The sequence below is a fragment of the Polynucleobacter sp. MWH-HuK1 genome, assembly GCF_018881815.1.
Taxonomy (GTDB): domain Bacteria; phylum Pseudomonadota; class Gammaproteobacteria; order Burkholderiales; family Burkholderiaceae; genus Polynucleobacter.
The window spans coordinates 408,979-521,161 of the sequence record NZ_JACVPP010000001.1 but is presented as its reverse complement, the minus strand read 5'-3'; the positions used below and the strand labels follow the sequence as shown (position 1 = coordinate 521,161).

General features: G+C 45.0%; 129 protein-coding genes and 2 riboswitches (1 of these 131 cut by a window edge). Of the genes, 46 read left to right on the top strand and 83 right to left on the bottom strand.

Features of this window, described 5'->3' with window-relative positions; all coding sequences use genetic code 11:
• From ctaD to ICE93_RS02785, 3 genes are all read right to left on the bottom strand, one after another.
• Positions 1-208 carry the start of a cytochrome c oxidase subunit I gene (gene ctaD, locus ICE93_RS02795; protein WP_216185408.1) on the bottom strand. 1,412 nt of this gene lie to the left of the window's left edge, so the window shows 208 of its 1,620 coding nt (coding positions 1-208); the start codon lies at positions 206-208; the stop codon falls past the left edge of the window.
• Between the two features lie 43 nt (positions 209-251).
• Positions 252-1,406, bottom strand: a complete 1,155-nt coding sequence (coxB, locus tag ICE93_RS02790; protein WP_216185405.1) for a cytochrome c oxidase subunit II — start codon at positions 1,404-1,406, stop codon at positions 252-254.
• A 179-nt stretch (positions 1,407-1,585) separates the two neighbouring features.
• Positions 1,586-2,383, bottom strand: a complete 798-nt coding sequence (locus ICE93_RS02785) for a methyltransferase domain-containing protein (protein WP_255554462.1) — start codon at positions 2,381-2,383, stop codon at positions 1,586-1,588.
• A gap of 23 nt (positions 2,384-2,406) precedes the next feature.
• Between ICE93_RS02785 and ICE93_RS02780 the strand changes: the two genes are divergently transcribed.
• A complete protein-coding gene (locus tag ICE93_RS02780; protein WP_216185399.1) occupies positions 2,407-3,168 on the top strand; it encodes a ComF family protein in 762 nt (253 codons plus the stop codon).
• Complete coding sequence (gene trmL / locus ICE93_RS02775) at positions 3,161-3,631, top strand: tRNA (uridine(34)/cytosine(34)/5-carboxymethylaminomethyluridine(34)-2'-O)-methyltransferase TrmL (protein ID WP_216185396.1); 471 nt, start codon at positions 3,161-3,163, stop codon at positions 3,629-3,631. Before ICE93_RS02780 ends, trmL begins: the two co-directional genes overlap by 8 nt.
• Before the next feature lie 21 nt (positions 3,632-3,652).
• Here the strand turns inward: trmL and ICE93_RS02770 are convergent, their stop codons facing one another.
• The 4 genes from ICE93_RS02770 to ICE93_RS02755 are packed head-to-tail and all read right to left on the bottom strand — an operon-like array spanning position 3,653 to position 5,918.
• Positions 3,653-4,675: an NAD(P)H-dependent glycerol-3-phosphate dehydrogenase gene (locus ICE93_RS02770; protein ID WP_216185393.1), complete on the bottom strand. Its 1,023-nt coding sequence runs from the start codon at positions 4,673-4,675 to the stop codon at positions 3,653-3,655.
• A gap of 23 nt (positions 4,676-4,698) precedes the next feature.
• Positions 4,699-5,211, bottom strand: a complete 513-nt coding sequence (secB, locus tag ICE93_RS02765; RefSeq protein WP_216185390.1) for a protein-export chaperone SecB — start codon at positions 5,209-5,211, stop codon at positions 4,699-4,701.
• Positions 5,212-5,240: 29 nt separating this feature from the next.
• Positions 5,241-5,495: a glutaredoxin 3 gene (gene grxC / locus ICE93_RS02760; RefSeq protein ID WP_216185387.1), complete on the bottom strand. Its 255-nt coding sequence runs from the start codon at positions 5,493-5,495 to the stop codon at positions 5,241-5,243.
• A gap of 9 nt (positions 5,496-5,504) precedes the next feature.
• Positions 5,505-5,918 carry a rhodanese-like domain-containing protein gene (locus ICE93_RS02755; RefSeq protein ID WP_216185384.1) on the bottom strand — a complete coding sequence of 138 codons (414 nt, stop codon included), beginning with the start codon at positions 5,916-5,918 and terminating at the stop codon, positions 5,505-5,507.
• 22 nt (positions 5,919-5,940) lie between these two features.
• Here ICE93_RS02755 and gpmA point away from each other — a divergent pair, with 22 nt between their 5' ends.
• The 3 genes from gpmA to ICE93_RS02740 are packed head-to-tail and all read left to right on the top strand — an operon-like array spanning position 5,941 to position 8,859.
• The gene (gpmA, locus tag ICE93_RS02750) at positions 5,941-6,630 is read left to right on the top strand and encodes a 2,3-diphosphoglycerate-dependent phosphoglycerate mutase (protein ID WP_216185381.1); all 690 of its coding nucleotides are present in this window, start codon (positions 5,941-5,943) and stop codon (positions 6,628-6,630) included.
• A 12-nt stretch (positions 6,631-6,642) separates the two neighbouring features.
• Positions 6,643-8,076, top strand: coding sequence for a S41 family peptidase (locus ICE93_RS02745; RefSeq protein WP_216185378.1), 1,434 nt, complete (start codon positions 6,643-6,645; stop codon positions 8,074-8,076).
• A 21-nt stretch (positions 8,077-8,097) separates the two neighbouring features.
• A complete protein-coding gene (locus tag ICE93_RS02740; RefSeq protein ID WP_216185375.1) occupies positions 8,098-8,859 on the top strand; it encodes a HesA/MoeB/ThiF family protein in 762 nt (253 codons plus the stop codon).
• Here the strand turns inward: ICE93_RS02740 and ptsP are convergent.
• The 8 genes from ptsP to ICE93_RS02700 all read right to left on the bottom strand — a co-directional run bounded on the left by ptsP (position 8,856) and on the right by ICE93_RS02700 (position 16,448).
• Positions 8,856-10,607, bottom strand: coding sequence for a phosphoenolpyruvate--protein phosphotransferase (ptsP, locus tag ICE93_RS02735; RefSeq protein WP_216185372.1), 1,752 nt, complete (start codon positions 10,605-10,607; stop codon positions 8,856-8,858). The genes ICE93_RS02740 and ptsP overlap by 4 nt on opposite strands.
• A 5-nt stretch (positions 10,608-10,612) precedes the next feature.
• Positions 10,613-10,882 carry an HPr family phosphocarrier protein gene (locus ICE93_RS02730; protein WP_216185369.1) on the bottom strand — a complete coding sequence of 90 codons (270 nt, stop codon included), beginning with the start codon at positions 10,880-10,882 and terminating at the stop codon, positions 10,613-10,615.
• 16 nt (positions 10,883-10,898) lie between these two features.
• On the bottom strand, positions 10,899-11,321 hold the full coding sequence (locus tag ICE93_RS02725) for a PTS sugar transporter subunit IIA (RefSeq protein ID WP_216185366.1): 423 nt from the start codon (positions 11,319-11,321) through the stop codon (positions 10,899-10,901).
• A 2-nt stretch (positions 11,322-11,323) separates the two neighbouring features.
• Complete coding sequence (gene gshB / locus ICE93_RS02720) at positions 11,324-12,265, bottom strand: glutathione synthase (RefSeq protein ID WP_216185363.1); 942 nt, start codon at positions 12,263-12,265, stop codon at positions 11,324-11,326.
• A 27-nt stretch (positions 12,266-12,292) separates the two neighbouring features.
• Positions 12,293-13,591, bottom strand: coding sequence for a glutamate--cysteine ligase (gene gshA / locus ICE93_RS02715; protein ID WP_216185360.1), 1,299 nt, complete (start codon positions 13,589-13,591; stop codon positions 12,293-12,295).
• A gap of 105 nt (positions 13,592-13,696) precedes the next feature.
• The gene (locus ICE93_RS02710; RefSeq protein WP_216185358.1) at positions 13,697-15,181 is read right to left on the bottom strand and encodes an ammonium transporter; all 1,485 of its coding nucleotides are present in this window, start codon (positions 15,179-15,181) and stop codon (positions 13,697-13,699) included.
• Positions 15,182-15,194: 13 nt separating this feature from the next.
• Positions 15,195-15,533, bottom strand: a complete 339-nt coding sequence (locus ICE93_RS02705; protein WP_011903792.1) for a P-II family nitrogen regulator — start codon at positions 15,531-15,533, stop codon at positions 15,195-15,197.
• A gap of 24 nt (positions 15,534-15,557) precedes the next feature.
• The gene (locus ICE93_RS02700) at positions 15,558-16,448 is read right to left on the bottom strand and encodes a TorF family putative porin (protein WP_216185355.1); all 891 of its coding nucleotides are present in this window, start codon (positions 16,446-16,448) and stop codon (positions 15,558-15,560) included.
• A 259-nt stretch (positions 16,449-16,707) separates the two neighbouring features.
• Here ICE93_RS02700 and ICE93_RS02695 point away from each other — a divergent pair, with 259 nt between their 5' ends.
• Complete coding sequence (locus tag ICE93_RS02695; protein WP_216185352.1) at positions 16,708-16,962, top strand: accessory factor UbiK family protein; 255 nt, start codon at positions 16,708-16,710, stop codon at positions 16,960-16,962.
• Positions 16,963-17,003: 41 nt separating this feature from the next.
• Here ICE93_RS02695 and ICE93_RS02690 read toward each other — a convergent pair whose 3' ends face one another.
• Genes ICE93_RS02690 through ICE93_RS02660 form a run of 7 tightly spaced genes read right to left on the bottom strand, consistent with a single transcriptional unit; the run spans position 17,004 to position 21,698 of the window.
• The gene (locus ICE93_RS02690; protein WP_255554460.1) at positions 17,004-17,588 is read right to left on the bottom strand and encodes a hypothetical protein; all 585 of its coding nucleotides are present in this window, start codon (positions 17,586-17,588) and stop codon (positions 17,004-17,006) included.
• A complete protein-coding gene (gene lipA / locus ICE93_RS02685; protein WP_216185347.1) occupies positions 17,581-18,591 on the bottom strand; it encodes a lipoyl synthase in 1,011 nt (336 codons plus the stop codon). Before lipA ends, ICE93_RS02690 begins: the two co-directional genes overlap by 8 nt.
• Complete coding sequence (gene lipB / locus ICE93_RS02680; RefSeq protein WP_255554459.1) at positions 18,588-19,235, bottom strand: lipoyl(octanoyl) transferase LipB; 648 nt, start codon at positions 19,233-19,235, stop codon at positions 18,588-18,590. The genes lipA and lipB overlap by 4 nt, the downstream gene beginning before the upstream one ends.
• Before the next feature lie 4 nt (positions 19,236-19,239).
• A complete protein-coding gene (locus ICE93_RS02675) occupies positions 19,240-19,506 on the bottom strand; it encodes a YbeD family protein (protein ID WP_216185341.1) in 267 nt (88 codons plus the stop codon).
• Positions 19,507-19,539: 33 nt separating this feature from the next.
• Positions 19,540-20,253 carry an alpha/beta hydrolase gene (locus ICE93_RS02670; RefSeq protein ID WP_216185337.1) on the bottom strand — a complete coding sequence of 238 codons (714 nt, stop codon included), beginning with the start codon at positions 20,251-20,253 and terminating at the stop codon, positions 19,540-19,542.
• A gap of 25 nt (positions 20,254-20,278) precedes the next feature.
• Entirely contained in the window at positions 20,279-20,587 is a 309-nt protein-coding gene (locus tag ICE93_RS02665) for a ferredoxin (protein ID WP_216185334.1), read from the bottom strand.
• A 16-nt stretch (positions 20,588-20,603) separates the two neighbouring features.
• A complete protein-coding gene (locus ICE93_RS02660; protein WP_216185331.1) occupies positions 20,604-21,698 on the bottom strand; it encodes a VanZ family protein in 1,095 nt (364 codons plus the stop codon).
• Between the two features lie 37 nt (positions 21,699-21,735).
• Here ICE93_RS02660 and ICE93_RS02655 point away from each other — a divergent pair, with 37 nt between their 5' ends.
• Positions 21,736-22,521 carry a biotin--[acetyl-CoA-carboxylase] ligase gene (locus ICE93_RS02655; RefSeq protein WP_216185328.1) on the top strand — a complete coding sequence of 262 codons (786 nt, stop codon included), beginning with the start codon at positions 21,736-21,738 and terminating at the stop codon, positions 22,519-22,521.
• A complete protein-coding gene (locus ICE93_RS02650) occupies positions 22,518-23,327 on the top strand; it encodes a type III pantothenate kinase (RefSeq protein ID WP_216185325.1) in 810 nt (269 codons plus the stop codon). The genes ICE93_RS02655 and ICE93_RS02650 overlap by 4 nt, the downstream gene beginning before the upstream one ends.
• Here ICE93_RS02650 and rfaE2 read toward each other — a convergent pair.
• Positions 23,324-23,812, bottom strand: coding sequence for a D-glycero-beta-D-manno-heptose 1-phosphate adenylyltransferase (rfaE2, locus tag ICE93_RS02645; protein WP_216185322.1), 489 nt, complete (start codon positions 23,810-23,812; stop codon positions 23,324-23,326). The genes ICE93_RS02650 and rfaE2 overlap by 4 nt on opposite strands.
• Positions 23,813-23,919: 107 nt before the next feature.
• Between rfaE2 and ICE93_RS02640 the strand changes: the two genes are divergently transcribed.
• The 5 genes from ICE93_RS02640 to ICE93_RS02620 all read left to right on the top strand — a co-directional run bounded on the left by ICE93_RS02640 (position 23,920) and on the right by ICE93_RS02620 (position 28,697).
• The gene (locus ICE93_RS02640; RefSeq protein WP_370624619.1) at positions 23,920-24,474 is read left to right on the top strand and encodes a glutathione peroxidase; all 555 of its coding nucleotides are present in this window, start codon (positions 23,920-23,922) and stop codon (positions 24,472-24,474) included.
• A complete protein-coding gene (locus tag ICE93_RS02635) occupies positions 24,471-25,847 on the top strand; it encodes an FAD-dependent oxidoreductase (protein ID WP_216185316.1) in 1,377 nt (458 codons plus the stop codon). Before ICE93_RS02640 ends, ICE93_RS02635 begins: the two co-directional genes overlap by 4 nt.
• On the top strand, positions 25,847-26,632 hold the full coding sequence (locus tag ICE93_RS02630; protein WP_216185313.1) for a DUF1365 domain-containing protein: 786 nt from the start codon (positions 25,847-25,849) through the stop codon (positions 26,630-26,632). Before ICE93_RS02635 ends, ICE93_RS02630 begins: the two co-directional genes overlap by 1 nt.
• 107 nt (positions 26,633-26,739) lie before the next feature.
• Positions 26,740-27,924, top strand: a complete 1,185-nt coding sequence (locus ICE93_RS02625; protein ID WP_255554458.1) for a cyclopropane-fatty-acyl-phospholipid synthase family protein — start codon at positions 26,740-26,742, stop codon at positions 27,922-27,924.
• The gene (locus ICE93_RS02620; RefSeq protein ID WP_216185307.1) at positions 27,921-28,697 is read left to right on the top strand and encodes an SDR family oxidoreductase; all 777 of its coding nucleotides are present in this window, start codon (positions 27,921-27,923) and stop codon (positions 28,695-28,697) included. The genes ICE93_RS02625 and ICE93_RS02620 overlap by 4 nt, the downstream gene beginning before the upstream one ends.
• A gap of 28 nt (positions 28,698-28,725) precedes the next feature.
• On the opposite strand, the gene ICE93_RS02615 is transcribed toward ICE93_RS02620, so the two are convergent.
• The 3 genes from ICE93_RS02615 to argS are packed head-to-tail and all read right to left on the bottom strand — an operon-like array spanning position 28,726 to position 31,760.
• Positions 28,726-29,373, bottom strand: a complete 648-nt coding sequence (locus ICE93_RS02615; RefSeq protein ID WP_216185304.1) for a thiol:disulfide interchange protein DsbA/DsbL — start codon at positions 29,371-29,373, stop codon at positions 28,726-28,728.
• A complete protein-coding gene (locus ICE93_RS02610) occupies positions 29,370-29,996 on the bottom strand; it encodes an SPOR domain-containing protein (RefSeq protein ID WP_216185301.1) in 627 nt (208 codons plus the stop codon). The genes ICE93_RS02615 and ICE93_RS02610 overlap by 4 nt, the downstream gene beginning before the upstream one ends.
• A gap of 36 nt (positions 29,997-30,032) precedes the next feature.
• Entirely contained in the window at positions 30,033-31,760 is a 1,728-nt protein-coding gene (gene argS, locus ICE93_RS02605; RefSeq protein WP_216185298.1) for an arginine--tRNA ligase, read from the bottom strand.
• Positions 31,761-31,795: 35 nt separating this feature from the next.
• Between argS and ICE93_RS02600 the strand changes: the two genes are divergently transcribed.
• The gene (locus tag ICE93_RS02600) at positions 31,796-32,113 is read left to right on the top strand and encodes a DUF1840 domain-containing protein (RefSeq protein ID WP_216185295.1); all 318 of its coding nucleotides are present in this window, start codon (positions 31,796-31,798) and stop codon (positions 32,111-32,113) included.
• On the opposite strand, the gene metH is transcribed toward ICE93_RS02600, so the two are convergent.
• Positions 32,110-34,860 carry a methionine synthase gene (gene metH, locus ICE93_RS02595; RefSeq protein WP_216185291.1) on the bottom strand — a complete coding sequence of 917 codons (2,751 nt, stop codon included), beginning with the start codon at positions 34,858-34,860 and terminating at the stop codon, positions 32,110-32,112. The genes ICE93_RS02600 and metH overlap by 4 nt on opposite strands.
• Positions 34,857-35,921, bottom strand: a complete 1,065-nt coding sequence (locus ICE93_RS02590) for a homocysteine S-methyltransferase family protein (RefSeq protein WP_216185288.1) — start codon at positions 35,919-35,921, stop codon at positions 34,857-34,859. Before ICE93_RS02590 ends, metH begins: the two co-directional genes overlap by 4 nt.
• Positions 35,922-35,996: 75 nt before the next feature.
• On the opposite strand from ICE93_RS02590, the gene ICE93_RS02585 reads away from it, so the two are divergent.
• Positions 35,997-36,446: a PhaM family polyhydroxyalkanoate granule multifunctional regulatory protein gene (locus ICE93_RS02585; protein ID WP_216185285.1), complete on the top strand. Its 450-nt coding sequence runs from the start codon at positions 35,997-35,999 to the stop codon at positions 36,444-36,446.
• Here ICE93_RS02585 and ICE93_RS02580 read toward each other — a convergent pair.
• Positions 36,358-37,443, bottom strand: a complete 1,086-nt coding sequence (locus ICE93_RS02580; RefSeq protein ID WP_216185282.1) for an MBL fold metallo-hydrolase — start codon at positions 37,441-37,443, stop codon at positions 36,358-36,360. The two genes, ICE93_RS02585 and ICE93_RS02580, sit on opposite strands and share 89 nt — an antisense overlap.
• 42 nt (positions 37,444-37,485) lie before the next feature.
• Between ICE93_RS02580 and ICE93_RS02575 the strand changes: the two genes are divergently transcribed.
• Entirely contained in the window at positions 37,486-37,662 is a 177-nt protein-coding gene (locus ICE93_RS02575; RefSeq protein WP_216185279.1) for a DUF1289 domain-containing protein, read from the top strand.
• Positions 37,663-37,685: 23 nt separating this feature from the next.
• Here ICE93_RS02575 and ICE93_RS02570 read toward each other — a convergent pair whose 3' ends face one another.
• Positions 37,686-38,669 carry an MDR family oxidoreductase gene (locus ICE93_RS02570; protein WP_216185276.1) on the bottom strand — a complete coding sequence of 328 codons (984 nt, stop codon included), beginning with the start codon at positions 38,667-38,669 and terminating at the stop codon, positions 37,686-37,688.
• A gap of 87 nt (positions 38,670-38,756) precedes the next feature.
• Between ICE93_RS02570 and ICE93_RS02565 the strand changes: the two genes are divergently transcribed.
• Genes ICE93_RS02565 through ICE93_RS02555 form a run of 3 tightly spaced genes read left to right on the top strand, consistent with a single transcriptional unit; the run spans position 38,757 to position 40,251 of the window.
• Positions 38,757-39,053, top strand: coding sequence for a hypothetical protein (locus ICE93_RS02565; protein WP_216185274.1), 297 nt, complete (start codon positions 38,757-38,759; stop codon positions 39,051-39,053).
• A 9-nt stretch (positions 39,054-39,062) separates the two neighbouring features.
• Positions 39,063-39,563, top strand: a complete 501-nt coding sequence (locus tag ICE93_RS02560; RefSeq protein WP_216185270.1) for a flavin reductase family protein — start codon at positions 39,063-39,065, stop codon at positions 39,561-39,563.
• Positions 39,564-39,588: 25 nt separating this feature from the next.
• Positions 39,589-40,251, top strand: coding sequence for a glutathione S-transferase family protein (locus ICE93_RS02555; protein WP_216185266.1), 663 nt, complete (start codon positions 39,589-39,591; stop codon positions 40,249-40,251).
• An 18-nt stretch (positions 40,252-40,269) separates the two neighbouring features.
• On the opposite strand, the gene ICE93_RS02550 is transcribed toward ICE93_RS02555, so the two are convergent.
• The 8 genes from ICE93_RS02550 to ICE93_RS02515 form a co-directional block, all read right to left on the bottom strand.
• Positions 40,270-43,305, bottom strand: coding sequence for an efflux RND transporter permease subunit (locus tag ICE93_RS02550; RefSeq protein ID WP_216185263.1), 3,036 nt, complete (start codon positions 43,303-43,305; stop codon positions 40,270-40,272).
• Positions 43,306-43,312: 7 nt separating this feature from the next.
• Complete coding sequence (locus ICE93_RS02545) at positions 43,313-44,452, bottom strand: efflux RND transporter periplasmic adaptor subunit (protein WP_216188234.1); 1,140 nt, start codon at positions 44,450-44,452, stop codon at positions 43,313-43,315.
• A 169-nt stretch (positions 44,453-44,621) separates the two neighbouring features.
• A complete protein-coding gene (locus ICE93_RS02540; RefSeq protein ID WP_255554457.1) occupies positions 44,622-46,172 on the bottom strand; it encodes an efflux transporter outer membrane subunit in 1,551 nt (516 codons plus the stop codon).
• A gap of 119 nt (positions 46,173-46,291) precedes the next feature.
• Complete coding sequence (gene glmS / locus ICE93_RS02535) at positions 46,292-48,124, bottom strand: glutamine--fructose-6-phosphate transaminase (isomerizing) (protein ID WP_216185260.1); 1,833 nt, start codon at positions 48,122-48,124, stop codon at positions 46,292-46,294.
• Positions 48,124-49,638 carry a bifunctional UDP-N-acetylglucosamine diphosphorylase/glucosamine-1-phosphate N-acetyltransferase GlmU gene (gene glmU, locus ICE93_RS02530; protein ID WP_216185257.1) on the bottom strand — a complete coding sequence of 505 codons (1,515 nt, stop codon included), beginning with the start codon at positions 49,636-49,638 and terminating at the stop codon, positions 48,124-48,126. The genes glmS and glmU overlap by 1 nt, the downstream gene beginning before the upstream one ends.
• Positions 49,635-50,543, bottom strand: coding sequence for a tRNA 2-thiocytidine(32) synthetase TtcA (ttcA, locus tag ICE93_RS02525; protein WP_216185254.1), 909 nt, complete (start codon positions 50,541-50,543; stop codon positions 49,635-49,637). The genes glmU and ttcA overlap by 4 nt, the downstream gene beginning before the upstream one ends.
• 30 nt (positions 50,544-50,573) lie before the next feature.
• Complete coding sequence (locus tag ICE93_RS02520) at positions 50,574-50,969, bottom strand: dihydroneopterin aldolase (RefSeq protein ID WP_216185251.1); 396 nt, start codon at positions 50,967-50,969, stop codon at positions 50,574-50,576.
• A 23-nt stretch (positions 50,970-50,992) separates the two neighbouring features.
• The gene (locus ICE93_RS02515) at positions 50,993-51,814 is read right to left on the bottom strand and encodes an SDR family oxidoreductase (RefSeq protein ID WP_216185248.1); all 822 of its coding nucleotides are present in this window, start codon (positions 51,812-51,814) and stop codon (positions 50,993-50,995) included.
• A gap of 25 nt (positions 51,815-51,839) precedes the next feature.
• Between ICE93_RS02515 and ICE93_RS02510 the strand changes: the two genes are divergently transcribed.
• Positions 51,840-53,027, top strand: coding sequence for a class I SAM-dependent methyltransferase (locus tag ICE93_RS02510; RefSeq protein ID WP_216185245.1), 1,188 nt, complete (start codon positions 51,840-51,842; stop codon positions 53,025-53,027).
• A gap of 9 nt (positions 53,028-53,036) precedes the next feature.
• On the opposite strand, the gene ICE93_RS02505 is transcribed toward ICE93_RS02510, so the two are convergent.
• From ICE93_RS02505 to ICE93_RS02495, 3 genes are read right to left on the bottom strand one after another with little or no spacing between them, the layout of a single operon-like run.
• Positions 53,037-54,167 (bottom strand): polynucleotide adenylyltransferase, encoded by a 1,131-nt coding sequence (locus ICE93_RS02505; RefSeq protein WP_216185242.1) that lies wholly within the window; start codon positions 54,165-54,167, stop codon positions 53,037-53,039.
• Entirely contained in the window at positions 54,167-55,075 is a 909-nt protein-coding gene (locus ICE93_RS02500; RefSeq protein ID WP_216185239.1) for a complex I NDUFA9 subunit family protein, read from the bottom strand. Before ICE93_RS02500 ends, ICE93_RS02505 begins: the two co-directional genes overlap by 1 nt.
• Before the next feature lie 36 nt (positions 55,076-55,111).
• Positions 55,112-57,070 (bottom strand): lytic transglycosylase domain-containing protein, encoded by a 1,959-nt coding sequence (locus ICE93_RS02495; RefSeq protein WP_216185236.1) that lies wholly within the window; start codon positions 57,068-57,070, stop codon positions 55,112-55,114.
• A 93-nt stretch (positions 57,071-57,163) separates the two neighbouring features.
• Here ICE93_RS02495 and ICE93_RS02490 point away from each other — a divergent pair, with 93 nt between their 5' ends.
• Positions 57,164-57,781, top strand: a complete 618-nt coding sequence (locus tag ICE93_RS02490) for a 5-formyltetrahydrofolate cyclo-ligase (RefSeq protein WP_255554456.1) — start codon at positions 57,164-57,166, stop codon at positions 57,779-57,781.
• A 13-nt stretch (positions 57,782-57,794) separates the two neighbouring features.
• Here ICE93_RS02490 and metF read toward each other — a convergent pair whose 3' ends face one another.
• From metF to metK, 3 genes are all read right to left on the bottom strand, one after another.
• Complete coding sequence (gene metF, locus ICE93_RS02485; RefSeq protein WP_216185230.1) at positions 57,795-58,625, bottom strand: methylenetetrahydrofolate reductase [NAD(P)H]; 831 nt, start codon at positions 58,623-58,625, stop codon at positions 57,795-57,797.
• Positions 58,626-58,661: 36 nt separating this feature from the next.
• Positions 58,662-60,107: an adenosylhomocysteinase gene (ahcY, locus tag ICE93_RS02480; protein ID WP_216188231.1), complete on the bottom strand. Its 1,446-nt coding sequence runs from the start codon at positions 60,105-60,107 to the stop codon at positions 58,662-58,664.
• Positions 60,108-60,167: 60 nt separating this feature from the next.
• A riboswitch (S-adenosyl-L-homocysteine riboswitch) is annotated at positions 60,168-60,273 on the bottom strand.
• 67 nt (positions 60,274-60,340) lie between these two features.
• Positions 60,341-61,507 (bottom strand): methionine adenosyltransferase, encoded by a 1,167-nt coding sequence (metK, locus tag ICE93_RS02475; RefSeq protein ID WP_216185227.1) that lies wholly within the window; start codon positions 61,505-61,507, stop codon positions 60,341-60,343.
• 145 nt (positions 61,508-61,652) lie between these two features.
• Between metK and ICE93_RS02470 the strand changes: the two genes are divergently transcribed.
• Genes ICE93_RS02470 through dapF form a run of 3 tightly spaced genes read left to right on the top strand, consistent with a single transcriptional unit; the run spans position 61,653 to position 64,407 of the window.
• Positions 61,653-62,570, top strand: coding sequence for a lysophospholipid acyltransferase family protein (locus ICE93_RS02470; protein ID WP_255554455.1), 918 nt, complete (start codon positions 61,653-61,655; stop codon positions 62,568-62,570).
• 23 nt (positions 62,571-62,593) lie between these two features.
• Entirely contained in the window at positions 62,594-63,493 is a 900-nt protein-coding gene (locus ICE93_RS02465) for a lipid A biosynthesis acyltransferase (protein ID WP_216185225.1), read from the top strand.
• A gap of 59 nt (positions 63,494-63,552) precedes the next feature.
• Complete coding sequence (dapF, locus tag ICE93_RS02460; protein WP_216188229.1) at positions 63,553-64,407, top strand: diaminopimelate epimerase; 855 nt, start codon at positions 63,553-63,555, stop codon at positions 64,405-64,407.
• Between the two features lie 12 nt (positions 64,408-64,419).
• Here the strand turns inward: dapF and pyrE are convergent, their stop codons facing one another.
• Positions 64,420-65,088, bottom strand: a complete 669-nt coding sequence (gene pyrE, locus ICE93_RS02455) for an orotate phosphoribosyltransferase (RefSeq protein ID WP_216185222.1) — start codon at positions 65,086-65,088, stop codon at positions 64,420-64,422.
• Between the two features lie 8 nt (positions 65,089-65,096).
• Here pyrE and ICE93_RS02450 point away from each other — a divergent pair, with 8 nt between their 5' ends.
• Complete coding sequence (locus tag ICE93_RS02450; protein WP_216185219.1) at positions 65,097-65,879, top strand: exodeoxyribonuclease III; 783 nt, start codon at positions 65,097-65,099, stop codon at positions 65,877-65,879.
• Between the two features lie 36 nt (positions 65,880-65,915).
• Here the strand turns inward: ICE93_RS02450 and ICE93_RS02445 are convergent, their stop codons facing one another.
• The 12 genes from ICE93_RS02445 to gatC all read right to left on the bottom strand — a co-directional run bounded on the left by ICE93_RS02445 (position 65,916) and on the right by gatC (position 77,261).
• Entirely contained in the window at positions 65,916-67,235 is a 1,320-nt protein-coding gene (locus tag ICE93_RS02445) for an MFS transporter (protein WP_370624582.1), read from the bottom strand.
• Positions 67,236-67,250: 15 nt separating this feature from the next.
• Complete coding sequence (gene metW, locus ICE93_RS02440) at positions 67,251-67,844, bottom strand: methionine biosynthesis protein MetW (protein ID WP_216185216.1); 594 nt, start codon at positions 67,842-67,844, stop codon at positions 67,251-67,253.
• On the bottom strand, positions 67,841-68,980 hold the full coding sequence (locus ICE93_RS02435; protein WP_216185213.1) for a homoserine O-acetyltransferase: 1,140 nt from the start codon (positions 68,978-68,980) through the stop codon (positions 67,841-67,843). The genes metW and ICE93_RS02435 overlap by 4 nt, the downstream gene beginning before the upstream one ends.
• Positions 68,977-69,627, bottom strand: coding sequence for a nucleoid occlusion factor SlmA (slmA, locus tag ICE93_RS02430; protein WP_216185211.1), 651 nt, complete (start codon positions 69,625-69,627; stop codon positions 68,977-68,979). The genes ICE93_RS02435 and slmA overlap by 4 nt, the downstream gene beginning before the upstream one ends.
• 10 nt (positions 69,628-69,637) lie before the next feature.
• Positions 69,638-70,540 carry an acetylglutamate kinase gene (argB, locus tag ICE93_RS02425; protein WP_216185208.1) on the bottom strand — a complete coding sequence of 301 codons (903 nt, stop codon included), beginning with the start codon at positions 70,538-70,540 and terminating at the stop codon, positions 69,638-69,640.
• A 12-nt stretch (positions 70,541-70,552) separates the two neighbouring features.
• Positions 70,553-70,930, bottom strand: a complete 378-nt coding sequence (gene dksA, locus ICE93_RS02420) for an RNA polymerase-binding protein DksA (protein ID WP_172457147.1) — start codon at positions 70,928-70,930, stop codon at positions 70,553-70,555.
• A 231-nt stretch (positions 70,931-71,161) separates the two neighbouring features.
• Positions 71,162-72,223: a GTP-binding protein gene (locus tag ICE93_RS02415; RefSeq protein WP_216185205.1), complete on the bottom strand. Its 1,062-nt coding sequence runs from the start codon at positions 72,221-72,223 to the stop codon at positions 71,162-71,164.
• A gap of 69 nt (positions 72,224-72,292) precedes the next feature.
• The gene (locus ICE93_RS02410; RefSeq protein WP_216185202.1) at positions 72,293-73,294 is read right to left on the bottom strand and encodes a tyrosine recombinase XerC; all 1,002 of its coding nucleotides are present in this window, start codon (positions 73,292-73,294) and stop codon (positions 72,293-72,295) included.
• Positions 73,275-73,949, bottom strand: a complete 675-nt coding sequence (locus tag ICE93_RS02405) for a DUF484 family protein (RefSeq protein ID WP_216185199.1) — start codon at positions 73,947-73,949, stop codon at positions 73,275-73,277. Before ICE93_RS02405 ends, ICE93_RS02410 begins: the two co-directional genes overlap by 20 nt.
• A gap of 35 nt (positions 73,950-73,984) precedes the next feature.
• Entirely contained in the window at positions 73,985-75,457 is a 1,473-nt protein-coding gene (gene gatB, locus ICE93_RS02400) for an Asp-tRNA(Asn)/Glu-tRNA(Gln) amidotransferase subunit GatB (RefSeq protein ID WP_216185196.1), read from the bottom strand.
• A complete protein-coding gene (gene gatA, locus ICE93_RS02395; protein WP_216185193.1) occupies positions 75,454-76,971 on the bottom strand; it encodes an Asp-tRNA(Asn)/Glu-tRNA(Gln) amidotransferase subunit GatA in 1,518 nt (505 codons plus the stop codon). The genes gatB and gatA overlap by 4 nt, the downstream gene beginning before the upstream one ends.
• The gene (gatC, locus tag ICE93_RS02390; protein ID WP_216185190.1) at positions 76,968-77,261 is read right to left on the bottom strand and encodes an Asp-tRNA(Asn)/Glu-tRNA(Gln) amidotransferase subunit GatC; all 294 of its coding nucleotides are present in this window, start codon (positions 77,259-77,261) and stop codon (positions 76,968-76,970) included. Before gatC ends, gatA begins: the two co-directional genes overlap by 4 nt.
• A 61-nt stretch (positions 77,262-77,322) precedes the next feature.
• Between gatC and ICE93_RS02385 the strand changes: the two genes are divergently transcribed.
• The 5 genes from ICE93_RS02385 to rodA are packed head-to-tail and all read left to right on the top strand — an operon-like array spanning position 77,323 to position 82,893.
• A complete protein-coding gene (locus ICE93_RS02385) occupies positions 77,323-78,366 on the top strand; it encodes a rod shape-determining protein (RefSeq protein ID WP_216185187.1) in 1,044 nt (347 codons plus the stop codon).
• 24 nt (positions 78,367-78,390) lie between these two features.
• Complete coding sequence (mreC, locus tag ICE93_RS02380) at positions 78,391-79,323, top strand: rod shape-determining protein MreC (RefSeq protein ID WP_216185184.1); 933 nt, start codon at positions 78,391-78,393, stop codon at positions 79,321-79,323.
• Positions 79,320-79,844, top strand: coding sequence for a rod shape-determining protein MreD (gene mreD, locus ICE93_RS02375; RefSeq protein ID WP_216185182.1), 525 nt, complete (start codon positions 79,320-79,322; stop codon positions 79,842-79,844). Before mreC ends, mreD begins: the two co-directional genes overlap by 4 nt.
• Positions 79,845-79,852: 8 nt before the next feature.
• Entirely contained in the window at positions 79,853-81,760 is a 1,908-nt protein-coding gene (gene mrdA, locus ICE93_RS02370) for a penicillin-binding protein 2 (RefSeq protein WP_216185180.1), read from the top strand.
• Positions 81,742-82,893, top strand: coding sequence for a rod shape-determining protein RodA (gene rodA, locus ICE93_RS02365; RefSeq protein WP_216185178.1), 1,152 nt, complete (start codon positions 81,742-81,744; stop codon positions 82,891-82,893). Before mrdA ends, rodA begins: the two co-directional genes overlap by 19 nt.
• A gap of 90 nt (positions 82,894-82,983) precedes the next feature.
• Here the strand turns inward: rodA and ICE93_RS02360 are convergent, their stop codons facing one another.
• Positions 82,984-83,304 carry an HU family DNA-binding protein gene (locus tag ICE93_RS02360; protein WP_011903860.1) on the bottom strand — a complete coding sequence of 107 codons (321 nt, stop codon included), beginning with the start codon at positions 83,302-83,304 and terminating at the stop codon, positions 82,984-82,986.
• Positions 83,305-83,381: 77 nt separating this feature from the next.
• Positions 83,382-83,747, bottom strand: coding sequence for a hypothetical protein (locus tag ICE93_RS02355; RefSeq protein ID WP_216185176.1), 366 nt, complete (start codon positions 83,745-83,747; stop codon positions 83,382-83,384).
• Positions 83,748-83,904: 157 nt separating this feature from the next.
• Between ICE93_RS02355 and ICE93_RS02350 the strand changes: the two genes are divergently transcribed.
• Complete coding sequence (locus ICE93_RS02350) at positions 83,905-84,801, top strand: aspartyl/asparaginyl beta-hydroxylase domain-containing protein (RefSeq protein WP_216188225.1); 897 nt, start codon at positions 83,905-83,907, stop codon at positions 84,799-84,801.
• A gap of 14 nt (positions 84,802-84,815) precedes the next feature.
• Here the strand turns inward: ICE93_RS02350 and ICE93_RS02345 are convergent, their stop codons facing one another.
• Positions 84,816-85,112, bottom strand: a complete 297-nt coding sequence (locus ICE93_RS02345) for a DUF167 domain-containing protein (RefSeq protein ID WP_216185174.1) — start codon at positions 85,110-85,112, stop codon at positions 84,816-84,818.
• Positions 85,113-85,134: 22 nt separating this feature from the next.
• On the opposite strand from ICE93_RS02345, the gene can reads away from it, so the two are divergent.
• Genes can through ICE93_RS02315 form a run of 6 tightly spaced genes read left to right on the top strand, consistent with a single transcriptional unit; the run spans position 85,135 to position 91,383 of the window.
• Positions 85,135-85,806, top strand: coding sequence for a carbonate dehydratase (gene can, locus ICE93_RS02340; RefSeq protein ID WP_216185172.1), 672 nt, complete (start codon positions 85,135-85,137; stop codon positions 85,804-85,806).
• 1 nt (position 85,807) lies between these two features.
• Positions 85,808-86,707, top strand: a complete 900-nt coding sequence (locus ICE93_RS02335; RefSeq protein ID WP_216185170.1) for a lipid A biosynthesis acyltransferase — start codon at positions 85,808-85,810, stop codon at positions 86,705-86,707.
• A 25-nt stretch (positions 86,708-86,732) separates the two neighbouring features.
• Complete coding sequence (locus ICE93_RS02330; protein WP_216185167.1) at positions 86,733-87,485, top strand: metallophosphoesterase; 753 nt, start codon at positions 86,733-86,735, stop codon at positions 87,483-87,485.
• A 5-nt stretch (positions 87,486-87,490) separates the two neighbouring features.
• The gene (locus tag ICE93_RS02325) at positions 87,491-88,909 is read left to right on the top strand and encodes a protein kinase (RefSeq protein ID WP_216185164.1); all 1,419 of its coding nucleotides are present in this window, start codon (positions 87,491-87,493) and stop codon (positions 88,907-88,909) included.
• A 50-nt stretch (positions 88,910-88,959) separates the two neighbouring features.
• Positions 88,960-89,697, top strand: coding sequence for a pseudouridine synthase (locus ICE93_RS02320; RefSeq protein ID WP_216188223.1), 738 nt, complete (start codon positions 88,960-88,962; stop codon positions 89,695-89,697).
• 57 nt (positions 89,698-89,754) lie between these two features.
• Positions 89,755-91,383, top strand: coding sequence for a peptide chain release factor 3 (locus tag ICE93_RS02315; protein ID WP_216188221.1), 1,629 nt, complete (start codon positions 89,755-89,757; stop codon positions 91,381-91,383).
• A 22-nt stretch (positions 91,384-91,405) separates the two neighbouring features.
• Here the strand turns inward: ICE93_RS02315 and ICE93_RS02310 are convergent, their stop codons facing one another.
• The 3 genes from ICE93_RS02310 to ICE93_RS02300 all read right to left on the bottom strand — a co-directional run bounded on the left by ICE93_RS02310 (position 91,406) and on the right by ICE93_RS02300 (position 92,897).
• A complete protein-coding gene (locus ICE93_RS02310; RefSeq protein WP_216185161.1) occupies positions 91,406-91,651 on the bottom strand; it encodes a hypothetical protein in 246 nt (81 codons plus the stop codon).
• Between the two features lie 21 nt (positions 91,652-91,672).
• Entirely contained in the window at positions 91,673-91,909 is a 237-nt protein-coding gene (locus ICE93_RS02305; protein ID WP_216185158.1) for a DUF2798 domain-containing protein, read from the bottom strand.
• 112 nt (positions 91,910-92,021) lie between these two features.
• Complete coding sequence (locus tag ICE93_RS02300) at positions 92,022-92,897, bottom strand: DMT family transporter (protein WP_255554453.1); 876 nt, start codon at positions 92,895-92,897, stop codon at positions 92,022-92,024.
• Between the two features lie 74 nt (positions 92,898-92,971).
• Between ICE93_RS02300 and ICE93_RS02295 the strand changes: the two genes are divergently transcribed.
• The 3 genes from ICE93_RS02295 to ICE93_RS02285 are packed head-to-tail and all read left to right on the top strand — an operon-like array spanning position 92,972 to position 94,532.
• Positions 92,972-93,475, top strand: a complete 504-nt coding sequence (locus tag ICE93_RS02295; RefSeq protein ID WP_255554452.1) for an MOSC domain-containing protein — start codon at positions 92,972-92,974, stop codon at positions 93,473-93,475.
• Positions 93,472-93,870 (top strand): GNAT family N-acetyltransferase, encoded by a 399-nt coding sequence (locus ICE93_RS02290; protein WP_216185155.1) that lies wholly within the window; start codon positions 93,472-93,474, stop codon positions 93,868-93,870. Before ICE93_RS02295 ends, ICE93_RS02290 begins: the two co-directional genes overlap by 4 nt.
• A 17-nt stretch (positions 93,871-93,887) precedes the next feature.
• On the top strand, positions 93,888-94,532 hold the full coding sequence (locus tag ICE93_RS02285; RefSeq protein WP_216185152.1) for a histidine phosphatase family protein: 645 nt from the start codon (positions 93,888-93,890) through the stop codon (positions 94,530-94,532).
• Positions 94,533-94,596: 64 nt separating this feature from the next.
• Here ICE93_RS02285 and ICE93_RS02280 read toward each other — a convergent pair whose 3' ends face one another.
• From ICE93_RS02280 to ICE93_RS02225, 12 genes are all read right to left on the bottom strand, one after another.
• Entirely contained in the window at positions 94,597-94,788 is a 192-nt protein-coding gene (locus ICE93_RS02280) for a hypothetical protein (RefSeq protein ID WP_216185149.1), read from the bottom strand.
• Between the two features lie 171 nt (positions 94,789-94,959).
• A riboswitch (glycine riboswitch) is annotated at positions 94,960-95,063 on the bottom strand.
• 144 nt (positions 95,064-95,207) lie between these two features.
• A complete protein-coding gene (locus ICE93_RS02275) occupies positions 95,208-95,942 on the bottom strand; it encodes a sulfite exporter TauE/SafE family protein (protein WP_216185146.1) in 735 nt (244 codons plus the stop codon).
• Positions 95,943-95,996: 54 nt separating this feature from the next.
• Entirely contained in the window at positions 95,997-96,152 is a 156-nt protein-coding gene (locus tag ICE93_RS02270; RefSeq protein ID WP_216185143.1) for a hypothetical protein, read from the bottom strand.
• Between the two features lie 97 nt (positions 96,153-96,249).
• Positions 96,250-96,648, bottom strand: a complete 399-nt coding sequence (locus tag ICE93_RS02265; protein ID WP_216185140.1) for an MAPEG family protein — start codon at positions 96,646-96,648, stop codon at positions 96,250-96,252.
• Positions 96,649-96,658: 10 nt separating this feature from the next.
• Positions 96,659-97,342 carry a haloacid dehalogenase type II gene (locus tag ICE93_RS02260; RefSeq protein ID WP_216185137.1) on the bottom strand — a complete coding sequence of 228 codons (684 nt, stop codon included), beginning with the start codon at positions 97,340-97,342 and terminating at the stop codon, positions 96,659-96,661.
• A gap of 143 nt (positions 97,343-97,485) precedes the next feature.
• On the bottom strand, positions 97,486-98,040 hold the full coding sequence (locus ICE93_RS02255) for a peroxiredoxin (protein ID WP_216185134.1): 555 nt from the start codon (positions 98,038-98,040) through the stop codon (positions 97,486-97,488).
• A gap of 93 nt (positions 98,041-98,133) precedes the next feature.
• Entirely contained in the window at positions 98,134-98,493 is a 360-nt protein-coding gene (locus ICE93_RS02250) for a DMT family protein (RefSeq protein ID WP_216185131.1), read from the bottom strand.
• A 119-nt stretch (positions 98,494-98,612) separates the two neighbouring features.
• Positions 98,613-98,855: a BrnA antitoxin family protein gene (locus ICE93_RS02245; RefSeq protein WP_255554451.1), complete on the bottom strand. Its 243-nt coding sequence runs from the start codon at positions 98,853-98,855 to the stop codon at positions 98,613-98,615.
• A 356-nt stretch (positions 98,856-99,211) separates the two neighbouring features.
• The gene (locus ICE93_RS02240) at positions 99,212-100,021 is read right to left on the bottom strand and encodes a hypothetical protein (protein WP_216185128.1); all 810 of its coding nucleotides are present in this window, start codon (positions 100,019-100,021) and stop codon (positions 99,212-99,214) included.
• A gap of 144 nt (positions 100,022-100,165) precedes the next feature.
• Positions 100,166-100,573: a hypothetical protein gene (locus ICE93_RS02235; protein ID WP_216185125.1), complete on the bottom strand. Its 408-nt coding sequence runs from the start codon at positions 100,571-100,573 to the stop codon at positions 100,166-100,168.
• A gap of 51 nt (positions 100,574-100,624) precedes the next feature.
• On the bottom strand, positions 100,625-100,774 hold the full coding sequence (locus ICE93_RS02230) for a hypothetical protein (protein WP_216185122.1): 150 nt from the start codon (positions 100,772-100,774) through the stop codon (positions 100,625-100,627).
• Positions 100,775-100,862: 88 nt separating this feature from the next.
• Positions 100,863-101,348, bottom strand: a complete 486-nt coding sequence (locus ICE93_RS02225; protein ID WP_370624580.1) for a DUF6641 family protein — start codon at positions 101,346-101,348, stop codon at positions 100,863-100,865.
• A gap of 960 nt (positions 101,349-102,308) precedes the next feature.
• Here ICE93_RS02225 and ICE93_RS02220 point away from each other — a divergent pair.
• The gene (locus ICE93_RS02220) at positions 102,309-102,875 is read left to right on the top strand and encodes a site-specific integrase (RefSeq protein ID WP_216185116.1); all 567 of its coding nucleotides are present in this window, start codon (positions 102,309-102,311) and stop codon (positions 102,873-102,875) included.
• On the opposite strand, the gene ICE93_RS02215 is transcribed toward ICE93_RS02220, so the two are convergent.
• Positions 102,872-103,642, bottom strand: coding sequence for a hypothetical protein (locus ICE93_RS02215; protein WP_216185113.1), 771 nt, complete (start codon positions 103,640-103,642; stop codon positions 102,872-102,874). The two genes, ICE93_RS02220 and ICE93_RS02215, sit on opposite strands and share 4 nt — an antisense overlap.
• Positions 103,643-103,764: 122 nt before the next feature.
• Here ICE93_RS02215 and ICE93_RS02210 point away from each other — a divergent pair, with 122 nt between their 5' ends.
• From ICE93_RS02210 to ICE93_RS02200, 3 genes are read left to right on the top strand one after another with little or no spacing between them, the layout of a single operon-like run.
• Complete coding sequence (locus ICE93_RS02210; RefSeq protein WP_216185110.1) at positions 103,765-104,553, top strand: hypothetical protein; 789 nt, start codon at positions 103,765-103,767, stop codon at positions 104,551-104,553.
• A gap of 55 nt (positions 104,554-104,608) precedes the next feature.
• Complete coding sequence (locus ICE93_RS02205; protein WP_216185107.1) at positions 104,609-105,271, top strand: AAA family ATPase; 663 nt, start codon at positions 104,609-104,611, stop codon at positions 105,269-105,271.
• Entirely contained in the window at positions 105,268-105,675 is a 408-nt protein-coding gene (locus ICE93_RS02200; RefSeq protein WP_216185104.1) for a hypothetical protein, read from the top strand. Before ICE93_RS02205 ends, ICE93_RS02200 begins: the two co-directional genes overlap by 4 nt.
• Positions 105,676-105,707: 32 nt before the next feature.
• Here ICE93_RS02200 and ICE93_RS02195 read toward each other — a convergent pair whose 3' ends face one another.
• Together ICE93_RS02195 and ICE93_RS02190 are read right to left on the bottom strand one after the other, a co-directional pair.
• On the bottom strand, positions 105,708-106,982 hold the full coding sequence (locus ICE93_RS02195; protein ID WP_216185101.1) for a tyrosine-type recombinase/integrase: 1,275 nt from the start codon (positions 106,980-106,982) through the stop codon (positions 105,708-105,710).
• A 64-nt stretch (positions 106,983-107,046) separates the two neighbouring features.
• The gene (locus tag ICE93_RS02190) at positions 107,047-107,499 is read right to left on the bottom strand and encodes an LlaMI family restriction endonuclease (protein WP_216185098.1); all 453 of its coding nucleotides are present in this window, start codon (positions 107,497-107,499) and stop codon (positions 107,047-107,049) included.
• Between ICE93_RS02190 and ICE93_RS02185 the strand changes: the two genes are divergently transcribed.
• Positions 107,486-107,914 carry a hypothetical protein gene (locus tag ICE93_RS02185; RefSeq protein WP_240480841.1) on the top strand — a complete coding sequence of 143 codons (429 nt, stop codon included), beginning with the start codon at positions 107,486-107,488 and terminating at the stop codon, positions 107,912-107,914. The genes ICE93_RS02190 and ICE93_RS02185 overlap by 14 nt on opposite strands.
• Before the next feature lie 219 nt (positions 107,915-108,133).
• Here ICE93_RS02185 and ICE93_RS02180 read toward each other — a convergent pair whose 3' ends face one another.
• The 5 genes from ICE93_RS02180 to ICE93_RS02160 all read right to left on the bottom strand — a co-directional run bounded on the left by ICE93_RS02180 (position 108,134) and on the right by ICE93_RS02160 (position 111,768).
• Entirely contained in the window at positions 108,134-109,324 is a 1,191-nt protein-coding gene (locus ICE93_RS02180) for an MFS transporter (RefSeq protein WP_216185096.1), read from the bottom strand.
• A gap of 105 nt (positions 109,325-109,429) precedes the next feature.
• Positions 109,430-110,182, bottom strand: a complete 753-nt coding sequence (locus ICE93_RS02175; protein WP_216185093.1) for a DUF4395 domain-containing protein — start codon at positions 110,180-110,182, stop codon at positions 109,430-109,432.
• A gap of 86 nt (positions 110,183-110,268) precedes the next feature.
• Positions 110,269-110,883 (bottom strand): class I SAM-dependent methyltransferase, encoded by a 615-nt coding sequence (locus tag ICE93_RS02170; protein WP_216185090.1) that lies wholly within the window; start codon positions 110,881-110,883, stop codon positions 110,269-110,271.
• Positions 110,884-110,886: 3 nt separating this feature from the next.
• On the bottom strand, positions 110,887-111,342 hold the full coding sequence (locus ICE93_RS02165) for a rhodanese-like domain-containing protein (protein ID WP_216185087.1): 456 nt from the start codon (positions 111,340-111,342) through the stop codon (positions 110,887-110,889).
• Positions 111,343-111,768 carry a hypothetical protein gene (locus ICE93_RS02160; RefSeq protein WP_216185084.1) on the bottom strand — a complete coding sequence of 142 codons (426 nt, stop codon included), beginning with the start codon at positions 111,766-111,768 and terminating at the stop codon, positions 111,343-111,345. It abuts the gene before it with no gap.
• 34 nt (positions 111,769-111,802) lie between these two features.
• Here ICE93_RS02160 and ICE93_RS02155 point away from each other — a divergent pair.
• A partial coding sequence (locus ICE93_RS02155; RefSeq protein ID WP_216185081.1) for a helix-turn-helix transcriptional regulator occupies positions 111,803-112,183 on the top strand: 381 nt, incomplete at its 3' end.

Below are 112,183 nucleotides of genomic sequence, written 5' to 3'. Positions count from 1 at the left end.
GGAACTGCAAACCAGGTTGGAACAATTCCAAACGAATTCCCAACGCCATCACACCGCCAGCAAGCAAGCTAACGAATGAGAAGATCAAATACATCGTACCAATGTCTTTGTGGTTGGTTGCGAACAACCAACGACGCCAACCATGTGGTGTGTGATCGTCGTGTGCGTGATCGTGTGCGTGATCGTGGATAGTAGAGACTGTGCTCATGAATTACTCCGGTTTCGTTTTTATCTGTATTTGTTAATCTGAATTAATTGCCGCGCGCAGTAACAATGTCTTGGGTTTGAATTACTTCACCAGTCTTATTACCCCATGCATTACGTGTGTAAGTCATCACCGCAGCAATATCGCCATCAGAGATTACGCCAGCCCATTTCGGCATTGCGCCTTTACCGTTAATCAGGATGTTGTATTGCGCGGCTTTAGGCCCCAGCACAACTTTGCTGCCATCCAACGCCGGGAAAGCGCCCGCACCTTTGCCGCTAGGCTGATGACAAGCTGCGCAGTTTGCTGCGTAAACTTTTGCACCACGCTCTTTCTGCTCATCCAAGGTGTAAACCTTAGATGGATCATCACCAGCAGCGCCCATTTCTTTTTTCTTCTGAGCAACCCAAGCGGTGTAGTCATCTTGTGAAACCACACGCACAACGATAGGCATGAATGCATGCTCAGCACCGCAAAGCTCAGAACACTGACCGCGGAAAGTGCCAATAGTTTCAGCTCTGAACCAGGTGTCACGAACGAAGCCTGGAATCGCATCTTGCTTTACGCCAAACGCTGGGATAGTCCAGGCGTGGATAACGTCGTTAGCAGTAGTAATCAAACGAATTTTCTTCCCTACAGGGACAACCATCTCATTGTCTACTTCCATCAAGTAGGTATTTGATTTAGGTGCCAAGTTATTAATTGCTTCGCGTGAAGTGGACATAGTTGATAGGAAGCTAATTCCTTCGCCTTCGCCTTTGATGTAGTCGTAACCCCACTTCCACTGATAACCAGTAGTTTTAATAGTGATATCAGAGTTAGTGGTGTCTTTCATTGCAACAACCGTTTTTGTTGCTGGCAATGCCATGCCAATAACAATCAGCAATGGAATGACTGTCCAAATAATTTCAACAGTGGTGCTCTCGTGGAATGACGCTGATTTGTGGCCCAATGATTTACGGTGCTTCAAGATGGAATAGAACATCACTCCAAAAACACCAATGAAAATTAACGCACAAATGATCAACATCATCCAATGCAACCAATGAATCTCTTGCATGATTTTGGTAGCAGCAGGCGCAAAATTCAGCTGATTTACAGCTGGGCCACCAGGCATATTCTCCGCTGCATGAGCAAAAGCAGTGCCAAAAGCAACTACGAAATAGAGCGAAGCCCTAGTGACTTTTCCAAATAAATTCATCTTATTCTCTGTTTATTGTCGTGAGCAAAGCAACAAAAATGCCGCAAATTGCTCAAAAAACGGTCTCAAGCCAATACATCCTGCCGTGATTATAGGGTTAATTAGGCGTAACAACAAACAGGGATAACCCAGCCTGACCCAATCTTGACCAAGGTTAAAATGATAGTGAGTACTTACACTTAAGCAGAATCTGGTCTAGTCTTGCGTCCAATTTGATTTAGATCAATATAGGCTACGCTGTCTTTAGCCTTCGCAAGATGCTTTCCAATCGCCCAAGCATGTCCATAGACCACTTCTAATGTGAGTTTTTGCGGCAAAACACCCAATTCTGAATCTTCTATTGAGGTGGAATGGATCAATTTAAGAGCCTTGATATCTACCAACAATAGAGTGCTGTTTTCATAGTCTAAGGTTAGGTACTCCATGTCCATTACCGGGTCCGAAAATCGCTCAGCAAGTAAAGCATCACCCATGTCATGCATATCCCAAGGGCTTAATAGATTTTTCAGTTGCAATCCCGGAATCACAACTGAACGCAACTCTTTTCCAGTGTCTGGGCCAAGATAGCTAAATGCAATCAAACCACCCTCACGCAGTACGCGCCAACACTCGTGCAGAAATTGTTTTGGGTCTGCCAAATCCTGCAATAGGAGATCACTAAAAATCAAATCGACAGAATTATCAGGAACGTCAAATCTTCCCGAGGATGTGTAACTGGCCAAAGAATCAGTACGCCCCCCAAATAGTGAACGCCAATGTGCGATTGATTTAACGCGCCACATTGCAAAACCTGAAACACCCTCATCCAAGAGGCTTATTAGGCGCGCCCTTGGGTAGCGTTTAGCAAATACATCCAAATGCTTTCCAGGAAAGTCCGGCACTATCAAAATATCTTTTACATCGAGCTTAACGATGTCCAACTTTTGCAGCATGCGATCTGCAATTTCGTCTTGTAACCATCTGATGGGCTGGGTCATTTGCTCAGTATACTCAGCGCCCCATGCGATTTCCAGAGAACATTCTTCAAGCGATTTGTGACCGTCTTTTACCAACGGCTTGCATTGTTTGTCACCAGTTTCAGCATCACTCGATTTGCAATAACTGCTTAGACGCTTTGCGACATGAAGGCTTGTTTAACTATCAGTGCTGCTATCAATGCGGCATCACACTTCAACCCGAAGAAATTGTCCAGCAACATTGCGCACTCTGCCAAATATCTAAATCCTACTTTGATGAAACTTATTGCTTGGATCGCTACACAGGCATTCTTCAATCGCCATTGCATGAGTTTAAGTACCAAAAACGCATTGCTTATGGTCATGCACTAAGTAGCGCCTGGAACATGCTTATCTCTTCGCAACTTGAACACACTGATTCAAGTTATTTACTGCCTGTTCCATTAAGTGTTCAAAAGTTGGCTCAACGCGGCTTTAATCAAAGCTGGGAAATTGCCAAGCGAATTCATTGTGGGAAACACGTTCAAAAATCCCCTTACATCCTTCGACGCCATCATTACTCGGCACACCAAGCTGGAAGGAATCTTGAGGAACGACATTTATATATTCAAGGAATGTTCTATATTGAAGCAAAATACATCGAGCAAATTCAAAATAAAACGGTCATCATCTTTGATGATGTCATGACTAGCGGAGCAACCCTTAATGAAATTGCCCGCGTTCTGAAGGACAATGGCGCATCTCGCGTAATCAATTGGGTACTTCTCAGGGCTACGCGACCAATCGAAAGAGTACAACATGTTTAATATCGTTTTATTCGAACCAGAAATTCCTCCCAATACCGGAAACATCATTCGTCTCTGCGCAAACACTGGTGCGAAACTACATCTCATAGAGCCTCTTGGGTTTCCGATGGAGGATGCAAAATTACGCAGAGCTGGCTTGGACTATCATGAATTTGCAAGAGTAAAAGTTCATCAAAATTGGACTCAGTTTTTACAAAATGAGAAACCCGATCCTAGACATCTTTTTGCGTTGACTACGAAGGGGTCGGGAAAATTTCATGAGGGCAAGTATTCACCTAATGATTACTTTGTATTTGGCTCTGAAACTAAAGGTATTTCGGATGAAGTGAGAGATTCCATACCAGCAAACAATCGCATGCGTCTTGCAATGCAAGATAACAGTCGTAGCTTAAATCTCTCTAATACAGTAGCAATCGTTGTGTATGAAGCATGGCGCCAAAATGGCCTTGCTGACGGTCAATAACAAGATATCTAGGAGCCGCGCTTAGGATTCGATTTTAGGATTCCGCCCCATGAGCCTCTTAACGGCATCATGTGGGTTTAATTTTCCAGACAATACTTCGCCCATCATGGCGGTAATAGGCATTTCTACACCAAGACGTTTAGCTAAGTCTCCAACTGCTTGAGCGCACAGCACGCCCTCAGCAACGTGCCCAAGACTAGCAAGTATCTCTGGTAACGATTTTCCAGCGGCAAGCTCAAGACCAACGCGACGATTGCGAGATAGATCTCCTGTTGCGGTCAAAATTAAATCACCGACTCCAGTTAAGCCCATACAAGTTTCAGACTTACCACCTGCAGCTTTAACTAGACGCATCATTTCAGCCAAGCCGCGTGTCAACACTGCGGCGCGAGCATTCAGACCCAAATCCAAGCCATCACCAATACCTGCGGCGATAGCCAAGACATTCTTAATGGCGCCACCCAACTCAACACCAATCAAATCATCGCTTGAGTAGATGCGCATATTGCCGTGATGGAAGGCAGCTTGAACAAGCTCGCAAAGTTTTGCAGATTTACTGGCAACAGTTAAAGCGCATGGCATCCCCGCACCAACCTCACGAGCAAAACTTGGGCCAGATAGTGCGCCATACGAATGCGCTATACCATTTGAGTAAATTTTACTTTCACGCTCTACCACTTGATGCGGTAACAAAGCAGTATCAGGCTCTAAACCTTTGCAAAGCCAAATAACATTGAGAGGGTGCTTGGCAACTTTTAAGACTTGATCAATCGTTTCAGAGAGCCCAGACATTGGCGTAGCTATGACTAAAAGATCGTCACTCGAAAGTCTTTTAATCGCAGCAGCAAAATCACTCTCGAGTTTTAACCCTGCGGGTAATTGAATACCTGAAAGATGAGTTCGGTTTTGACCGCTCTTTTGAATATCTTGTAATTGCTCTTGGCTGCGAGACCACAAACAGACATCGCCTTCATTGAGGTGGCGAGCAGCCTGTGCGGCCATCGCCGTTCCCCAAGCGCCAGCACCAAGCAGTGTCACTTTCATGATCTGTGGGCTCTATTAAAAACTTAGTGAGGCTTGCTTTCGGTTGCTGCGCCTTCTTTTGCGGCGGCTTCTTGCTGAGCCTGCATCAAACGATGCTCATACATGCCATGGAAGTTAATTTCATTCAAATGAATTGGCTGGAAGCCTGCACGACTAATGATGTCAGCGATGTTTGAGCGCAAGTATGGGTACAAAATAGTTGGGCAAGCTATGCCGAGCATTGGATCAATTTGTTCAACAGGGATATTACTGAACTCAAAAATACCTGCTTGTTTAGCTTCAACCAGGAACAATACTTTTGTATCTACCTTGGCAGTCACAGTGGCGCTCAAAGCTACCTCGAAGATTCCTTCACTTAAAGGAGCAACAGAAATATCAATCTCTACTTGCACTTGTGGCTCAGATGCAACCAACAAAATCTGTGGTGCATTTGGTTGCTCAAGCGACAAATCTTTTAGGTAAATACGCTGAATACGAAACCCAGGCTCTTTAGATTGTTCGTTACTCTCTTGGGGTGCGGAGGATTGTTCAGTCATTACTAACTTTCTTTTGTATGTTTAATCTATCAAGCCAATAAAGGATCAAGCTTACCGGCGCGATCCAATGCAACTAAGTCGTCATAGCCACCAACGTGAGTGTCGCCAATATAAATTTGTGGAACTGTGCGGCGACCAGTGCGGGTCATCATGATTTCTCGCTGCGATGGATCACGATCAATCAAAATCTTCTCTAGGTTATTTACACCTTTTTTGCTCAATAGCTTTTCAGCCATTACGCAATATGGGCAAACCTGGGTACTGTACATTGTTACTGGAGGCATTATTTCTCCTTACTTCACCAAAGGAAGAGCTGCTGCTTTCCAGGCCTGTACGCCACCATCCAATACCCCAACCTCTACAAAACCTAACTTTTGAGTTTCAGCAAGGAGCTTGCGGGATTGGGCGCCAGTGTCACAAACCAAGACAACAGGGAGCTTACGGTCTAACTTAAGCTTTTCAATTGCGGCAGTCAAGGCAGAAGAATTGGCAAATTTAGCACCTGGGAGGTGCCCAGCTTTGTACTCCTCCTCGGAGCGGAGATCAAGCACATACGCTTTACGACGATTAATCCAAATCGTTGTCTCTGAAGGCGACAAGCCTTTTCCGCCAATAAGCGTAGATAATGTGGGTAGGAAAAGCGCTGCGCCCGAAACCAGCAGGAGGGCAATAAGCGCTAAATTATCAATTTGCGTGAGAAAGTTCATCACCGGATTATAGAATGGCTCTATGAAACAACTTGTCCTTATTCGTCATGGCGAATCCGCCTGGAACCTTGAAAACCGCTTCACTGGCTGGGCGGACGTTGACTTAACCCCAAAAGGCTCAGAACAGGCCCTAGCAGCAGGTGCAAACCTCAAAAAAGCAGGCTATGAATTCGATATTGCCTATACCTCTGTTTTAAGGCGCGCTATTCGCACTCTCTGGAATGTACAAGACACTATGGATCTCATGTGGCTTCCAGTTGTGCACAGCTGGCGCCTGAATGAACGACACTATGGAGCCCTTACCGGACTCAATAAAGCAGAAACCGCTGAAAAATACGGGGATGCACAAGTTCATATTTGGCGTCGCTCTTACGATGTGCGCCCACCTTTGCTAGAGCATGAAGATGAGCGCAATCCCAAGAATGATCCTCGTTACTCCAAACTCAATACTTCTGATATTCCTTTGGGCGAGTGTCTGAAAGATAACGTTGAGCGTGTATTGCCATTGTGGAATGAATCGATTGCTCCAGCCCTCAAAGCTGGCAAGCGCGTTTTATTAGTTGCTCACGGTAATAGCATTCGCTCTCTCATTAAGTATTTAGATCAAATGTCTGATGAAGCCATTATGGAAGTCAATGTTCCAAATGGCATCCCGCTGGTTTACGAATTAGATGATGACCTCAAACCCATTCAACACTTTTATTTGGATTAAAACAAAAGAGCTATGCGCCAATTTCTAAAGAATTTTGCACTGATCGCAGTTGGTCTTATTGCTGGAGTTGCAGCTACGATCCAGCTCTCCGCGACCGCCCAGCAAGGCGCCCAGCTCCCGCTGGATGAACTACGCACGCTGTCCAATGTATTTGCACAGATTAAACGTGAGTATGTAGAGCCGATTGAAGACAAGCAATTATTGACAGATGCTGTCAAAGGAATGGTGAGTAGCCTTGATCCGCATTCCACCTTCTTAGACAAAAAAGACTTTTCAGAAATGCAGGAACAAACATCTGGAAAATTTGCTGGTCTCGGTATTGAAATTACATCTGAGGATGGCGTGGTGAAGGTGTTAAATCCAATTGAAGATAGCCCAGCAGCTCGTGCAGGTCTACAGGCAGGAGATTTAATTACACGTCTAGACGACAAGCCAGTACGCGGCATGTCCCTTGACAAAGCTGTCCGCACAATGCGTGGCACACCGGGAACCAAAATTACTTTGACAGTATTCCGCAAGAGTGAAGAGCGTAGCTTTCCAGTAACAATTACTCGTGCAGAAATTAAAGTTCAATCAGTCAAAACTAAAATTCTCGACAACGACATTGCTTGGGTTCGTATTACTAGCTTTCAGGAGCGCACAGTTCCCGATCTTGCTAGAAAATTAACTGATATCGCCAACCAAGACCCAAAACTTAAAGGCATCATTCTTGACCTTCGTAACAATGGCGGCGGTTTATTACAGGGCGCCGTTGGTGTGGCTGCTGCGTTCTTGCCAGCAGATGCAATCATTGTCTCCACCAAAGGCCAATCACCCGACTCAAAGCAAGTATTCAATGCCACTCCAGCAATGTACCGCTTGAACGAGCCTGGTGATCCACTAGCGGGTGTACCAGCCATCTTTAAGAAGTTGCCTATGGTGGTTTTAGTAAATGCCTACTCTGCATCTGCTTCAGAAATCGTTGCTGGCGCACTACAAGACTACAAGCGTGCGACCATCATCGGGAAAACAACTTTTGGTAAGGGCTCGGTACAAACTGTTCGCCCTCTAACCAATGATTCAGCGCTCAAAATTACTACCGCTTACTACTACACCCCTAGCGGTAAATCGATTCAGGCTTTTGGCGTTAAACCAGATATTCCGGTAGATCAAAATAAAGATGGTGATCCAGATGATGTTTTGATCACTCGCGAAATTGACAGCGAGAAGCATCTGCGCAATAAACAATCTGCTGAAGACAAGCTCATTAAAGATCGTGAGCAACGTCGTCTCGAAGAGCTACAACGCATTGAAGAAAAAAATGCGAAGAAAACTCCTGAGGAAAAAGAGAAAGATAAAAATAAGAAGCCACCAGAACTTGGTAGCGCTGATGATTTCATGCTTTCTCAAGCAGTTGCCTTTATTAATGGCCAGCCTGTGAAACGCTCATCCTCTAAGCTTGAATAATTTTTAGCTTACGGCTAGCATATGAATGACAAGCAGTTACTTCGCTACTCCAGGCATTTATTACTGGAAGAAATTGATGTTGTTGGCCAAGAAAAATTGCTTAAAGCACACGTATTGGTAGTTGGCGCTGGCGGCCTGGGTAGTGCGGCCGCACCTTACTTGGCCGCAGCAGGAGTAGGTCACATCACCCTGATGGATCATGATGCCGTAGAACTTACGAATTTGCAGCGCCAAATCATGCATGCCGAGAGCAGTGTTGGCAAAAGCAAAGTTGCCTCCGGAAAAGAATTTCTAGAGCGACTGAATTCCACGATTCAAATCGAAACCATTCAAGCCAAAGCAACCAACTCACTGCTTGACGAGTTATTGCCGAGCGTAGATGTAGTTTTAGATTGCACGGATAATTTTTCAACTAGGCATCTAATTAATGCTGCCTGCGTTAAAAGTAAAACTGCACTGGTTTCTGGATCGGCCCTCAAATTTGATGGTCAAGTTAGTGTTTTTGATCCGCGTAACTCAAAGTCACCATGCTATGCCTGCATCTTTTCTCCAGATGAGCAATTTGAAGAGGTCAGCTGCTCTAGCATGGGTATCTTCTCGCCCTTGGTGGGAATTATTGGTGCCATGCAGGCAGCTCAAGCCCTGCAAGTTTTAATTGGCTTTGGTGAAACCTTAGTGGGACGTATGCTACTTTGGAATGGGCGGACAACCCAGATTGATGAAATCCGCATTAGCCGCAATGGTGAGTGTTCAGTGTGCAGCTCAGCGCACCAAGACTACTAAGAAAGTAAGCGTTCTAAAGCTTTTGCTTGCTCTTCGGGCTCATAAGCCCTCAAAACTCTAGCTACACGAGCCTTTAATAAACCTACATTAGCCTGCAAAATCTCTCGCTTTACCAATAGCAACTGACTAAAGTGCATTGAAAAATCGGTCAAGCCCAGCGCCAGCAATAACCTTGTTAATGCAGGATCACCAGCCATCTCACCACAAACGGCCACAGGCACATTTGCGCGTTTAGCTTGCTCAATAATATTTGCCAATAAGTTCAATATGGCCGGATGCAGGGGATCGTATAAATGCGCGACAGCATGATCCGCACGATCAATCGCCAAGGTGTACTGAATTAAATCGTTAGTTCCAATTGATAGGAAATCAAAGCGATTAATAAACAAAGGTAGCACCAAAGCTGCAGCAGGAATCTCAATCATGGCGCCGACTTGAATATTCGGGTTAAATGCTTTTCCACGCTGATGCAATTGCTGCTTCGCTTTTTCAATTAATCTAAATGTTTCGTCAATTTCTTTTGCATGTGCCAACATTGGAATCATGATGCGCGCCTGGCCATGTGCTGAAGCACGCAAGATAGCCCTTAACTGCGTTAAGAAAATTTCAGGCTCCGTTAAAGACCAGCGGATCGCTCGCAACCCTAGTGGTGACGTGCCTGTTTGCGAAATGTCACCGCCGCCGCCTAAAGCCTTATCGGCACCAACATCGATCGTTCTGATGTTGACAGGCAAGCCATGCATCAAATCCACTACACGGCGATATTCCTGATATTGCTGCTCTTCATCTGGTAAAGCTTGTTTGCGATCCATGAATAAAAATTCGGAGCGGAACAAACCAACACCCACTGCACCCAACTTCACCGCTTGAATAGCATCTTCTGGCAACTCAATATTGGCGAACAACTCAATCTCAACACGATCTGCTGTTTCAGTTTTGGCATGTTTTAACTGCTGGAGCTTGCGAGCCTCTTTTAATACTTGCGTTTGTAATTTTCGATACTCAGCTAGCAGATGCTCATCTGGAGCAACTACCACAACACCTCGCTCGCCATCCAATACAAGCCAGTCGCCATGACGAATCATTTCACTCGCATGACGCACACCAACTACCGCAGGAATCTCCATACTACGAGCCACAATAGCGGTATGCGAGGTCTTGCCACCAAGGTCTGTTACAAAACCTGTAAAGGCATGCTCTTTAAAACGCAACATGTCGTGCGGGGCAATATCATGGGCAACAATGATCGACTCGACCCCAACTTCACTTCCGGGTAAGAAATCTGAATCATTTAAGGAATCTTTCTTCTGGGCATTTAATGCCTTAATGACACGCTCAGCAACCTGCCGAATATCATTAGCACGCTCTTTTAGATACGCATCTTCAATATCTGCAAATTGTTCCAATAGATCATTGAGCTCAGTTGTTAAAGCCCAAGCTGCATTTAATCTTTGAGTGCGAATTAACTTAATCGGCTTCTCAGCTAACGCAGGGTCAGCCAATATCATGCCGTGCACATCTAAGAATGCCGCCATCTCTTGTGGCGCATCTTTAGGCAAGCCTTGACGCAATTGCTCGAGCTCTAAACGCACCTGATCAAACGCATCCAACAACTTTTGAGCTTCAGCCTCTTCTTTACCGACCTCAACCAGATGATGACTCACTTCTAATGCTGCACGAGATATCAGTACGGCTTTGCCAATGGCAATGCCTTTTGATACCGGAATTCCGTGCAAAGCAAATGTCATACCAATTACTCACCTTCACCAAAGCGATCATTAATCAAAGCTGTCAGAGCCTGCAGAGCTTCATCCTCTTTCTCGCCTATAGTCTCAAGAATGACAGTGCTGCCAATTCCAGCCGCTAACATCATGACACCCATGATGCTCTTGGCATTAATTTGACGTCCATTACGTGACAGGAATATTTCACAGGGAAACTGTGCGGCTAATTGAGAAAGCTTTGCAGAAGCGCGTGCGTGCAAACCCAACTTATTAATGATTTCAATTTCTGCAGTAGGCATTGTGGATGAGTCCTCTTTACTCTTGATTTACTTTTGAACCGAGGCGCAAAATTCCATGCTGCCCACCAACAAGCGCCTTTTGCGCGAGCTCCTCTAAACCCTCACCGCGATGAGAGATGCAACGCATCAACATAGGGAGGTTAAGTCCAGCCAAAACAACCACAGGCGCATTTAATCCCGATAAGGGGCCCAATGCTTCCAATTTGGATGCTACATTCGCAGGGGTGGCACCCATGACATCGGTCAGAATAAGAACACCATTACCCGTATTTACGCCATAAGCCGCTTTCAGCACGCGATCAAAGCTCACCTTAGTATCTTCATGGGGGGGAATATCAACCGCCCGCACACGTTCTGGCAGCACTCCAAAGGTATGTTCTGCAAAACCCAACATTGCGCTCGCAACCGGTGTATGAGCAACGATGACAATTCCAGCCATATTTATGCCAATGCTTTCTCTAGTGTTGCCAACCAAAATTGCGGAACATTAAAATCACTTTGGTCGGTAATTTCAACAAAACAAGTGGGGCTAGTCACATTAATTTCAGTGAGATAGCCTCCGATTAAGTCTAGTCCAACTAAGAATAATCCACGCTGATTGAGTATTGACGCCAATTTTTCTGCAACCCTTTTTTCATCCTCAGTTAAGGGCATGGCAACCCCTTTACCGCCAGCGGCTAAATTGCCGCGAATTTCATTGCCCTGTGGAATACGAGCCAAGGCAAATGGCACGACTTGACCGCCAATTAATAGCACGCGCTTATCGCCATGGACAATCTCTGGAAGGAAGCGTTGAATCATTAGCGTCCTTGCGCCATTTTCCCCAAGTGTTTCGACAATGCTCGCGAGATTTAGGCCGTCGGCACCAACCCTAAATACGCCCATGCCCCCCATGCCATCCAAGGGTTTGATCACAATGTCTTGGTGAATTTGATGAAAGCGCTCTACCGCATCCAGTTCACGGGTTACCAGAGTAGGAGGAATAAGCTCAGGAAACTCGGTAATAGACAGTTTTTCTGAGTGATCACGCACCGCACTAGGCTCATTAAATACTTTTGCACCCTGACGAACTGCAGCCGATAACAACCAAGTTGTATTAAGGTATTCAATATCAAATGGTGGATCTGTGCGCATGAGAACTGCAGAAAAAGATTTGAGTACCCGAGACTCAATGTCGCCCAACTCATACCAATTCGTAGAGCTTGGCTTGATTACTAACAACTGACAATCAGCCACTACGAAATCATCTCGCCATAAAACATTTCTACTTTGGCAAAACCATAAACGATGTCCAGCCTCTTGAGCAGCGCGCATCATTGTCAGCGTGGAATCTTTTTGAATCTTGAAAGACTCCAGGGGGTCTGCAATAAAAAGAAAGTCCATTTTTCTATTGAGAGATTAGTGTTTCATTTATGCAGCTTCGGCATTTGGATCGGTACGCTCAAGCTCCAATGATGCAGCAAGAAGAGCTAGACGGGCAACCACGCCATACAAATAGAAACGATTAGGTGCTGCGCTGCCTGGCTTAGCGCCCAAATCAGGCATAGAGTTTTGCTCAAATGCCAGCGGCACAAAGTGCATGCCAGGCGCGTTGAGATTTTCATCTGGACCACGATCGGTATGAACGCGATAGAACCCGCCAATAACGTAGCGGTCAATCATGTACACCACTGGTTCAGCAACTGCCTCATTAACCTTTTCGAAGGTATAGACGCCCTCCTGAATCAACACGTCACTGACCTCAAGACCTTCCTTAACCACGCTCATCTTATTGCGATCTTTGCGATTCAAACCCTTCAGCTGTGCGGGATCGTTTACAACCATGATGCCCATGCCATAGGTTCCTGCATCTGCTTTCACAACAACGTATGGCTTCTCTTTAATGCCGTATTCACGATATTTTTTCGCTGTCTTTTTTAATACCTGTTCGACTGCAGTTTGTAATTCGTCTTCGCCCTTGCGCTCGTGGAAATTAATATTTGAGCAACTTGAAAAATAGGGATTAATCATCCACGGATCAATATCGACGACTTTAGCAAACTTCTTCGCGACCTCTTCGTAAGCAGCAAAGTGATTTGATTTACGGCGCACATGCCAACCGGCGTGCAAGCCAGGCAATAAGTACTGCTCATAAATATTTTCCAGAATCGGCGGGATGCCAGCTGATAGATCGTTGTTCAATAAGATAGAGCAAGGGTCAAAGTCTTTTAAACCTAAACGCTGCTTCTTCAACCCCAGCCTAGAAAGAGGCTCCATCAACAAGCGGTTACCGTCAGGCAACTCAATCCAAGTTGGCTTCTTTATTTCTTCGGAGAAAGTGCCGAGGCGAACATTCAAACCTGCTTGACGCAATATTGAAGACAAACGTGCAATATTTTGCAAATAGAAAGTATTGCGAGTATGACGCTCCGGGATTAACAATAAGTTTTTCGCTTCCGGACAAATCTTCTCAATAGCAGCCATTGCAGCTTGCACAGCTAAAGGCAACATCTGCGGAGATAGATTATTAAACCCACCTGGGAAAAGATTGGTGTCTACCGGCGCCAACTTAAACCCGGAATTACGTAGATCAACTGAACAGTAAAAAGGTGGCGTGTGCTCTTGCCATTCCAGCCTGAACCAACGCTCAATGGTTGGGGTCGCTTCTAGAACCTTTGACTCTAATTCGAGCAAAGGGCCGCTTAGTGCAGTAATGAGATGTGGAACCATTCCACCATTGTAAGATTATTAAAAGAAAGACGCGGGATCCATGGATCCCGCGCTTAAAACTGGGCAGCTAACCATTAGCCACCCAGTGAGGGGTAAATCTACAGATTAAGACTCGTAGGCAGACTCACCGTGTGAGGTGATATCGAGGCCTTCACGCTCTTGATCTTCCTTGACACGCAAACCAATCACGATATCGACCAATTTGAAGGCAATGAAAGAAACTACGCCTGACCAAATTAAAGTCACAATCACGCCTTGGCTTTGGATCCAGAGCTGACTAGCGATTGAGTAATCGGGGGCAACAGCATTTGCCACATAGTCCCAAATACCTGTTCCGCCGAGAGCTGGATCAGCAAATACGCCTGTTAGCAATGCGCCCAAGATACCGCCAACGCCATGCACGCCGAATACGTCTAAGCTGTCATCTGAACCCAACATCTTCTTGAGACCAGAAACACCCCACAAGCAAACTACACCAGCAGCAGCACCGATGGCGAGCGCACCCATTGGACCTACAAAGCCAGCAGCAGGAGTAACAGCAACCAAACCGGCTACGCATCCAGAAGCAGCACCCAACATGGATGGCTTGCCTTTTGTAATCCACTCAGCAAATGACCAGCTCAATACTGCAGCAGCTGTTGCCAACAATGTATTTACAAAAGCCAATACTGCACTACCGTTTGCCTCGAGGGCTGAACCAGCATTGAAGCCAAACCAACCAAACCATAAGAGTGAGGCGCCAATCATGACGAATACCAAGTTGTGTGGCTTCATAGCTTCTTTGCCGTAACCCAAACGCTTACCAACTACATATGAGCCAACCAAGCCTGCGATCGCAGCATTGATATGAACAACGGTACCACCAGCAAAGTCGAGAACACCCTTTTGCCACAACCAACCAGCACGCGCTGTAATTGCTTCAAGTGATGCAGCATCTTTGATGTCGTCAGGACCAGGCCAGAACCAAACCATATGAGCAATTGGCAGATAGCTGAAAGTGAACCAAAGAATCACAAACAAAATGATTGCGGAGAACTTTGCACGTTCAGCAAACGCACCAACAATCAAGCAGCAAGTAATCGTTGCAAAGGCAGCTTGGAAAGTCATAAATACAAACTCAGGAATAACAACGCCTTTACTAAAAGTAGCCGCTACTGAATCTGGATTCATACCTTGTAAGAACAAGCGATCCAATCCACCAATAAATGCCCCGCCTTCGCTAAATGCAAAGCTATAGCCATAAAGCGACCACAAGACCGCTATCAATGAAAAGATAAACATGCACTGTACGAGTACAGAAAGAATGTTTTTACTTCTTGTTAAGCCACCGTAGAACAAAGCCAAACCAGGCAAAGTCATCAGAATTACTAATGCGGTACATACTAGTAACCAAGCGGTATCAGCCTTATTGCACTTTTCAGAGCAAAGAACTGGAGCAGGCTCTGCAGCAGCAGGAGTCGCAGCAGGCGCTGTAACAGCCGGCTTCTTAACTTCATCAGCATGGGCTGGTGAAGTAACCATTACACCGGTAGCGCCAATGGCCAAGGCCACAGCACCACCAGCAACGAGTCGTTTCATCCAAGTTAACATTTTGAACCTCTCTTTAAAGTGCTGACGCGCCGGTTTCACCGGTGCGAATACGAATGACGTGCTCAACTGGGGAGACAAAAATCTTGCCATCACCAATCTTGCCTGTACGTGCAGATTTTTCAATTGCTTCAATCGCACGCTCCAAGATGCCATCTTCAACAGCAGCTTCAATTTTTACTTTAGGTAAGAAGTCGACAACATACTCAGCACCGCGATATAACTCGGTGTGACCTTTTTGACGACCAAAGCCTTTAACCTCAGTGACGGTAATGCCCGAAACTCCCACTTCCGAGAGAGCCTCGCGCACTTCGTCAAGCTTGAATGGCTTGATGATTGCGGTAATTAATTTCATACGTTTCTCCGTTCAGAGTGGAAATTAGAAAGTTTTTGTTAGGGAAATTAAGCCACCTGCTTGACCCAAATTCTTACCAGAGGGACTTACATATGCATAACTACCGTTGTAGGTAGCCGCATTGGTACCAACATAAGCCACGGCAGCAGATAAGCCACCTCCAAAGTCTTTAGTTACTCCCAGTTTCCAATCTGTATATGAGTAGAGAGTGCTATTGCTCAAATTTGGATATGTGGCAGAAGAAGAGACTCCATTTTGGTTACCAGCAATATATTGATAACCTACGTGTCCATTCAAAGATAAGCCCCAAATGCCAGTATCGTAGTTCAGCGTTAAGTCAGGATAGTAAGAACCGGATGAGTTAACAGTGCCAAAAATTGGAGTTACTGCATATGAGAATTTTACAAAACCAGTTACCGGACCAAATGTGAAGTTTTGAGCAACGTATAGCTCTGTTGTATTTGGATTCGCTAAAGCGTTGTTAGAGTTTGGAATGCCGCTTGTTGGATAGTAATATTGCAAGACACCAAAGTCAGAAGCAAAGCCTGCGCCAATCAACTCTTTCTTGATACCAGCATAAAAGTCCATCTCAATAGGAGCTGAGACTGTTTTATTAGTAAACGCAATTGCACCAGGAGTGTTATAGCCATCAGCAATCCAGCTGATTGAGCTGTTCCAGTTACCAATGTAGAAACCGCTCTCATGGGCATAGTCGAAGCCACCTTGAATTGCTGGCTTAAAGTTTGACTGGCTGAGGCCGCGATAACGGTAATCATTCACCACAGTAACGTTAGCTGTAATAGGGCTAGCTTCAGGCGCTTCAGGAGCCGCCGCTGGAGCTGATTGAGCAAATGCTGCAGTTGCAAATAAACCAGAGGCTGCTAGAGCGATGGCTGTCTTTTGAATTGTTTTCATTTAAAACTCCTAAGTGGTCATGAAAAAGGGATAAATGCTTATTGCATGGAGTGATCATGACGGGAGGGCTTTTTCTGGCCTTGGCCTAATTCCCCTATTTAATGCTTATGCACCTTTTTAGTGCTTTATATTGCACCCTATAGGTGAATTTAGGTCATTTTTCATGTTTTTAACCCTTTTAGGGCGTTTTACTCCTTACAACTTAAAATATAAATATGTATCTTTTCTGCAACTCTCAATAGAACTGCGAATCCCCATCATGCAAAAACCCGGCGAAATCATCGAACAAATCCAACGTATCGCTAGTGATATGCAGAATAAAGTTGGCGATGCGATCCGCAATTCACCTGCTCAAGAGATTGAAAAGAATGTACGCGCCATGATGAATCAAGGATTTCAGAAAATGGACTTGGTCACGCGCGAAGAGTTTGAACTACAAGGCAAGGTACTTGCCAAGACACGTGAGAAATTAGAAGCGCTAGAAGCAAAAGTAGCTGCACTTGAAAAACAGTAATAGCAAGTTACTGCAGTAGATTCAATTTTTAAGTCTTCGGATTATTCTGGCACGAAGTCATTAAAGAAGTTTTCATAATCTTCTTTAGCAAAAAAAGTTTTTGCATTTGCTGTAGCAGAATTCGTATGCAACACTGAGATCTGATAAATCCAACTATCTCCATTTGGTGCAACTCGATTAATCCAACGAACACGCATGAGTTGCTGTGATTTTCCATTGGATTTCAAATCAATAAAATAATCTTTGGTTGATAAACGTTGTTTATCCGCAGTTTTATAAAACCCATCTTCAACAACGACAGCTCCGCCAGATGCTTTTGCCCTATCAATTACATTCGCCTGCAATTGCGAAAGAAGCTTACTAAGAGACACGCTTTGATTCGCCGGCAACTGAATAGTGCTAACCGAATAAATATCGTTTTCAATTTTTACCGCCTCAAGAACCTGCAAAAACTCTTGATCAAGATAGGGAATGCGTCGGTCTAATTTATCTGGCTTACCAGGAAATAAAGCGGTGTATCGCTCTTGCGGCGACTGGACTGTTCGCCAATCCAACTTTGGACTGCATGCAATAAGAAAAATTAAAGCCGCCAATAAGGTAGCGGCTTTTGTAACTCCTCTAAACAACCCCAGCTCCATGCGCCTGTTGATCTGCGTGATAGCTTGAACGCACCATAGCACCTACTGCCGCATGGGAAAAGCCCATTTCATAAGCCTTTTCCTCAAACATCCTAAAGACGTCGGGATGAACATAGCGAGTAACAGGCAAATGATGTCCCGAAGGAGCAAGGTACTGACCGATAGTGAGCATGTCGATATTATGTTCACGCATATCGCGCATGACTTCCAAAATCTCATCATCCGTTTCGCCCAGACCCACCATCAAACCGCTCTTGGTTGGTACGTGTGGAAAACGCTCTTTGAAGTCTTTTAGAAGTTTTAATGAGTGAAGGTAATCAGCACCAGGTCTAGCTTGTTTATACAAACGAGGTACTGTTTCTAGATTGTGATTCATCACATCGGGCAAACCATTTGGCGCATGCTCAGCAAAGATATCTAGAGCCTTATCGAGACGACCGCGAAAGTCTGGCACCAACACTTCGATGCGAGTGTTGGGCGAAAGGGTGCGTGATTGAGAAATGCAATCCACATAATGCATTGCACCGCCATCACGCAGATCATCACGATCCACGCTGGTAATAACAACATAGTTTAATTTGAGCGCTGCAATTGTGCGGGCTAAATTAGCCGGCTCTTTTGTGTCCAAAGGATCTGGCCTGCCATGACCTACATCGCAGAATGGGCAACGGCGCGTGCATTTGTCACCCATGATCATGAAGGTTGCAGTGCCCTTACCAAAACACTCGCCGATATTGGGACAGCTTGCTTCCTCGCAAACAGTTACCAACTCGTTTTCGCGCAAAATCTTTTTGATTTCAGAAAAGCGTGAATTATTGGAGGCTGCCTTTACTCGAATCCAATCCGGCTTTTTAAGCACTTGTTCTAGTGGAACAATCTTGATTGGAATACGCGCAGTCTTCTCGCTTGATTTTTGCTTACGTGATGCGTCGTAATTGAGATCTTGGCGACCCTCAATAGGTGTGTTTATATCAGGCTTGTTTGTTGTCATGATGGCATCAGTTGCTTTTGTAAGTGCTGCAAAAGCCTTTGGCTAATAATGTCTATATTGTCCTTGATCCCAAGGGTTTGCATATCAACCGTTTTTAAACCCTCATAACCACAAGGGTGGATACGCTTGAAAGCCTCCAAATCAGTCGCCACATTCAAGGCAAGACCATGATAGGAACAGCCTTTAGATACTTTAAGGCCCAGGGCTGCAATCTTAGCGCCAATCCATTCTGGAGGCACCCCTAACTGCTGAGAGACATAAATTCCTGGTGCGCCTGGATGTCTTTCAGCCTGAATGCCGAAATCGGCTAGGGTATCAATCACTGCTTGCTCTATTCGAGAAACCAGCTCCTTGACGAAAATTCCAAGGCGCCTGAGATCCAACAGAAGATAAACAACAATCTGGCCTGGCCCGTGATAAGTGATTTCGCCACCGCGATCAACATGCACTAGAGGAATTTGATTGCTCGGTGAATGCAAATTTCTTGCATCACCAGCTAAGCCCAAAGTAAACACAGGGGGATGCTCTAACACCCAAATCTCATCAGGCGTATCGTTATTACGCGCCTTTGTAAATGCTTGCATTGCCTCATACGTCGATGCGTAATCCGCCAACCCAAGTTGTTTTATCAAAGCCGGCATCAATGAATTAGAGAACGACGCTAACTAATGGGTGAGTAGACAAAGTTCTATAGAGCTCATCCAACTGCTCACGACTAGTCGCAGTAATTGGCAAAGTAATTCCCAAGTAATTTCCGTCCTTGGAAGGACGCTGCTCTACTTTGCTCTCATCAAATGTAGGATCAAATTGCTTGGCAATATGAATGATCGCAGGGAGATATTCAGGGTTTGCTTTGCCCATTACCTTGATTGGAAATAATGAGGGGTACTCAATTAAGGACTTTTCTTCAGCCATGCTTTAACTCTCTATATCTAATTTGATTTGTAATTATTTGCGGTGATCTGGCATACCCAACCAAGCACCAGTAATGATGTTGCGAATGCAATGTAAGCGACGGTGGAAAAAATGATCAGCGCCAGGAACTACCTGCACCGCTAATTCTTGTGGGCGCGCCCAATCCAAAACATCAATTAATGGGATCGTTTCATCTAATTCACCATGAATTAATATCGTATCCGCAGGAACTTGAGCCAGCGTCCACTTGCCAGCAGCACTACCCACCATGACAAGACGCTCAGCTGGGCGCCCCAGCTCTGAAAGCCTTTGCACCAAGTGGCTGCCAACAAAACTTCCAAAAGAAAAACCAGAAACAACTAATGGCAAACTATTTGCGTTCGCTGCCCAGGCCTGATTAGCAGTTGCCTCAAATTCGCTCCAGCTTGATGGAGTACGCATCCAGTCAGTCACATGCAGTAAATCTTCTAGCTCTCCAACGCCATCATCATGAACACCCTCGGTTCCACCGACACCACGAAAGTTTGGACGCACACTAACATAACCCAATTGGTTAAATGCACGTGCCATAGTTTGCGCAACTTTGTTATCCATCGTCCCACCCATTAGAGGGTGCGGATGAGCAACGAGCGCTAAACCACGAACTGCAAAGTTAGGATCATTTTTTAATTCATCGGGAAGATCAATCGACATCTCAATTGATCCAACAATACCTTCAATATGAATTAATTTTGTACGGCTATTCATAAATCACTTTCAATCATTTAAATTGCTAAGCCAACTGCAAGCGCTCAACCGGGCGACCTGCAATTAAATGTGATTGGATAATTTCCTCAACATCATTTATATCAACCATGGTGTACCAAACACCTTGTGGATAAACGACCATGACAGGACCTTCAGAGCAGCGGTCTAAACATCCAGCCTTATTAACGCGAATCTTTCCTGGGCCTGCAAGTCCAAGTTCTTTTACTCTTTTTTTGGCGTAATCAAATAGCATAAAAGCATTGTGCTGATCGCAGCACTCTTCGCCATTACTGCGTTGATTTAAACAAAAAAATAGGTGGTGTGAAAAACTCATAGAAAAATTATATTCATCAATGCTTCGATTTAAATTCCCTAGCACTGCGAAGCATCCAAATAAGCGCTAAAGGTAACCATACTACTGAAACCCACTGCATGAGCTCATTAAAGTGCAATAAGCGACCCTGATACCAATGTCTTAGCGTCAGAATGAAGTAGGGATTGTCAGGCAATATGTTGACCGCTATTGTGGTTCCCACTAAACAGGTCAAAGCTAGCCAAAATTTAAGCTCGGGCTCCAACTTTAGTGCCGACCTTAATAAGATGCTACCCAGCACCATTCCCCAGAGGGCCCCTGCAGTTAACCAATTCAAACTAAATTCGGCGCCAAACTGAAGTGCTGTAAACAAAATCTTGATGAGTACCGTCAAACCAAGTAGCCCGTTCAGGATGCGCCACTGAGGTGCCTTAGCTCGTAATCCGAGCGACAGCAATAAGGCAACGCCGAGCCAACATAACGATGTAATCACTACCTCCTGAGCAACATGATTAATCACCCAAGTGCCCCAATCTACTGAGCCAAATATTGCATGCCCCCAAACGCCCGTTCCAAGCCAAGAGCTTTGAGGATAAATTTGCGACCATGGAAACAACAGAAATAATGCACACGCTGCCCAATTCAAGCCAAACCATTGGTCAAAACGGCGGCGAATAGCGCTCCCGGAGAGCCACTGCGGACCCAGTGGAATGGCCAATAAGCCTCCCAATAACCCCCCCAATATATTGGCCCACCAATCCATCTGACTGGGAATACGTGTAGGCAGCCAAGATTGCAAGGTCTCTACACCCAAGGCAAGTGCGGCACTCAAACCAAGGGCGACACCAAGGGCTACGAAGTTACGCCAACGTGGGTAGGCAGCAAACATCACCAAAAACCCAAAAGGGATATAAGCAAGGATATTGACTGCCACATCAAACAAAGTAATAAAACGAGGCAAGGGGGCATCCAACCATGCCCAGGCAGATATTCCGTTATGGAAATCAAAATCGAAGGGGTTAAGGCTCACATAGATAATCAAGAGCGCATAACTTAAGCTCATAGCCCTAGCTAACGGCATAGCCTGTAAAGGCCATACTAACTTCCGCGGTCGTTGATCTTTTTGATCCATCCCACAATTCTAGGTCAGACCTTTCTACAATGGCGGAATGACTGCAAATTGCATACTTGAGCGCGTTATAGAGACCAAATCGACGAATGATGATCTTTTGGAGCGTTGGCGCGCCGGAGAGTTAATCGATCCAGTGGCGCGCATTGCCCACAAACAAACAGCAGGCAAAGGAAGAGCCGGGCGATCATGGCTAGCCAATCCCGAAGACTCCCTTTGCTTTTCTTTAGCCTTTCCATTTAAAAGAACGCCTGCAGAATTGAGTGGCTTGAGTTTGCTAGTTGGCCTAGCTGTCATATCCGGGATTGCACAAGCATGCGAACTCAGCGAATCCAAACTTTATGAATTAGGACTTCGCTTAAAGTGGCCAAATGATTTGTTACTAAATTACGCTAAACTCGCCGGCATTTTGATAGAAGGTGGTCAAGCAAAAGCAGGGGAATCAACCTGGATGATTATTGGGGTTGGTATCAACTTACGTAATGCAGAAAAAATTGAAGTTAGTCTAGACAATGGATTCAGAGCAAGCTCTCTTAGCCAGATTACAGACTCGCTACCGGATGTTGAATACCTTTGGTTGAAATTGATCGCATCTTTGGAACACAACCTCACCGAATTCGATCTACATGGATTTAAGCCATGCATGAGGTCGTGGATGAAGTGGGATGCATATCGAGATCAAGCTGTTTGCATTTCAGGCGCCGGTAAAGATGCTGTATACGGCATCACAAAAGGTGTTGATGAATCTGGAGCATTACTATTGCAACAGGAAAACAAAACGGTCGCCATTCATGCGGGTGATGTTTCATTACGGATTCAATCATGAGCCTTTATTTATTCTTTGATGTTGGCAATACACGCCTTAAATGGGCGGCTGTGGAATCCAATCAAAATCCAAGCACCCAACAAAAGAAGTTGTGGGCTTACTCGGGCTCTATTAGCAGCAAGTCTTTGCAGTCAGCCGATCATCGCAAGGAATTAGCCGACTATATTGCAAAGACACTTCCAAAACCAGATGCCATTGGCTTTTGCAGCGTAGCCGAGGAAGAAGCTATCACCAATCTCAAGTCATTATTTCCACAATGGAGTGATTTGAATTGGCAGCAATTAAAAGGCGACAGCACATTCTCAGGAATGCGTAGCCTTTATCAAGATACTAGTAAGCTCGGCGCCGATCGCTGGGCCGCACTCATTGGAGCCCGCACTTTATCTACCAGCAACACCCTAGTTGTGAATGCTGGTACCGCCACCACGATTGACCTGCTAGGATCTAATGGAGTGCATTATGGCGGGTGGATCTTGCCTGGTCTTGGGCTTATGCAAGAAAGCTTGCAGAGCAAAACTGCGCAACTCCCTTTAGCGGTTCGTGAAGAATCTCAGCAAGAATTTGGAACTACAACTAATGAAGCCATTATTAGTGGATGTGATGCAGCACAGATTGGCGCCATTCACTATGCTTTACTACAAGCTAAAAAATTAAATCATCCAATTGAAAGAATTTGGTTTGATGGCGGTAATGCAAAAATTCTTCTTGCTCAAATAAAAAAAATTGACCTGCAGAATTGGCCGATTGAACAAACTGAGGGCTTAGTACTCCGCGGCATTTGGGCGTGGCTACTACAAAATCTTTAAGCGCGAATCTTGCCTAATAGACTTGTGGTGGAGCGCTCATACAAAAATGGTATGGCAATTGCCTTACCGCCCCAGCTTTTTACAAGATGAGTCTCAGCTAAGGCGTCGATTTCATAGTCTCCACCCTTTACATATATATCAGGACGAATTTTTTCAATTAAGTTGACTGGAGTTTGTTCGGTAAACAACACAGCCATATCAACACTCTCCAGCGCAGCCAACAAGGCCTGACGATCAGCCTCTGTATTTATAGGTCTGTCGTCGCCTTTACCCAGCATCTTGACCGAAGCATCTGAATTTACACCCACTACCAAACTAGCGCCCAAAGCTCGTGCCTGAGCTAAATAACTGGCATGTCCGCGATGCAGAATATCAAAGACTCCATTAGTAAACACTAGTGGCCTTGGAAGACTTGCTAAGCGAACCGCAAGCTCGTCGGGTGGACAAACTTTGGCTTCGAAAGAGGGTGGTAGTAACTGGTTCATAACTCAATATTAATGGCAATTTTGTAATGCCAGCGATATTAGCCAGAATGTCTTAGACTTGGTCTCTACCTAGTGAAATTTAAAGGCGCAATATGCACCGCAACCTAATGAATTGGCTCTTTGGCTTATGTGCCCTCCTATCCGGACTGCAAATTGCCAATGCCGCAAGCAGCTGTAGCCCACTCCTTTCTCATACCCTCCCTCGTTTACAGGATGAGGCGCCACAAAACCTTTGCCAATACCAAGGTAAAGTCATTCTGGTTGTAAATACAGCTAGCTTCTGCGGTTTTACAAGTCAATACGAGGGTCTTGAGAAGATTTATGCCAAATATAAAGACCAAGGTTTTGTAGTGCTGGGTTTTCCTTCCAATGATTTTGGGCAGCAAGAGCCAGGTAGCAATAAAGACATTGCTGATTTTTGTAAAAATACCTATGACGTGAAGTTCCCAATGTTTTCAAAAAGCGCAGTCTCGGGTAGCAACCCAAATCCTTTATTTAAGATGTTGATTGCCAAAACAGGTACAACACCTAAATGGAACTTTTATAAGTACTTGATAGATCGCAATGGTAATGTGATTGACTCTTACGGAAGTATGACCAAACCAACTAGCAGTAGTATCACCAATCAAATTGAAAAGCTTTTAGGAGAAAAGGTCCAGTGAGTCAAAAACGAATTGCCATCATTGGCGCAGGTATCTCTGGACTAGGTTGCGCATACGCCTTAAGACAACACCCTGAATTTGAAATTACCCTATATGAATCTGGTGATCACATTGGCGGGCATAGTAATACGGTAGATTTCACTTACAACATCAATGGAGACAAAGTGACCTATGGTGTGGATACTGGCTTTCTAGTTTTCAATCGCAAAACATATCCCCGCCTAGTTCGACTGTTCGAGGAAATTAAAGCTCCTGTAGCCCCCTCAGAGATGTCTTTTTCTGTTTCTATTGATGCCTCTATGAAGTCGGGCTCAAATAAAAAGATTGAGTGGGCAGGTAACGATATCAATTCTTTTTTCGGTCAGCGCTCCAACCTTCTGTCCCCCTCTTTTTGGCGCATGGCTTATGACATCTTGCGCTTTAACCGTTTAGCCACCCAGTTAGCGCATGACCAGATTGATGCAGGCCATCAGTACAAAGAGCCAGATGAAAAAATTGCTGATTTTTTAAAACGTCATCGTTTCAGTCAAAGTTTTAAAGAAAATTATTTCCTGCCGATGATTGGCGCAATCTGGTCATGCTCTGTCGAGCAGATGCTTGAATTTCCCATTCAAACTATGGTGCATTTTTGTCATAACCATGGACTTTTGCAAATTCAAAATCGCCCACAATGGCTAACCATCAAAGGCGGTTCGCGCGAGTACGTAAAAAGAATTGTTGCTGCGATAGAAAAACATGGCGCAACCATCAAGCGCGAATGCGTTCTGCGAGTTAATGCAGGTCATGATAACGGTCAAGTGGAGGTGGTCACTCAGGCTGGCTCGACCTACTTTGATGAAGTCATCATGGCTTGCCACAGCGATCAAACATTAGACCTGGTTCACGGCATTGATCAGCAAGCCAGAAATATTTTGGCTGCTATTCCCTATCAAAAGAATCGTGCCATCTTGCACACAGATACCCACTTCTTGCCTGAGGCAAAACGTTGTTGGGCCGCCTGGAACTACACCGCTAAATCTGGTGATCAGCCAAATGCAAGGCAACACGTCAGCGTAAATTATTTCATTAATCGCCTACAACCACTTCCAGACCAACTCAAAGATATACAAATTATTGTTAGCCTAAATCCTTCCGAAGAGCCAGATCCGAAACTAGTCCATCAAGAGATTCACTATTCGCACCCTGTCTTTGATATGAACGCAATCCAAGCCCAGAGAGAGCTCCCATTGATTCAAGGCTCATCATCCATTTGGTATTGCGGCGCTTGGACGGGCTTTGGTTTTCATGAGGACGGCTTGCGCTCCGGTGAACTAGTCGCAGAAGCCTTAATTGAAAGCATTCGTCAGCCTATTAAGGTCAAACAAGATAGTTAATGGCGCAAGCAAAGATCAACTTTGGGGTAGTAAAGCACCAGCGCATTCGGCCTGCTAGGAATGCTTTTGGCTATGGGGTGTTCACTGTATCGATTCCAATGCGTGCTCGTAAGGCCAATCCAAATCTACTTAAGGATTGCGGCCTAAGTGATAACCGCTGGGGGTTATGTACATTTTTTGATAAGGATCATGGCCTAGGAGATGCGAATAGCCTTGCCTGGATCGAAAAAATTCTTGCTGATAACCAAGTCTCCCATATAAACGGTGAAATCTGGTTACAAACCTTTCCAAGGGTCCTGGGGTATGTCTTCAATCCAGTGAGTTTCTGGATATGCTCTCGAGCCGATGGCAAAGTGCAAGCGGTGCTTGCCGAAGTAAATAATACTTTTGGCGAACGTCATTGCTACTTACTCCACAAAGATTCAGGCGAAGAGTTGCACTCCGGCGAAACGCTTACTAGCAAGAAAGTATTTCATGTTTCTCCATTTTGCGAAGTAAGGGGCGAATACCATTTCCGCTTCTTGTTTCCCCAAGACAGTAGTAGCGGGAAAAACAGTGTTTATCGCATTGAACTCCATGAAGACGGTCTACCCCTCATCAATACGAGCATTAGCGGCACTAGCCGCTCACTAAGTCGAACTAATATCATTGTGGCAATGCTCCGCTACCCTTTGATGAGTTTGGGCGTAATTTTCCGCATTCATTGGCAAGCATTGAAATTATGGATAAAAGGTGTACCCTTTCATTCAAAGCCCAAACCACCAGAACTTGAAGTTAGCAGATGAATCGCCCAGGACAATCCCTTCTCTCGAGACTAAATTTTTCTCGCCCCCAAGAGCAAGCTAGCTCTTCACATAAGCACCAAATTAGCGCAAAGGCACTTTTAACGCTCTTGACCCAGCTTAGCAGCGGCTACTTGAAGATGACTCTGCCGGATGGGGATAAAAAAGAATTCGGTAACCGCAGCGATCAATTGCATGCTGAAATTCATATTCAGGAATGGTCGGTATTTAAAGAAATCATGTCTCATGGAGACATTGGTTTTGCAGAGAGCTACATTCAAGGCAAATGGAATACTCCAGATCTCAAGGCATTGCTTGAGTTAGCCATTCGCAATCGAACTATCTTAGAAAAAGCCATCTATGGCAATTGGTATGGATCTACTTTTTATCGTCTTAAACATTGGTTAAGGGATAACAGTAAAACAGGTAGTCGCAAAAACATTCACGCTCACTACGACCTAGGCAACGCCTTCTACACCCTGTGGCTCGACCCAACCATGAGCTACTCCAGCGCCTGGTTCTCAGAGGGAGATAAGCAAGGATTGGCCGATGCTCAACGCGCAAAAATTAGACGCATTCTGGAATCTCTTGAAACAAAACCTGGAGATCATATCTTAGAGATTGGCTGTGGTTGGGGTGGGGTAATGGAAGAGTCACTGCGCACCAACAGAGCAATAACTGGCCTCACTTTATCTACAGAACAAAAAGCTTTTGCTGAGAAACGTCTTCTGGCGATACAAAATGCAATGGTAAGTGCGCCGTCATTTGAGGTGCGGCTCCAAGACTATCGGGACTGCCAAGAAAAATTTGATGGTATCGCCTCAGTAGAAATGTTTGAAGCGGTTGGTGAAAAGCATTGGCCAGAATACTTTAAAACGATTGCCCAATGCTTAAAAGCTGGTGGCAAAGCTTGCGTTCAGACTATTGTTATTGCTGAAGATCTTTTCGAGCGCTATCGACGCAATACTGACTTCATTCAGCAATATGTCTTTCCAGGTGGAATGTTGCCATCTCGGGAGAGCTTTAAGGCGAGCGCCGCAAAAGCCGGTTTACGAATCGAGCAAGAATTTGCTTTTGGCTCTGACTATGCAAAAACACTTTGCTTATGGAGAGATAGTTTTAATCACAAACTTCAGGAAATACGCCAGCTAGGCTTTGACGAAGCCTTTATTCGTCTCTGGAACTTTTACTTAATGTACTGTGCAGCCGGCTTTACAGAGCGCAACATTGATGTAGTGCAATTTACCCTCAGTCATCAACCATCAAGAGCATCCTCTGATGCGCTAAGCGCATGAAACAATCCGGAATAGATAATTTCTCAGGGAAAAGAGTCTGGGTCATTGGCGCATCTAGTGGGATCGGCGAAGCCTGTGCGAAGGCTTTGTTACTTCAAGGCGCTAAGGTTGCCCTCTCCAGTCGCAGAGCAGAGCGCTTAAATCAAATTGCTCTTAATGGGGATACAAATCAAACGCTCGTTATTCCACTTGACGTTACTAATGATGAACAACTACAGGAGGGGTATAAAACCATCCTCAATGCCTGGGGCGGCATTGACCTCCTGCTTTTCGTATCTGGCATGTATGTACCCCTTCGTGCGGATAGCTTTGATATTCAGATTGCCGAGAAGACGATTAATGCCAACCTTTTAGGACCAATGAGGGCCGTTGCATTGGTCACCCCCGATATGCTTAAAGCCCGCTCAGGTCACATTGCTATCGTTGGCAGTGTGGCAGGATATAGCGGCCTACCAAAAGCCCTGGCTTATGGTCCAAGCAAAGCAGCGATCATCAATTTTTGTGAAAATTTATATTACGACTTACTACCTACGGGTGTCAGCGTACATATGATCTCCCCAGGCTTTGTTGCCACAGAAGCTACGGCACAGAATGACTTTGAAATGCCTGCCTTAATTAGTGCCGAAGTAGCAGTCAACGAAATTTTGGATGGTATTCATAGGGGAGAATTTGATATTCACTTCCCAAAACGATTCTCGAGATTTTTAAAGTTTCTCCGAATCTTGCCGTACCCAATCTACTTTTGGATTGTGCGTCGCTTCGTAAAAATCTAAGGAATGGCAGAGCAATACTTATTTAAAGCTATTGCTTGTACTTATTTTTACGAATTTTTTCTTCCAAGTAATCCATAACTAAGATTGCCTTAGCTTTCGTGCCAGCAATGGATGGTGATGTCACATACTTGCCCTGCATCACAATAGTAGGTACGCCATCAATTCGATAGGACTCAGCCATTTGCTTGGCAGCACGTGCTTTAGAAATCACCGCAAATGAACGGTAAGTTGCCAAGAACGTATTGCGGTCTATTCCCTGGGATGCAACCCAATCGGCAATCTCTGGCTCAGTTAAAAGACGTTTGTTTTCTTTATGCATTGCGTACATAACTTTTTCATTGAGAGCATCGCCTTTGCCCATCGCCTCAAGGGCATAAAACAACTGGCTATGCGGCATGAAGTCATCACGAAAAGCTACGGGAACTCTTTTGAAAACAACATCTTTAGGCTGACGCTTTACCCAGCTACTAAGCTCAGGCTCAAAGTCATAACAATGTGGGCAACCGTACCAAAAGAATTCGATAACCTCTACTTTCCCTTTGGTCTCTACCGGCTGGGCAATAGGCAATATGCGGTAATCAAAACCTTCTTCAATTTTTTGCCCTTGAGCACTTACAAAGCCACTCAAAGAAAGAAGTGCAAATACTGTAATTAATCTTTTGCTAAATGAAATCATGATTTACTAGATTTGATTAAGGTTGGTTTGATGCCCATGCCATTCAATTTATCGCGAACAGGATTACTATCTTCCACGCTGTTATATGGACCTACACGAACACGCCAGAGGGTATTGCCATCAGCCGTCACCTCACTTAACTGCGCCTGAATTCCCTGAATAGCTAAATTGGCTTTTTGCACATCTGCATCGGCGCGCTTATTAAATGCGCCTACTTGCAAGAAATAAATAGAGTCAGATTTTGCTGTCGGAGCTACTTCGGCAGGCTTGTCAGCAGATTTCTTGTCGTTCACCAAATCGCCAATCGGATCTGCTGATGTTGGCGCTGGTGATTTGCCATGAAGTGGCTTATTTAGATCTACAGGCTCGGCAGGAGTAGCTACTTCGCCTTCAGTAGGCGCAGGAGAAGGTTTGATAGTCAATGGAAGACTGGGGGCACGCATGCCCGGTCTTTCTTGAGGTGTATTTTTGGAGAGGTAAAAGGCGATTACAAACGCAATCCCAAGACCAGCACCCAAACCCAAAATAAAGCCAAGGATAGTGCCGCCATATTGGGTGTTTTTGCCATCAATACTGCCAATGCGCTTTTCGAAGCCAGTTTTCTGATTCGGTGTTTTCATCATTTCCCCCATCTTACATCTACACCCCGCACCTCGCCATTACATCTTTGCTGGCGCGGATACTCCGAGTACTTTTAAGCCATTTTGCAACACCTGACGTGTTGCAGACAACAGCGCAAGACGTGCTAACTTTAAATTCTGATCATCCACCAATACGCGATCGGCATTGTAGAAAGTGTGGAAATCCCCCGCTAAATCACGCAGGTAAAACGCTAATGCATGAGGGGCCAACTCTTCAGCAGCAGTTGTCAGCATTTCTGGATATTCCGCCAAACGACGTAGTAAATGATCCGATGCTTTACTTTGTAAAAGGGATAAATCCGCCCCAACTAAATCCGCTGTTTGCCCGCCCCATTGCTGCAAGATTGAACTGATGCGTGCATGTGCATACTGCACATAGAACACTGGATTCTCATCATTTTGCTGCAAGGCTAAATCAATATCAAAAACAAATTCGGTATCTGCTTTACGCGATATCAAGAAAAAGCGTACAGCATCACGACCGCGCTGCAATGCTGCTTCTCTTTCTTCTGGAGTCATCTCTGGAGTGACGCCACCAGACCACTCAATCAAATCTCGGACCGTTACATATGAGCCAGCACGCTTAGAAATTTTTACTTCTTCACCATGACGCATCACAGTCACCATCTTATGCAAGACATAATCTGGGTAGGTTTTAGGGATATCCCAACCACGCTTCTGCGCTACACCCTGCAAGCCAGAGCGTACGCGCGCAATTGTCCCGTGATGATCGCTACCTTGCACATTAATCACCTTCTGAAAGCCACGACTCCACTTGCTGGTGTGGTACGCAACATCCGGAACAAAATAGGTAAAGCTGCCATCTGACTTACGCATCACACGATCTTTATCATCACCATCATCTGTAGTTTTTAACCATAGCGCGCCTTCAGCCTCATAGGTCTTGCCTATGTTTTGTAGATCACCAACAATTTGAGCAACGCTTCCGTCGGTGTACAAAGAGGACTCAAGGTAATAGCAATCAAATTTAACGCCGAAGGTTTTTAAATCAATATCTTGCTCATTGCGCAGATAGGCAACTGCAAACTGACGAATCGCCTCAATGTCGTCTTTATATTCTGGTGAGGCTTTAAAAGCTGTCGCAATCTCTGCAATATATTCGCCGTTATAAGCTTGCTCAGGCCAATTCGCATCACCTGGCTTTAAGCCTTGTAAACGAGCCTGAACTGATAACGCTAAATTTGCAATCTGCACACCGGCATCGTTGTAATAAAACTCTCGATGAACTTTGATACCTTGGGTTGCTAATAAGTTTGCCAAAGCGTCACCAAGTGCCGCCTGACGTCCATGACCGACATGTAAGGGGCCGGTTGGATTGGCAGAGACAAACTCAATCATGGCGCTTGGTGCAGACCCAGCATCTAAAGTAGATTCACCAAAATGCGTACCGGAGGAGAGTATCTCTTGTACTACAGCAGTTTTAGCAGCATTACTCAGGCGGAAATTGATAAAGCCAGGACCAGCGATTTCATAGGATGAAAGCAACTCATTAAAGCCATTCTCTTGCTGTAAACGCTCAACCAAGGCTTGAGCGAGCTCGCGTGGATTGAGCTTCCAGGCCTTCGAAAGCTGGAGGGCGATATTGCATGCGACATCCCCATGATCAACAGCCTTAGGACGCTCTAAACGGGGTTTAGGAGGCGCCTCTAGGCCGCGCTCCTGAGCCAAGCCTGCCAGCGCAGTACTCAGCATTTCAATTAAGCGATTTTTATTAATAGACAACATAGATAAGTGAGTTTATCAGGTGGTAAGCTATCGAAATGATCTATCAATTTCGCTCAAAAGCTGGTCCAGACGTCATCATGCTGGCGGATCTGACCAAACGAATTTTTGATATTTTGGGGCGCCCCCTAGAACCTCGCGGAATCCTAACGGTTGAGCAACTTCCTGACCTGATCACTGCTCTAGAAACCGCCATTCTCAAAGATCTTGAAGAGCGCGCAAAAGTGAATGAAGACTCCGAAAATGGTACCGAGAAGCCTAAGTTGGCTGATCGCCTTGGACAACGAGCCTACCCATTTCTAGAGCTCATGAAGCAAGCAAAGTCCAAAGATGAACCTGTCATGTGGGGCGTTTAGTCCAACAGACTTGCTAGCTGGCGGCGGGTGTCTTCAACGCTTTGGCCACGACGTTTTGCCAAATCCTCAACCTGATCATCAGAAAGTCTGCCGACATTGAAATAGCGCGCGTCTGGGTGAGCTAGATAAAAACCACTCACACTAGACGCAGGATTCATTGCCATAGACTCAGTCAGGGTCATGCCAATATCTTCTGAACCAATGACACGTAACAAATCCTCTTTGACCTCATGAGCAGGGCAAGCTGGATAGCCAGGTGCTGGACGAATACCGCGGTACTCTTCGTTAATCATTTGATCGTTCGTCAAAATCTCATCGCTTACATAACCCCAAAGATCTGTACGCACACGATGGTGCATTAACTCCGCAAATGCTTCTGCAAGACGATCCGCCAAGGCCTTTAACATAATGGCACTGTAGTCATCATTCTTCGCCTGAAACTCAGCCACTTTCTTTTCAACGCCATGACCAGTGGTGACTGCAAAACAACCAAGATAGTCCGCAACGCCAGAATCTTTTGGCGCAACGTAATCAGCCAAACAACGATTCGGTCTACGCACGCCATCTACCACTGGACGCTCAGATTGTTGACGCAAGTTATGCCAAACAAACAATGGGTGCTCGCGAGCTTCATCGCTATAGAGAACAATGTCATCACCAATCGCATTGGCAGGATAGAAGGCAACTACAGCATCGGCTTGTAGCCATTGACCTTTAATGAGTTTATCGAGCAAAGCTTGGGCATCGGCATACACCTTACGAGCCTCAACCCCTACAACCTCATCATCAAGAATGGCAGGAAACTTACCTGCCAAGTCCCAAGTCTGAAAGAACGGTGTCCAGTCGATGTATTTTGCAATCTCGCTTAGTGCAAAGTTTTTAAATACACGACGGCCAATAAATTTAGGCTTCTCAGGAACATATGAAGCCCAATCAATCATCTCACGATTCTTGCGAGCTGCCTCTAAAGAAATTGTTGGTACAGCTTTCTTGTTTGCATGTTGCTCACGAATACGTACATAGTCATCGCGCAATTCTTGGATGAATTTCTTAGCACTCTCATCAGACAACAAGCTAGAGGCCACAGATACCGAGCGAGATGCATCTGGCACGTAGACTACTGGGCCATCGTAATGCGGAGCAATTTTCACCGCAGTATGTACACGAGAAGTAGTAGCGCCACCAATCATGAGTGGAATTTGACGCTCACGGAAATAATCATCACGCTGCATCTCTTGTGCAACATAAGTCATCTCTTCGAGCGATGGGGTAATCAAGCCAGATAAACCAACAATATCCGCATTCTCTTCCTTGGCACGCTTCAGAATTTCAGCGCAAGGAACCATCACACCCATATTAGCAACTTCAAAGTTATTGCATTGCAGAACAACGGTAACAATATTTTTACCAATATCGTGCACGTCACCCTTCACAGTGGCCATCACAATCTTGCCTTTGGCTTTAGCCTCACCACCAGCAGCAATATGTTGACGCTTCTCTTCTTCAATATATGGAATCAAAATGGCAACGGCTTGTTTCATCACGCGTGCACTCTTAACAACTTGAGGCAAGAACATCTTTCCGGCACCAAATAGGTCGCCAACCACATTCATGCCGTCCATCAGCGGACCTTCAATCACTTCAATAGGCCTGCCACCAGCGCCCATAATTTCTGCACGCAACTCTTCTGTATCTTCTTCAATAAATGTCGTAATGCCATGCACTAGGGCATGCGTTAAGCGCTCACGCACTGGGGCTTCGCGCCACACCAAGTTTTCAACTTGCTTCGCGCCACCACCTTTAAATTGATCAGCAATATCAAGCAAACGCTCTGTTGGGGTTTTGCCATCTTTCTCTTTAAAGCGATTGAGCACCACGTCCTCGACGCGCTCGCGCAGTTCGGGATCTAAATCGGCGTATACGCCTAATTGACCAGCATTCACAATGCCCATATCCATACCCGCCTGAATGGCGTGGTACAGAAACACTGTATGGATTGCTTCACGTACACGGTCATTGCCGCGGAAAGAAAAGCTCACATTAGAAACACCACCACTTACCTTGGCGCCAGGAAGATTTTCTTTAATCCAACGGGTGGCATCAATAAAGTCAACAGCATAGTTGTCATGCTCTTCAATACCGGTAGCAATTGCAAAAATATTTGGATCAAAAATGATGTCTTCAGCTGGAAAGCCAATTTCATTTACTAAGATCTCATAGCATCGCTGACAAATTTCAGTCTTGCGCTTAAATGTATCCGCTTGACCGACTTCATCAAAAGCCATGACCACTGAAGCAGCGCCATAGCGACGAATTAAGCGCGCCTGCTTTCTAAATGGCTCTTCGCCTTCTTTTAAGGAAATCGAATTAACAATTGGCTTACCCTGAATGCATTTCAATCCCGCCTCGATCACACTCCACTTGGAGGAGTCAATCATGATGGGCACACGAGCAATATCAGGCTCAGATGCAATTAGGTTTAAGAAGCGAGTCATTGCCGCCTCAGAATCCAACATTGCCTCATCCATGTTGATGTCAATAACTTGAGCGCCATTTTCAACTTGCTGACGCGCCACTGCGAGCGCTTCATCAAATTCGTTATTCAAAATCATGCGAGCAAAGGCTTTTGAACCAGTGACGTTGGTGCGCTCACCAATATTTACAAAGCCAACATCGGCTGTAACATTAAATGGCTCAAGACCAGAAAGCTTCATTGCTGGCATGGCTTTTTTCTCGATCTTGCTCATGCTACCGCCTCAGTATTCTCTTTATAGAAAGCACGGGGCTTACGCTTAGCAACCGCATTGGCAATCGCGCGGATGTGATCTGGTGTAGTCCCGCAACAACCACCAACCAAATTAACTAGACCATCTTTAGCAAACCCATCTACCAGGCTTGAAGTGATTTCAGGCGTCTCATCAAAGCCGGTATCGCTCATTGGGTTAGGCAGGCCAGCGTTGGGGTAGCAAGATACAGCAGCATCACATATGCGAGCTAACTCTGCAATGTAAGGACGCATCAGTGCAGCACCGAGCGCACAGTTCAAACCAAACGTGAGCGGCTTAATATGACGCAAGCTGTTCCAGAAGGCTTCAACAGTTTGGCCAGAAAGAATACGTCCTGAAGCATCAGTCACCGTTCCCGAAATCATCACCGGCAAACGCTCTCCAGTCTCTTCAAAAAATTCATCAAGCGCAAAGAGAGCCGCTTTAGCATTGAGCGTATCGAAAATGGTTTCAACTAAAAATAAATCCACGCCACCAGCAAATAAACCTTCAATCTGTTCACGATACGAAGCGCGCAAAGCATCAAAGGTCACATTGCGTGCGCCTGGATCATTCACATCAGGCGAAATGCTTGCTGTCTTCGGCGTAGGCCCAATCGCGCCCGCAGCAAAACGTGGCCTATCTGGCGTACTGTATTTTTCACAAGCGGCGCGAGCCAATCTAGCGGAGACTTCATTCATCTCACGTGCCAGGCCAGCCATTTTGTAATCTTCTTGCGCGACTGAAGTTGCACCAAATGTATTGGTCTCAATAATGTCTGCGCCAGCATCTAAATACTGCTCATGAATCTTGCTAATAATTTGCGGTTGAGTCAGTACGAGCAATTCATTATTGCCTTTGATATCACCAGGATGGTCTGCAAAACGGGTGTTACTAGGCAAACCACGATAGTCAGCTTCGGTTAACTTGTACTGCTGAATCATGGTGCCCATAGCGCCATCCAAAATCAGGATGCGCTGCTTTAAAAGCTCAGGAAGCTTTTGACCGCGGGTGTAGGGCTGGGACAAACCATTAGATTGCATTGCTAAACCGGGATTAATCTCTAGAATCCCTTATTCTATTGGAAAAGACACTTTTCATTTACCCCGGAGCCCGCTATGTTTGGAACCATTCCAGAATTTAATCAAAGCCTAGATATGTTTAAAACCATGTGGGGACAAGGTGCGGCGGCTCAGGCTGGGCAATTCCCATTCACTGCAGACGCATCTAAGGCTGCTGGCGGCTTTGGAGCCGCTTTCCCTGGGCTAGATGTAGATGAGCTAGAAAAGCGCATTAAGGACCTTAAAAGCGTTGAAAACTGGCTCAATTTGAACCTCAACATCCTCAAGTCTACTATTCAGGGCTTAGAAGTTCAGCACGCCACCATGATGGCCCTCAAATCCTTTGGCGATGCCGTCTCTGCAGCAGGAGCAGCGGCTACAGCACCCAAGGAAGAGTCCGAGACAAAAACGACTAGCGCTAAACCGCGGAAAACCGCAACACGCCGTCGTCGCAAAGCTGGCGACGCAACTTACCTCGACGAAGTAGGTAATTCAGATGGGCAATAGCCTCACCCATTGCAAAAGTAAGCTGATGAATATCTAATTCGCGCTTAAACAAAACCGGCACAATCTCACGCGCATGTGCCGGTTTTTTACATGCGCCCAAAGTATCTGCTAAGCGTTCATCGTGATGCGCTTTCAATTGCACAATGCGCGGTCTGATTCCTATAAATGGCTTTCCGTGAGAAGGCAACACCAAAGTATCTTCAGGCAAAGCTAAATATTTTTCAATGGAGTCTAAGTACAGGCCCAATGGATCTGCATCTGGATCGGCATCATAGACACTTACATTAGTAGATATTCGGGGTAACAACATATCTCCAGAGATGAGTACACCAAGCTCTTTGCAAAACAGAGAGGCATGTTCAGGCGCATGCCCATACCCCATAATCACTTGCCATGCATGCCCGCCAATAAAAATACTTTCACCATCAATAATGCGGCGATATTGACGCGGCACGCCGGGAACCATATTGCTGTAGTAATTTGAACGCGCTCGAATTTTTTCTAAATCTTCTGGAGCCGTTAATCCATGTCTTTGGAAATGGTCTGCAGAACCTCCGCTACCAGCGCGTGCGCCCACTGTAGCACCACCCTCTTTACAACTTAACCATTGAGCGGTCAAGTAATCTGTCATCGAGATCCATAAAGGTGCATTCCATTTTTCGCACAACCATTGCGATAAGCCCACATGATCAGGATGCATATGAGTCACGATGACACGCAAGACTGGCAAGCCTTCAAGCTGAGTATCAAAGACCTGCTCCCATGATGCTTTTGTCTCGTCGTTGGCAATACCGCAATCCACCATCGTCCAACCTGAAACACCGTTTATTTCATCACGCAGTAGCCATAGATTGATGTGGTCTAAGGCAAATGGTAGACGCATACGAATCCAGCGAACACCTGGCGCAACCTCAAGACTGCTACCCACTTCCGGAAGCGCATCTCCTAATGGATAATGGATCTCAGATTCAGCGCTTGCTTTGTTTTGAGTGTTCATGATTTAGCATAATTTCTTTTATCTTTTACTTCTAGGTTTGCCTTGACAACAGCTCCATCACCTTGCATTAATTGGTGTGACATTAATCCTGAAAATGGTTACTGTCGTGGCTGCTATCGTACCCTGAATGAGATTGCTGATTGGTCAGATATGACAAATTCAGAGAAGCTTGAGGTTTGGGCACAACTATCTATTCGCAAACCCCAAGCACCGCAATAAAACTTTTTTATATTTCCATTTCTTTATTTATTGACGTCGACAATCAAGCGTCCACGTACATTACCCGCCATTAATTCTTGTGCATATTTAATGGATTCTTCAAGCGAAATTTCATGTGAAATTTCATCCAAAGTATTCAAATCCACCAATTTGCTTAGTTGCTCATATGCAGCAATTCTTTTTGCGCGTGGCACGGTCACACTATTGATGCCATAAAGGGTAACGCCTCGCAAAATAAATGGTGCAACAGTAGATGGAAAATCCATGCCTTGCGCTAATCCACAGGCCGCTACAGCACCATCACTCTTGGTTTGTGCACAAGCATTTGCCAAAGTATGACTACCAACGCTATCGACAACAGCAGCCCAACGCTCTTTTGCTAATGGCTTACCGGGTGCAGAAAAAGTGGCACGATCAATGACTTCAGCTGCTCCTAATTTTTTAAGGTAGTCCGCTTCGGCCATGCGACCAGTGCTGGCCACAACAGTGAAACCTAACTTACTAAGCAGCGTAATTGCAAAGCTGCCCACGCCTCCTGCAGCTCCTGTTACCAAAACTTCACCAACACTTGGCTTGAGTCCATGCTTTTGTAGCGCCATGACACAGAGCATCGCGGTATAACCCGCCGTACCAATTGCCAAAGCTTGTTTAGCGGTAAATCCCTTTGGTAATGGAATCAACCAATCGCTCTTTACACGAGCTTGCTGCCCTAGACCACCCCAATGTCCTTCGCCAACCCCCCAGCCATTCAGAAGCACCATATCACCAGCCTTGAAGTCGGGGCTAGAGCTTTCTATCACCTCGCCAGCAAAATCAATACCGGGAACCATTGGAAAACTACGCACCACTGGACCTTTGCCGGTAATGGCTAGGCCATCCTTATAGTTAAGCGTGGAATACAGCACCTTTACACGAACATCGCCCTCTGGGAGGCTAGCCTCATCTACCTGGGCCAATTCTGCGCGATAGCCTTGATCATTTTTAGTTACCAATATTGCTTTAAACATGTCTCATCCTTTAAGAGCGAGGTATTTCCCCGCAGCAATTGCTTAATAGGTTTATCCTAACGAGCATTGCTGATTATGGAGGTTTCCATGAAAAAAATTCTACTATTAACTGCGATTTCTAGCTCGCTACTATCTGGGTGCTATTCAACCCAGGTCAATATGTCGATGGGCAACATGCGCCTCATTAGCTCTAGCGCAGCCCCGCAGGATGTAATGGACTTCGCTACTAAAACCTGTAGAGATGATTTCTATGAAGGCGCCAGCTTTTTATCTAAAGCAGGCAAAGAATATCGCTTTAAGTGTGTAAAAGCCGAAGAAAACGAAATATTGATTCCTATTCCTGGCACAACCATTGCAGCTTCTGCAAAAACTGAAGCAAAGTAAATAAGACTGATGACCCCGTTTACCTCACAAGAGCTGCGCAAAGGTTTTTCATCGTTTGCAACCGGGGTCACTGTCATCACTTGCCTGGATGAAGAAAATAATTCCCACGGCATTACGATTAGCTCATTTAATACGGTCTCACTAGAGCCGCCACTGATCCTATGGAGCCTGAAGAAACATTCTCGCCTCATGCCTTGGGTTGAGCTCGGGAAAAAGCATTTGATTCATGTACTTGAGCGCTCACAAGAAAATCTAGCAATGCATTTTGCTACGGTGAAAGTAGATCAATTTAATGGCATCGACCATAAACTTGCAGCCAGTGGACTTACTCAAATTGATCATTGTGTAGCCTATTACGAATGCGAAACTGTTTGCGTTCACATTGGTGGCGATCACAATATTATTGTTGCCAAAGTCATTAACTTAAAAAATCATCCGGAACGAGAGCCTCTCATTTTTGCGCGCAGTAAATTTGTTGGACTCGATTTCACAGAAATCAAATCTAGCTAAAACAGCTACCTTCCAAGGAAATGCCATGATGCGTTTATGGGGTCGTAAAAGTTCTATTAACGTACAAAAAGTATTGTGGTGCCTGGCAGAGCTTGGCCTCAAAGAAGGAAAAGATTTTGAGCGTATCGATGCTGGCCTGCACTTTGGGGTCAACAACACGCCTGAGTTTTTAAAACTCAATCCAAACGGCTTAGTTCCTACCCTAGAAGATGGTGACGTTGTACTCTGGGAGTCCAATACCATCATGCGTTATTTGGCACGCCAGCATGACAAGGCTGGACGCTTTACTGCAGACGTCAAGATCCAATACGAATCTGAGAAATGGATGGATTGGCAATTGGGCACAATGTGGCCAGCGCTACGTATTGCATTTTTAGGTCTCACACGAACCCCAGAAGCCGAACGCAATCACGAGGCAATTTTGAAGGGCTACCAAGAAACTAACCGACTTCTTGGCACGTTGGATCAAGTACTCGCAAATCAAAGTTACTGCTCAGGCAATCAATTTCAGATCGGTGATATTGTTCTCGCCCTCTGTGTCAGCCGCTGGATTCTGCTAAACAAAACCTTCCCGCAGCAAACTGGAGAACGTGCAGATCTCAAGAATATTGAAGTATGGCTAAAACGCCTCGAAGAAGAAACTTGCCTTAACGATATTGCCGAGAAAGAACTCAATATCGTTAAGTAGTTTTTTTAATTTGTGTTTTTACTGCTGCTTAAATTTCTTAGCGTGGTGATCGGCGCCAATAAATAAATACATTGCCGGCACCACAAAGAGTGTGAAGAGAGTCCCAATCGATAAACCAGTAAAGATCACAATACCCATCGACTGTCTACCCGCAGCACCAGCACCAGAGGCAATCACCAACGGTAATACCCCTAAGACCATCGCAGCAGTCGTCATCAAAATAGGGCGCAAACGAACGCTGCTGGCCTCTACGATGGCATCGAGCTTGCTGCGCCCAGCTTCTTGTAATTCGTTAGCAAATTCCACGATCAAAATACCGTGCTTACTAATCAATCCCATCAGCGTAACTAATCCCACCTGGGTATACACATTTAAGGTGGTGAATCCTAGATTAATAAAGATCAGGGCACCAAACAAAGCCAAAGGCACAGAAACCAAAATCACAATCGGATCCCGGAAGCTTTCAAACTGAGCCGCAAGCACCAAAAACACAATCAAGATTGCGAAGAACATAGTGACTAAGAAGCCCCCAGACTCAGACATAAATTGACGTGATGGGCCAGCGTAATCCATGCTGTAACCATTAGGCGCAACTTCTTTCAAGGTCTGACGCATGAACTCCAGTAAATCTGCCTGCGAGATAAATGGCGTGCTTACACCTGAGATCGTCGCTGAGTTTAATTGTTGGAAGTGATTAATTGATTGCGGCACCACTCTTTGCTTAATGGATGCAATAGTACGCGCCTGAACCATGGCACCACTTGGAGTGCGGATATAGTAATCCAAGATTTGATCTGGATTTAAACGATCAACTTGTTTCACTTGTGGAATCACTCGATAAGAGCGTCCAGATACCGAGAAATAATTGACAAAGCCACCACCTAAAGCCGCGGAAAGCGATGCACCCACTTGTTGTTGTGTCATTCCCAAAGCAGCCACTTTTTCACGATCGATTTCCAAGACATCCTGCGGTTTATCAATCTTCAAATCCGAATCGACGAAGAAGAAGTTACCGCTTCTACGTGCTTTGTCCAGAACCGCTTGGGAGACTTCATTGAGCTGTGCATACGATTCTGTAGTATTGATCACCACCTGAACAGGTAAACCCTGCGCACCAGGCAATGCCGGGAATTGGAAAGCCGCTACACGTGCGCCTGCGATGGAATTCCATTTCTGCTGCATATCTTCTTGGAACTTGGTGGCGTTACGGTTACGCTCACCCCAGTCTTTGAGCAAAATACCGCCAAAGCTAGAGGTTGGGCTTGTGATCTGAAAAGCCTGCTCATACTCTGGTTCTGCAGCAGCGATTGCGTAAATTTGATCGGCATAAGTCTGCATTTGATTAACTGTACTATTAGGCGGTCCTGATGCTTGCATCAAAACAATGCCTTGATCTTCTGTTGGCGCTAATTCAGAACGCGCAGTTGCATAAAGATAGGTAACGCCACCAAGCAAAATGACACCCATCACAATGATGACTTGCCACGTACTTAATAATTCACGCAAAGTGTTTTGATAGCTGTGATGGACCTTATCAAAGATGTGATCAATCTTTTGCACAAATGATGAAGCTTCTTGTTCTTCGGTGAAGATACGAGAACACATCATCGGGGATAGCGTTAACGCAATCAATCCAGAAACCGCTACTGCACTAGCCAGGGTAAATGCAAATTCAGTAAATAAAGCGCCGGTTAAGCCACCCTGGAAGCCAATTGGGATATACACCGCAATCAACACAACTGTCATTGCCAAAATTGGGCCACCTAATTCACGCGCAGCAATTAATGAAGCCTCCAAGGGCGATTTACCCTCTTTCATATGACGGTCAACGTTTTCAACAACGATGATGGCGTCATCAACCACGAGCCCAATAGCCAGAACCAACGCTAAGAGAGTGAGCAAATTAATGGAATAACCCAAAATCTGCATTAGGAAGAATGTGCCGATGAGAGATAAAGGCATTGCAATAACTGGGACTGCAACTGCACGAGCACTGCCCAAGAAAAGGTAAATCACTGCTGTCACAATAATCAAAGCCTCTAACAAAGTGGAAATCACTTCATCAATAGAGCTAGTAATAAATTTGGTTGAGTCGTAAACAATCTTGCCAGTCATGCCAATTGGCAATTGCTTCTGAATATCAGGAACTACATCTCGAACACGTTGCGCAACATCTAATAGATTAGCCTGTGGCGCCACCTTAATCGCAATAAAGACAGAGCGCTTGCCGCTAAAGGCTACGTTGGTGTTGTAGTCCTCAGAACCTAAAGTGACATTAGCTACCTGCTCCAAATAAACAATATTTATGCCATCTCGTTTAATGACCAACCTACGAAACTCTTCCAGCGTATGTAAATCGGTGCCAGCAACCAAATCCACCGCCACCATATCGCCTTTGGTGCTACCAACGGCTGACAAGTAGTTATTTGCTGCCAAAGCGTTATAGACATCATCTGCACCAACACCCAAACCTGCCATCTTTTCGCGATCAAGCCAAGCACGCAAAGCAAACTTACGACCACCAGTAATTTCTGCGTTTTGAACGCCCTCTACAGAATCTAACTTCGGCTTTACAACACGTAATAAGTAATCAGTAATTGCGTTGTTGGGAATTTCATCGCTATAGAAACCCATGTACATGGCAGCAGTAGATTGACCAACCTGTACCGTCAAAATTGGTTGCTGTGCTTGGGGTGGCAGCTGATTCTTGACTGCACTAATTTGCGTTTGTATCTGCGTCAACGCTGCGTTTGAATCGTAATTCAACTTCAAGGTTGCAATAATGGTAGAGACACCGCTTACACTCGTTGAAGAGAGATAATCAATACCTTGCGCCTGCGCTATGGAGGCCTCTAGTGGCTGAGTAATAAAGCCCGCAATAGTCTCTGGGTCTGCGCCGAAGTAAGCGGTTGTAATGGTCACAATCGCATTTTGTGTTTGCGGATACTGATTTACTGGCAAGGAACCAATTGCCTTCAAACCAAAGATCAATACAAGAGCACTCACCACCATGGAGAGCACTGGCCTGCGGATGAATATGTCAGTCCAATTCATCTGCTATTTATTCCTGAGGCTTTGGATCAGGTGAGTTTGCTGGTAGCACCTTGTTGTTAATAATCAGTGGCGTGCCATTCTTTAACTTCAACTGACCACTAGTAACAACGGTTGCCCCCTCATCAACACCTTTGAGAATAGCCACTTGATCGCCACGTGTTAATCCAGTTGTTACAAATACTTGTTGCGCCTCAAGAGCGGGATTGCCTTTCTTATCCTTCTTGCCAGTCGGCTTAGCGATAAAGACTGTTGAACCATAAGGATTGTAAGTAACCGCCGTTTGCGGGAGCGTTAAGTACTTCACCTGATCGCCAAGCTTGATATTGACGTTAGCAAACATGCCCGGCAGAATTTTCTTATCTGGGTTAGCTAATTGAGCCTCAACCTGAATATTGCGGGTATTGGTATCTACCTTTGGGCTAACTGCTGTAATTTTCCCCGTGAAGCTGGCATCCTTAAATGCATCGGTTGTCACCACCACCTCTTGGCCAACCTGAATTTGTTCTGCATTATTTTGTGGCAAATTGAAATCCACAAAGATAGGATCTAAGGTTTGCAGCGTTAGTAACTTGTCTCCCGGGTTCACATACTGACCTGGATTGATAGCCACAATACCGATGCGCCCACTAAATGGCGCTTTAAGATTCTTCTTGGCTACTAATGCAGTCTGCTGCTCTACCTGAGCTTGCTTAGATTTGGCATCTGCAGCACTTGTATCAAAAACGTTTTTGCTAATTGCTTGAATTTCTAATTGCTGCCTATCGCGCTCATTAATTACCTTGGCTAAATCAGCCATGGCCTTTAATGAATTTAACTGCGCAACATCAGAAGCATCATTTAATTTAATCAGTAAATCACCTTCTTTGACATCTTGCCCAGACTTAATGGGCACCATTTGCACAAGGCCACCCAATTCAGTGCTGAGCTCAACGCCCCTGAATGCACGCACATTGCCTACGCTAGTTAATTTAGGCTGCCACTCTGAAGGTTCAATTACCATGGTGGAAACAGTTGCTGGAGGCAAGCCCATGCCAGCAATGAAATTTTTAATTAAAAAAGTCTTTAGCTGATTAAAAGCAAAAATTAAACCTAGCAATAGAAACACGCCACAAAGCATGATGGTCATACGGCGAGGTAGCGGCTCCATAGCCATTAATTTTTCATGCGCTTTAGTGCCGCGCCATTTTTGCCCCATACGAGCCCAAAAAGCTTTTGCTTTTTCCCAAAGGGCGATGGCTCTTTCACGCAATTTCCACTCAATTGCCTTGCGTTTGGTCCATACCCATAGGGCAAGAACCAAAGCAATGAGCTTGTTCTTAATTTTTTCCAGAAGTTTCATTTTGATCTTTGTTCGCTATGTCTTTTGGTTTAAAAGCAGGGCCATCACGATTCCACCAGCCACCACCCAGTGCTGCAAATAATGCTGCCGTATCTGAGAAACGAGTTGCTTGTGCAGAAACTGATTTCACTTTTGCTTGTTGATACTGATTTTGGTAATAAAGCACTGCCAAGTAACTTGCTGTGCCCAACTTGTATTGCTGCTGTACTAGATCTAAAGTTTCATAGGCATAACGCTCAGCGTCTGATGCCGACTTTAAGGCTTGGGCACCAGTCTCTAGAGCACGTAACGCATTAGCAACTTCTTGAAATGCATTTAAGACGGTTGCTTGATATTGAAAAGCTGCTTGCTCGTAATTGGCAATTGCGCCACGACGTTGTGCCAACAACTGACCACCCTGGAAGAGTGGTTGCAAAATACCGCCGCCTAAAGTCCATAGTGATGAGTTCGGCCCAAATAAATTACTTGAAGTGAGTGCGGCGGCACCAATGGATCCAGTGATATTAAATTGCGGCAATAAGTTAGCCGTTGCAACGCCCACAAAGGCATTCTGCGCTTTTAATTGTGCCTCTGCAGCACGCACGTCAGGACGTTGACGTACCAAGCTAGATGGCACAGAGAGAGGCAACTTCTCTGGCAATTTTAAATTTGCCAAATCAAACTTAGCAATATTGGCATTACTTGGAATCTCGCCCACAAGTACTGCCAACTGGTTACGAGCAAACGCTAAGTTTCTTTCGTAGTTGAATAGATCCACTTGAGAACTTGAAACTAATGTGCGTTGAGAGGTGACGTCTACTTTAGAAACTGTACCAATAAGTAACTGTTTTTCAGTTACTTCAGCAAGATTCGTTTGAGCTTTCAAAATTTCTTCTGTGGCCTGCATCTGAGCACGAAGAGCTGCCTCTCTAACTGCTCCAGTAACTACATTGGCCGTTAAAGAAAGATAGGCGCCCTCAAGCTGAAACTGTGCAACCTCTGCTTGCGCACGCGCACCTTCTACCGCTCGACGTGCCCCACCAAAAACATCTAGCTTATAAGTAACATTGACGCTAGTGTTGTAGAGGTTGTAGGTATCGGTACCATAATTCAAACCATAAACAGCAGAGGGTTGCTTCTGTCTTAATGCGTTTGCGCCAACGCCGATTGCCGGAAAGTACTGCCCACCAATTTGTGCATTGACGTTTTCTTGAGCCGCACGAAGTGCTGCATCTGCCGCACCCAAATTTGGATTTTGCTCTAGCGCTTTTTTAATAAGGGCATCAAGCTCTGGAGATTTATAAAGCTCCCACCATTGCGCCTCAATATCAGCGCCTTCAACAAACTCTTGATCACTACCACCAGGTACACCGGGAGCGGGTGTGAGTTTTTTAGATAGAGGGGTTTCAGTATACGAAGAAGTCTTGGGTGCTTCTGGTTGCTTAAAGTCTGGGCCAACCGCGCACGCAGAGAGAGTCCCCGCACAAATAAGCGAAAGAAAGTTCAAACGTGAGAACCGGGGCATCGACAAAAACATGGGTTGCAACAAATATCCTCTTTTACAAGAGTTATTTGAACACAAAAATGCAATCAGGACTTCGTAAAGTCCTGATTTATCTACTGAATTTTGTTCACAACTTTAGGCGAATGTCAAACGAGCCAAAAAAGTTATTCAACCGTGACACTCTTAGCCAAATTTCTAGGCTTATCTACATCGGTGCCGCGTGCGCAAGCTGTGTGATACGCCAACAACTGTAGGGGTACTACGTGCAGGATAGGTGAAAGGCTTCCGTAGTGCTCTGGTAACTTAATTACATTGATACCCTCGCTACTAGAGATGTGGGTATCTTGATCAGCAAATACGTAAAGCTTGCCGCCACGTGCTTTTACTTCTTGCATATTGGATTTTAGCTTTTCCAAAAGAATGTCATTTGGTGCAACCGTTACTACGGGCATCTTTTCAGTTACTAGAGCAAGAGGCCCATGCTTTAACTCTCCAGCGGGGTATGCCTCTGCATGAATGTATGAAATTTCTTTCAGCTTTAAGGCGCCCTCTAGTGCGATTGGGTAATGCAAGCCACGACCTAAGAAGAGCGCATTCTCACATTTAGCAAAAGCATCGCTCCAGGCAATTATTTGCGGCTCCAGCGCCAAAACCGCATGCAAGGCTTTAGGTAGGTGACGTAAATCACGAAGCAATTCTTTCTCTTTTTCAGCAGAAATTCTACCGGTACGTTTCGCTAATGAGACTGCCAAGAGATACAAAGCCAAGAGTTGTGTAGTGAATGCTTTTGTTGAAGCAACGCCAATTTCAGCGCCAGCCTTGGTCAAGAAATGCCAGTCAGTTTCGCGAACCATAGCACTACTAGCCACATTACAAATTGCTAAAGTGAATTTATGCCCTAAGCTCTTGGCATGACGTAAAGCAGCCAGGGTATCAGCCGTCTCGCCAGATTGTGAAACAACAACAATCAACGTTTTTGGATTGGGAACGGTAGTGCGATAGCGGTACTCACTTGCTATTTCAACTTGCGTTGGAATGCTAGCAATGTCTTCTAACCAATATTTAGCAACACAAGCTGAGTAGTAGCTTGTGCCACAAGCCAAAATCAAAATTTGATCGAAGGCTTTCCAGTCTTTAGGATTTGCATTAAATAATCCAGGACCAAATTCAGCAATATTAGCCAGCGTATCGCCAATTGCACGGGGTTGCTCAAAAATTTCTTTTTGCATGTAGTGCTGATACGGCCCCAAATCAACCGAGTCAGCCTGCGCCGGCATAGACTTTAGCTCTCTTTGGGCAGGCTTGCCTGCTTGATCAATCACCTCAACACTATCCGCCTTGAGAACTGCAACATCACCCTCTTCCAAATACAACATGGAATGAGCGCGCCCAGCCAAAGCCAGCGCATCGGATGCCAAAAAGCGCTCATGATCCCCTATTGCTACCACTAGAGGCGAACCAACACGCGCGCCGATTAGCGTGTTTGGGTTGTCTTGGGCAATTACGCCGATAGCATAGGCGCCGTGTAATTTTGGCAGCACCACTCTAACCGACTGTGCAATATCTTTTTGTCCGCTAGCAACATATTGCTGATGAACTAAATGAGCAATCACCTCCGTATCAGTTTCGGAAGTAAACATATACCCAGCAGCTTTTAATTCAGTGCGAAGTGATTCGTAATTCTCAATAATCCCGTTATGTACAACTGCAATTAAGCTATTAGAGATATGTGGGTGGGCATTTTGTGTATCTGGCTTGCCATGGGTTGCCCAGCGGGTATGAGCAATACCAAGGGTGCCAACAAAATCCTTACCTTGATCGGCTAACTCAGAAACACGCGCCGTAGTACGTGCCCGCTCAATTGGGTGTTTAGCGTCATTGCCATTGATGACCGCAAAACCACAAGAGTCGTAACCGCGGTACTCTAGGCGGCGTAAACCCTCAACCAAAACATCAACAATATTTTTATGAGAGGCTGCGCCAACAATACCGCACATTATTTTTTACCTTTCACAGTTTTCTTCGCTGCTTTTTTTGCCGCCCTCTTTGCGGTTACTTTTTTAACCACTACTTTTTTTGCGGCCGGCTTTTTAATGACATTCTTTTTTTCTTGCTTTACAGGGCGCTGCCACTGCAATGAAATTTGCTTTGCTCTCGATACGGTCAACTGATTTGCTGGAGCATCTTTCGTGAGTGTGGTACCGGCACCCAATGTGGCACCACGACCTACGCGCACCGGCGCAACGAGCTGTGTGTCTGAGCCAATGAAAACATCATCTTCGATAATGGTTTGATGCTTATTTACGCCGTCGTAATTACAAGTAATGGTGCCCGCGCCAATATTGACTCTAGACCCAACAATAGAGTCTCCAACATAAGCTAAATGGTTAGCTTTGCTGTTAGCAGCAATTTTGCTGTTCTTGACTTCAACAAAGTTACCAATATGAACGTCGTGTGATAAATCTGCGCCTGGACGTAAGCGAGCATATGGACCAATAAGAGATTGATTGCCTACTTTTGCACCATCTACATGGCTGTATGCATGAATCACTACACCCTTACCAATAACGCTATTGCGAATCACACAGTAAGGGCCAATCTTTGTACCAGCATCTAAAGTAACACAGCCCTCAAATATACATCCAACATCAATCGAAACATCTGTGCCACACTCTAAAGTACCCCGCACATCAATGCGTGCCGGATCAGCAAGAGATACACCTGCATCCATTAATTGATTAGCAATATTAAGTTGATGTACACGCTCAAGCGCAGCCAGTTGATCGCGACTATTGACGCCAACAGTCTCAAACTCATCATCTGCCTGTGTTGTCCGAATAGGTACGCCATCTTTAACCGCCATAGCGATCACATCGGTTAAGTAATACTCGCCCTGTGCATTACTTGCACGCAAAGCCTTTAACCATTTTTTTAATGAGTTCGTTGGTAACACCATGATGCCGGTATTGATTTCTTGAATCTGTTTTTGCGCTGGGGTTGCGTCTTTCTCTTCAACAATCTCTTTTACTGAGCCATCAGTATCGCGCACGATACGGCCATAACCAGTGGGATTGCTTAAGTTTTGTGTCAGAAGTGCAAGCGCACTATCTTGACCTCGCACACCATCCGCCAACTTTGCCAATTTAGCGAGAGTCCTTTTTGTTGTCAGCGGAACATCGCCATACAAAACCAGCGTGGGCTCTTGAACATCCAATTTGGGCAATGCCTGCAATAAAGCGTGACCAGTGCCTTTTTGCTCAACCTGAAGCGCAGTCACTACTTTGCCAAAGCTTGGATTTTCTTTGCTGGCATTTAATAGAAATGATTTAACGTCTGCTGCTCCATGCCCAACAACGACAACAGGGCCTTTTTTTGCCTTCTTATCCTGCAACGAAAGTGCGGTACTGAGAATATGCTGAAGGAGGGGTTTGCCTGCTAGATTTTGCAGGACTTTGGGCAGAGCGGATCTCATCCGCTTTCCTTGCCCAGCAGCCAAAATGACGATATTCATAGAAGGGGATTATAAGTCCCCTGAATCATGGTTCCACAGGCTAATTCGTCCAATTCAGCCTCATCAATTGCCTTATCGCCAGTAGACCTGGCGGCAATTCCAAAGAGCTCGGTGGAAATCTCTAGGTTTTTGAAATCAAACGCCTCTCCATCCATCAAATGGGATGGGACTATGTGGTGCATAGATCGGAATAAGTTTTCCACTCGGCCTGGATGCTTTTTTTCCCAGTCACGCAACATTTCTTTCATCACTTGGCGCTGAAGATTGGGCTGACTGCCGCATAGATCGCATGGAATGATGGGAAAGTTCATGTCTGCCGCGTAACGCCCTAGCAATTTCTCGGGAACATAGGCTAATGGACGAATCACAATGTGCTTACCATCATCAGACCTCAGTTTTGGTGGCATACCCTTGAGCTTGCCCGCATAAAACATATTGAGCATCAAGGTTTCTAAGATGTCATCACGATGATGCCCCAGCGCAATCTTTGTTGCACCCAATTCATCTGCCACGCGATACAAAATGCCACGACGTAAACGTGAGCACAGTCCACAAGTAGTTTTACCTTCAGGAATTACGCGCTTCACAATGCTGTAAGTATCTTGCTCTTCAATATGATATTGAACACCTAAGCCCTTTAAGTAATTGGGCAATATTTCTGCAGGAAAGTTGGGTTGCTTTTGATCCAAATTCACTGCGACGATTTCAAAATTGATAGGAGCACGCTCACGCAACTTCATCAATATATCGAGCATGGCATAACTATCTTTGCCGCCAGATACGCACACCATCACCTTATCGCCATCTTCGATCATGCCAAAGTCGCCAATAGCTTGGCCGACCAAGCGACAGAGTTTTTTCTCTAACTTATTTTCTTCGAAGATAACTTTACGAATATCGCCCATAACTATTACGTTCTTTTCTGCACTATTACTCTAAGACGTCTTAATACGAAATACTTCAACACCCACTGAGTGGCAATCCGGATACACATCAGGCTTGGCTGTACTAACACGTGCCGCCAATACTTTGGGATGCGACAACATGGCCGCCACGATATCGTCGCAAAATGTCTCTTGCAAATGAATATGGCCCTGAGAGGCCCTAGCTTTGATGGTTTCACGCATAAAATCGTAATCCACCACTTCGTCTAACTGATCCTGAGTTGGCGTGTTCATCGCCAAAGGAATGTAGAGGTCTACATTCAAAATGACGCGCTGCTCTGCTTTTTTCTCAAAGTCATGGACACCGATGTTGATATAGATTTCGTAGTCACGTAAAAATAAGCGACGGCAGTCAACAAGAGCAGGGTGAGAAAGAATGGCGTGCATTTATATTTACTTTTTTAAAATACTTAATCAGTTTTGAACATCACATCGCGAGTAGATGGCAATAAATGCTGCCCTCCATCCACGTATAAAGTGGTTCCAGTTATGGCGCCAGACTCTGCTAAAAATACTGCTGCTTTTGCAATATCTGCAGGTGTTGAAGATTTTCCTAATGGCGTCATTTGATGCGCCTTTGAAAAACCATCATTCGTTTGATTGCCAGACGGAAGCGAGATTCCAGGAGCCAATCCCACTACTCGTAGATGCGGCGCAAAATCCATTGCTAATAGTTCAACGGAAGACAGTAGTGCGGCTTTTGATAGCGTATATGACAAATAATCTGGATTGAGGTTAATCAACTTTTGATCTAACAATTGAATTACAACTGGAATCACCGCAGGGATCACATCGGATTTGCTTGACTTGTTTTTTTGATAATCAAACATCAGTTGAGATAACAAAATTGGTGTCGTCAAATTAACCTGCATATGCTCTTGTAAGCTTTTTCCGCTTAACGGGGTATCTGAGTTGGCGCGATCGTATTCAAAGATAGAGGCGCTATTGACTAGGCAGCTCAAATGCGGAAAGGCATTGCTAGCGGCTTTAAAAAGATTGTTCGTTGAGACTTCATCGGCTAAATCCGCCTGAAAAGCCTTCGCTTTGACTCCTAACCCCTTAATATCTTCAACCGTTTGGGCGGCCTCTGGGCCTGATCGCCCATAATGAATAGCAACATCCCAGCCCTGACGGGCAAACTGCAAGGCAATCTCTCGACCGAGACGCTTTGCGGCGCCAGTCACTAAAACTGCCTTTGTTTGCTGGGATGGGGATGTTGAACTAGGGTTCAATTAAATTCTCTTAGACTAGCGAGCTATGGATATTACCTTGACCAGCCTTGAAACGGAGCATAGTGCGCTTCTAAAGGCCAAAATAGCCTCTCAAATTGCCTCCCAGGGCGGGTGGCTGCCCTTTTCTCGCTATATGGAGATGGCTTTATATGAGCCCGGTATGGGTTATTACAGCGCTGGGGCCCACAAACTGGGTGCTGGGGGTGACTTCACCACCGCCCCTGAGTTAAGCCCCTTATTTGGCGCGGCTATTTGCTCGACCCTCCTGCCAGTACTTGAGGGCTTCAAAAATAAAGGTTTACCAACACAAATTTTAGAGTTTGGTGCAGGCACCGGAAAGTTAGCCACATCCATACTCACACGCCTGAATGATCTTGGATTTCAATTAGACCGTTACGACATTATTGAAATTTCGCCAGATTTAGCGCAGCGTCAACAGGAAAGAATTGATGCAACTGTCAAACAACTTACTCTAAAAACGCAAAGCAATTGGCTTAGTGAATTGCCTAAAAATTTCAAAGGCATCATTCTTGCCAATGAAGTGATCGATGCCATTCCGTGTGATGCCATCATTTTTAAAGATGGATTTTGGTATTGGCATGGAGTTGCTTTTGAGAATGAGACTCTCACTTGGAAAGTAGGTTTGCCCGTTGAACAAAAGTTGCTTCCCGAAAGTTTATTAAGTGGCAATTTTTCAGAGGGCTATGTCACCGAACTGCATACACCGGCAAATGCTTGGATGCAGCAAGTCTCAGAGCATCTAGAATTTGGCCTGTTTCTAACATTCGATTATGGCTTTCCGGAGAGCGAGTACTATCATCCTCAAAGACTTGAAGGCACGCTGATGGCTCATCATCGTCATCATGCGATTCAAGACCCTTTTTATCTTCCAGGTCTTTGTGACCTAACAACGCACGTTGATTGGTCACAAATTGCGCGTAGCGCATTGACAGAAAATGTAGATGATGTATATCTCACCAATCAAGCTGCCTACTTGCTGGATGCAGGGATTGGCGATATTGCTCTAGACATTGGGGATCCTAGTAATCCAGAAACATTTCTTCCTATCTCCAACTCCCTGCAAAAATTATTGTCTGAGGCGGAGATGGGTGAACTCTTTAAGGCTTTTGCATTTTCTAAGAACTTAGAAAGCTTGCTACCAGGCCATGTCCTTGAGGATCTGCCAGGCCTACGCGGCAGAAATAGACTTTAGTATGAAGTATTAAGAATTTAGCGCTGCAGTAATTGCAGCCAATCTTGCAGACTCAAACGCACTACCAATAAGCTCGCCATTAGAGCGATCTTCTGCCGCAATGCTTGCAATAATTTCTGCAGTATTGATTGCTTGGGCATTACGCATTGCATTCATTAAAGGTAAAACGTTCATGCCTAGCTTGTCAGCAAGATTGAAAATTGCTTGAATGCGATCTGGCTTGCGCCATAGATCCGCGCGATTGAACCAAGTCAAAATATCTACAGCTTGGTAAGGATGATTGAGATGATTATTTACCAAAACTCTCAAGTCACTAAATATTTCGCTGAAATCACGCACTTCGATTGGCATACGAACACAATCAGCCCAAGAGCGAATTTCACTTGCAGTCAAATCCATCAAGGTAATTGCGCATCGCTCATCTAAGCCATTGCTGGCGCAAGAGAAGTGCGCAATTAATGCCTCACGAAAAGACTCTTCAGATAACTTAGCGACCAATGTCGATGGCAATAGCGTACTAGCGGCGCCCGTATTCAATAAGACCTGAAACAAGTGCATGGGATTCGCAGCAACCAAACCTCTAGCTAGCTCCTGCCAGATACGCTCGGCTGACAAAGCCCTTAACTCACCCGACTGAACAATTGCCTTTAACGCTATGAGGGTTTCTTCCGCTACGCTAAATTCCGGAAAACGTGCAGAGAATCGAGCGATGCGTAATAGACGTAGCGGATCTTCTGCAAATGCATCGGACACATGCCGAAATATTTTGGCGGCTAAATCTTCTTGCCCGTTATAGGGATCAATAATTGGCCCAAATTGCTTTCCGTCTGCGCCAACTTCTTGCGCCATTGCATTAATTGTTAAATCACGACGCTCTAAGTCTTGCTCCAGAGTAACGGAAGGATCGGCATAAAAATGAAAGCCTTTATAACCTTGTCCCGTCTTGCGCTCAGTACGAGCAAGCGCGTATTCAGCTTGAGTATCTGGGTGTAAGAAGACCGGAAAATCCTTACCCACAGGGCGGTAACCCTTGGCAATCATCTCTTCTGCGCTGGAACCCACCACAACATAATCAATATCGTGCACAGGCAAGCCCATTAAGGCATCCCGTATGGCCCCACCTACTGCATAGACCTTCATTACTGCATGCCCTCTAGACTGCGACGACTTATTTTAAATACCGCTGTCAGCGCATCGACACCGTTTGCAGGCAAAGCATTCGGTAATTGCATCGAAGCAATATTGTCGCGAGACATTAAGGTGGGACCCGGCAAGAACTCAAAGGCGAGTGCCTGCAAATAACCCACAAAGGCTGGTACCGGAATAATGGCGCAACTTGTTTTTACCCTACGAGCAGAAAACTCAACGATTTCTTTCATCGTATAAACAGTTGGGCCCACCAAGTCATAAGATTGATGAATTGTTTGTGGCATTGATAACGATTTCACAAAAGCGAACGCAACATCATCCACGCTCACCGGTTGAAACTGAGCCTGATGGTTCGCTAAAGGCATGGCAGGTAACAACTTAGTCAATTTAGAGAACAAATTAATAAATTGATCTTGTGCGCCAAAAATGACTGATGGCCTAAAGATAGTCCAGTCCAAATTGCTTGCCTTGACTGCGGCCTCACCATCCCCTTTGCTGCGCTGATACATAGAAGGACCATTGGAATCTGCACCCAGTGCACTCATGTGTAAATAGCGCCTTAAGCCGTGTAGCTGCATCGCCGTAATGATATTTTTTGGCAAATCCACATGAGCCGCATTAAATATCTTTCCATAGGGCTGAGCTGTCTTGTCATGTAAGACACCAACCAAATTTATTACTGCTCCATTTTTATGAATGCGCCCGCAAAGATTTTGGAGTACATCAAAATCATGAATATCTACATCTTCAACGTGCACCTTGGGCAACATTCGTAATTCACGTGCGGCAGCCAAATGGCCTGTTGGAATCAATACAGAATAGCCTGCAAGCTGGAGTTGCGCTGCAATAACTCGCCCCACAAATCCATTGCCACCAATTAGAAGGATGTCGTATTTCATATGAGAATCTCTTTGCCTGGAGGAACAATTAATTTTTTAAGGAAGCTCAGATTGGGTTGCAGCCTTTGGCGCAATCACACCCAATCGTTGTTTTAAAGATTGTGTTTGACCATTCATTACAGATGAATAGTAATTCGCATTGGAGAGGACATTCTTTACATACACTCGTGTTTCTGTAAATGGAATGGTTTCTGCAAAGATGGCGCCTTCGGTAGGTCCGGACAACTTTTCACGCCAAGCCTTTGATCGAGAAGGCCCCGCGTTATAGGCCGCTGAGGCCAAAACCCAAGAACCATCAAGATCAATGAGGACCATGTTTAAATAATTGCTACCCAATATCAGGTTCGTATTTGTGTCGCTCAGCTTGTCATTGGTGTAATTCGTCATACCAATTTTTTTAGCTACGTACTTGGCGGTATTTGGCATCACCTGCATCAAGCCAGATGCACCCACAGAGGATGCAGCATTCATAATGAAGCGTGACTCCTGACGAATCAAGCCGTAAGCCCATGCAAGATTCAAATCAATTTGGCGAGCAATCGGGGATAGCTCTTCCTTAAATGGTGTTGGATAACGCAAAGTAAAGTCATGCTCTTGCTTTGTGCGATCAGCGGTATTTACAACACGATCATAGAGATGAATGCGCTTCGCATATTCGGCTGCAGCCAACAACTGTTTATCTGTCATGTTGCGCAATTCCCAATTCCACTCGCGATTACCTTCAAAGCGCAAGTTCATGGCGTATAAGCGCTCGCCTCGAATAAATCCTTTACGACTTGCCATCGCATCAATCTCTTGTTCAGTTACCTTAGTCTTAGCAGGCGCATGATTCGATTTACCTAGCTCTTCACGTGCCAATTGACCATAAAAGTTGTATTGATCAGCAATCAACTCAAAACTCTCTTTGGCCTTAGCGTCCTGACCTTCCGCTTTTAATGCGCGGCCATACCAATAGGTCCATGCGGGATCTTTAGCACGTACTGCTGGATTCATACCATCAATAGCATTCTTTACTAGGGCCCAATCCTTGGCGCGCAAGCCAGCACGCACTTTCCACTCTTGCGATTCAACTGAAAGGAGCTCGTTGTAACCAAGCTCCTGCTGCAAACGATAAGCATCATCCGCATTAGGATCTAACTTTTTTGCTAAAAACTGTCCGATCACACCCCATGCAACTGCTTGGTTTTCTTTGCTGTAACGCGAAGCATTTTGAGAAAAGTCACGGTAGGCTTTTGCTGGATCTGCTCTAGCAGATTTCACAATATCCCCTATAGGATCTTCACCACCAAGGCGACGTGCCATGGTGTCAAAACCCCTTTCGCTAGCAGCACGGCCAATCGCCCTGGCTTCACTTGGAGACATACCGCCTACAGCAACCAATGATGGCACCAGCTCTTGGCAAGCCTGCCCAAAATAACTTGGGTCCAATAAGACTGAACGCGAATCAATTGCTAGCTTAGTTGGGTTTTCACCCTGAGATAGCTTGGATAGCAAGGAGTAGCACTTCACTTGTATATCGTCATCCAACACAAATTTAGCGTATTCAGCATCAAAGCGTGCCCAATCTCTACGCTTACCCAAAACCAAAAGCCAATCGTTGCGCATACGATCCGCCAGGGCCGTGCCATGATATTGATTTAAGAATGCAAGAACTTGAGAATCAGCACCATAGTCATTACGTACGCCTCCAGCGCTATCAAATAACTGGGGTTTGATGCGGAAATAAGCTACGTAATCATCAAATGGATAGTTAGTTAAATTTGAAGAGAGTTGTTGGGTCCGAAATACATCGTTCTTTTTTGCAGCCTCACGCAGATCAATAAACATCCGATCGGTATCAGTAATTTCTGCGGGAGCAGCTTTGCTCTCATATGACTTAGGCAGGCTTGGCTTTTTATTTTTTTCTGCAAAGCTATTAGACATGCCAAGCGCTAGGCCTAAGAACAGAATCTTAGCCATCAAAAGGTGCTTGCTACTGAATATTGCGGACTTCATTCTTGTCATCTAACCCTATATCCATTTACCTGACTCTGGCCAGGCAACATCCTGATTACTATATCCTCTAATTTTCGCCTGATAATGGTAGGTATGCACGGTAATTCAGCAAAAACTCTTCGTCAAAATTTATTGAAGCAACGGACTATGTTTGCTGCCGAGCACGATTACGCTCAAATTCAAGCGCGCCTAATCGATCACTTAAATCAACTTCTATCAGAACAAAGCGATTCCTGGCGGTGTATCGCCCTATATTGGCCCATACAGGATGAGATTGATTTGCGCTCTACCTTGCTTGCTTGGGTCAAAAATGCTCCCAATAGGGCTCTTTCACTGCCATTTGCGCGCCACGATAAACACCTAGATTTTTATGAATGGCGCCAGGGAGATCAATTGCTTCTGAGCAAGCATGGCGTACCAGAGCCCAATCCAGAAAATCCTGCGCGCCCGCAAATGACGCCAGATTGCATCCTCATTCCCTGTGTTGGTTGGTCTAGCGCTTTGGTAGATGGCAAAACACATTACTGGCGCCTGGGTTACGGGGGTGGTTACTTCGATCGCACTCTGGCACAGCTACGAAAAAATAACCCAAACCTCATTTGCATGGGGATTGGGTTTGGTTGGCAAAAATTAGATGATTCTCAATGGGTTGCTCAAACGCATGACGAGCCCTTAGATATGCTCCTGACGGAGTCTGGCTTACTTCGTTAGCACTGGCCTTAACTTATTTTGTTAAATCTAGGTTTTCAGCAATAGCCAAAACAGCATCAGCCTGATTTAGCGAATAGAAATGAATTCCAGGTGCGCCAGCAGTCAATAGCTGGTCACACAAGTCAGTCACTACCTCTTCGCCAAATGCACGAATAGAGGCAATGTCATCACCATATGATTGAAGACGCAAACGAATCCAGCGTGGAATTTCTGCGCCGCATGCATCCGAGAATCGTAATAACTGGCTGCTATTAGTAATCGGCATAATGCCTGCAATGATAGGCTGAGTTACACCCTGATCATATGCCTCATCTACAAAACGGAAGTAGGCGTCACTGTTATAAAAGTACTGGGTGACCGCAGAGTTCGCGCCCGCCTTCATTTTTTGCACAAAGAAATCCACATCGCTAGCCGGTGACTTTGCCTGTGGATGCGTCTCTGGATATGCAGCAACATCAATATGAAACCAATCGCCTGTTTCTGCGCGAATAAATTCCACCAATTCATTAGCATGATGAAACTCACCATACTGACCCATGCCTGAAGGTAAATCGCCACGCAAGGCCACAATGCGTTTAACGCCCAAGGCTTGATATTGCTTGAGCATCTCGCGCACGCTTTCACGTGAGCTACCAACACAAGATAAGTGAGGAGCAACTGCTGCACCAGCAGCATGAATGTCACTCACCACTTTTAAAGTGCCAGACTGTGTAGAGCCACCGGCACCAAAGGTCACGGAATAAAACGTGGGCTTAAGCGTTTCAGAAAAACGCTCGCGCACAAGATGCAACTTACTCTCACCTTCAGGTGTTTTTGGAGGAAAGAATTCGACGCTTAATTCCATGATTTTGGGCCTAGGTATTTATTGAACAGGGTGGGATTAATAGCGATAGTGGTCGGCCTTGTATGGGCCTTCCTTGGTTACGCCAATGTAAGCGGCCTGCTGATCAGACAATACCGTTAGCTGCGCATTGAGTTTCTTCAACTGCAAACGAGCCACTTTCTCATCTAAATGCTTGGGCAGCGTGTAAACACCGACTGGGTATTTATTGGTGCCAACCGCATTCCATAACTCGATCTGAGCAATCACTTGATTTGCAAATGAAGAGCTCATTACGTAAGAAGGGTGGCCTGTACCACAACCCAAGTTCACCAAACGGCCCTTAGCCAAAATAATCAAGCGCTTTTCTGGCATGCCATTCGCTGCTGGGAAAATCACGTGATCTACTTGTGGCTTAATTTCTTCCCACTTATATTTTTCAATACCAGCTACATCGATTTCATTATCAAAGTGACCGATGTTACAAACGATCGCCTGATCTTTCATCTTTACCATATGGTCATGTGTAATCACATGGTAGTTACCGGTTGCAGAAACAAAAATATCTGCTTTGTCAGCAGCGTAGTCCATAGTTACAACACGGTAACCTTCCATCGCAGCTTGCAATGCACAAATTGGATCAACTTCAGTTACCCACACTTGAGCAGATAAAGCACGCAACGCTTGTGCAGAGCCCTTACCCACATCGCCGTAGCCACAAACTACCGCAACCTTACCGGCAACCATCACGTCAGTAGCGCGTTTGATTGCATCAACCAAAGACTCGCGACAACCGTAGAGGTTGTCGAACTTACTCTTAGTAACAGAGTCATTTACGTTGATTGCCGGGAACTTCAAATCACCCTTGGCAAACATTTGATACAAGCGATGTACACCTGTAGTAGTTTCTTCTGTAACACCCTTTACTTTTTCCAAGCGTGTTGAGTACCAAGTAGGATCTTGTGCCAATTTCTTCTTAATGGCTGCGAACAAAATGGTTTCTTCTTCGCTTGTTGGGTGGCTCAAGCAGGCTTGATCTTTCTCAGCGCGAGCACCAAGATGCAACAACAAAGTAGCATCTCCACCGTCATCCAAAATCATATTGGTGTAACCGCCATCAGCCCATTCAAAAATACGATGGGTAAAGTCCCAGTACTGCTCGAGGGTTTCACCCTTGATCGCAAATACAGGAGTGCCATTTGCAGCAATTGCAGCAGCAGCGTGATCTTGTGTAGAGAAAATATTGCAAGATGCCCATTGCACTTCAGCACCAAGTGCCTCAAGCGTCTCGATCAACACCGCAGTTTGAATGGTCATATGCAATGAACCAGTGATGCGTGCACCGCGTAATGGTTGTTGAGCGGCAAACTCATCACGAATAGCAATCAAGCCAGGCATCTCAGTTTCAGCAATCGCAATTTCTTTACGGCCAAAGTCAGCCAAAGTGATATCAGCAATTGCGCAACGAGTTGCTACAAAGTTATTTAAATCAGAAACGGTATTCATTAATGCTCCAGCTAAATAGATCCAATGCTGGAGTAGAAACTCGCTAGCCATTGAATCATGGGTTAGCGAGCGCGGTTGCAATTAGCAAATTCCGATTAGGAATTCACTCCCTTCAAGCCTGGGGAAGTGCTGGGTCTCAGCATTCCTTGCAACGCTCCTTGAAGGTATGCCGTAATTGTAAACAATTACGGCATATTTCGCCTCAATATACCTACAAACTGCGTATTTCCTACTTATAGACCTGCTGCGGCACGTAATGCAGCTGCCTTGTCTGTTTGCTCCCAAGCAAATTCTGGCTCCTCACGACCAAAGTGGCCGTATGCAGCTGTCTTCTTGTAAATTGGGCGCAAGAGGTTGAGCATCTTCACAATGCCTTTTGGACGCAAGTCAAAATGCTCTGAAACTAATTCAGCAATCTTCTCATCGGAAATCTTGCCTGTGCCGAATGTGCTCACCATTACTGAAGTTGGCTTAGCAACACCAATCGCATAAGAAATCTGAATCAAGCACTTACTTGCTAAACCTGCAGCAACCACGTTCTTTGCAACATAACGGCCAGCGTATGCGGCAGAACGGTCAACCTTAGATGGGTCTTTACCAGAGAATGCACCGCCACCGTGAGGAGCTGCACCGCCGTAGGTATCCACAATAATTTTGCGCCCAGTTAAACCGCAATCGCCTTGTGGACCGCCGATAACGAAACGGCCAGTTGGGTTCACCAAGAAGCTGATAGCGCCTTTGATCAAATGCTTAGGCAAGACTGGTTTGATGATTTCTTCGATCACTGCTTCGCGCAATTTCTCGAGAGAAATATCTTCATCATGCTGAGTAGATAACACAACTGTATCGATAGAGTCAGGTTTGCCGTCTACATAACGCAATGTCACTTGTGACTTTGCATCAGGACGTAACCAATTCAAACGGCCATCACGGCGCAATTGGGATTGACGCTCAACCAAACGATGTGACAAATGAATTGGCAAAGGCATGAGCTCTGCAGTCTCATCACAAGCGTAGCCAAACATCAAGCCTTGGTCACCAGCGCCTTGATCCAAGCCATCATCATGAGCCTTATCAACGCCCTGAGCGATATCAGGACTTTGCTTGTCGTAAGCAACTAATACTGCACAACCCTTGTAGTCGATGCCGTAATCAGTATTGTCGTAACCAATTTCACGCAAAGTATTGCGAGCAACTTGAATGTAATCAACGTTTGCGTTAGTAGTGATTTCACCAGCCAAAACTACTAAGCCAGTGTTGCACAATGTTTCTGCTGCAACACGTGCAGTTGGGTCTTGAGCCAAGATGGCATCAAGAATCGAATCAGAAATTTGGTCTGCTACTTTATCGGGGTGACCTTCAGAAACAGATTCTGAGGTAAAGAAGTAATCATTTGCCATTGCAATTCCTTTAGTAATTAACACGATCATTGGGACAACTCGACGTGCCAGGAACCACAACGGCGACGCTTTAGCAGAATTTATGAATCGCCCTGCAAGTTGTCTTAACTCAGCGATGTGTGGATTCTATCCGAAAAGAGGTTAATTGAGCAAGGCTAGCCGAAATCCACACACTGCGAGCGGCATTGAATATCATTGGGGTGTGAGAAAACTCCTGCTTAAGCTCTGTCTGAATGCGATTGCCGCGCTTCCTCTTGCCTTAGTCCAGGCAATTGGGGCTTTTTTAGGGATGCTCGCTTATGTTGGGTCCAAGCAATACCGCTCACTCTTTCGCCCTCAATATGAGGCTGTTGTCCAAGCTCGAAAATTGCCATTGAAGCTTTGGGAGGCCATCAGAGCCTCTGGAATGCTTTTTTCAGACAGCCTGTGGATCTGGCGCAACCCAAAAAAAGCACTGAAGCTAGTTGAAGTGCAAAACTGGGATGTCGTTGAGGCGGCGATTGGGGAAGGGCATGGCCTGGTCATGCTTACACCTCACTTAGGTGGCTTTGAAATTATTCCCCGTGTCTTAGCGCAACATTTCCCCGCAACCATTTTGTATCGCCCATCACGCCAAGAATGGCTTAATGAAGTGGTGGAAGAAGGTCGCGCTTATCCCAATATGCATTTTGTTCCTACCAATCTCAATGGCGTACGCCAAATGACACGAGCCCTCACGCGTGGTGAGGCTATCGGCATTCTTCCAGATCAAGTGCCTAGCGGTGGTGAAGGTGTGTGGGTTCCATTCTTTGGACGCCCAGCTTACACAACACCATTACCGGCTCGCCTTGCTAACCGTAACAACACGCCAGTAGTAATGTTTACTGCAAAGCGCAAAGGTCTCGGTCAGGGCTGGTTAATGCAGGCAACTCGCCTTACGCCGTTATCTGAAGATGCCAACACTGCCGCTGCAGAACTAAACATTGCTATTGAAAATTCAGTGCTAGTCGCACCAGAACAATTCATATGGTCCTACAACCGCTACAAGCATCCTGCTGGTGCAGAATTGCCTCCAAGTAATTAAATAAATTCGTTATCATTTCTGGAATGACCTGGTTACAAAACCTTTTCAATTTCTTGGTGCTCAGTCTTCTGCGCCTCTTTGCTTTTTTACCCTATACGATTACAGTCCATGTAGGCTATGGCCTAGGTTGGCTTGCAGCCCATATTCCCAATGCACGTAGCAAGGTAGTTAAAACGAATTTGCGTTTGTGCTTTCCGAATCTTAGCGAAGAAAAAATAAACAAGCTCGCAATTGAGCACTGGAAATTATTTGGTCGCAGCGTACTAGAGAGAAGTCGCATCTGGCTTGGTAGCGGCAAACAAATTACCGATATCGTCACCATTGAATCAGAGATCACATTAGGAGATCGCAAACCACGCCTTCTCATTAATCCACACTTTGTTGGCCTTGAAGGTGGATTCATGGCACTTTCTGTTTTGGCCAATCAACATGACTGGCCACGAGGCGCTGGCCTTTATCAAAATATGAAAAATCCTTTCTTCAATCAAAAAATGATTGAGTGGCGCAATCGTTTTGGTGGCAAGTCCATTGAAAGACAGAGCCGCTTACGAGATCTCATTCGCGAAATTCAAACAGGCAACTTTATTTTTATTGCTCCGGATATTGATTTGGGTCCGCGGGATTCTGTCTTTGTTCCTTTCTTTGGCATCCAAACCAATACCATTACCTCTGTATCCCGCCTAGCAAGGCTCAGCGGGGCTGAAGTGTGCCTTATGACGACGACGTTAAATAAAGATCGGAAAGGCTACACCTGCCACATCAGCGCGCCCTTACCCAACTTTCCAAGCGATGATGTGGAACAAGATACTACGCGCCTCAATCAATATATTGAAGAGCTTGTTCGTGAAAGACCAGCGGAGTACTATTGGGTACATAAACGCTTTAAACATCGGCCAGCTGGCGAGCCGAGTCTTTACGATTAAATGGAAATATTTTGAGCATCAATACAAACAATCCAGTGCGCAAGTTACGCTTCACCAAAATGCATGGTGCTGGCAATGATTTCATTGTGCTCAATGGCATCAATCAAGACCTTAGCTCCATTACGCGCGAACAGTGGCAAGTGTTGGCACACCGTCAATTCGGTATTGGCGCAGATCAAATTCTGCTGGTTGAAAAAGCGACGCGCCCAGATGCTGATTTTCGGTATCGTATTTTTAATGCTGATGGTGGCGAAGTGGAGCAATGCGGCAATGGCTCTCGTTGCTTTGTACGCTTTGTATTAGATCAAGGTCTTTCCGATAGGAATCCCTTGCGAGTTGAAGTAGCACACACTGTTCTCACCCTCAAATCTCATCCTGATGGTCAAGTAGAGGTGGATATGGGTGCGCCTATTTTTGAACATAACCAGATTCCATTTAATGCAACTGGTTTGGCTAGCGTGCAAGAGTTTCAAGAAACGCTATATGCACTTCCTTTGAACCACCCCGCCACGCACGATAGCTTAGTTGGTGTTTTATCTATGGGCAATCCACATGCAGTGCAAGTAGTTGGCGATGTTGATAGCGCGCCCGTGCTTGAAGAAGGTCCTGAGATTGAAGGGTTTGCAGCGTTCCCTAAAAAAGTAAATGCAGGCTACCTACAAGTTATCAATCGCAATGAAATTAAATTGCGTGTGTATGAGCGTGGTGCAGGTGAAACCTTGGCCTGCGGCACCGGCGCATGTGCAGCGGTTGTTTCTGGCATTCGCAGAGGCTTGTTAGATTCGCCGGTAAAAGTGCATACACGCGGCGGCGACTTACAAATTGGTTGGGCTGGAACCGTTGATGGCGTAACTCAGTCAGTCATCATGACTGGTCCAGCAGTCACGGTATTTGAAGGTGAAACAGAAATCTAAGAGCGAGCGCTCTTAGATGCCGTACTTCTCGCGATACGCTTTTACTGCAGGTAAATAATTGGTTAGTTGGGTATCGCTTGATGCAGTCAAGAATGACATCAAGCCAGCCAGATTCGCAATCGAAATCACCGGCAAGCCAAACTCTTGCTCTAATGCCTGCACAGCAGATTTATCACCAATATCAACGGCATTGCCTGAACGCTCCATACGATCCAAAGCAATTAATACTGCAGCAGGTTCTGCGCCCGCTTTACGAATCAAGTCTACCGACTCTCTCACAGAGGTCCCAGCAGAAATCACGTCATCAATAATCACCACTCGCCCCTTAACAGGAGCGCCCACTAAGACTCCGCCTTCGCCATGATCTTTAGCTTCTTTGCGGTTATAGGCGTAAGGAACGTTGATGCCATCATCAGCCAAAGCGATTGCTGTAGCAGCTGCTAGCGTGATTCCCTTGTATGCTGGTCCATATAGCATGTCAAATTGCAGCTTCGACTCTTGCAGCGCTTTGGAATAGTAGCGACCAAGCGCACTCAAACGAGCGCCGTCATTGAATTCTCCGGCATTAAAGAAATAAGGCGAGAGTCTGCCAGCTTTAGTTTTAAACTCCCCGAAGGACAAAACCTTTGCCTCTAAGGCAAAACGTATAAAGTTATCTTGATTTGAATTATTTGAGCTCATAGGCCTACATGTTACGCATCATTTCCGCGAACCTCAACGGTATCCGTTCCGCAGTCAAAAAGGGCTTTCTGCCATGGGCCGTAAAGCAGAAAGCTGACTTCATTTGCATGCAGGAACTTAAAGCCCAGCGCGATGATTTAGAAGACGCCATTGTCAATCCTGACGGCATGCATGCCTATTTCCACCATGCCGAGAAAAAGGGCTACAGCGGTTGCGGAATTTATACTCCTCACAAGCCCGACGAGGTCCTATATGGCTATGGCAATGAAGAATTTGATGCCGAGGGCCGTTATGTAGAGGCACGCTTTAAAGGGCTTTCTGTTATTTCAGTCTATATGCCTTCAGGCTCCAGCTCGCCTGAGCGACAAGAGGCTAAATACCGCTATCTTGATAGCTTCCTCCCGCATCTCGTAGCCCTCAAAAAATCAGGTCGAGAGATTGTGCTTTGTGGAGACGTCAATATTGCTCATCAAGAAATTGACCTGAAGAACTGGAAAGGTAATCTCAAAAATTCTGGGTTCTTACCTGAAGAGCGTGCATGGCTAACCAATCTATTTAGCAAAGTGGGTTACGTCGATGTCTATCGCCAGCTCGAGCCTGAGGCGACAGAGACTTGTTACACATGGTGGAGCAATCGCGGACAAGCTTATGCAAAAAACGTGGGGTGGCGTATTGACTATCACATCAGCACACCGGGTATTGCGCAAACCGCCAAGAAAACTGCCGTATATAAAGATGAAAAATTTTCAGACCACGCACCACTCACTGTGGATTACGACTGGAAGATTTAAGCGGTAGTTAATTGCAGTAAAAATCTGCGGGAGAAGTTACTCCCCTTCTTTTTTGATCTGCACGATCTTGAAATGAATCGTGACCCAAATTAAGAGCAGCACCGGAGCACCAATAATGGCGGTACCAAAGAAGAATGCCTGGTAGCCAAAGTTATCGACAAATACTCCCGAGAAACCCGCCAACCATTTCGGCAGCAAAAGCATCATCGAACTAAACAAGGCGTATTGAGTGGCCGAGTAGCGAATGTTAGTTAGCGAGGATAAGAAGGCAATAAAGGCTGCACTTGCAATACCTGAACTGAGGTTATCTGCAGAAATTACCCAAATCAAGCCATGCAAGTCATGGCCTTGTGTTGCTAACCAAGCAAACAATAGGTTGCTGACTGCAGAGAGAACAGCGCCTACAAATAAAATTCTCAGAACACCAAAACGCAAGGTGAGCACACCACCAAGAAATGCGCCCACTAAAGTCATGACGACGCCAAATACTTTACTGACCGCTGCCACCTCATCTTTGGTGTAGCCCATATCCACATAAAACGGGTTAGCCATGATGCCCATTACTACATCACTAATGCGATAAACAGCAATCAAAGACAAAATCAATACTGCATGCCAACGATAGCGGGTGATGAATTCTGCAAAAGGCTCTACAAGTGTTTGATATAGCCATGCTTTGGCGGTACGCACTTTTGCTAACTCATACTTGATTGGCTCTTTGCTTAGCAAGGTCGTAATCACGCCAACGCCAATAGAGGCGGCCATGCAGAGATAGGCAAATTGCCATGCACTCACATCGTATCCGCTACCCGTTTCAGCACGAGCAGCAAGCCAAAGAACACCTGCACCAGCCCAAATTAAGGCGAGCCTATATCCAGTTTGATATGTGGCAGCTAAAGCCGCTTGGTGGTCACTATTGGCAGATTCAATCCGAAATGCATCTAAAGCAATGTCTTGAGTAGCGGAACCAAAGGCCACCAACAAGGCGCACCACACAATCGAATTAAGGGCGAGCTTCGGATCTAAGGTCGACATGCCAACCAAACCCAGAATGATGAACGCTTGTGCAAAGAGCAGCCAACTGCGGCGACGCCCAAACAATCTCGTTAGCAAGGGAATTTGTACGCGATCTACTAATGGTGCCCACATCCACTTAAAGGCATAGATCAAGCCAACCCATGTTAAGTAGCCGATGGTGCTTCGATCAATGCCGGCTTCACGCAACCAAAAACTAAGTGTTCCCAAAATGAGCAGTAAAGGTAGGCCCGCGGAAAAACCTAGGAATAGCATGCGCAAGCAGGGCCATTCGAGATAAACCCGAAAATCTTTTATCCAAGATTGGACTGCAGTTAACACCTTTGTATTTTTATCCTAGGCGCGACGAATGCGGAACAAGGCCAGACTACCAAAAAGGTTGGGCATCAAAGTGACTTGGCGACCTTCATGCAAAATGCATTGATCAAGAATCTTCAAGCCAAGACTAGATGCTAGCTTCTCAAAGTCAGCAACAGTCAGTACGCGGACGTTTGGCGTGTTGTACCACTGGTAAGGCAAGCTCTTAGAGATCGGCATACGGCCGAGCCCCACAGAAAGGCGGTGCGACCAATGACCAAAGTTTGGAAACGAAATTACCGATTCTTTTCCCACGCGCACAACTTCACGCAAAATCTTTTCAGTTTGATGAATGGTTTGCAAAGTTTGCGACAAAACTACCGTATCAAAACTATTGTCTTCAAAAAGAGCTAAGCCGCCTTCTAAGTCCTGCTGGATGACATTCAACCCTTTTTGTACACATGACAACACACGTGAATCATCAATCTCAACACCATAAGAATGAACAGGCTTTTGTTTCTGCAAAAACTCTAAGAAACTACCATCACCGCAACCAAGGTCTAAAACTTGAGTATTCGGAGCTATCCAATTAGCAATAGCAGCAAAGTCAGCGCGTTTATTTAGCTTGCTCATATTTGAGCCTCACGCATTTGCTTGAAGTAGGCTCGCACAAGATTGTGATATCGAGCATCATCCAATAAAAAGGCATCATGCCCATGAGGCGCATCAATCTCCGCATAAGTCACTTCACTCTTATTGCTCAGCAAAGATTCCACAATTTCGCGACTACGATTAGGCGGGAAGCGCCAGTCAGTTGAAAAGCTCACCACCAAAAACTTTGCTTTTACTTCAGCTAGGGCGCGATTAAGACTGCCATCGTAACGACGAGCAGGGTCAAAATAATCGAGCGCCCGGGTAATTAGCAGGTAAGTGTTAGCATCAAAGTAGGTTGAAAACTTATCGCCTTGATGGCGTAGATAGCTCTCAACCTCAAATTCAACATCGAAGCTGAAGCGGTAGTCATTAGATTCGCCATTAGGCCGCTGCAATTCGCGCCCAAATTTTTCGGCCATGTCATCATCAGACAAATAGGTGATGTGACCAACCATGCGCGCTAAACGCAACCCGCGCTTAGGCACTACTCCATGCTCATAATAGTTACCGCCATGAAAATCGGGGTCAGACAAAATCGCATTGCGCGCTACTTCATTAAATGCAATATTCTGCGCACTCAGTTTTGGAGTGGATGCAACTACAACGCAATGCTCTATTCGCTTGGGGAACTGAATAGCCCAAGCCATCGCCTGCATGCCACCCAAACTACCGCCCATCACGGCGGCAAATTTTCGAATACCCAACTTGTCAGCCAAGCGCGCCTGAGTGTTCACCCAATCTTCAACAGTGACTACTGGAAAATCAGCCCCATAAGGTTTGCCAGTTGCAGGATTAATACTCATAGGCCCTGTTGAACCAAAGCATGAGCCTAAATTATTTATACCGATGACGAAGAAGTGATTGGTATCAACAGGCTTGCCTGGACCAATCATGTTGTCCCACCAGCCGATATCCGCCGGATCTTCTGGACTTGGGCCAGCTACATGATGTGACGCATTGAGCGCATGGCAAACTAGAACAGCATTACTTTTGTCTGCATTGAGCTTGCCATAAGTTTCAATGACTAAATCGTAGCCAGACAAGACGGCGCCACTCTGCAAAGGCAGGGGCTCAGCAAAATGAATAGTATTTCTAGAGAGGTTTAGCTCGCTCATTCTGAGAGGAGAAGGCGCAAACTAACATCAGATGCTTCGGTGGGCAACTTCTTAAACCCGCTACGGGCAAAGCGATGCCAACGACCCAAAACAAAACTCATCAACATGGCAGCGCGGATGCTAACCTCTTCTTGACCAAGCTGAGCCCAATTGCCGCCTTGAGTTTGGGCAATGCGCAAAGCCTGCTTGAGAGATGCTTCAACGCGATCCAACACTTGAGTAATGCGCTCTTGCAGACGATCATCTTCCTGCAACAAAGCATCGCCCAATAAAACACGAGTCATACCTGGATTCTTTTCTGCAAAGAACAACAGCATTTGCAAAATACCGCGCGCTTGAGCAAGGCCGGACTCTTCTTTTTGGTTGATCTGATTGATCAAACCAAAGACCGTTTGTTCAATAAACGATATGAGGCCTTCGAACATCTGTGCTTTACTTGCAAAATGGCGATACAAGGCCGCTTCTGAAACTTGAATTTTGGCCGCTAAAGCAGCCGTGGTAACGCGCTCACCCTTCGGGTTTTGTAACATTTCTGCGAGAACCTGCAGGATCTGCAGACGGCGCTCGCCCGGCTTGGGGCGCTTGCGCGTCTTACCAACATCAGCACTGCTGTCGTTAATATCATCCGGCTCTAAAGATTCACGCATGCTTATTTACTTACCTAGAACGGATCATCGTTCCGAACGCTTGCTCGGTCAGAATTTCTAACAATAAAGAATGCTCAATACGACCATCAATAATGTGCACTGAATTAACGCCGCTCTTTGCCGCATCTAATGCAGAAGAAATCTTTGGCAACATACCGCCAGAAATCGTGCCGTCAGCAAACAAACCATCGATTTCACGAGCAGTGAGGTCAGTTAAAAGGGTGCCGTTCTTGTCCATTACACCTGGAATGTTCGTCATCATGACCAACTTCTCTGCGTGCAAAATTTCAGCCATCTTGCCAGCAACTAAGTCTGCATTGATGTTGTAAGCCTGACCTTCTTCGCTAAATCCAATTGGAGAAATTACCGGGATAAAAGCATCGTCTTGCAAAGCTTTTACAACCGCAGGATTAATGGCTTCAATCTCTCCAACAAACCCCAAATCAATTGTTCCGCCAGCGTTCTTTTCATCAGCAACCAACATTTTCTTGGCGCGGATGAGTCCGCCGTCTTTACCAGTCAAGCCTACGGCCTGTCCTCCAAAGTGGTTAATCAACATCACGATATCTTGCTGCACTTCACCACCCAAAACCCACTCCACCACTTCCATGGTTTCTTCATCGGTCACGCGCATACCTTGAATGAAGGTGCCGGTCTTACCGATTTTCTTAAGGGCTTCATCAATTTGTGGTCCACCGCCATGAACTACTACAGGGTTCATGCCAACGAGTTTGAGCAAAATAACATCGCGCGCAAAACTTTCTTTGAGGCGCTCTTCAACCATAGCGTTTCCACCGTACTTAATCACGATCGTTTTGCCGTGATACGAACGGATGTAAGGCAAAGCCTCAGCCAGAATCTCCGCCTTCAACAAAGGAGAGATATCGCTAATAGTTGGTAAATGCTTAGTCATTGCTACTTAAATTTATTCGCCAAATAATTTTTGACGGAGTTCACGACGCTCTTGAGCTTCAAGAGATAAATTGGCTGTAGGCCTTGCGATTAAACGGTTTAAGCCGATTGGCTCACCTGTTTCCTCACACCAACCATAGTCACCTGATTCAATGCGCGCCAATGCTTGCTCTACTTTTTTGAGCAACTTACGCTCACGATCACGCGTGCGTAATTCCAAGGCATGCTCTTCCTCAATCGTGGCACGATCAGCAGGATCTGGAACCAAAATATTTTCACGCAGGTGTTCTGTTGTCTCAGAAGCATTCTTCAGAATGTCATCTTTGAGCGTAAGTAATTTTTGACGGAAAAAATCTAACTGGGCAGCACTCATGTAGTCCTTTTCGGACATCTTGAGCAATTCAGCTTCAGTTAAAGGCGCGCCTTTTGGAGCCTTTGTACTCGCAGCTTTACTGCTTGCTTTTGCAGCAGTTGCTGATTTTGTTGCTGTTTTTACCGTCATCTCATTCTTCCTTGGTTTGAAGCATTATTGCCCCATTCTGCCAAACTTTTATAACCCTCGAATCAATATTTCTCAATATTCGTAATATTGACCGTGGCGGCGGATTGTACCCGAATCTTCCTAGGCCAAACACCCCTCAAGCCCAGCCAATAGGGTGTCTTTAGGCAAATCGATGCCAATAAACACCATACGGGTTTGCTTAGGTTCTGCACCCCAGAGACCGGCTAAATCGCTGCCCATCATCTGATGAACCCCCTGAAACACCACTTTTCGGGCACTTCCCTTTACATAGAGGACGCCTTTATAGCGCAGCATCTTCTCTCCAAAGACCTCCAAGATGCCACCAAGGAAGTCCTCCAACTTTTTGTGATCAAAGGGTTTATCACTACGAAAAACAAAGGATTGGATGCGGTCCGTATGGCCTTCATGACCATGGTGATGGTCATGGCTATGATCGTGGCCACAGGTGCTGTGATCATGGTCGTGACTATGATCATGGCCGCAATGCTCATGATCGTGATCATCCTGCCCCAGGAAGTGGGGATCAATATCCAGCTTGGCATTCAGATTAAAGCCTTTAAGGTCCAAAACAGCATTCAGCGGCACCACACCCTTAGAAATGCCTGCAATAGGCGCCCTTGGGTTCATATGCATCAGACGATTACGCAAAGCGTCTACTTCTGCAGGAGTAACCAAATCTGTCTTCGTAATGAAGATTTGATCGGCAAAACCAACCTGGCGCTGAGCTTCTTCGTGTTCATTAAGTTGCTGCTGGCCGTGCTTAGCATCCACCAGAGTAACCACAGCATCTAAGACATAGTGATCAGCAACATCATCATCCATAAAGAAAGTCTGGGCTACAGGGCCAGGATTGGCCACGCCTGTAGTCTCAATGACTACACGATCAAAACTAATCTTCTTATTCTTGCGCTGCTCCCAAAGCTCATTTAGAGCTTCAACAAGGTCACCACGAATTGTGCAGCAAATGCAGCCGTTACTCATTTGCACAATATTCTCTTGGTTGTCTTGCACCAAGATATCGTTATCAATATTTTCTTCGCCGAACTCGTTCTCGATCACAGCAATTTTTTTGCCATGCTCTTCAGTCAGAATGTGTTTAAGCAAAGTGGTTTTGCCGCTTCCCAAGAAGCCAGTCAAAATAGTTACCGGAATTAATGCCATGGATGATCCAATCAAAATCTAGAAGCCAAAGTTTCCCAAAGCAGGAAACCTTCTATCTTACCGAGTTCCTTAACCTTTGCCAGCCTTTGCGCGGGGATGCGCTTTATCGTATGCCTGGGCAAGATGTTGAAAATCTAGCGAGGTATAAATCTGGGTACTGGCGATGCTGGCGTGCCCTAACATCTCCTGAACTGCGCGCAAATCTTGGGATGATTGCAGCACATGACTTGCAAAACTATGCCGCATCATATGGGGGTGCACATGCGTTGGTAAGCCAGCGCGCATAGCCAAAGACCGTAAGCGCGCCTGCACTGTACGAGGCGATAAACGCTTGCCCGTTGCCGATAAAAACAAGGCAATGGAATCTTCCGCGTGACTACCAGCATACCGCTGCTCACGCCACGCCATAAGAGATTTCATGGCAGGCGCACCAACGGGAACAGAGCGTCTTTTGCCTCCCTTACCTAAAACTGTGACTTCGGCAGCATCCCAATCCAACCAACCAGCAGACTCATGTTGGCGATCTTTACTTTGCATCACATCAATTCCAAGGAGCTCTGAGAGACGCAAGCCCGACGAATAGAGCAAGTCAATAATTGCCGCATCCCGAATCGATTCCAGGTCCTTTTTTTCTTCTGCCTCTTTGACTGCTTGATTTACCAAGGCAAGTGCCTGTTCAACTGATAAGGCTTTGGGCAAAGACTTCAGGCGCTTTGGGGCCTTAACATCATCGACGGGATTGGCAATGAGCGTGCTTGTTAACTTGCCTGCACGCACATCACGTCGCGCATCTTTTTCACTCAGCCAGTCATACCAACCACGCCATGCAGATAGCGCTCTAGCTATGCTTCTTGAGGATTTGCCTTTGGAGTGTAAACGGCCCGCCCAACGACGCACATGGCCATTGCTTACTTTTAATAATTGAATATTGTCTTCAAGAGCAAAGTTTTGGAGGTCACTCAAATCCATGCCATACGCTTTGAGCGTATGTGGCGAGAGTTGGCGCAACACATGCAACTCATGCAAATACTCTTGCATGAGGGAATGAAGATCAGTCGCCTTTAATTTCATAAGCCTGGATGCGATCCAAAGCTGCGGCAGTTAATTCGGCAATCTGACGTAAATAGAACGCGCCCATATCAGCCGTAAAGCGTGATTCGTCTTTACTTGCCAGCAATAACACTGCGGGAGATTGATTGGCGCCAACGCTTTTACCCAGCGGCAGGCCAATAGCGACCATGCTTTGCCACTCAGGATCGATAGTCGTTTGACTAGCCAATAAGTCAATGCTGGCAGCAGCCAGTTCTTTTGCAGAGCCACACAAAGGTGTATCAACCCATGGACCAAAAGCAGAGTTTGGTGAGAGTAATTGCGCAGATTCCACCTCAAACACTTCTGCCAAACCAGAAGTAATCGCAGCCTCTACATCAGCTTTATTGTTTGCCTTCATTAGACGCAACAACCAAGCAACTAAGCTTTGTTGAGTTTTATCGTTACGGCTACCAAAGTGAAGCATCTCGCTTAAGCGGCGATTGAGCTCTTGGTTCTCTTTACGCAACACTGTCATCTGGCGCTCTTGCAAAGAAATCGCACGGTCTTCATGGGGGTGCTTAATTCGGATCTCATTAAAGAGATCAGCATAGCGCTCAAAAAAGCCTGGGGTTACACGCAACCACTCAGCAACCAACTCTTCCTGCTCAGCCTGTTTTGGATCTATTGCACTCATCAATTGCTTTCTAAATTTGTTCTTTTTACTTTTTATTAACCGAGCTTCTTACGCAAAAGTTCATTTACCTGACCAGGATTAGCCTTGCCTTGTGAGGCCTTCATGATCTGACCCACTAATGCATTAAATGCCTTCTCTTTGCCTGATCGGAACTCTTCTACGGACTTCTGATTGGCCGCCAATACTTGATCAATGATGGCCTCAATTGCGCCACTATCGCTAATTTGTTTCAAGCCCTTAACGTCAATCACTTGATCCACAGTGCTAATGGCTTTGCCTGCAACAGCCTCTTCCCAAAGAATCGCAAAGATGTCTTTAGCAATTTTGTTGGAGATGGTGCCATCCGCTACGCGAGTCAGCAATGGCGCCAAATGCTCTGCTTTTAATGGTGCATCTGCTGCTGCAATACCAGCACGATTTAATGACGATGCAAATTCACCAGCAATTAAATTTGCCGCAGCTTTTGCCAATTGCTTACCAACGATTGCCAATAGATCTTCAAATACTTTTGCTGTGTCGCGATCTTGCGTGAGCAACTGCACATCATAGGCACTTAAACCGAATTCGTTTTGCCACTGTTCACGTAATTGGGCCGGCAATGCAGGCATCTTGCTGCGCACTTCTGCAATCCATGCGTCATCAATGACTACCGGCAATAAATCAGGATCTGGGAAATAGCGATAGTCATTGGCGTCTTCTTTACTGCGCATGCTACGTGTTTCACCACGATCGGGATCGTACAAACGGGTTTCTTGAACAACAGTACCGCCGTCCTCAATTAGCTCAATTTGACGACGCACCTCGTATTGAATTGCCTCTTCCAAGAAGCGGAAGGAGTTCAGATTCTTGATTTCGCAACGGGTGCCAAACTCAGCTTGTCCCATAGGACGAACAGATACGTTTGCGTCACAACGGAATGAGCCTTCTTGCATATTGCCATCACAAACGCCAAGCCAAACTACCAGCCCATGCAGGGCTTTGGCATAGGCAACAGCCTCAGCAGCGCTGCGCATCACTGGTTCGGTCACGATTTCCAATAGGGGCGTACCTGCACGGTTTAAATCAATGCCGCTTGAAGGCTCGCCATGAGGACCAGTAAAACCTTCTTCGTGAACCGATTTACCAGCATCCTCTTCCATGTGGGCACGAGTGAGTTGCACCACTTTCACCTCATCGCCAACCAGAATTTCTACTTGGCCACCAACCACCACCGGAATTTCCATCTGGCTAATTTGATAGCCCTTTGGTAAGTCAGGATAGAAATAGTTTTTACGAGCAAAGATGCTTGCCGGTGAAATCTTTGCATTCACTGCTAAACCAAAACGAATCGCGTGCTCTACAGCTTGACGATTGAGTACTGGTAAAACACCAGGCAGCGCAAGATCAACCGCACATGCTTGTGTATTTGGCTGCGCACCAAAGCGCGTGCTTGCACCACTAAAAATTTTCGATTGTGTTTGTAGCTGTGCGTGGGTCTCTAGACCAATAACGACTTCCCATTGCATCATGCCACCTCACTTGCTTGACGCAAATGCCAATCACTGGCTTGCTGATATTGATGAGCCACTTGCAATAAGCGTGCTTCTGAAAAATAGTTGCCGATGAGTTGCATGCCTATGGGCAAGTTAATGGCATTAAATCCGCATGGAACACTCATTGCTGGCAGTCCCGCTAAGTTCGTTGAGAGCGTATAAATATCTTCTAAGTACATTTGTACAGGATCTTTTGATTTCTCCCCCAGGCGCCATGCTACATCAGGGGCTACGGGCCCTAAGATGACATCACACCGATTAAATGCTGCCTGGAAATCGGCCGCAATAATGCGACGAATTTTTTGTGCCTGTAGATAGTAAGCATCGTAGTAGCCATGACACAGAACATAAGTTCCAATCATGATGCGACGCTTTACTTCGGAACCAAAACCTTCTGTACGTGACTTTGCATACATGTCATTGAGGTCACGGTATTCATTTGCACGATAGCCGTAACGAACGCCATCAAAACGACTCAAATTACTCGATGCTTCTGCGGGCGCCAAAACGTAATACACAGGAATGGATAGTTTGGTTTTAGGTAAACTGACTTCAACCAAAGTGGCGCCTAAGTTTTCTAAAAGCTTGGAGGCTTCATTAACGGATTTAGCAACATCACTTGCTAAACCTTCAGCAAAAAATTCTCTTGGCAAACCAACACGTAAACCTTCCAGTGGTTTTGCTGAATTGTTATTTTCCTCTTTCCAATTTTGGTTGAGGTAACGACCGTAATCTTCTCCGGAGTCTGCTAAGGAAGTGGAGTCACGTGGATCATGCGAAGACATTGCTGAAAGTAGCAAAGCGCAATCTTCTGCGGTCTTACCCATTGGGCCCGCTTGATCAAGTGAAGATGCATAGGCGATCATGCCGTAACGAGATACGCGCCCATAACTGGGCTTAATTCCGGTTAAACCACAGAATGCGGCTGGCTGACGAATGGAGCCACCAGTATCGGTACCGGTAGCAATCGGCGCCAAGCCAGCAGCAACGGCTGCAGCAGAGCCACCAGAAGAGCCGCCGGCAACGTGCGCGGCATTCCAAGGATTTAAAACTGGTCCAAAGGCAGAGTTTTCGTTGGATGAACCCATCGCAAACTCATCCATATTGGTCTTGCCTAGGCAAACCATGCCAGCGCCATGGGGATGGTTTTCATCTGGAATTCCCAGATTAGCAACAACCGTTGCGTCGAACGGACTCTGGTATCCCTCCAAGATTTTGGAGGCTGCAGTTGACTTCCAGCCACGCGTTACAAAGACATCTTTGTGGGCCACGGGGATGCCGGTTAACTTGCCAGATTTGCCCGATGAAATCAACTGATCCGCTTTAGAAGCTTGCTCTAAGCTTAAGTGAGCATTCACATCAAGGTAGGCATTCCACTGCTTTCCAGCCTCAATGCGGTCCAAAAAGTACTGGGTCAACTCAGTGCTGGAGACTTCTTTTGCAGCCAGTGCTTTTGCCATTAAGGCAATAGGGGTCTCATGCCAACTCATTCGATCACCTTTGGTACGAGGAAGTAACCATCATGCTGTGCTGGAGCTGATTGCATGTTTTCAGCGCGATGATTTAATTCCGTGATCTGGTCTACACGCAGTGGCTGAGCCAAATCACGCAAAAATAGGATTGGGTGGGCCAAGGGCTCAAGGTCTGTTGTATCAACGGCCTGCATCTCCTCAACCAGAGAAAAAATAGCCTGCAATTGAGGCAAAACTGCCTCGGCTTCTGCCTGATTTAATTCAAGCTTAGAAAGGTGCGCAATGCGCTGGACGTCGTCGAGTTTCATGGGGTGCTAGAGTATCATTCCAATATATTTTTATTAACACTTTCTATTTTCCCACTTCATCATGTTTGGTTTCTTCCGCAATTACCTTTCCAATGACCTAGCCATCGACCTAGGAACCGCCAACACTTTAATTTATATGCGTGAGCGGGGTATTGTCCTAGATGAGCCATCTGTGGTGGCAATTCGCCAAGAAGGCGGTCCAAACGGCAAAAAGACCATTTTGGCTGTTGGCAAAGAGGCAAAAGCGATGTTAGGTCGCGTTCCAGGGAACATTGAGGCTATCCGCCCAATGAAAGATGGTGTTATTGCCGACTTCACGATTACCGAACAAATGCTCAAGCAATTTATCAAGCTCGTGCATGAAAGCAAATTATTAAAACCTAGCCCACGCATCATCATTTGCGTTCCTTGTGGTTCTACCCAAGTTGAACGTCGTGCGATTCGTGAATCTGCATTAGGTGCTGGTGCATCACAAGTATTCTTAATTGAAGAGCCGATGGCTGCTGCAATTGGCTCTGGCTTGCCAGTATCTGAAGCCGCCGGTTCGATGGTTGTCGACATTGGGGGTGGCACAACTGAAGTTGGCGTGATGTCATTAGGAGGCATGGTTTACAAAGGCTCCGTCCGTGTTGGTGGCGATAAGTTTGATGAAGCAATCACCAATTACATTCGTCGTAATTACGGTATGTTAATTGGCGAACAAACTGCTGAGTTAATTAAGAAAACAATTGGTTCTGCATTCCCTGGAGCAGAAGTGCGCGAACTGGAGGTAAAAGGTCGCAATCTATCCGAAGGCATCCCACGTAGCTTCACCGTTACGAGCAATGAAATTTTGGAGGCATTAACTGATCCATTGAATCAAATCGTGACTGCGGTAAAAGCCGCTCTCGAGCAGGTTCCGCCTGAGTTGGCGTCCGATATTGCTGAGCGCGGCATGATGCTCACGGGCGGCGGGGCTTTATTGCGCGACCTTGATCGCCTATTGCTTGAAGAGACTGGCTTGCCAATTCATGTTGCAGAAGATCCTTTAACTTGCGTGGCTCGTGGTTGCGGTATCGCACTTGAGCGCATGGATAAGTTAGGCGGAGTGTTCTCGCACGAGTAAGCGACATACACGTCGACCAGGGAATTGCAACATAGCGCTCCACCACTTTTCAGACAGGGCATTCCGGCCTTACTTAAACTGATTGTCTGTCTGTCGATCAGCATCGCTCTGATGCTGATCGATTTTCGTTTCAAAGCACTCGATCCCATTCGTAATAATGTGAATTGGATTTTGCGGCCACTTGAATATGTCATGATGGCACCCCGCAATGCTTTTGAAGCAACCTCAGAATATTTCACGACAAGAGCAACTCTTGATCAAGAAAACCATGCAATGAAAGCTCGACAAGCTGAGCTTTCATTGCTAGCAAACCAATCTGAATTTTTGCTGGTGGAAAATCAAAACCTACGCGAGCTGATGACCTTACAAAAACAAGTATCGTTCAAAACACTACCGGTAGAAATTCTATTTAATCCGCCCAATCCAATTTCCCAACGTATTGTGATTAATCGCGGTATCAACGATGGCCTCAAGCTTGGCAACCCGATAGCCAATGATTCCGGGATATTAGGTCAGGTTGTGCGTCTTTATGAGCGCTCAGCCGAGGTTTCCCTCCTGGAAGACCGAGATTTTTCGGTTCCTGTCCAGGTAGCTCGAAATGGCCTACGTGCTGCCGTTTTTGGGGCGGGACGCGGCAATCCATTGGAGCTTCGTTATTTACCGGTAGCCAGCGATCTGGAAGTGGGTGATATTTTGCTAACCTCGGGAATTGATGGGGTTTATCCGCCAGGTTTTGCGGTGGCAGTAATTAGCAAAATTGAACGTAATGTGGATAAAAATTCATCCAACGTATTTTGCGTACCAGTTGCCGCAGTCAATCGCTATCGACAAGCGCTTGCCTTTTTGTATGATCCACAGTTTGATGCAAATGCGCCAGTGAACACCAAATCCGCGAATGGTGCGCCACTCACCAATACACCTGGAAGACGCCAAACTCGTGCGCGAGGAATGCAATGATCGATTTTCAAAGCGGCTACATTCTGCGCCCTGTTAGCCCCGTCTTCATTTATTTCAGCTTATTTTGTGCGCTGCTGTTAAATCTATTGCCGATTGGCAACTATGGCTGGGTACCCGACTGGTTGATTTTGTGCATTGTGTTTTGGAATATTCATCAACATCGGTACGTCAATGTAATTACTGCTTTTGTTCTCGGCCTAATAATGGATGTTCACAACTCAGACATACTAGGTTTACACGCCTTTAGTTATTCGCTCGTTGCTTATGTGGCAATCTCCTGGCACCGTCGTATTGTGGCGCTCACATTATCCTCGCAAGCTTTGCATCTACTGCCAATTTTCTTATTAGTATCGCTTTTTCCCGTATTCGCTCATTGGCTCCTAAGCGGAGAGCTGTATTGGTGGGCACTGACTGGTGTAATGCAGGCGCTAATTGAAACAATGCTCTGGCCGATTGCCACGCGCATCTTATTGGCGCCCCAGCGGCGCCCTATAGACGTTGATCACAATCGACCCCTCTAAGAGGCAGCATGGTTTCTTTTAAAAAACCGGATCTCGACTCATTCCAAGAGCGAATTCATATTGCGACGCTATTTGTCACGTTTTGTTTTTTGCTACTCATTACTCGCCTTGTATGGTTGCAACTCATTAGTCATGGCAAATATGCACTCCTAGCAGAAAGCAATCGCATTGCTTTAGTGCCTGCGCCAGCAAACCGTGGTCTTTTAATTGATCGCAATGGCATTGTAATTGGCAGAAATTACTCCGCTCTCACTCTGGACGTGAATGCCGAAGAAGTCAAAGGCAATGTAGATCAGCTCATCAATGAACTTTCTGAAATTATCGATATTTCCCCGGGGGATCGTCGTAATTTCAAACGCTCACTGGAGGATTCGCGCAATATGGGCACCTTTCCCCTACGCTCGATGCTCAATGAAGCCGAAACAGCGCGCTTTATGGCCAATCGTTACCGCTTCCCTGGAGTAGAAATTCGCGCCAGGAGCTTTCGAGAGTACCCATACAACGAATTAGCCTCTCATTTGATTGGCTATATTGGCCGCGCTTCTCAGAAAGATAAAGAGCGCATGCAGGCCGAAATCGAGGGCGCCAAGGCCGATGATCCGGATGCTTTGCAAGCCTCTTTTCTGCCAGGCATTCAGTATGTAGGCAAGATCGGTTTAGAGCAAAGCTATGAAACCGTATTACGCGGCGTTCCTGGATACGATCAAGTAGAAATTACTGCGGGCGGCAAGCCGGTGCGCACCATTGCAAGCTCGCCATCCGTTCCCGGTAAAAATATAGTGCTCTCGGTAGATATCAAGTTGCAATATTTAGTGGAGCAACTCTATGGTAATTTCCGTGGTGCATTTGTTGCCATTGAACCAGAAACAGGTGATGTATTGGCGTTTGTTTCCAAACCCAACTTCAATCCCAATGATTTTGTTGAGGGCATTGATTCTGTGACCTGGAAAGAGCTCAATGACTCACCACAAAAGCCGCTCTATAACCGTCCACTGAAAGGCATCTACCCACCAGGTTCAACTTACAAACCTTTCATGGCACTAGCGGCTCTAGAAAATAAAAAGCGTACGCCATCACAAACCATCTCCGATCCTGGTTACTTTGAATTTGGCAATCACACTTTCCGCGATGACAAAAAAGGTGGTCATGGCATTGTGGATATGCAAAAGTCAATTGTTGAATCTTGCGATACCTATTACTACTTGCTTGCTCGTGATATGGGCGTCAACATGATGCATGACTTTATGAAGCCACTTGGCTTTGGTCAAATTACTGGCATTGATTTACAAGGCGAAGCAAGAGGCGTTCTACCATCTACCGAGTGGAAGAAAAATACTTTTAAAAAGCCGGAACAGCAAAAATGGTACGAAGGCGAAACCATTTCTCTCGGCATTGGTCAGGGCTATAACGCGTTTACTATTTTGCAGTTAGCACATGCCATGGCGAACGTTGCTAATAATGGCATTGTGATGAAGCCGCACTTAGTAAAAGCAATTGAAGATCCATTCACACGAAACAGAGTGCTCACAACACCCAAAGAAAGTTATCGCATAGATCTCAACGCAGAAAATATTGAAGTCATTAAGAAGGCAATGCTTGAGGTAAATATATCAGGCACCTCTGCTGCTGCATTTAAAGGTACCGGCTATCAAGTTGGTGGAAAAACAGGGACCGCACAAGTCTTTAGCTTGAACTCGAAAGAATATAAACATAGTGCCACTGCAGAATACTTGCGTGACCATGCTTTATACATAGCTTTTGCCCCTGTAGACAAGCCAACTATTGTGATTGCGATGGTTGTGGAAAACGCCGGCTTTGGCGCACAGTATGCAGCGCCAATTGCGCGTAAAGCACTGGACTACTATATTGAGGGCAAGTGGCCTAAGGAGATTCCTGAATGGAAAAGAGCCCCTTAATTAAAGTTAAAGGATTTTTCATTAGCATCTTTGCTGGATTAGATCGCCAGTTAGGCCTTATTCTACTTGGCTTAGCGGCCGTTGGCTTTTTTACTTTTTTATCAGCAAGCCAAAATACCCCCGTACAAATTGCAGAAGAGCTACGCAATCTTGCGCTCTCATTTGTGGTGATGTGGATCGTTTCGCGCATACCGCCAAAATGGTTGGAGATGGGTGCAGTTTGGATTTATGGATTTGGAGTTGCTCTTTTAATTGCAGTAGCTGCATTTGGATTAATCAAAAAAGGTGCGCGTCGCTGGCTCAATATTGGGGTTGTGATTCAGCCATCTGAAATTATGAAAATTGCAATGCCACTCATGCTTGCTTGGTATTTTCAAAGGCGTGAGGGTATTCAAAAAAATTGGGACTATGCGGTTGCCGCCATTATTTTGGCAATCCCTGTTTTTTTAATTGCACGTCAGCCCGATCTAGGAACTGCTCTCTTAGTTTTTGCTGCAGGACTTTACGTCATTATTTTGGGTGGCCTGCCTTGGAAATGGATTCTGCCTTTTGTTGCCTTAGGCGTTATTGGCATTTTGCTAATTGTTATTTTCGGCAACAACATCTGTGCACATGATGTAGTTTGGCCACTTGTACATAATTATCAAAAGCATCGCGTTTGCACTTTGCTAGATCCAACTAGCGATCCATTAGGCAAAGGTTTTCACACCATTCAATCCATGATTGCGATCGGCTCAGGCGGATTCTTTGGTAAGGGCTGGTTTCAGGGAACTCAGGCACATTTAGAATTTATTCCGGAAAAACATACCGACTTTGTGTTTGCTGTTTTCTCTGAAGAGTTTGGCCTATTAGGCAATCTAGTATTGCTTGCACTTTTCTTTGCCCTCATTAGAAGAGGGCTTGCGATCTCTGCAAGTGCGCCCAATTTATTTACCCGACTATTGGGTGCTGCAGTCACATTGATTTTCTTTACTTATGCTTTTGTAAACATCGGCATGGTGAGCGGTCTATTGCCCGTCGTAGGGGTGCCGTTACCATTTATTAGCTACGGTGGTACTGCACTAGTTACCCTGGGGTTTGGTGCGGGCATATTAATGAGCATTCATCGTCACCGCCGCTTAGTGCAAAGTTAACTCAATAATATTTTGCGCTCCCCTTTGCACAGAACATTGTATTAACAAAAAAGCCCGGCATGCCGGGCTTTTTTGTTAATACAGGAAGAATTACTTCTTACGCTTGTTAACTGAATCCTTAAATGCTTTGCCAGCAGAAAACTTAACAGTTTTTGCGGCAGCGATTTTGAGCGGCTCGCCAGTTTTTGGGTTGCGGCCCATACGTGCAGCGCGCTTACCAGAAGCGAAAGTACCAAAGCCGATAAGCTGTACTGAGTCACCTTTAGTAACAGCTTTGATGATTGTGTCGATAGCAGAATTCAATGCGAATTCAGCTTTGGCTTTAGAAATCTCCGCGTCGTCAGCAATAGCTGCGATTAGTTCGGCTTTGTTCAAGTGAAGCTCCTTATAGATATTGATGTCAGCGCACATTACGCTTACATGATTTTAACCACAAAAAATTACAAAAATAAAGTTGCGTTACAGCAATTTTTTAATACGACTACAAACTACTCATCCAAAACTACGACATCAGAAACAAAATACTCCGTATCGCCAAAACAGGTTGTCGGCAAGCCGATGTGTTGCTCATACCTGAGGGCAACTTTTTTTCCTAAATTAGCATTTATTTTTTGCGCTACAGCATCTTCACGCACCGTAAAGAGGAATTTTTCTGACATGGTGCCTGGCATAGAAACCATGGCCAATTCACCCTCCCAGGTTTTGCATACGTAGCCGCGATTAGAGAATTTCTGCACATATCCAGCTCGCTCGCCACTTCCGTAGCTCCAATTGAGCATCGCCCATGTATAGACTGAAACGCCCGCTAACCCAATTAAAACAAGGCTTAAGAGCCATTTTATAAAGCTATTCATCAGAATTTCCTTGGTAAATCACCACACAAACCCTAAGCGGGTACTTAAATCTTCTATAGAAAGTATATGAGCATCTAGTTGCGAGAAATACTCTATTTGAGGCCAGGATCCAAATTAAAATGTCCATCACTACCTTAAATAGACAAAACATATGGAAATTCGCCACATCATCTTTTTTATTTTTGTAGCATCTGCTATTTACGTCTATTTCAGGGGAAAGGTGCGTTTTGGCGTAGTAAGATCCCTTACGGACTACCAGGTACTTCTAGCGCCAGTAAATACCTTGCTGTATCTTTTTTCAAAAGTGAAGGCCAGCGCCTTTATTCCAGTTAGCCAATTTCCCGAGATGAGGCCTATTCAAGAGAATTGGGAAACCATACGCCAGGAGGCGCTTTCTCTTCAGGAGGGTGGGTCTATTGCAGCGGCTACTGGTTATAACGACATTGGCTTTAATTCATTCTTTCGCACCGGCTGGAAGCGTTTTCACCTTTGCTGGTACGGAAAAGAGGTGCCGTCAGCGCAAGCCAAATGCCCGAAAACAGTTGCCCTACTGAAATCAATCCCCTCAGTCAAAGCGGCCATGTTCGCGTCGCTACCACCCGGAGCAACTTTGGTGCGGCACAGAGACCCCTATGCCGGGTCCTTGCGCTATCACATTGGTCTATCCACGCCCAACAACCCCAAGTGCTTTATTGATGTGGACGGCGAGCGCTATCACTGGAAAGATGGTGAAGCGGTGATGTTTGATGAAACTTACATTCACTTTGCCGCCAATGAAACTGATCAGCAGAGGATCATTTTGTTTTGCGATGTTGAGCGCCCTGTTTACACCAAAGTTGTTGAATTATTCAATCGCTGGTTTGGGCAATACGTTATGAGCGCAGCCTCCTCTCAAAACGTAGAAGGTGAAAAAGTTGGGTTTGTAAACGTCTTATTTACCTATTTTTACCAACTTCGCGCACAAGCAAAAAAACTAAAAGCAAAACATCGCACCGTTTATTACGTAGGTAAATGGGTGCTCATTCTGGGAATTTTGTGGGCTATTTTTTGGTAGGCTGAGACATAGAGCTAGGGGCTTAATAGCTGAACAATTTGCTCTGGACTAATGGGCCCCCAAATTTCCACTCTTTTCTTGCGGCTATTTTGACCAGAGACAAATTGAATTTGCTTCTGAGGCACTCTTAATTGCTTAGAAAGCCAGGCCAATAAAAGTTCATTTGCCTTGTTTTCAAGGGCAGGAGCCTGTAGAGAAATTTTTAAACAGCCATCATGCAGGCCCACTACCTTGGTTTGTTTTGCGCCTGGCTGGCAATGCAAATTTAGGATGATTCCAGTGGGAGTTTGTTTTAACCAAATAGGCGTCATCAAAGTACTTTAAACTGAAACCATGACGATAAAGAATTCTCAAGCTTTAGAGCAGCTATTTTCAAACAATCGCACCTGGGCCGAAAGTATGGTGGCCAAGGATGCCAACTTCTTTAAGCGCTTAGTTTCTCAACAGGCTCCAGAGTATCTTTGGATAGGCTGCTCTGATAGTCGAGTGCCGGCAAATGACATTGTCAATTTATTGCCGGGTGAATTATTTGTGCATCGAAATGTTGCAAACGTAGTTGTCCATACAGACTTAAACTGCTTATCGGTTATTCAATTCGCAATTGATTTACTTAAGGTGAAGCACATATTGGTAGTGGGCCATTACGGATGCTCTGGCGTGCATGCAGCATTAACAGATAGAAGGGTTGGTCTTGCCGATAACTGGTTGCGTCACGTTAAAGATGTGCATCAAAAACATGAGCGCTATCTAGGTGACATGATTCCAACCCCAAAACGTCAAGATCGATTATGCGAGCTTAACGTAATTGAGCAGGTGGTGAACGTTTGTGAAACTACCATCGTGCAAGATGCATGGGCACGGGGACAAGATCTAACGGTTCACGGCTGGGCTTATCGACTTGAGACTGGTCTTGTCAATGACCTAGGGATGTCAAGCAGCTCCATCGAAGAAATGACTGAGCGCTATGCGAAGTCAGTAAAGCGTTACGAACTAGCGCAAAATTAATTTGCTCAAATCCTTTTCTAACCATGTAGGCGTTGCACTACTCAAGCTTCTTGCGCTACTACCTTATAGATTGTTGGTTGTGATTGGTTATGGGCTTGGCTTTATAGCCGCTCGCATTCCCGGTGATAGAAACCGAGTGGTTAAAACCAATCTGCGACTATGCTTTCCGCAATTAAGCTCGGCAGAAATTGATAGCTTAAGCAAACAACATTGGCGTCTGCTCGGCCGTAGCCTTGTAGAAAAAAGCATTATTTGGTGCGGCAGCTCAAAACAATTGAGCAATATGATCGAGGTGAAATCGGCCGTAGATCTCTCCAGCAATAAACCTCGCCTCTTGGTGAATATGCACTTCACCGGAATTGAAGGTAGCATTATTTTGAGCGCGCTAAGCAAAGAAAAGCACTGGCCCCGCACCTCTGGGTTTTTTCAAAGAATGAAAAATCCGTTTTTTAATAAAAAAATTGTTGGGTGGCGCAATCGTTTTGGTGGCAACTCTATTGATAGACAGGGAAATATTAAAGCCATCATTCGAGAAATTCGCAATGGTGACTTCATCATTATTGCGCCGGATATTGATTTAGGTCTCAAAGATTCTGAGTTCGTACCATTTTTCGGAATTCAAACCAATACGATCACCACGATTTCTCGCTTAGCCAAAATTACTGGCGCCGAGGTGTGTCTAATGACAACCACATTGAAAGCAGATGAATCTGGATATCTATGTGAAATTGGAAAACCATTAGAAAATTTTCCCGGGGAAGATCCAAAATCAGATACTGCTCGTCTTAACCAATACTTTGAGGATGAAATTCGACTGCGCCCAGCGGAATACTATTGGGTTCACAAGCGCTTCAAAAACCGTCCTGATAACGGCCCAAGCCCCTATAACCCTTCTATCTAGAGGCCTTTTGTCCTATCATTAAGGGATGACTGAACGTATTGGGCTATTTGCCGACCTCCACAGTAATTTAGAGGCTTTTGAAGCCTGTATGGCTCGCGCCGAGGAGCTAGGGGTAACTCGGATGGTTTTCTTGGGTGACCTCGTGGGCTATAACGCCGACCCTGTAGCGCTTGTTGATCGTATTGCCGATCTCGTTGATAACAAAAAAGCAATTGCCATTCTTGGTAATCATGATGAAGCTGTATTTAAGGACAGTCGCAGTCAAATGAACTCCAGTGCAAATGCTGCTATTGAATGGACTAAGTCTCAGCTTAATTCTGGCCATGTAGAGTTCCTGAAAAATCTTCCACTCATGGCTCAAGAAGATCAGATTTGTTTTGTCCATGCCTCCGCACATAATCCTGCCGACTGGAACTACATCACCGACAGCATGAGCGCTTGGCGCTGTGTACAAAATTCAGGGAAAAATTACACCTTTGTTGGTCATGCGCACGAACAAGCTTTGTTTTATCAAAGTGCCGTTGGCAAACTCATACGTTTTGCGCCGCATCCCGGCGATGAAATTCCTGTACTACATCATCGCCAATGGGTTGGAGTTGTAGGTTCGTTAGGACAACCCAGGGATGGCAATCCAGAGGCATGTTTTGCGGTTTTTGAACCCGAAGCAGAAATGCTCACGTTTCACCGCACCCCTTACGATCACTTTGCTGCTGCCGACAAAGTCCGTCGCGCTGGACTACCAGAAGATCTGGCTAATCGCCTCATTACAGGCAAGTAAATCTAATGGCTATTAATACCGACATTGAAGCAGTAGACGATATATTTCAAGAAGGCAAGGTAGTTGATGGATTTACTCTGGGCAAAGAGGTGCATCGCGGCGGAATGGCCAGCCTTTTTTCAGCAACCAAAGAAGGTGTTGATGTACCCATTCTACTAAAGATTCCACGTGTTGGCAGAGACCAGCCGGTTGAGAGCTTGATCGGATTTGAAACTGAACTGACAATCCTGCGCTCGCTTAAAAGCCCCTACGTTCCTAAATATTTGGGGTCCGGTAATATGGCTACACGCCCTTATATCGCAATGGAAAGAGTTGAAGGACGACCCCTCGAGGACTACATCAAAGAAGGTAAAGTTTTCACGATCGATGAAGTTGTTCGCATTGGAGCGGATCTTGCGCAAGCAGTTCAATCGCTTCACTCTCAGGATGCAATTCACCTAGATATCAAGCCTGAAAATATTTTGGTTGATGACAAAGGAAAGCTAACGCTCATTGATTTTGGCTTATCGCACCATGCTCGCTATCCAGATTTACTTGCAGAAGAAATGCGTAAAGGCGTCGGGTCTGCACCTTATATCTCACCCGAGCAAGTAGCCGGAATTCGATCAGATTCGCGTAGTGATATTTTTTCTATCGGCGCAATCATGTATGAATTGCTGACTGGTGAACTACCATTTGGCAACCCGCAAACGATGAGTGGCCTACGGAGACGAATGTGGGCTGAGCCGTTTCCACCACGCGCAATTCGTAGAGAGATTCCGCGCTGGCTTCAAGAGGTGGTGTTGAGATGTCTAGAGCCTCGTGCAGCTGATCGCTACCAAAGCGCCTCTCGCTTACGACAAGTATTGCGTGATCCCGAGGGCGTAACACTTACCGAACGGGCAGATCGTGTAGAGCCGCCTAGTTTTTGGCAAAACCTTAAAGGCATGTTCAAAGCTGCCGGCTATGAACCCTCACCGAGTCCACGTCCAAGTATGGGCAACTTTGATGCGCCTCTGATGATTGCTGCAATAGATACACGCCAATCTGATGAAGACTTAAGAGAGCGCATGCAAATTACAGCGAAAAACTTACTGCATGCCTATCCCGAAAGCCGATTGGTTTGCTTGAGCACCATTAGCAGCACCCCAACATTTGAGGGCAACCAAGAAAATGAAACCGCCAGCGGAATTGTGCGCGGTCATTTAGTACAGTTGATGGATTGGGCCAAACCACTGAAGCTGCCACCAGAGAGAATCTCTTATCACGTGCTAGAGGCGCTTGATCCCGCCTCACGGATTGTTGAGTTCGCCAAAGATAATGATGCATCCCTCATTCTGATTGGTGCATCACATAAGCTTCCCAACAAGGTAACCCCTTGGAGAACATCGATGACCAAGATTGTCGAAGAGGCCCCCTGCAGCGTTCATATTGTCAGAACTTAAGATGATTTCCATTGCCTCACCATGGGCAGTAATTGACGGATAATGCAGGCATGGAAGAAAAAGTACGCGTCTCAAAATTACTCTCAGAGCTAGGCCTATGCTCACGTCGTGAAGCAGACTCATATATTGAACAGGGTCTAGTAACAGTAGATGGGGAAGTGGTTAATGAATTAGGTGTTCGCGCTTTTCGTCATCAAAAAATTGAGCTGCAATCTGGCGCTAAGGCGCAACAAGCTTCTCGTATCACAGTAATTTTGAATAAGCCAGTTGGATATATTTCTCATTACGATGATGAACAAGAATATCAACCTGCAGCCTCTTTAATCACTCCCGAAAATTACTTTGCCAGTCCATTCGATAAAGGTAGAAGTCCGCGCTTCAATACAAAAGGGCTAGCGCCCGCTGGAAGATTAGACATCGACTCTACTGGCATGTTGGTTCTGACTCAAGATGGCCGTATTGCTAAATTATTGATCGGCGAAAATAGTCCGATCGAAAAAGAATATTTAGTGCGCGTTGAAGGTCTCCTTTCTTTTGAAGATTTAGACCGCCTAAGACATGGTCTCTCGCTAGATGGCGTAGAACTTAAGCCAGCACAAGTAAGTTGGCAAAACGAAGATCAGCTTCGCTTTGTTTTGCGTGAAGGTCGTAAGCGTCAAATTCGCAGAATGTGTGAAATGGTAGGTCTTAAGGTGTTGGGTCTCAAGCGCGTCAGAATGGGTCGCATCTCGTTAGGCCCCCTACCTCCAGGCCAATGGCGCTACCTAAGGCCTGAAGAGCAATTCTGAAGCCTCACGCCCGCTTATAATTGCGACCAAACTTAGATTAACTGGCGCAAAATTACCATCGAAACCTCATCCTCCAGCACGCCAGGCGCAGAAGTACTTAGACGCCGCAGCTTTGCCATCATCTCTCACCCAGATGCGGGCAAAACTACGCTGACTGAAAAATTGCTGCTCTATGCGGGCGCTATTCAAATTGCTGGCAGCGTTAAAGCTCGCAAAGCAAGTCGTCATGCAACCTCTGACTGGATGGAGATTGAAAAGCAGCGGGGCATTTCTGTAGCAAGCTCTGTGATGCAGATGGAATATCGTGATTGCATCATTAACTTATTAGACACTCCGGGTCACCAAGATTTCTCGGAAGACACTTACCGGGTATTAACCGCCGTTGACTCTGCCCTGATGGTGATTGATGCCGCTAATGGCGTTGAATCTCAAACATTACGCTTACTGGAAGTATGCCGTGCACGCAATACGCCTATTGTCACCTTCATCAACAAGATGGATCGTGAGGTAAAACCGCCGATGGAACTCATGGACGAGATCGAAACCGCTCTCGGCATTGAAGTGGTTCCATTTACTTGGCCAGTTGGCATGGGCAAATCTTTTGCTGGTGTGATCGATATTGCTAATATGCGCATGCGCATGTTCAAAGCAGGCGAAGATCGTGTTACCGAAGACTCCCATGCGGTAGTTGATGTGAATGATCCAGCCCTTAAAGAGCGCCTGGGCACTGATTTAGAAAATGCTTTGGCTGAAGTCGAGCTCATTAAAGAAGCGATGCCTGCATTTGATTTAGAAGCTTTTTTGGCCGGGCGTCAGTCTCCAGTCTTCTTTGGCTCCGCAATCAATAACTTTGGTGTGCGTGAGATTCTGAACACACTAGTTGAATTAGCACCTTCGCCAGGCTCACGCAAAGCATTACAACGCGAAGTGAGCCCCGCAGAAAACAAATTCTCGGCAGTCGTATTCAAGATTCAGGCCAACATGGATCCAGCACATCGCGACCGAGTGGCATTTTTAAGAATCTGCTCTGGTCATTTTCAGCGCGGCATGAAACTCAAGATATGTCGCAATGGCAAAGAGGTGCGCACCAATAATGCGCTTTCCTTCTTGTCACAAAGACGCGATATTTTGGATGAAGCTTTTCCTGGCGACATCATTGGCCTGCCTAATCATGGCTTGCTTCGCCTTGGCGACACATTAACCGAGGGAGAGCAGCTTCAGTTCACCGGTTTGCCATTTTTTGCGCCTGAAATTTTCCGCATGGTTGAGTCTGCAGATCCACTGCGTTCGAAACAATTGCGAACTGGTCTGATGCAATTAGGCGAAGAAGGTGCCATTCAAGTCTTTAGACCAATGACTGGCGGCACGATGCTGCTGGGCGCATTTGGCCAGCTCCAATTTGAAGTAGTTAGTCACCGACTACAAACTGAATATGGCGCAGAGGTGCGCCTATTACCAGCTCGCTATAGCTTAGCCCGCTGGGTTAGCTCAGATGACCCTGTTGCACTAAAGAAATTTACTCAAGAAAACATTCATCGCATGGCCGAAGATGTTGTAGGCGCAGCCGTTTTCTTAGCATCACATAAATCGGAATTAGATGTCGCTCAACAACGCTGGGAATCGATTCAATTCCATGCCTTGAGAGAGCATGCCGGCCTAATTTATCAGTCGGATTTAGCAGGCTAATTCATTCAACTGCTTTAATAAATTAACGCGGCGCCTTGCAATCAAATACAGCAACCAACTGAGTATCGCTGCTTCTGAATGAAGCCGTTTTACCGTATTGCGCACAATAAGAATTTGCTTTTTTTGTTAACTGCTCAATAGACTCTCCACTACTATTTAAGAGGGTAACGTGATTGGAGTCAGAAGCATCGGTATACACCGCAGCACAAGCACTCAATATAAATATGGCGCTTAGGCTAAGCATGAAATTTTTTATTAATGTGTTCATTTAAGGTTCGCTAAGACGTATTTAGAATTTATTACGGTCCAGCTTTTGTAGAATCTTTCCGGTAATTTTGCTGGCAACCGGTCTATAAATCAAAATGCAGACAATCGCTACCGGATAGGCCACAACCCAAACCTCAAGCCATACCCAAAAGAAATTTTCTGCGGGGCCAACCCGTACAAAAGTAGTGGCCAGGGTAATACTCAGAGACATTAAGAAGCCCATCACAAGGGCAAAAACTAAGCTGGGTAAATTCATCATGTCTACATCATAGCTTTTGCAGGGTTTAACTGCTATTCTGAATAATGAGCCCCGTCAATCGGGGCTTATTAATTACTTCCTCAACACCTAAAAAAATTAAACGAAGAATTGATTAAGCTCTTCTCACTAACATTCTTTTTCCTAGTATGACTGTAGACACCACCAAAACCGCGAAGATTAAGTTCATTACCGTGAGTGAATCGCCTAGCAAAATGCTGGCTGCCACTAAAGTGCAAAAAGGTTGAATTAGCTGCACTTGACTAACTCTTGCGATGCCCCCAATTGCAAGGCCCTCATACCAAAAGAAGAATCCAAGAAACATGGGGAATAGGCTCAGATAAATAAAGCTAGTCCATGCTACTGCACCTGCAGAAATATATTCTGGGCTATATGTCAGCCATGCCATCACTAGGTTTAGCGGCAATGAAATTACCAATGCCCAAGAAATTACTGCGCGGGGATTCATCTTTCTCGATAGCTCGCCGCCCTCAACATAGCCAATACATGCACTGATGCCGCCCAAGACTAATAGTCCATCAATATAGGTAAAGCTTCCCGAACTCTTGAGCAAGGCATATAAAACAACCAAGCCAGCCCCTAACAGAGACACCAGCCAAAAACCTAATGAGGGTCGCTCCTTAAAACGCAGAACCCCAATCACCGTTGTAGCAAGCGGCATCATTCCCAAAATAACGGCGCCATGAGAGGAGGAGCCTTGGGTCATTGCAACAGTAGTAAAAATAGGAAATCCAAATACAACTCCCAAAGCTATTACTACAAACTTTACAAAATCGACCTTAGAAGGCATTTCCTCTTTTTTATAGGAAAGGTAGGCGAGCGCGACAAGCCCTGCCAAGCTTGCTCTACCAAAGGCTATGAAATATGGGTTGAAGCTTAAAACAGCAATTTTGCTAACAGGCAGCGTTAAGCTAAAAATCAGAATGCCAATAAAGCCAATCAACATTCCTTTAGTTTCTTTGTTCACCATCACCCTTTTTCTTGTATTGAATTAATTGTATTAACAATCGACTGCAAGTGGGCTGTAATATTCAACTACTGCCTATGAAATTGAGCGCCCATATACAAGCTATTTATCTTGCGAACTCCGCTGGAGCAAACATGCAGTCTGTTCACTCCGCCAAACTCATTACTGGCATAGGCATTGAGGGAGATCGCTATGCCATGGGCATAGGAGTATATTCCGCAACGGAGCCTGCTAAGGTACGACACATCAGCTTAATTAGCCTATCAGGAATTGAAACAGCTAATGACTGGCTAAAGGCTGGCGATGAGCCCGCTTTTGACGCTGGAGAAACACGCCGAAATATCGCGCTTGAGGGCATCACCGCAGCTGAACTGAATAACCTGGTGGGCAAGCGATTTCAGTTAGGGAACATTCAAATGCTAGGCACTGAACTTTGTACTCCGTGCGAAAGGCCTGCTCAGCTACTTAGCAGGCCAAGCTTCATGGACGCATTTGAAGGGCGAGGAGGCATTCGTGCTGAGGTTTTAAGTTCTGGAATCCTAAGCATTGGCGATCAGCTATCCACAGAGAAAGAAAAATGATTGAATACCGCGACAACGCTAACATTAATGCCGAGCAGGCGATAGATCTTTACAAACGCTCAACTCTTGGCGAGCGTCGCCCGATTCATAATGTGCAAACCTTTGAAGCCATGCTTAAAAACGCCAACCTTACCATCACTGCATGGGATGGTGAAACTTTAGTGGGAATTTCTAGATCCTTAACTGACTTTGCTTATGTCGCATACCTTGCAGACTTAGCGGTTGATCAACAATATCAACGCTCAGGAATTGGCAAGCAACTGATTGAAGAAACCAAAACTCGACTTGGTCCCGAATGCATGATTGTCTTGTTGGCAGCACCCAAGGCAAACGAATATTATGAGCACATTGGCTTTGAACATAATCCGCGCGCCTGGACTCTAAAAAACAATTAAGTCTTTATCATCACTGCATGACCATTACTCGATTTTGTTTAGTTCGCCACGGTGAGACAGATTGGAATGCCGAGCGCCGCCTTCAAGGCCATACAGATATAGACCTAAATGCTCGGGGCTTGGCGCAAGCTGAACAAATGGCGCGCGCAATCAAAAGAATGGGTCTTGCATTTGATGTGCTGTATACAAGCGATCTCCAGCGGGCTGCCAAAACTGCAAAAGCAATTGAAGAATTATTTGATACGTCCGCTATTACTGAAGCAGGGCTTCGAGAGCGACACCTTGGAGCACTACAGGGCCTTACTACCAATGAAGCTCCTCAACTCGAGCCGGACCTTTGGAGATCTCACCTGAGCAGAAATGTTACTGAGGAATTACGCGGCGGAGAAAGCATTCAACAATTTGCAGACCGAATTAGCACTACACTCGAGAAAATCCGCGAACAATATCTTGGAAAAACAGTGTTATTGGTAAGCCATGGCGGCGCATTGGACATGATGTACAGAATTGCAAGCAATCAACTCTTACATGCTAAAAAAGCTGTTGCCGTACCTAATGCCTCCCTCAACTGGATCAGTCATGATGGACAGTCATGGAAAGTGGATTGCTGGGCTGACACTAGCCACCTAGAAAATTTGGCGTTAGATAATTTAGATCTTTAAAGACTAAAAAGTCTGACCCCTTTTAAATAATAAGCCACCCAAGGGTGGCTTATTATTTTTACACTTACTTAGCGTGCTGTAATTTATTTTGATCGGATACACAAAAATCCACGATTACATCAGCAAAGCTTAAGTAACGAGAATTGCTTTTTCTGAAGCGATCGATTTCTGCAGCCAGAGGTGAAACAATACCTTTAAAACCAGCATCTTCATAGCCAGGGTGGTATGGGGCCTCTTCAACAAATTTGTTTGTCATACATTTACCTTAATAAGTTAGCACTCAAAATGAAAATTCATTCTGGGAAATATCGATGAATTTAAAAACCGCATTTGCGGCGCGATAAAAATTTGCGAACTATTCGATCTGAATGTGCATGGAGACTCTCCCAAAGCAGCCCATCAGCGGATCATGGTCGCGCTGATGGATGCCGCTCCCCCTGTCCTTGATACCTGAGAGATTCACCTTAAGCGTAGCTTAGGGCTTGCTCCTTCGGTGCACCATAAAAATGGTGGCTCTCCAGACGGCTATTTAGAATAAGCAGTACCTTCCTGGTGGATACCTGAGCGTTCATGGGAGTTTGCGCCTTCGGTGGAGGGAGACCCCTCACTCTCCTGCTTATGAAAATTATAACTGAACGATGGTTTTATCAAACTAGTGATTTGTACCAATACGCACTAAAAAGACATCGTCAGAATAGAAAGTCCTGAAAGCAACATGACTAACTCCATCAGCAATAGAAATTTATCTTCTGGCAATGCCAACACAATTCTTTTGGAAAAAATTGAGCCAGCCAAAACACAAATCCCAATGAGCAGTCCTTGCATGATGGCTGTAATATTCAAAAAGCCTAGTTGGTGAAATGCTATGCCCTTGGTAAATAAAATCGATAGAGTGCTTGCTGCCTCCGTGCCCAAGAAGGCGCCCTTGCTTAAGCCATACGCTAAAAAGAAAGGGGTATTGATTGCTCCTGTAGTCGCAACAATGCCCGTTAAGTAGCCTATGAAAGCACCAACCAAGCCCATCTGCCAAAGCTTTAAATAAAAATTCTTTTTACGCATCCAGCGGCGAATTGGTACCAGCAAAATTAGAAAGCCGCCCAAAGTCATTTCGATCAATCGCTCATCAAGCCGCACCAAAGTATTCACACCCAACACCGTGAACGGAATAGCTACAAGACTATAGACAATGCAAACGCGCCACCGAATGACGCTCCACCACAAAAAAATACGCGAAAGATTGGCAACGGTTGCAACTAAAGCAATAACGGGAATTGCCTGAATAGGCCCATAAAAATAAACGAGGGCGGGCATTAGTATGATGGTGGTGCCAAAACCAATGACGCCACCCAAAACCCCAGCGCCCAGGCCCAGCGATCCTAGGACTAGAGCCTGAAGGATCAGATCAGACAAGCTTACTCATCTCAAATTAACAATGGGATGCCGAATAAATACTAAGTCAATCCTCTAGCGACCGCCCTGGCAATCTAGCGGCATTTCCCACATGGGCTTACCCTGAGCATAGTTACAGTTAACTCCATCAGGAGAAGTTGTGCTGGCAAGACAGCCTGATAGCGCCATAGCAAACACAGCCGATGCGGCAATAAGAAGTAATTTTTTCATGATTTTTAATCCTGATTGATTGGATGAAATCCACTTCGTAAGTAACGACTAATTTATAGCAGATTTTTTAAAGTGAAAATCTCACATTCGGCAATCTCTATACAACCAAGCTATAGAAAGACCAGCCTATGTTGAGCATTACCAATGTAATGAGAGTCCCAAAAGTAAATTTCATCCCCAATACACGGCTACTAAAGTTAGGTGGCGGCTCATTAATACCTTTGGCATGAATTAAGCGCCCAATGATTAAAGTGATGCCCGGAAGAATAACTAGCCACCAAGGCGCGCCATTTAACTCCAGGCAAGCAATCAAAATGAGTCCTATCGGTACATATTCAGCAAAGTTGCCTTGAGCACGAATAGCTCTTTCAAGATCGTCGTAACCCCCGCTTCCTAGGCCAACTTTATTTTTTCTTCTGAGGCCAATTACTGCAAAAGAAAGCTTTACGAAAATAATAGTCAAGCTTGCGGCAATAATTGAAGTCATCAGCAACATGCATTTCTCCTTAAATAACTTCTAAAACTTTGCCTAAACAATTTCCTTCATAGTTTGGTTTTTCGCCAATCTCTTCAAAAGGATGGCCAAGACGATTGACCCAAAATACATCAAACCCATACCACTTCGCGGCTAGCGCATCCCAAGCATTACTTGAGACAAATAAAATCTCTTCTTTCTTTACTGGAAAAGCTTTTAATAAAAGTTCGTAAGCCTGTGGTGCAGTTTTAAACAAACGCACATCCTCAATCGTAACAACCTTATCCAGGTATGGCGCCAGACCATTACTTTCAACTACTGTTGCCAACATCTCCCTACTACCGTTAGACAAAATCGCAGTCGAGATTCCCATATCTTTAATCGTTTTAAGAACACTTAAGCTGTCTTTAAAGCCGGTGAGCTTCGCATACTGATCCATAAGTCGCCTCTCATGCTCTGCCGTGAGATTTAATTGCATGCGCTTACAAACATAGCGAAGCGAACGAATAGTTAATTCCCAGAATGGTAGATAGTATTTACTTCCACCTGGGTTGGGGTCACTCATTGTTACTAAGCGTGTGTATTCAATTTGTCGATCGCGCCACATTAATGCAAAAGCTTGGCCATGACCTGGAAACAATTCTTCTGCTAACTGCCCCATCGAATACACATCAAATAAGGTTCCATAAGCATCAAAGGCTATGAGCTTATACATGCTTGTCTCCTGCTCTTCTTTATGAATTTCTATTGTCGCTTAAAAGCCATCTAAAAATCTCAGGCAAAAGAAAAACCACCCTAATGTGGTTGTAGAGCTTCATCGTGGCACAAGATAAAACAATCAAGGCCAATGATCCGGTCCTAATGACTCTTCAAATAGTCAATTACCCACGCTGGATCACTATCGCTTGGGAAAATCGGGTAATGAACCGCCTCAATGACGCCATTATTAGCGATAAGTGTGACGCGCTTTAATAGGGTCATGCCTGCAGCTACAAAGGTTGGCATATTCAATGCTTTCTGAAATTCATAATTCACATCACTAATAACCGGGAATGGGAGGTGCAGTCTATCTGCCATCTCTTTTTGATACTCTGTAGTTTGCACACTCAAGCCAACAACCTCAGCGCCCAATGCTTGAAGTTCTTGATAGTGATCTCTAAACGAACAGCTCTGAGGCGTGCAACCTCTTGCTCCAGGTATTTGATCCCAGCCATCCGGTAATGCTACGTTAGGTTGCCCCGTCATTGGATAGCAGTAGATAACTAGCCTGCCTTTGATGTCGCCAATATTAATCGTCTTACCATTGGTAGCATTTAAAGAAACATTGGGTAATTTCATACCCTTCAAATGATTGGTCGAACCATCGTCTTGAGGGATGGGTAAATCTGTAGGAAGCTGGTTTAGATTTGTCATGGAGAAATTCTATACATAAAACCACCAGAAGGTGGCTTTGGTATTGCTTGGTGGATCAGCGCGGAATCGACCAAGCCCCAGGATGCTTGATCCTTAGCCTCTAAACATAAAGTAGACCGCACCCAACAAACATAGGCCAGCCCATATGTAATCGGTCTTAAATGGTTCGCCCATATAGAAAACAGCAAATGGTACGAAGACGCTCAGCGTAATCACCTCCTGAGCAATCTTGAGTTGTCCCAAGGAAAAATATTGAAATCCAATCCGATTAGCGGGCACCTGAAAGACATACTCGAGTAAAGCAATTGCCCAGCTAGCGAGTACAGCAATCCACCAAGGTTTGGATGATAGATTTTTAAGATGCGCGTACCAGGCAAATGTCATAAAAACATTTGAAAGAACTAAAAGGCCAACAAAAGAAAATGGGCCAAAGAAATTAGATAAGTTAGGCATAAGCCAATCTTAATGAATTACCCATAAACCAAATAAAAAACCACCTTCGGGTGGTTTTTTATTTCTTGATGGCCCAGGGCAAAATCGACCAAGGGTAAGGAGCCAATCCTGCCTCCAGACTACTTCCAGCTAAGGTTCAACTTCTTATGCGAAGCGGCGCAATCTCTTAAATATAGATTAATGAGGCTTTGATAAGGAATGCCCACCTCTTCTGATACAGACTTGAAGTAGCTCACTGAATCCTCATCCAATCTAATCGTTATAGGCTTGTTGAGCATAGAAGCATATGGATTTTTACGAGCCTTTGAGAAATCATATTCTTTACGCATATCTTCACCTTTATTAATAAGCTTTTGACTCAATATTTAATTTTAAAGAAGCATGCTCATCCGCCAGCCCAAAAGAAAATGCCCCGCATAAGGCAGGGCATTATTTGAGTTTGGTGGCCCGGGGCGGAATCGAACCACCGACACAAGGATTTTCAAATATCCTCCGATAGACCGCTTTCGCTTTGATTTCAACTGGTTACACCACCCCAGACATTTCGTGCGCAAAATTTACTTAATGTGCCGGTCAAAATTTCGAGCGTAATCAGAAAGTTGCCTTAGCGTGTAAAAACTGTGCGCAAGCTCAAAACATATATGTGTCAGTCAAAAATTAGTTTGACTCCTGTGCCTGCCACCAACCATTTCTACTTGGCATGTCGTTTTGAACGACATTATTTTGTCTTGAAAGATAAAGACAGATTTGTATCTTTTGGAAAATCTTTCTTCAGAATGGATTCAACCCATTTATTTTTGGCATCCCAAAGCTCGTCAACTTCGTAGTCTGACAACTCATCACTCTCAATCAATTTTTCTACATCGATAATTTGCTCTTCTGTAGCGTCGTCGTTTTCATCCAGCAAATAACCATCTAAATTAACTTTAATTCTTGTGTCATCAGCATCAAGAATTATGTAGTCTGGACAACTATCTCCCAACTCATAAGTCATAAATGTATAACTACAGCAATAATCCATATTATCGATATCGAGATATTCCTCTGAATCTTCGTCTTCTTCATCGTCAGTTAGATATTCAAATCTAATTTCATTCCCCTCTACGACAACCTTATAGTTAGTTCCAGAGTTGAAATCTATATTTTCCTCGTCAAGATAATCCAACCATTCTGGCTGAACCTCATCATGGCCATTGGTTAAACAGCAGTAAAGTTCTGGCCCATTATTTTTGGGGCAATAAAGCGAAAGACCCCAAGAGCCGCCTTGCTCTTGATGTACCACCTTCACATCCCTAAATGACTTGCACTTTACGTCGGACTTAAACTCCATCTGATTAACGCCCACATGGTCGCTGTAATAAACCTCAAATGGCAACTTAAAGTAATCAGGTGTTGTTGATTTTTTGACAGCCTTCTTGGCAGGCGCTTTAGCAACAGGCTTTTTTAGAGCTAACGGCTTAGGCTTTTTAATAACTACCTTCTTAGTCGGTTTTTTAACAGCAGTCTTTTTTGCTGGTGCCTTTGCCATGCCCGCTCCAATTTATGTGTAATGAATGAAAATCATTCTACTAAATGTAATTAATCCTTATTCATTTTCACTATGCCTGTCTGCGCTTTATTCTGTCAATCAATAAAGCATATGAATCTCCATGTAAACCGCGCTTTTGAATCACTAGAGCGGTTTTGGCAAAGCTCCACGAGGGAGGCTGAGCATTTCGTCTTTCTCTAAACTGGATAGTGAAGCGTTCGGCTGATTAGAAGGACTAGTCGCCGTTTGTTTTGGGGCGCCAATACTGGGTTGAGGCTGTTTATAGACTGCTCTACCGATAGTACTTTTCATTGCTGGCTGTGGCATGGCTGGATAAGGAGCCTTGGGCTTTGCTAGAGGCTGTGGTTTTGGGACATGCGGGGCTTTCTTGGGTGGCTTGGGAGCTTTAGCTTTTGGTTTCGCAAGTGGTTGCGATGCTTTCTGCCTAGCATGGGCATCTGCCTGCTGTTGGATGGCACTCCAAGTGTTATCAATAATTACCCTTAGCAACCCTAACTGCTCTTCAGGGTTTGTGACTTCTTTAACTTTCATGAGTCTCTCCTTTTAATATATTTAGCGAGAGACCCATTTACAAATAAATTCTTAAACCTCAGACGGCAAGTGAACTATATTGCCAGCGCCATACTGTCCTTGTAATAAAAAATAAGCATCTTGACTGTTATCTGCAACTACCTGAGTTTTCACAACCCAACCCTGAGGCTGTATTCGTACATAAGCTTCAAATGTTTTCATTCAATCCTCCAAAAAGAGCAGAGCTAATACCATTAGCAATAGCATTAGCTCTGTATTCATCATTTGTCGTTTTAAACGACACTCCAAGTTAACGGCCAAACCCAGCTCGAACAGCCCCACTAGCCTGTTCAATTTGGGTATCGAGTTCGCCAGCTTCTACAGCGCCTTTAATAATCTCAAGTGCCTTAATAAGCTCTTCGCCTGAGCCCACCTCTACGGCAGTTTTACCTTTGGCAAATTCAATAATTTTTGCCCCATAGCGAATGTTTAAGCAAACCTTGCCGTCAGCCGCCACGTACCACCACTGGCGTATACGCTTTTCAATTTCAATATTCTTACGCGAGCCGTCGTAGTCTTTCACTGTTTTGAATTTCTTAACAGTAAAAGTACCGCCTTCCTTTTGCGCTTTGGCTAGCTGAATTTGCTCCCATACCTTAGAACCTAGCTTATTACGGCGATGAAGGATGGGTGGAATTGCGGTTGGTTTTTTAGAATTTACTAATTTCAAACTATTAAGTGTGCTCATCGTTTTCTCCTTTGTGTGAATGGGCACAGTTAATTTATTGTCGGCCATTTCGAAAGAGCAACCTCTTTATGCCAAAAGCCACATATACCTAATAATCACATTCATTTCTACTCTTCTTTTATTAGGTTTTGCTAAATAACTTTATAAATTACTACTGAAACAAGGGCAGTGACACCCAGTCGTTATGTCACCCTAAAGCTGGACTTAGAGTCGCAGTGATGGAAATTCTGGGCAGTAGCAGAGACTTAGTATCACTATCCTTTACAGGACGCCATTAGAGTTGCTTACTAATTGATACAAGAATGTTTCAGCACAAAGATTAAATGAATCACGAGCAAGCCCTGCTTACACAGCAACTTGCGAACAAGACATTGGTAGCCACTTAATGCTGATGTCATTGTTGCGTTTTACGGCCGCACATAAAAGGAGACAGCAAAACCGCCCTTACCCAATTGGGTTGTGCCCTAAGTGGTGTAGTAAAGAACTCAGAGAAAGTCCTTTTCCTTATTTCTTCTCTATAACTGAGCCTGTTGCTTAAGGCTCAGTGTAGGTTGAATCTAGAGAAAGCCAATACAAACAATTTAAGAAGAAAGAAATGTGATGAGCGACAAGCGAAATCACAAGCGAGTGTTAGCTCGCTTACTACTAAGGGGGTATAGGTAGAAAATCACCACCCGAAAAGCTTCAGCTACCTATTAATTTTTCGTAGCCCAGAAATTTAATAGCTGTAGACCCATTCAGGGTAAATCCTTCGTTTAAGCGATGATTAGAAGCTTTCGCTTACTTGGGTAGCAGAACCCGAAATCAAACAGCTTGTAGGGCTTATAAATACTTCATGAAAGTTCGTGGCGAAAATGCCACGAAAACATAATCTAATATGTAAAAGATTATGAAATCAGCTAAGTCTTTGAATTTTGGAAGGTTCTTACTTAGCCATTTTCGGTTGCTCTAACCAAACATAAGAAAACATACTGTAGCTCTGTATTTATTACATTTCAGGGAGAACGTATGTCACAAGCTAGAGTTTTAAACCCACAAGAGCTACGTAGAGTTTTAGACCATGTTGCTACACGTAGGCACAGCGCACGTAATCGCGCTATGTTGCTACTTACGCATTACGCGGGTATGCGGGTAGGTGAAGTTGCCGCCCTACGCATAAACGACGTTTTAAACAGCGATAACACGATTAAGGATGAAGTACGTTTATTGCCCGAACAAACCAAGGGTAAACATGCCCGTACTGTTTACCTTAATGAACGTATGCGCAAAGAGATTGGCCAGTATTTGCGTCTACTTCGCATTAGGGATGCCGGCAAGCCTTTGTTCTACACGCAGAAACAAGCAGGTTTCTCAGCTAACTCCCTAGCCCAGTACTTCTTTTACCTATATCGCAACGTAGGCTTAGATGGTGCGAGTAGTCATAGCGGAAGACGTAGCTTTCTAACTGGCCTTGCCAATAAAGGTACAGCAATCCATATATTAAAAAGCTTGGCAGGGCATAGAAACATCAGCACTACTGCTAGCTATCTATATTCAAGTCCAACTCAACTTAAAGCGGCGGTTGAATTGGTTTAGTCGTTTGAAACGACTTTTGTTGATACAGGGAATTTTCCCTGTGCCGCACCATTGATATATCTTTCAGCATTTTTTAGATAACGCTTAACAGTTGCGCCCATGACGTTTCTTCTTAAAAAGTTTTCATCTGCCATTAACTTTGAAGAGGTCATGGCAGTAGGCACTAATCGGAGGTTCTCCCCAACCTTCCATAGCGGTACTTTCTTAACATCAGCCCTAGTGCGAACATATTCGTCGTAAACCTGAAGTGTCTTTCTCAAATTCTCTATTGTGTAATTTCTTTCGAGGGGATAGTTGGCATTGCTAGCTTCCAGCTTCTTGGCTGTTCTTCCTCGTTTAGCGGTATGTCGCTCTTTCAATAATCGAGCAAATCTGCTTTGAAGATATCTTTTGCTAGATGTAAGAGGCGCCGCAATTATCAGTACATTGTCTTTAGTCCAAGCTTCATCCCATTGGCTTTTATCTTCAAGTTCGATTAGCGTCATTAACCCCGCTTGTTCAGAAAATAGATTGGCGCCTCGCTGTTCCTCCGTCCACCATTTCTTAAAGTTATCTTCTCTTACATCTCCAAAGTCTTTATAGAGTTTTGCGAACTTTCCTTTGCCGCTTTTTTCACAGCACTTTAAGTAGTCCTCATTACGACGCAAATAAGCCCACCACCAGTAATAAGGGCTTTGTTGTTGGTATGACAAAGAGCGTGGATTGTTCTTTGTTCCAAATGTTGGGTGCTGGGCAAGGAATCTTCTTAACATTTTCTTAACATCCAAATTACTTTAATTAGTTTGTATGCGGTTAAGTTTATCAAAAAAAGGCCTAATAGAGTCATGGCCAAGCGGTTAAATTTCTTAACAAGCAACCATACCTTTATATACACACAGGAGAAGTAAAAATGAATACATTAACTAACGCAGTAGAAACAACAGCAACAAATAAAGTCGTTTTAAACGACAAACAAAAGAAGGCTCGTAAGGCTACGATTGCCTCAACTTCTACCAAGCTCTTATACGCTATGGAAGAAAGTCGTATTACATGGGAAGAAGGCGCATATAGAACAAGTAATCAAGCTCTATATCAAGTGCTAGCCCAATGCTTACAGTTTTGCGGAGAGCTATCAATTGGAGACGCTAAAGCTCGTTTGGCTTCGCTTGAGAAGTTTTATAAATCACGCAACTATAAGTACAACAAAACCAAGCCATTAATTACCCGCGTAATTCGTGCTGTATTTGGAGATGTTGATAGACGACGCCTAAGCACCTATTCCATCGTTTTACGTAAAGCACAAAAATTAAATGTGCCTTACTTAGAGCTAGCGGATTGGATTGAAAAAGAGGGTGGCGTTCAAGAAATCAAGCTGGGACAAAGCGAAACCTTTGTAAGCATGGCTGATAAGGCAGAAATGGCAAAGGAGCACTTTGACAACATGAAAGCCCTTGGTACTGCCAGCTCCGAAATGCTTTCGCTGACAGCTGATGCTGATTTCATGGGTGATACCTGTGTATTGCTAGCAGAGCAAAACAGTCAGGGTGGATTTGATATCAAAGTCGTGATTCGTAATGCCAGCGTCGTAAAGGCGGCATTTGCGGCAATGTACTCAAAGCAACAAGAGGTTACAGCCGAAGCAAAACGAGTTGTAGATGCGGCTAACGATGCTGAAGCAAAACTTGCCAAAGCGGCCTAACCAAACAGGTGGTGGCTTAACTGCCACCACCATTAAACACTGAAAGGAATTACAAATGAACAAGGAGAACCAAAATGCGCCTCAAAATGTTTTTGACATCTACTACAGCAATCCTGAAAGTCGATTACGAATCGAAGATATTGTCACAAATATCGAAGAGATCCCTTCAAGCGGCAAATCAGGATTACTTCTTTACGGAGTCTATGGGACAGGAAAAACCACTCTCGCGAACTTGCTACCTGACGCAATCGAAAAAGGTAAAGCTGGAGTTGGCTTAAATAGCCCGGAAACCTTTATCGGCTGTCAGCAGGGATTCAATGGGCCGCAGGTAATGACACTTATAGGCAATATCTTAAACGTCATGTCCTTTAACTCTAGCGGGCTTCACTACATCATCCTTGATGAAGTCGATAACCTAACCAAGTTAGCTCAGCAGAGTTTGAAATCAGCCATGAATACTCATAGGGCAGTTTTTATTCTGACAACCAACAACATATCTGAGCTTGATAAAGGCCTTAAAGATAGATGTGTTTTGATTGAAATGAATGCGGGCGCTCCTGAGGAGTATTTGCCATTAGCAAAAGAAATCGCCCAAAATAAAAATGTCTTTTTAAACGACGAAGTTTTATTAGAGGCTATTTCATTGGCAAATGGGTCATTTAGAAATCTTAATCATGGCCTCAAGCGGTTAGCTAGGCGGAAAGGAGTAGCGATATGAAAAGTCGAGATATTCACCATGGCGTCTACATGGCACCATTTGGTTTATCAACAATTGTTATGGCAAGTCAATCTAATCTTGAATGGCATATGAATAAATACCGCACCCAAAAAGATGAATCATTTTTGAAGGGCTTGCTTAAAAGACTTGAATATTCACTGCCTTTGGAAGACAAGTTTTTTGACTCTAATCCTCACCTAGCCGTATCTAGCAATCAAAGGTGGAAGAATTTTTGTGATGATTGCGTGATTCTTGCGACCTTATCAGCATATTTAAATAATAGCAGGGTCGCACTAATTCACCCTGATTCATTTAATCCCTCCGAAGGATTGAATTCTAAATATGAAATGCCAAAGAAACGCCCAACTTTTATTGAGGGCATAGAAATTCAGCAACTCAATTAACTCTCTTTAAGCCCACTTTTTAGTGGGCTTTTTTACGCCAATTGCTCAGCCGCCATAGTGGGAGTCAGTTTTGAATAGTGCCTCTCAATCATGGCGGCACTATTTCCCATTTGCTTAGCCAGCGTGTGAATATCCGTCTTATTCTCTAGTAGCTCTAATGTTGCGTAAGTATGTCGCAATGAGTACAAGGTACGCATTTGCCCATCCTGACTTCTGGCTAATCCACTATCTCGCATAAGCTTCTTAAATGTGCCATCAATACGCAAAGGTTGATGCCCATCTGCCATCACAAATATCCTTTGCGGCGCACGAGATTCAAACAATCTATCAAACGGAATGTCATACACAGCTTTTTGGCGGCTATGTAATCTCTTGAGAACATCAACAGCCCTATGTTTAGCTATTAGCCAGCGACCGCCAGTTTTGCCATCCACCCATATACGCAGATATTTCTTGCCATCATTGGTATGCCATTCAATATTGTTCCAGCAAATATTGAGTGCTTCAGTACCATGTCGCATGCCAGTTAGCAAAAGCATCTCTACATAGTCACGTACTAAAGGCCTTATCTCCCGCTCTACCTCTAGGCGGCCTTCCTTGGCCCACCTCTCCATATATTCAAATAACTTGGTAATCTCTTCGCGGCTAAAGGCAGGACGAGTTTTACCTTTATGCCCACGAGTAGTTAATTTAGGTATTGCCACTCGCTCACTTATCCAGCCTTTATTAACTGCTGTCTGCTGTAGCTTCGCCCAAGCACTGGCAAAGTTCATTAAGGTGCTGGATTTAGGCACTAGTCGCATTTGTCTATTACGCCAAATCTCAAACTCATGAACGTCTGTATAGGTTATTTCCTCTAGTCGCTTATCCATGAAATAAGGCAAAAAGTATTTCTCAATACAAGTGATATAGCTTAGGTAAACCACCTTACCAATGCCTTCATCCAAATCACGTCGCATTTCATAAAGTGTGGCGTGCGCTATTTCTGCGAATGTAGGTGCTTTTTGCGCAAGCCCCAACCGCTGGCGAAATCTGGCTTCATCATATAAATCACAGGCAACTCTGACGGCATGTTCAATTGATGCTTGCTTGGTTGAGACTCTGTCCCATGTGTTGTCATGTCGTTTAAAACGACATTGCCAGAGAGGGCTATTTGGTCTGCGAAAGAGTACTACGTCACCGTCACGTAAATAAAGCTCTGTAGGCTCTGCGTATTTAAGTTGGCCTAAGACTGTGGATTGAGATTTATGCTGAGGTGAGGGGAGAACTTCTAGATTTGTAAGTTTAGTGACTACGTCTTTAGACATCGACTTGCTGTAAAAGTTTTGAGCTCATACAGCAAGTTTATTTTCAATAAAATGTATGGGCAACCTAGTATCGGCTAGTAATTAATTTATTCCAAAACGTGTTTGAAGCTCGCCACTGAGAATATGGTCTAGCATTTCCCTCGTACATCCCGCTACCGAAAAATACATCTCCATCTTCAACTAATTTAATCCATATTTCGTATTTTATCGGCTCACCAAAAACAATTTCCGTATAAAAACCTTGTGAGTCCTGAAGACACTTGAACCATCCCTTTTGATTAAACTTTCTCTCAAGCTTGCCCTGAATAGAAATTCTTTCCCACTTAGCTATTGTTAAGTTCTCCACTTGCGCGGCAACAGGAATTAATAAGCCTTTATTTTGTCTTTTATCAGGACTAAAGAAATATTTGGCATGAATGTTTTTTTCATCATCCACAACTAATGTTTGCCCATAGTCATTAATTTTCTTGATTTTTGGAGCAGGGTCTCCAGACCAAGGACATGTGAGATTCAGCATTGAAATTGCTCCAAATGGAACTGTTACTAAAGTAGAAACGCTTTGGAAAACTTCCGATAAAGCGGAGCAATTAGCTAGAAAGGCAATGAAGTCTATGCCAGCTCTGCCACCTACACCAACAGGCAAATCACTCATCTTTGAAAGAACGATTTCATTTACGCCATTTGCTACAAATGATGCGCCAGTCTATAGAGATGATTGCCTGCCCGATACACCAGCGTTTGGCAATCCATTTGCTTGGGATGGCAAATCGCCGCAAGAAATTAAGAAGACCAAGCCTGCTGAAAAACCCAGCCCCGAAGCGTTAGCTGAATGCCTTAAGCAATTACCCCAAGACTCTATTGATGGCATCACTGCTGAAGCTCAACGGCAATTTGACATATGGAGCTCGGGAAAACTTAATCAAAGAAAGTAAGATTTCTATATATACGCATATGCGTATATATGTGTAATGTCGTTTAAAACGACATCGACTGACGCAGGGATGCGTAATTGACATGTCCTTTTAAAGGACACTTCTTAATCAGGCGCCCCATACGCAATTCTCCAAACAAAAACCACCCGGAGGTGGTTTTAGTATTTCTTGGTGGCCTGAGGCGGAATCGACCAAGCCTAAAGATATCCAATCCTAGCTCTAGACTTGTAATCTTCTAAAAGCTTTTTTTAAAACCAAAGTCAGCGGTAGCACCATTAATACTGAGCAAGCAATTAGGGCAATAGTATTCGGAACTCCAAGCCTATCCCCGGCAAAACCATAAACAAGAGGTGAAATAGCACCAGCACCAATTGTTACTGTATAAAACACTCCAAATGCTCTTGATCGCATGTGCGGTGGAACTAACTCGGGGACAGTTCCATAAAGCCCAGAGGATGTTCCATTTAAGGCAACACCAACTAATGGCAGCATCAACATAACAACATCAACATTTAGCGGCAAGGTTAAAGCCATCAGAATAGACGTAGCAATCTCTGTTATTAAAGTGGTTTTGATTACGCCAAAACGAGCTGCGATAAACCCGCAAACAAATTTACCTGCGGCGCCACCAGCAAAAGTTAAACTCAGCGCAAAGCCTACCTGCGTGACTGTGGCGCCTTTAGACATTAATAAAAAAGGTAGTAGTGTTAGAAACCCCATACGAGTAGCGCTATCGATAGCAGCAATTGACGATAAAGAAATAAAGCCTAGATTAAGAAAGTTGCTGCCTGCACCTTTTCCGCTTGTATCACTTGATGCCTTATTTAACTGGGTCTTAGAGTGATTGGTAACTGTTGTTTTAGGTAGAACAACTGCTAAGAACATTACAGCCAACAATCCCAAGAGCCCCATCACGCTGGTTACGGTATGCCAATCCCAGACTGCCAATAAAGCCGCACAGAGTGATGGCAACAACACCTTCCCTATATCGCCAGAAAAGTTATATGTGCTCAAAGCGCCCCTTAATTCCGAACCTTGAAAAGCATGGGAAGTTAATGAGGAGGAAAGGGGATGCTGAACACTGGCGCCAATACCGCTAAGAACTAAACAGGCTGCTAAACCCAAAAAACCGGTAGTCCAACCAGATAATAAAAATCCAATTGCCGCAATCAGAGTGCCGAATAGCAATAGGCGTTTTTCACCGACCTTTTCTGACAACATACTTGCTGGGACTTGTAGCGAAGCCATTGCCCCCGAATATAAAGTCTTTAAAGAGCCAACTTCAGCAAGCGATAGACCAAATGCCATTTGCCAAATGGGAAACATGACATACAGTAGGTCGGTATATCCATCATGAAGAATATGGGCACCACAACAAGACCCCAGGATTCTTTTCTTGAGCGCTTTCATAGCAACAATGTAACCGAGCCCAAATGAAAAAACCACCCGAAGGTGGTTTTAGTGTTTCTTGGTGGCCCGGGGCGGAATCGACCAGGGCAGAGGATGCCTGACTCTTTATTTACAGTTGTTGTGTAATTTCCACTTTTCTTCATGCCCCATAGCTTTAGCAAAATCAGGCACCCGACATCTTTCAGCCTCTTTGACGTCTACCTCTTTATTTATTACCCCATTCGTAGCCGATGACAATGTAGATTCATTTGATTTGTCAGAGAAATAATTGAAGATAGCCAACACACTCACAGCAAATAAAACCAGTATTGCTAATTGACTCTTAGATATATTGTTTTGTTGCTCTGTTTTGATATCACATGAATTCCCCGGACATAACTGAGCTTGAGCTTTATTGAATAGGTTGTAAATCTTACAGCCGATACAAATACCAAAAGAGGTTTCAAAAAACATCAGCGCCAAACAGGAAGCGCAAACAATAATATTGAATGGTCCGACTACGCTTTTTAACACCACCAAATAAAACATGGTGGCGGCCAGGATAAATCCGATTGACCAGGCAAAACGCTTCTGTGGAGCCCCTGTGTATTCAGGTTGCTGACCCTTAACCAACCACTGCGCCAAAACCATGACAGGCGCAAATTTGGGGTTAATAAAAATTCTGATCGTAAATTCAATTAGAAAGGCGCATACAAATACCTTGGTAGGAAAGAAGTTTCCCATTAGCCAGGCATTCATAAATGAAATTAAGGCAAATACAAACAAAATACCTGCGGCCGCTCTGACTGTTCGCTCATTCAAAACTGCGACTGGATATTCAGACTTAATCTCCCCAAATTGAAAAATGGATGTTGTCATGTTTACCCCTCATTAATATAGATAGTGAACTGTATGTCGTATGAAACGACAAAGCAAATTAACTAAGTTTGATTACTACAAAACTATCACTCCATCCTACAAAAACAATAGAGAAATTGTTGAGTGGTGCCCATAGGCGTTTTATGTATTTCAGTTGAACTATCAATGAGCTGGAATTTTTTGCCAAACTGTCCATGAAGATTTTCTGCGTTATAGCGAACCACATCTAACCCACTACACTTCTCAGGTCCTTCAGGACCAAAGGTGGACATAATCACATAGCCACCATGCCTAACTGAGCGCATCACTTGTTCTACATATCTTGCTCGTTGTGCTTCTTCAGTTAGAAAATGAAAGACTGCTCTATCGTGCCAAATATCAAAATAGCCTTGAGGTAATGTTGCCTGTGTAATGTCAGCGCAATACCAGTGAACCTTATCAGCCTGCTTACCAATGCGAGCTCTAGCTACATCAATTGCTTTTTGAGATATATCTAAAACACTAATGTCTTTGTAGCCCTCTGTTAGCAAATCATCTACTAAAGTAGCTTCTCCGCCACCAATATCAATAATTGCGGCATCTTTATTGCTTGTAGCTTGATAGATAAGATTTAAGGAAGTCTCTAAATGCGGGGCATACCAACTAACCGCATCAGGGGCTTTAGTACCGTAGACCTTTTCCCAGTGTTCTTTTTTGTTCATTTGCTAGTGCTTGGGTTGCTTATTAACAGCCTTCTTGTAGGCATCCATGCCACCTTTAGTTTTCCACTCTTCATAGCCACCCTGAAGAATGCGCAAATTCTCATAGCCAGCAACACGCAAAGCAAAGCCTGCCTGTGCTGACAGACTACCGGTATTACAGTAGATTAAGACGGGCTTGTTCTTAGGAATCTTATCTTTTTGTGCCAAGACTTGGCGCCACTCAATGTTGACTGCTCCAGGAATATGGCTCTTATCAAACTGAACCTTATCTCTAGCATCAATCACCATCATCTTCTTGTATTCTTCTGCGGGTATCTGCTCAGGAAATATCGTAGCCCCACCATAGTCTACAAACTCAAGATAACCCGCCATCTCATCAACAGCAATAGCTTTGTTATCAGCAAACGCTGGGCTTGCCATGAATGATGTGAGCGCAAGCGCAATGAATAGTTTTATCATTTATTTCCCAGTTTTAATAGTTGATTTGAACTTATCGAATTCAGGTCTCACGCTATCGTTAAATAACTTACCCTGCTTCTTCTGCTTGGTGGTTCCCTCTAATTCCAGAATGTCCGCAATAATTTGATAGCTCACCATGCCATTGTGAGCGCCACCACTTGCCGCTATGTTTTGTCCGTTGTACCAAACTGAAGGAGCTGGCGTTAATGGCGGAACGGCTGTTTGGGGCAGAATCAAAATTGGCAGTCGATACGCATTAGCAATTTCTGCGGCAATTTGAACGTTGGTATTACATCTAGTCCCAGGAGGATCTTGATTAATGAATACCAAGGCTTTTTGTCCATTAATCTCTAGCGGAACAGGGCTATTGGCTAGAACACTTAATGAAACCGAAGAGATAATTACGCCCACGAGCTTTTTAAGCATTTACAGCCTCACTTATATTCAATAAAATCATTGAATGATTATGCCTAAACAAAAAACGACTTTCAAGCAAAAACTGTTCGAGCAATTTGCCAAACTCGGAAAAGCCCTTGGTTCTGAAGTGCGCTTAGAGCTTATAGAGCTAATTATTCAGTGCCCTACGGCTGTTGAAGACCTAGCCAAAAAGGTTAAGCTGCCAATTGCCAATGTGTCGCAACACCTTCAAGTACTCAAACAAGTGGGCATTGTTAATACTGTCAGGCAAGGTAAATCCATTGTTTATGAAATAGCAGACTCAGATGTCATTGATTTGTTCTTAAAGCTACAAGGTGTTGGGCAACGCCACATTGAAGAAGTCGATAGCCTCGTCAATAAGTACCTCACCTCGCGAGATAGCTTAGAAGGCATGCCAGTTAAT

Bases quoted from the DNA above. Each gene is read 5' to 3' on its own strand.
- coxB (WP_216185405.1), bottom strand. From the start codon at position 1,406: ATGAATTTATTTGGAAAAGTCACTAGGGCTTCGCTCTATTTCGTAGTT.
- ICE93_RS02785 (WP_255554462.1), bottom strand. From the start codon at position 2,383: ATGACCCAGCCCATCAGATGGTTACAAGACGAAATTGCAGATCGCATG.
- ICE93_RS02780 (WP_216185399.1), top strand. From the start codon at position 2,407: ATGCGATTTCCAGAGAACATTCTTCAAGCGATTTGTGACCGTCTTTTA.
- trmL (WP_216185396.1), top strand. From the start codon at position 3,161: ATGTTTAATATCGTTTTATTCGAACCAGAAATTCCTCCCAATACCGGA.
- ICE93_RS02770 (WP_216185393.1), bottom strand. From the start codon at position 4,675: ATGAAAGTGACACTGCTTGGTGCTGGCGCTTGGGGAACGGCGATGGCC.
- secB (WP_216185390.1), bottom strand. From the start codon at position 5,211: ATGACTGAACAATCCTCCGCACCCCAAGAGAGTAACGAACAATCTAAA.
- grxC (WP_216185387.1), bottom strand. From the start codon at position 5,495: ATGCCTCCAGTAACAATGTACAGTACCCAGGTTTGCCCATATTGCGTA.
- ICE93_RS02755 (WP_216185384.1), bottom strand. From the start codon at position 5,918: ATGAACTTTCTCACGCAAATTGATAATTTAGCGCTTATTGCCCTCCTG.
- gpmA (WP_216185381.1), top strand. From the start codon at position 5,941: ATGAAACAACTTGTCCTTATTCGTCATGGCGAATCCGCCTGGAACCTT.
- ICE93_RS02745 (WP_216185378.1), top strand. From the start codon at position 6,643: ATGCGCCAATTTCTAAAGAATTTTGCACTGATCGCAGTTGGTCTTATT.
- ICE93_RS02740 (WP_216185375.1), top strand. From the start codon at position 8,098: ATGAATGACAAGCAGTTACTTCGCTACTCCAGGCATTTATTACTGGAA.
- ptsP (WP_216185372.1), bottom strand. From the start codon at position 10,607: ATGACATTTGCTTTGCACGGAATTCCGGTATCAAAAGGCATTGCCATT.
- ICE93_RS02730 (WP_216185369.1), bottom strand. From the start codon at position 10,882: ATGCCTACTGCAGAAATTGAAATCATTAATAAGTTGGGTTTGCACGCA.
- ICE93_RS02725 (WP_216185366.1), bottom strand. From the start codon at position 11,321: ATGGCTGGAATTGTCATCGTTGCTCATACACCGGTTGCGAGCGCAATG.
- gshB (WP_216185363.1), bottom strand. From the start codon at position 12,265: ATGGACTTTCTTTTTATTGCAGACCCCCTGGAGTCTTTCAAGATTCAA.
- gshA (WP_216185360.1), bottom strand. From the start codon at position 13,591: ATGGTTCCACATCTCATTACTGCACTAAGCGGCCCTTTGCTCGAATTA.
- ICE93_RS02710 (WP_216185358.1), bottom strand. From the start codon at position 15,181: ATGTTAACTTGGATGAAACGACTCGTTGCTGGTGGTGCTGTGGCCTTG.
- ICE93_RS02705 (WP_011903792.1), bottom strand. From the start codon at position 15,533: ATGAAATTAATTACCGCAATCATCAAGCCATTCAAGCTTGACGAAGTG.
- ICE93_RS02700 (WP_216185355.1), bottom strand. From the start codon at position 16,448: ATGAAAACAATTCAAAAGACAGCCATCGCTCTAGCAGCCTCTGGTTTA.
- ICE93_RS02695 (WP_216185352.1), top strand. From the start codon at position 16,708: ATGCAAAAACCCGGCGAAATCATCGAACAAATCCAACGTATCGCTAGT.
- lipA (WP_216185347.1), bottom strand. From the start codon at position 18,591: ATGACAACAAACAAGCCTGATATAAACACACCTATTGAGGGTCGCCAA.
- ICE93_RS02675 (WP_216185341.1), bottom strand. From the start codon at position 19,506: ATGGCTGAAGAAAAGTCCTTAATTGAGTACCCCTCATTATTTCCAATC.
- ICE93_RS02670 (WP_216185337.1), bottom strand. From the start codon at position 20,253: ATGAATAGCCGTACAAAATTAATTCATATTGAAGGTATTGTTGGATCA.
- ICE93_RS02665 (WP_216185334.1), bottom strand. From the start codon at position 20,587: ATGAGTTTTTCACACCACCTATTTTTTTGTTTAAATCAACGCAGTAAT.
- ICE93_RS02660 (WP_216185331.1), bottom strand. From the start codon at position 21,698: ATGGATCAAAAAGATCAACGACCGCGGAAGTTAGTATGGCCTTTACAG.
- ICE93_RS02655 (WP_216185328.1), top strand. From the start codon at position 21,736: ATGACTGCAAATTGCATACTTGAGCGCGTTATAGAGACCAAATCGACG.
- ICE93_RS02650 (WP_216185325.1), top strand. From the start codon at position 22,518: ATGAGCCTTTATTTATTCTTTGATGTTGGCAATACACGCCTTAAATGG.
- rfaE2 (WP_216185322.1), bottom strand. From the start codon at position 23,812: ATGAACCAGTTACTACCACCCTCTTTCGAAGCCAAAGTTTGTCCACCC.
- ICE93_RS02640 (WP_370624619.1), top strand. From the start codon at position 23,920: ATGAATTGGCTCTTTGGCTTATGTGCCCTCCTATCCGGACTGCAAATT.
- ICE93_RS02630 (WP_216185313.1), top strand. From the start codon at position 25,847: ATGGCGCAAGCAAAGATCAACTTTGGGGTAGTAAAGCACCAGCGCATT.
- ICE93_RS02620 (WP_216185307.1), top strand. From the start codon at position 27,921: ATGAAACAATCCGGAATAGATAATTTCTCAGGGAAAAGAGTCTGGGTC.
- ICE93_RS02615 (WP_216185304.1), bottom strand. From the start codon at position 29,373: ATGATTTCATTTAGCAAAAGATTAATTACAGTATTTGCACTTCTTTCT.
- ICE93_RS02610 (WP_216185301.1), bottom strand. From the start codon at position 29,996: ATGATGAAAACACCGAATCAGAAAACTGGCTTCGAAAAGCGCATTGGC.
- argS (WP_216185298.1), bottom strand. From the start codon at position 31,760: ATGTTGTCTATTAATAAAAATCGCTTAATTGAAATGCTGAGTACTGCG.
- ICE93_RS02600 (WP_216185295.1), top strand. From the start codon at position 31,796: ATGATCTATCAATTTCGCTCAAAAGCTGGTCCAGACGTCATCATGCTG.
- metH (WP_216185291.1), bottom strand. From the start codon at position 34,860: ATGAGCAAGATCGAGAAAAAAGCCATGCCAGCAATGAAGCTTTCTGGT.
- ICE93_RS02590 (WP_216185288.1), bottom strand. From the start codon at position 35,921: ATGCAATCTAATGGTTTGTCCCAGCCCTACACCCGCGGTCAAAAGCTT.
- ICE93_RS02585 (WP_216185285.1), top strand. From the start codon at position 35,997: ATGTTTGGAACCATTCCAGAATTTAATCAAAGCCTAGATATGTTTAAA.
- ICE93_RS02580 (WP_216185282.1), bottom strand. From the start codon at position 37,443: ATGAACACTCAAAACAAAGCAAGCGCTGAATCTGAGATCCATTATCCA.
- ICE93_RS02570 (WP_216185276.1), bottom strand. From the start codon at position 38,669: ATGTTTAAAGCAATATTGGTAACTAAAAATGATCAAGGCTATCGCGCA.
- ICE93_RS02565 (WP_216185274.1), top strand. From the start codon at position 38,757: ATGAAAAAAATTCTACTATTAACTGCGATTTCTAGCTCGCTACTATCT.
- ICE93_RS02560 (WP_216185270.1), top strand. From the start codon at position 39,063: ATGACCCCGTTTACCTCACAAGAGCTGCGCAAAGGTTTTTCATCGTTT.
- ICE93_RS02555 (WP_216185266.1), top strand. From the start codon at position 39,589: ATGATGCGTTTATGGGGTCGTAAAAGTTCTATTAACGTACAAAAAGTA.
- ICE93_RS02550 (WP_216185263.1), bottom strand. From the start codon at position 43,305: ATGAATTGGACTGACATATTCATCCGCAGGCCAGTGCTCTCCATGGTG.
- ICE93_RS02545 (WP_216188234.1), bottom strand. From the start codon at position 44,452: ATGGAGCCGCTACCTCGCCGTATGACCATCATGCTTTGTGGCGTGTTT.
- glmS (WP_216185260.1), bottom strand. From the start codon at position 48,124: ATGTGCGGTATTGTTGGCGCAGCCTCTCATAAAAATATTGTTGATGTT.
- glmU (WP_216185257.1), bottom strand. From the start codon at position 49,638: ATGAATATCGTCATTTTGGCTGCTGGGCAAGGAAAGCGGATGAGATCC.
- ttcA (WP_216185254.1), bottom strand. From the start codon at position 50,543: ATGGGCGATATTCGTAAAGTTATCTTCGAAGAAAATAAGTTAGAGAAA.
- ICE93_RS02520 (WP_216185251.1), bottom strand. From the start codon at position 50,969: ATGCACGCCATTCTTTCTCACCCTGCTCTTGTTGACTGCCGTCGCTTA.
- ICE93_RS02510 (WP_216185245.1), top strand. From the start codon at position 51,840: ATGGATATTACCTTGACCAGCCTTGAAACGGAGCATAGTGCGCTTCTA.
- ICE93_RS02505 (WP_216185242.1), bottom strand. From the start codon at position 54,167: ATGAAGGTCTATGCAGTAGGTGGGGCCATACGGGATGCCTTAATGGGC.
- ICE93_RS02500 (WP_216185239.1), bottom strand. From the start codon at position 55,075: ATGAAATACGACATCCTTCTAATTGGTGGCAATGGATTTGTGGGGCGA.
- ICE93_RS02495 (WP_216185236.1), bottom strand. From the start codon at position 57,070: ATGAAGTCCGCAATATTCAGTAGCAAGCACCTTTTGATGGCTAAGATT.
- ICE93_RS02490 (WP_255554456.1), top strand. From the start codon at position 57,164: ATGCACGGTAATTCAGCAAAAACTCTTCGTCAAAATTTATTGAAGCAA.
- metF (WP_216185230.1), bottom strand. From the start codon at position 58,625: ATGGAATTAAGCGTCGAATTCTTTCCTCCAAAAACACCTGAAGGTGAG.
- ahcY (WP_216188231.1), bottom strand. From the start codon at position 60,107: ATGAATACCGTTTCTGATTTAAATAACTTTGTAGCAACTCGTTGCGCA.
- metK (WP_216185227.1), bottom strand. From the start codon at position 61,507: ATGGCAAATGATTACTTCTTTACCTCAGAATCTGTTTCTGAAGGTCAC.
- ICE93_RS02465 (WP_216185225.1), top strand. From the start codon at position 62,594: ATGACCTGGTTACAAAACCTTTTCAATTTCTTGGTGCTCAGTCTTCTG.
- dapF (WP_216188229.1), top strand. From the start codon at position 63,553: ATGCATGGTGCTGGCAATGATTTCATTGTGCTCAATGGCATCAATCAA.
- pyrE (WP_216185222.1), bottom strand. From the start codon at position 65,088: ATGAGCTCAAATAATTCAAATCAAGATAACTTTATACGTTTTGCCTTA.
- ICE93_RS02450 (WP_216185219.1), top strand. From the start codon at position 65,097: ATGTTACGCATCATTTCCGCGAACCTCAACGGTATCCGTTCCGCAGTC.
- metW (WP_216185216.1), bottom strand. From the start codon at position 67,844: ATGAGCAAGCTAAATAAACGCGCTGACTTTGCTGCTATTGCTAATTGG.
- ICE93_RS02435 (WP_216185213.1), bottom strand. From the start codon at position 68,980: ATGAGCGAGCTAAACCTCTCTAGAAATACTATTCATTTTGCTGAGCCC.
- slmA (WP_216185211.1), bottom strand. From the start codon at position 69,627: ATGCGTGAATCTTTAGAGCCGGATGATATTAACGACAGCAGTGCTGAT.
- argB (WP_216185208.1), bottom strand. From the start codon at position 70,540: ATGACTAAGCATTTACCAACTATTAGCGATATCTCTCCTTTGTTGAAG.
- dksA (WP_172457147.1), bottom strand. From the start codon at position 70,930: ATGTCCGAAAAGGACTACATGAGTGCTGCCCAGTTAGATTTTTTCCGT.
- ICE93_RS02415 (WP_216185205.1), bottom strand. From the start codon at position 72,223: ATGGCATTAATTCCGGTAACTATTTTGACTGGCTTCTTGGGAAGCGGC.
- ICE93_RS02410 (WP_216185202.1), bottom strand. From the start codon at position 73,294: ATGAAATTAAAGGCGACTGATCTTCATTCCCTCATGCAAGAGTATTTG.
- ICE93_RS02405 (WP_216185199.1), bottom strand. From the start codon at position 73,949: ATGAGTGCAATAGATCCAAAACAGGCTGAGCAGGAAGAGTTGGTTGCT.
- gatB (WP_216185196.1), bottom strand. From the start codon at position 75,457: ATGATGCAATGGGAAGTCGTTATTGGTCTAGAGACCCACGCACAGCTA.
- gatA (WP_216185193.1), bottom strand. From the start codon at position 76,971: ATGAGTTGGCATGAGACCCCTATTGCCTTAATGGCAAAAGCACTGGCT.
- gatC (WP_216185190.1), bottom strand. From the start codon at position 77,261: ATGAAACTCGACGACGTCCAGCGCATTGCGCACCTTTCTAAGCTTGAA.
- ICE93_RS02385 (WP_216185187.1), top strand. From the start codon at position 77,323: ATGTTTGGTTTCTTCCGCAATTACCTTTCCAATGACCTAGCCATCGAC.
- mreD (WP_216185182.1), top strand. From the start codon at position 79,320: ATGATCGATTTTCAAAGCGGCTACATTCTGCGCCCTGTTAGCCCCGTC.
- mrdA (WP_216185180.1), top strand. From the start codon at position 79,853: ATGGTTTCTTTTAAAAAACCGGATCTCGACTCATTCCAAGAGCGAATT.
- rodA (WP_216185178.1), top strand. From the start codon at position 81,742: ATGGAAAAGAGCCCCTTAATTAAAGTTAAAGGATTTTTCATTAGCATC.
- ICE93_RS02360 (WP_011903860.1), bottom strand. From the start codon at position 83,304: ATGTGCGCTGACATCAATATCTATAAGGAGCTTCACTTGAACAAAGCC.
- ICE93_RS02355 (WP_216185176.1), bottom strand. From the start codon at position 83,747: ATGAATAGCTTTATAAAATGGCTCTTAAGCCTTGTTTTAATTGGGTTA.
- ICE93_RS02345 (WP_216185174.1), bottom strand. From the start codon at position 85,112: ATGACGCCTATTTGGTTAAAACAAACTCCCACTGGAATCATCCTAAAT.
- can (WP_216185172.1), top strand. From the start codon at position 85,135: ATGACGATAAAGAATTCTCAAGCTTTAGAGCAGCTATTTTCAAACAAT.
- ICE93_RS02330 (WP_216185167.1), top strand. From the start codon at position 86,733: ATGACTGAACGTATTGGGCTATTTGCCGACCTCCACAGTAATTTAGAG.
- ICE93_RS02325 (WP_216185164.1), top strand. From the start codon at position 87,491: ATGGCTATTAATACCGACATTGAAGCAGTAGACGATATATTTCAAGAA.
- ICE93_RS02320 (WP_216188223.1), top strand. From the start codon at position 88,960: ATGGAAGAAAAAGTACGCGTCTCAAAATTACTCTCAGAGCTAGGCCTA.
- ICE93_RS02310 (WP_216185161.1), bottom strand. From the start codon at position 91,651: ATGAACACATTAATAAAAAATTTCATGCTTAGCCTAAGCGCCATATTT.
- ICE93_RS02305 (WP_216185158.1), bottom strand. From the start codon at position 91,909: ATGATGAATTTACCCAGCTTAGTTTTTGCCCTTGTGATGGGCTTCTTA.
- ICE93_RS02300 (WP_255554453.1), bottom strand. From the start codon at position 92,897: ATGGTGAACAAAGAAACTAAAGGAATGTTGATTGGCTTTATTGGCATT.
- ICE93_RS02295 (WP_255554452.1), top strand. From the start codon at position 92,972: ATGAAATTGAGCGCCCATATACAAGCTATTTATCTTGCGAACTCCGCT.
- ICE93_RS02290 (WP_216185155.1), top strand. From the start codon at position 93,472: ATGATTGAATACCGCGACAACGCTAACATTAATGCCGAGCAGGCGATA.
- ICE93_RS02285 (WP_216185152.1), top strand. From the start codon at position 93,888: ATGACCATTACTCGATTTTGTTTAGTTCGCCACGGTGAGACAGATTGG.
- ICE93_RS02280 (WP_216185149.1), bottom strand. From the start codon at position 94,788: ATGACAAACAAATTTGTTGAAGAGGCCCCATACCACCCTGGCTATGAA.
- ICE93_RS02270 (WP_216185143.1), bottom strand. From the start codon at position 96,152: ATGAAAAAATTACTTCTTATTGCCGCATCGGCTGTGTTTGCTATGGCG.
- ICE93_RS02265 (WP_216185140.1), bottom strand. From the start codon at position 96,648: ATGTTGCTGATGACTTCAATTATTGCCGCAAGCTTGACTATTATTTTC.
- ICE93_RS02260 (WP_216185137.1), bottom strand. From the start codon at position 97,342: ATGTATAAGCTCATAGCCTTTGATGCTTATGGAACCTTATTTGATGTG.
- ICE93_RS02255 (WP_216185134.1), bottom strand. From the start codon at position 98,040: ATGACAAATCTAAACCAGCTTCCTACAGATTTACCCATCCCTCAAGAC.
- ICE93_RS02250 (WP_216185131.1), bottom strand. From the start codon at position 98,493: ATGCCTAACTTATCTAATTTCTTTGGCCCATTTTCTTTTGTTGGCCTT.
- ICE93_RS02240 (WP_216185128.1), bottom strand. From the start codon at position 100,021: ATGGCAAAGGCACCAGCAAAAAAGACTGCTGTTAAAAAACCGACTAAG.
- ICE93_RS02235 (WP_216185125.1), bottom strand. From the start codon at position 100,573: ATGAAAGTTAAAGAAGTCACAAACCCTGAAGAGCAGTTAGGGTTGCTA.
- ICE93_RS02230 (WP_216185122.1), bottom strand. From the start codon at position 100,774: ATGAAAACATTTGAAGCTTATGTACGAATACAGCCTCAGGGTTGGGTT.
- ICE93_RS02225 (WP_370624580.1), bottom strand. From the start codon at position 101,348: ATGGCCGACAATAAATTAACTGTGCCCATTCACACAAAGGAGAAAACG.
- ICE93_RS02220 (WP_216185116.1), top strand. From the start codon at position 102,309: ATGTCACAAGCTAGAGTTTTAAACCCACAAGAGCTACGTAGAGTTTTA.
- ICE93_RS02210 (WP_216185110.1), top strand. From the start codon at position 103,765: ATGAATACATTAACTAACGCAGTAGAAACAACAGCAACAAATAAAGTC.
- ICE93_RS02205 (WP_216185107.1), top strand. From the start codon at position 104,609: ATGAACAAGGAGAACCAAAATGCGCCTCAAAATGTTTTTGACATCTAC.
- ICE93_RS02200 (WP_216185104.1), top strand. From the start codon at position 105,268: ATGAAAAGTCGAGATATTCACCATGGCGTCTACATGGCACCATTTGGT.
- ICE93_RS02195 (WP_216185101.1), bottom strand. From the start codon at position 106,982: ATGTCTAAAGACGTAGTCACTAAACTTACAAATCTAGAAGTTCTCCCC.
- ICE93_RS02190 (WP_216185098.1), bottom strand. From the start codon at position 107,499: ATGCTGAATCTCACATGTCCTTGGTCTGGAGACCCTGCTCCAAAAATC.
- ICE93_RS02180 (WP_216185096.1), bottom strand. From the start codon at position 109,324: ATGAAAGCGCTCAAGAAAAGAATCCTGGGGTCTTGTTGTGGTGCCCAT.
- ICE93_RS02175 (WP_216185093.1), bottom strand. From the start codon at position 110,182: ATGACAACATCCATTTTTCAATTTGGGGAGATTAAGTCTGAATATCCA.
- ICE93_RS02170 (WP_216185090.1), bottom strand. From the start codon at position 110,883: ATGAACAAAAAAGAACACTGGGAAAAGGTCTACGGTACTAAAGCCCCT.
- ICE93_RS02165 (WP_216185087.1), bottom strand. From the start codon at position 111,342: ATGATAAAACTATTCATTGCGCTTGCGCTCACATCATTCATGGCAAGC.
- ICE93_RS02160 (WP_216185084.1), bottom strand. From the start codon at position 111,768: ATGCTTAAAAAGCTCGTGGGCGTAATTATCTCTTCGGTTTCATTAAGT.